The organism is Streptosporangium sp. NPDC004379 (assembly GCF_042873875.1).
Lineage (GTDB): Bacteria > Actinomycetota > Actinomycetes > Streptosporangiales > Streptosporangiaceae > Streptosporangium.
Genome location: NZ_JBIAMC010000001.1, coordinates 402,769 through 493,168 on the forward strand (window position 1 = coordinate 402,769; position 90,400 = coordinate 493,168).

92 protein-coding genes and 1 riboswitch (1 of these 93 cut by a window edge) are annotated in these 90,400 nt (G+C 72.7%); of the genes, 32 read left to right on the top strand and 60 right to left on the bottom strand.

What is annotated here, in order from left to right:
- The 3 genes from ACFYSC_RS01675 to ACFYSC_RS01685 all read left to right on the top strand — a co-directional run.
- Positions 1–151 carry the end of a Scr1 family TA system antitoxin-like transcriptional regulator gene (locus ACFYSC_RS01675; protein WP_389955160.1) on the top strand. It extends 191 nt beyond the left edge of the window, so 151 of the gene's 342 nt are visible here — the last part of the coding sequence; its start codon lies off the left edge, out of view; the stop codon is at positions 149–151.
- The gene (locus ACFYSC_RS01680) at positions 136–360 is read left to right on the top strand and encodes a DUF397 domain-containing protein (protein ID WP_389955163.1); all 225 of its coding nucleotides are present in this window, start codon (positions 136–138) and stop codon (positions 358–360) included. The genes ACFYSC_RS01675 and ACFYSC_RS01680 overlap by 16 nt, the downstream gene beginning before the upstream one ends.
- Before the next feature lie 130 nt (positions 361–490).
- Complete coding sequence (locus tag ACFYSC_RS01685; RefSeq protein ID WP_389955166.1) at positions 491–847, top strand: MmcQ/YjbR family DNA-binding protein; 357 nt, start codon at positions 491–493, stop codon at positions 845–847.
- Positions 848–874: 27 nt separating this feature from the next.
- Here the strand turns inward: ACFYSC_RS01685 and ACFYSC_RS01690 are convergent, their stop codons facing one another.
- From ACFYSC_RS01690 to ACFYSC_RS01730, 9 genes are all read right to left on the bottom strand, one after another.
- Positions 875–1,198 carry a cytotoxic translational repressor of toxin-antitoxin stability system gene (locus tag ACFYSC_RS01690; RefSeq protein ID WP_362940542.1) on the bottom strand — a complete coding sequence of 108 codons (324 nt, stop codon included), beginning with the start codon at positions 1,196–1,198 and terminating at the stop codon, positions 875–877.
- A 98-nt stretch (positions 1,199–1,296) separates the two neighbouring features.
- Positions 1,297–1,713: a prevent-host-death protein gene (locus ACFYSC_RS01695; protein WP_389955169.1), complete on the bottom strand. Its 417-nt coding sequence runs from the start codon at positions 1,711–1,713 to the stop codon at positions 1,297–1,299.
- 226 nt (positions 1,714–1,939) lie between these two features.
- Positions 1,940–2,512 carry a TetR family transcriptional regulator gene (locus ACFYSC_RS01700; protein ID WP_389956298.1) on the bottom strand — a complete coding sequence of 191 codons (573 nt, stop codon included), beginning with the start codon at positions 2,510–2,512 and terminating at the stop codon, positions 1,940–1,942.
- Entirely contained in the window at positions 2,512–4,011 is a 1,500-nt protein-coding gene (locus ACFYSC_RS01705) for a hypothetical protein (RefSeq protein WP_389955171.1), read from the bottom strand. Before ACFYSC_RS01705 ends, ACFYSC_RS01700 begins: the two co-directional genes overlap by 1 nt.
- On the bottom strand, positions 4,008–4,385 hold the full coding sequence (locus ACFYSC_RS01710; RefSeq protein ID WP_389955174.1) for a hypothetical protein: 378 nt from the start codon (positions 4,383–4,385) through the stop codon (positions 4,008–4,010). Before ACFYSC_RS01710 ends, ACFYSC_RS01705 begins: the two co-directional genes overlap by 4 nt.
- 185 nt (positions 4,386–4,570) lie before the next feature.
- Complete coding sequence (locus ACFYSC_RS01715; protein ID WP_389955177.1) at positions 4,571–6,568, bottom strand: right-handed parallel beta-helix repeat-containing protein; 1,998 nt, start codon at positions 6,566–6,568, stop codon at positions 4,571–4,573.
- Positions 6,569–6,637: 69 nt separating this feature from the next.
- A complete protein-coding gene (locus tag ACFYSC_RS01720) occupies positions 6,638–7,258 on the bottom strand; it encodes a TetR/AcrR family transcriptional regulator (RefSeq protein WP_389955179.1) in 621 nt (206 codons plus the stop codon).
- Between the two features lie 7 nt (positions 7,259–7,265).
- Entirely contained in the window at positions 7,266–8,861 is a 1,596-nt protein-coding gene (locus ACFYSC_RS01725) for an MFS transporter (RefSeq protein ID WP_389955180.1), read from the bottom strand.
- 277 nt (positions 8,862–9,138) lie between these two features.
- Positions 9,139–10,344: an MFS transporter gene (locus tag ACFYSC_RS01730; RefSeq protein WP_389955183.1), complete on the bottom strand. Its 1,206-nt coding sequence runs from the start codon at positions 10,342–10,344 to the stop codon at positions 9,139–9,141.
- Between the two features lie 163 nt (positions 10,345–10,507).
- On the opposite strand from ACFYSC_RS01730, the gene panB reads away from it, so the two are divergent.
- Positions 10,508–11,353 carry a 3-methyl-2-oxobutanoate hydroxymethyltransferase gene (gene panB, locus ACFYSC_RS01735; protein WP_362940566.1) on the top strand — a complete coding sequence of 282 codons (846 nt, stop codon included), beginning with the start codon at positions 10,508–10,510 and terminating at the stop codon, positions 11,351–11,353.
- Between the two features lie 199 nt (positions 11,354–11,552).
- Here panB and ACFYSC_RS01740 read toward each other — a convergent pair whose 3' ends face one another.
- Positions 11,553–12,725, bottom strand: coding sequence for a trans-sulfuration enzyme family protein (locus ACFYSC_RS01740; RefSeq protein ID WP_389955187.1), 1,173 nt, complete (start codon positions 12,723–12,725; stop codon positions 11,553–11,555).
- A 128-nt stretch (positions 12,726–12,853) separates the two neighbouring features.
- On the opposite strand from ACFYSC_RS01740, the gene ACFYSC_RS01745 reads away from it, so the two are divergent.
- From ACFYSC_RS01745 to ACFYSC_RS01760, 4 genes are read left to right on the top strand one after another with little or no spacing between them, the layout of a single operon-like run.
- Positions 12,854–13,780: an ABC transporter ATP-binding protein gene (locus ACFYSC_RS01745; protein ID WP_389955190.1), complete on the top strand. Its 927-nt coding sequence runs from the start codon at positions 12,854–12,856 to the stop codon at positions 13,778–13,780.
- 2 nt (positions 13,781–13,782) lie between these two features.
- Entirely contained in the window at positions 13,783–14,553 is a 771-nt protein-coding gene (locus ACFYSC_RS01750) for an ABC transporter permease (RefSeq protein ID WP_389956301.1), read from the top strand.
- A gap of 10 nt (positions 14,554–14,563) precedes the next feature.
- Positions 14,564–15,814: a sensor histidine kinase gene (locus tag ACFYSC_RS01755; protein ID WP_389955193.1), complete on the top strand. Its 1,251-nt coding sequence runs from the start codon at positions 14,564–14,566 to the stop codon at positions 15,812–15,814.
- A complete protein-coding gene (locus ACFYSC_RS01760) occupies positions 15,811–16,416 on the top strand; it encodes a DNA-binding response regulator (RefSeq protein WP_389955197.1) in 606 nt (201 codons plus the stop codon). The genes ACFYSC_RS01755 and ACFYSC_RS01760 overlap by 4 nt, the downstream gene beginning before the upstream one ends.
- 118 nt (positions 16,417–16,534) lie before the next feature.
- On the opposite strand, the gene npdG is transcribed toward ACFYSC_RS01760, so the two are convergent.
- Positions 16,535–17,200 (bottom strand): NADPH-dependent F420 reductase, encoded by a 666-nt coding sequence (npdG, locus tag ACFYSC_RS01765; protein WP_362940582.1) that lies wholly within the window; start codon positions 17,198–17,200, stop codon positions 16,535–16,537.
- 129 nt (positions 17,201–17,329) lie between these two features.
- On the opposite strand from npdG, the gene ACFYSC_RS01770 reads away from it, so the two are divergent.
- Entirely contained in the window at positions 17,330–17,908 is a 579-nt protein-coding gene (locus ACFYSC_RS01770) for a hypothetical protein (RefSeq protein WP_389955199.1), read from the top strand.
- Between the two features lie 137 nt (positions 17,909–18,045).
- On the opposite strand, the gene ACFYSC_RS01775 is transcribed toward ACFYSC_RS01770, so the two are convergent.
- The gene (locus ACFYSC_RS01775) at positions 18,046–18,225 is read right to left on the bottom strand and encodes a hypothetical protein (protein WP_362940588.1); all 180 of its coding nucleotides are present in this window, start codon (positions 18,223–18,225) and stop codon (positions 18,046–18,048) included.
- 45 nt (positions 18,226–18,270) lie between these two features.
- Here ACFYSC_RS01775 and map point away from each other — a divergent pair, with 45 nt between their 5' ends.
- Positions 18,271–19,119, top strand: a complete 849-nt coding sequence (gene map / locus ACFYSC_RS01780) for a type I methionyl aminopeptidase (protein ID WP_389955202.1) — start codon at positions 18,271–18,273, stop codon at positions 19,117–19,119.
- 129 nt (positions 19,120–19,248) lie between these two features.
- Here map and ACFYSC_RS01785 read toward each other — a convergent pair whose 3' ends face one another.
- The 4 genes from ACFYSC_RS01785 to ACFYSC_RS01800 all read right to left on the bottom strand — a co-directional run bounded on the left by ACFYSC_RS01785 (position 19,249) and on the right by ACFYSC_RS01800 (position 24,064).
- Entirely contained in the window at positions 19,249–19,659 is a 411-nt protein-coding gene (locus tag ACFYSC_RS01785; protein ID WP_389955205.1) for an ATP-binding protein, read from the bottom strand.
- A gap of 176 nt (positions 19,660–19,835) precedes the next feature.
- The gene (locus ACFYSC_RS01790) at positions 19,836–21,896 is read right to left on the bottom strand and encodes a cytochrome c oxidase assembly protein (RefSeq protein WP_389955208.1); all 2,061 of its coding nucleotides are present in this window, start codon (positions 21,894–21,896) and stop codon (positions 19,836–19,838) included.
- Positions 21,893–22,522, bottom strand: coding sequence for a copper resistance protein CopC (locus ACFYSC_RS01795; RefSeq protein ID WP_389955211.1), 630 nt, complete (start codon positions 22,520–22,522; stop codon positions 21,893–21,895). The genes ACFYSC_RS01790 and ACFYSC_RS01795 overlap by 4 nt, the downstream gene beginning before the upstream one ends.
- A 249-nt stretch (positions 22,523–22,771) precedes the next feature.
- The gene (locus ACFYSC_RS01800) at positions 22,772–24,064 is read right to left on the bottom strand and encodes a helix-turn-helix domain-containing protein (protein WP_389955213.1); all 1,293 of its coding nucleotides are present in this window, start codon (positions 24,062–24,064) and stop codon (positions 22,772–22,774) included.
- Positions 24,065–25,054: 990 nt separating this feature from the next.
- Here ACFYSC_RS01800 and ACFYSC_RS01805 point away from each other — a divergent pair.
- Complete coding sequence (locus ACFYSC_RS01805; protein ID WP_389955215.1) at positions 25,055–27,922, top strand: BTAD domain-containing putative transcriptional regulator; 2,868 nt, start codon at positions 25,055–25,057, stop codon at positions 27,920–27,922.
- Here the strand turns inward: ACFYSC_RS01805 and ACFYSC_RS01810 are convergent.
- Positions 27,909–29,534: a PucR family transcriptional regulator gene (locus ACFYSC_RS01810; RefSeq protein ID WP_389955217.1), complete on the bottom strand. Its 1,626-nt coding sequence runs from the start codon at positions 29,532–29,534 to the stop codon at positions 27,909–27,911. The two genes, ACFYSC_RS01805 and ACFYSC_RS01810, sit on opposite strands and share 14 nt — an antisense overlap.
- A 96-nt stretch (positions 29,535–29,630) precedes the next feature.
- On the opposite strand from ACFYSC_RS01810, the gene ACFYSC_RS01815 reads away from it, so the two are divergent.
- Together ACFYSC_RS01815 and ACFYSC_RS01820 are read left to right on the top strand one after the other, a co-directional pair.
- A complete protein-coding gene (locus ACFYSC_RS01815) occupies positions 29,631–32,003 on the top strand; it encodes a xanthine dehydrogenase family protein molybdopterin-binding subunit (RefSeq protein WP_389955220.1) in 2,373 nt (790 codons plus the stop codon).
- A gap of 51 nt (positions 32,004–32,054) precedes the next feature.
- On the top strand, positions 32,055–33,431 hold the full coding sequence (locus tag ACFYSC_RS01820; RefSeq protein WP_389955223.1) for an NCS2 family permease: 1,377 nt from the start codon (positions 32,055–32,057) through the stop codon (positions 33,429–33,431).
- A 109-nt stretch (positions 33,432–33,540) separates the two neighbouring features.
- Here ACFYSC_RS01820 and ACFYSC_RS01825 read toward each other — a convergent pair whose 3' ends face one another.
- Positions 33,541–34,752: an excalibur calcium-binding domain-containing protein gene (locus ACFYSC_RS01825; RefSeq protein ID WP_389955226.1), complete on the bottom strand. Its 1,212-nt coding sequence runs from the start codon at positions 34,750–34,752 to the stop codon at positions 33,541–33,543.
- Positions 34,753–35,167: 415 nt separating this feature from the next.
- Here ACFYSC_RS01825 and ald point away from each other — a divergent pair, with 415 nt between their 5' ends.
- From ald to ACFYSC_RS01840, 3 genes are all read left to right on the top strand, one after another.
- Positions 35,168–36,283 carry an alanine dehydrogenase gene (ald, locus tag ACFYSC_RS01830; RefSeq protein WP_389955228.1) on the top strand — a complete coding sequence of 372 codons (1,116 nt, stop codon included), beginning with the start codon at positions 35,168–35,170 and terminating at the stop codon, positions 36,281–36,283.
- A 351-nt stretch (positions 36,284–36,634) separates the two neighbouring features.
- Positions 36,635–37,114: a vitamin K epoxide reductase family protein gene (locus ACFYSC_RS01835; RefSeq protein WP_362940626.1), complete on the top strand. Its 480-nt coding sequence runs from the start codon at positions 36,635–36,637 to the stop codon at positions 37,112–37,114.
- 49 nt (positions 37,115–37,163) lie between these two features.
- The gene (locus ACFYSC_RS01840) at positions 37,164–37,970 is read left to right on the top strand and encodes a thioredoxin domain-containing protein (protein WP_362940629.1); all 807 of its coding nucleotides are present in this window, start codon (positions 37,164–37,166) and stop codon (positions 37,968–37,970) included.
- A 222-nt stretch (positions 37,971–38,192) separates the two neighbouring features.
- On the opposite strand, the gene ACFYSC_RS01845 is transcribed toward ACFYSC_RS01840, so the two are convergent.
- On the bottom strand, positions 38,193–38,927 hold the full coding sequence (locus ACFYSC_RS01845; RefSeq protein WP_389955232.1) for a DUF3105 domain-containing protein: 735 nt from the start codon (positions 38,925–38,927) through the stop codon (positions 38,193–38,195).
- A gap of 123 nt (positions 38,928–39,050) precedes the next feature.
- Between ACFYSC_RS01845 and ACFYSC_RS01850 the strand changes: the two genes are divergently transcribed.
- The 3 genes from ACFYSC_RS01850 (at position 39,051) to ACFYSC_RS01860 (ending at position 40,930) form a co-directional block, all read left to right on the top strand.
- Positions 39,051–39,701: a DUF305 domain-containing protein gene (locus tag ACFYSC_RS01850; RefSeq protein WP_389955235.1), complete on the top strand. Its 651-nt coding sequence runs from the start codon at positions 39,051–39,053 to the stop codon at positions 39,699–39,701.
- A gap of 135 nt (positions 39,702–39,836) precedes the next feature.
- Positions 39,837–40,136, top strand: coding sequence for a DUF3467 domain-containing protein (locus ACFYSC_RS01855; protein WP_218911607.1), 300 nt, complete (start codon positions 39,837–39,839; stop codon positions 40,134–40,136).
- A 149-nt stretch (positions 40,137–40,285) separates the two neighbouring features.
- Positions 40,286–40,930, top strand: coding sequence for a Uma2 family endonuclease (locus ACFYSC_RS01860; protein ID WP_389955237.1), 645 nt, complete (start codon positions 40,286–40,288; stop codon positions 40,928–40,930).
- Positions 40,931–40,990: 60 nt separating this feature from the next.
- Here the strand turns inward: ACFYSC_RS01860 and trpS are convergent, their stop codons facing one another.
- The 5 genes from trpS to ACFYSC_RS01885 form a co-directional block, all read right to left on the bottom strand.
- Positions 40,991–41,953, bottom strand: coding sequence for a tryptophan--tRNA ligase (gene trpS, locus ACFYSC_RS01865; RefSeq protein ID WP_389955240.1), 963 nt, complete (start codon positions 41,951–41,953; stop codon positions 40,991–40,993).
- A 153-nt stretch (positions 41,954–42,106) separates the two neighbouring features.
- Entirely contained in the window at positions 42,107–43,171 is a 1,065-nt protein-coding gene (locus ACFYSC_RS01870; protein WP_389955243.1) for a threonine aldolase family protein, read from the bottom strand.
- 160 nt (positions 43,172–43,331) lie between these two features.
- Positions 43,332–43,973, bottom strand: a complete 642-nt coding sequence (locus ACFYSC_RS01875) for an SDR family NAD(P)-dependent oxidoreductase (RefSeq protein ID WP_362928727.1) — start codon at positions 43,971–43,973, stop codon at positions 43,332–43,334.
- Positions 43,970–46,042: a DUF6421 family protein gene (locus ACFYSC_RS01880; protein WP_389955247.1), complete on the bottom strand. Its 2,073-nt coding sequence runs from the start codon at positions 46,040–46,042 to the stop codon at positions 43,970–43,972. Before ACFYSC_RS01880 ends, ACFYSC_RS01875 begins: the two co-directional genes overlap by 4 nt.
- Before the next feature lie 129 nt (positions 46,043–46,171).
- Positions 46,172–47,005, bottom strand: a complete 834-nt coding sequence (locus ACFYSC_RS01885; protein WP_389955250.1) for a class I SAM-dependent methyltransferase — start codon at positions 47,003–47,005, stop codon at positions 46,172–46,174.
- Between the two features lie 153 nt (positions 47,006–47,158).
- Here ACFYSC_RS01885 and ACFYSC_RS01890 point away from each other — a divergent pair, with 153 nt between their 5' ends.
- Entirely contained in the window at positions 47,159–47,836 is a 678-nt protein-coding gene (locus ACFYSC_RS01890; protein ID WP_389955252.1) for a winged helix-turn-helix transcriptional regulator, read from the top strand.
- Here the strand turns inward: ACFYSC_RS01890 and ACFYSC_RS01895 are convergent.
- From ACFYSC_RS01895 to ACFYSC_RS01920, 6 genes are all read right to left on the bottom strand, one after another.
- Positions 47,833–49,440, bottom strand: a complete 1,608-nt coding sequence (locus tag ACFYSC_RS01895) for an RNA polymerase sigma factor (RefSeq protein WP_389955255.1) — start codon at positions 49,438–49,440, stop codon at positions 47,833–47,835. The two genes, ACFYSC_RS01890 and ACFYSC_RS01895, sit on opposite strands and share 4 nt — an antisense overlap.
- A gap of 4 nt (positions 49,441–49,444) precedes the next feature.
- Positions 49,445–49,780, bottom strand: a complete 336-nt coding sequence (locus tag ACFYSC_RS01900; protein ID WP_389955258.1) for a YciI family protein — start codon at positions 49,778–49,780, stop codon at positions 49,445–49,447.
- Between the two features lie 124 nt (positions 49,781–49,904).
- A complete protein-coding gene (locus ACFYSC_RS01905; RefSeq protein ID WP_389955263.1) occupies positions 49,905–50,744 on the bottom strand; it encodes a phosphotransferase family protein in 840 nt (279 codons plus the stop codon).
- Between the two features lie 108 nt (positions 50,745–50,852).
- A complete protein-coding gene (locus ACFYSC_RS01910) occupies positions 50,853–51,182 on the bottom strand; it encodes a glyoxalase superfamily protein (RefSeq protein ID WP_362928713.1) in 330 nt (109 codons plus the stop codon).
- Between the two features lie 376 nt (positions 51,183–51,558).
- Complete coding sequence (locus ACFYSC_RS01915; protein WP_389955267.1) at positions 51,559–51,762, bottom strand: DUF397 domain-containing protein; 204 nt, start codon at positions 51,760–51,762, stop codon at positions 51,559–51,561.
- Entirely contained in the window at positions 51,747–52,580 is an 834-nt protein-coding gene (locus ACFYSC_RS01920) for a Scr1 family TA system antitoxin-like transcriptional regulator (RefSeq protein ID WP_389955270.1), read from the bottom strand. The genes ACFYSC_RS01915 and ACFYSC_RS01920 overlap by 16 nt, the downstream gene beginning before the upstream one ends.
- Positions 52,581–52,721: 141 nt before the next feature.
- On the opposite strand from ACFYSC_RS01920, the gene ACFYSC_RS01925 reads away from it, so the two are divergent.
- Together ACFYSC_RS01925 and ACFYSC_RS01930 are read left to right on the top strand one after the other, a co-directional pair.
- Complete coding sequence (locus ACFYSC_RS01925) at positions 52,722–53,273, top strand: ATP-binding protein (protein ID WP_389955273.1); 552 nt, start codon at positions 52,722–52,724, stop codon at positions 53,271–53,273.
- Positions 53,264–53,437: a hypothetical protein gene (locus ACFYSC_RS01930; RefSeq protein WP_389955275.1), complete on the top strand. Its 174-nt coding sequence runs from the start codon at positions 53,264–53,266 to the stop codon at positions 53,435–53,437. The genes ACFYSC_RS01925 and ACFYSC_RS01930 overlap by 10 nt, the downstream gene beginning before the upstream one ends.
- Before the next feature lie 26 nt (positions 53,438–53,463).
- Here ACFYSC_RS01930 and ACFYSC_RS01935 read toward each other — a convergent pair whose 3' ends face one another.
- Both ACFYSC_RS01935 and ACFYSC_RS01940 read right to left on the bottom strand, forming a co-directional pair.
- The gene (locus ACFYSC_RS01935; protein WP_389955278.1) at positions 53,464–54,126 is read right to left on the bottom strand and encodes a rhomboid family intramembrane serine protease; all 663 of its coding nucleotides are present in this window, start codon (positions 54,124–54,126) and stop codon (positions 53,464–53,466) included.
- A 154-nt stretch (positions 54,127–54,280) separates the two neighbouring features.
- Positions 54,281–55,570 (bottom strand): alpha/beta hydrolase family protein, encoded by a 1,290-nt coding sequence (locus tag ACFYSC_RS01940; RefSeq protein ID WP_389955281.1) that lies wholly within the window; start codon positions 55,568–55,570, stop codon positions 54,281–54,283.
- A 160-nt stretch (positions 55,571–55,730) separates the two neighbouring features.
- Here ACFYSC_RS01940 and ACFYSC_RS01945 point away from each other — a divergent pair, with 160 nt between their 5' ends.
- Positions 55,731–56,936: a sensor histidine kinase gene (locus ACFYSC_RS01945; RefSeq protein WP_389955284.1), complete on the top strand. Its 1,206-nt coding sequence runs from the start codon at positions 55,731–55,733 to the stop codon at positions 56,934–56,936.
- Positions 56,933–57,601, top strand: a complete 669-nt coding sequence (locus ACFYSC_RS01950) for a response regulator (RefSeq protein ID WP_389955287.1) — start codon at positions 56,933–56,935, stop codon at positions 57,599–57,601. Before ACFYSC_RS01945 ends, ACFYSC_RS01950 begins: the two co-directional genes overlap by 4 nt.
- A gap of 52 nt (positions 57,602–57,653) precedes the next feature.
- Here ACFYSC_RS01950 and ACFYSC_RS01955 read toward each other — a convergent pair whose 3' ends face one another.
- Both ACFYSC_RS01955 and ACFYSC_RS01960 read right to left on the bottom strand, forming a co-directional pair.
- Entirely contained in the window at positions 57,654–58,616 is a 963-nt protein-coding gene (locus ACFYSC_RS01955; protein WP_389955289.1) for a phosphotransferase family protein, read from the bottom strand.
- Positions 58,617–58,661: 45 nt separating this feature from the next.
- Positions 58,662–59,006: a hypothetical protein gene (locus tag ACFYSC_RS01960; RefSeq protein ID WP_389956350.1), complete on the bottom strand. Its 345-nt coding sequence runs from the start codon at positions 59,004–59,006 to the stop codon at positions 58,662–58,664.
- Here ACFYSC_RS01960 and ACFYSC_RS01965 point away from each other — a divergent pair.
- Complete coding sequence (locus ACFYSC_RS01965; protein WP_389956303.1) at positions 58,945–59,469, top strand: SAM-dependent methyltransferase; 525 nt, start codon at positions 58,945–58,947, stop codon at positions 59,467–59,469. The genes ACFYSC_RS01960 and ACFYSC_RS01965 overlap by 62 nt on opposite strands.
- A gap of 90 nt (positions 59,470–59,559) precedes the next feature.
- On the opposite strand, the gene ACFYSC_RS01970 is transcribed toward ACFYSC_RS01965, so the two are convergent.
- The 11 genes from ACFYSC_RS01970 to ACFYSC_RS02020 form a co-directional block, all read right to left on the bottom strand.
- Complete coding sequence (locus tag ACFYSC_RS01970) at positions 59,560–59,910, bottom strand: DUF3703 domain-containing protein (RefSeq protein ID WP_389955292.1); 351 nt, start codon at positions 59,908–59,910, stop codon at positions 59,560–59,562.
- Positions 59,907–60,773, bottom strand: a complete 867-nt coding sequence (locus tag ACFYSC_RS01975; RefSeq protein WP_389955294.1) for a cation transporter — start codon at positions 60,771–60,773, stop codon at positions 59,907–59,909. Before ACFYSC_RS01975 ends, ACFYSC_RS01970 begins: the two co-directional genes overlap by 4 nt.
- The gene (locus tag ACFYSC_RS01980) at positions 60,770–61,114 is read right to left on the bottom strand and encodes an ArsR/SmtB family transcription factor (protein ID WP_389955297.1); all 345 of its coding nucleotides are present in this window, start codon (positions 61,112–61,114) and stop codon (positions 60,770–60,772) included. Before ACFYSC_RS01980 ends, ACFYSC_RS01975 begins: the two co-directional genes overlap by 4 nt.
- Before the next feature lie 152 nt (positions 61,115–61,266).
- Positions 61,267–61,923 (bottom strand): response regulator, encoded by a 657-nt coding sequence (locus tag ACFYSC_RS01985; protein WP_389955299.1) that lies wholly within the window; start codon positions 61,921–61,923, stop codon positions 61,267–61,269.
- Positions 61,920–63,038, bottom strand: coding sequence for a sensor histidine kinase (locus tag ACFYSC_RS01990; protein WP_389955303.1), 1,119 nt, complete (start codon positions 63,036–63,038; stop codon positions 61,920–61,922). The genes ACFYSC_RS01985 and ACFYSC_RS01990 overlap by 4 nt, the downstream gene beginning before the upstream one ends.
- Positions 63,002–63,604, bottom strand: coding sequence for a DUF998 domain-containing protein (locus ACFYSC_RS01995; protein ID WP_389955306.1), 603 nt, complete (start codon positions 63,602–63,604; stop codon positions 63,002–63,004). Before ACFYSC_RS01995 ends, ACFYSC_RS01990 begins: the two co-directional genes overlap by 37 nt.
- 185 nt (positions 63,605–63,789) lie before the next feature.
- Positions 63,790–64,164, bottom strand: coding sequence for a VOC family protein (locus ACFYSC_RS02000; RefSeq protein ID WP_389955309.1), 375 nt, complete (start codon positions 64,162–64,164; stop codon positions 63,790–63,792).
- 131 nt (positions 64,165–64,295) lie between these two features.
- Positions 64,296–64,778, bottom strand: coding sequence for an SRPBCC domain-containing protein (locus tag ACFYSC_RS02005; protein ID WP_389955311.1), 483 nt, complete (start codon positions 64,776–64,778; stop codon positions 64,296–64,298).
- Entirely contained in the window at positions 64,775–65,152 is a 378-nt protein-coding gene (locus tag ACFYSC_RS02010) for an ArsR/SmtB family transcription factor (RefSeq protein ID WP_389955313.1), read from the bottom strand. The genes ACFYSC_RS02005 and ACFYSC_RS02010 overlap by 4 nt, the downstream gene beginning before the upstream one ends.
- A gap of 113 nt (positions 65,153–65,265) precedes the next feature.
- Positions 65,266–65,901: a DUF47 domain-containing protein gene (locus tag ACFYSC_RS02015; protein ID WP_389955315.1), complete on the bottom strand. Its 636-nt coding sequence runs from the start codon at positions 65,899–65,901 to the stop codon at positions 65,266–65,268.
- Positions 65,898–66,866: an anion permease gene (locus ACFYSC_RS02020; RefSeq protein WP_389955318.1), complete on the bottom strand. Its 969-nt coding sequence runs from the start codon at positions 66,864–66,866 to the stop codon at positions 65,898–65,900. The genes ACFYSC_RS02015 and ACFYSC_RS02020 overlap by 4 nt, the downstream gene beginning before the upstream one ends.
- Before the next feature lie 293 nt (positions 66,867–67,159).
- Between ACFYSC_RS02020 and ACFYSC_RS02025 the strand changes: the two genes are divergently transcribed.
- From ACFYSC_RS02025 to ACFYSC_RS02035, 3 genes are all read left to right on the top strand, one after another.
- Positions 67,160–68,005 (top strand): class I SAM-dependent methyltransferase, encoded by an 846-nt coding sequence (locus ACFYSC_RS02025; protein ID WP_389955321.1) that lies wholly within the window; start codon positions 67,160–67,162, stop codon positions 68,003–68,005.
- A 49-nt stretch (positions 68,006–68,054) separates the two neighbouring features.
- Positions 68,055–68,702 carry a TetR/AcrR family transcriptional regulator gene (locus tag ACFYSC_RS02030; protein WP_389955323.1) on the top strand — a complete coding sequence of 216 codons (648 nt, stop codon included), beginning with the start codon at positions 68,055–68,057 and terminating at the stop codon, positions 68,700–68,702.
- A 274-nt stretch (positions 68,703–68,976) separates the two neighbouring features.
- The gene (locus tag ACFYSC_RS02035; protein ID WP_389955326.1) at positions 68,977–69,681 is read left to right on the top strand and encodes a hypothetical protein; all 705 of its coding nucleotides are present in this window, start codon (positions 68,977–68,979) and stop codon (positions 69,679–69,681) included.
- Here ACFYSC_RS02035 and ACFYSC_RS02040 read toward each other — a convergent pair.
- The 10 genes from ACFYSC_RS02040 to ACFYSC_RS02085 form a co-directional block, all read right to left on the bottom strand.
- Positions 69,621–70,310, bottom strand: coding sequence for a response regulator (locus tag ACFYSC_RS02040; protein ID WP_389955328.1), 690 nt, complete (start codon positions 70,308–70,310; stop codon positions 69,621–69,623). The genes ACFYSC_RS02035 and ACFYSC_RS02040 overlap by 61 nt on opposite strands.
- 114 nt (positions 70,311–70,424) lie before the next feature.
- Positions 70,425–71,621 (bottom strand): sensor histidine kinase, encoded by a 1,197-nt coding sequence (locus tag ACFYSC_RS02045; protein ID WP_389955331.1) that lies wholly within the window; start codon positions 71,619–71,621, stop codon positions 70,425–70,427.
- Between the two features lie 80 nt (positions 71,622–71,701).
- Positions 71,702–73,303: a serine/threonine-protein kinase gene (locus ACFYSC_RS02050; protein ID WP_389955334.1), complete on the bottom strand. Its 1,602-nt coding sequence runs from the start codon at positions 73,301–73,303 to the stop codon at positions 71,702–71,704.
- Positions 73,304–73,308: 5 nt separating this feature from the next.
- Positions 73,309–74,919, bottom strand: coding sequence for a hypothetical protein (locus tag ACFYSC_RS02055; protein ID WP_389955336.1), 1,611 nt, complete (start codon positions 74,917–74,919; stop codon positions 73,309–73,311).
- A 131-nt stretch (positions 74,920–75,050) separates the two neighbouring features.
- Entirely contained in the window at positions 75,051–75,647 is a 597-nt protein-coding gene (locus tag ACFYSC_RS02060; protein ID WP_389955339.1) for a Uma2 family endonuclease, read from the bottom strand.
- Positions 75,648–75,686: 39 nt separating this feature from the next.
- Positions 75,687–76,364, bottom strand: coding sequence for an adenosylcobinamide amidohydrolase (locus tag ACFYSC_RS02065; protein WP_389955342.1), 678 nt, complete (start codon positions 76,362–76,364; stop codon positions 75,687–75,689).
- Entirely contained in the window at positions 76,355–77,248 is an 894-nt protein-coding gene (locus ACFYSC_RS02070; protein ID WP_389955345.1) for an ABC transporter ATP-binding protein, read from the bottom strand. The genes ACFYSC_RS02065 and ACFYSC_RS02070 overlap by 10 nt, the downstream gene beginning before the upstream one ends.
- The gene (locus ACFYSC_RS02075; protein ID WP_389956306.1) at positions 77,245–78,318 is read right to left on the bottom strand and encodes a FecCD family ABC transporter permease; all 1,074 of its coding nucleotides are present in this window, start codon (positions 78,316–78,318) and stop codon (positions 77,245–77,247) included. Before ACFYSC_RS02075 ends, ACFYSC_RS02070 begins: the two co-directional genes overlap by 4 nt.
- Before the next feature lie 51 nt (positions 78,319–78,369).
- The gene (locus ACFYSC_RS02080; RefSeq protein WP_389955348.1) at positions 78,370–79,332 is read right to left on the bottom strand and encodes an ABC transporter substrate-binding protein; all 963 of its coding nucleotides are present in this window, start codon (positions 79,330–79,332) and stop codon (positions 78,370–78,372) included.
- 69 nt (positions 79,333–79,401) lie between these two features.
- A riboswitch (cobalamin riboswitch) is annotated at positions 79,402–79,535 on the bottom strand.
- 138 nt (positions 79,536–79,673) lie between these two features.
- Positions 79,674–80,534, bottom strand: coding sequence for a Gfo/Idh/MocA family oxidoreductase (locus ACFYSC_RS02085; protein ID WP_362928651.1), 861 nt, complete (start codon positions 80,532–80,534; stop codon positions 79,674–79,676).
- A gap of 267 nt (positions 80,535–80,801) precedes the next feature.
- Here ACFYSC_RS02085 and ACFYSC_RS02090 point away from each other — a divergent pair, with 267 nt between their 5' ends.
- A complete protein-coding gene (locus ACFYSC_RS02090) occupies positions 80,802–81,383 on the top strand; it encodes a histidine phosphatase family protein (protein WP_362928649.1) in 582 nt (193 codons plus the stop codon).
- 28 nt (positions 81,384–81,411) lie between these two features.
- On the opposite strand, the gene ACFYSC_RS02095 is transcribed toward ACFYSC_RS02090, so the two are convergent.
- From ACFYSC_RS02095 to ACFYSC_RS02105, 3 genes are all read right to left on the bottom strand, one after another.
- A complete protein-coding gene (locus ACFYSC_RS02095) occupies positions 81,412–81,771 on the bottom strand; it encodes a hypothetical protein (protein WP_389955352.1) in 360 nt (119 codons plus the stop codon).
- A gap of 123 nt (positions 81,772–81,894) precedes the next feature.
- On the bottom strand, positions 81,895–82,131 hold the full coding sequence (locus tag ACFYSC_RS02100) for a DUF397 domain-containing protein (protein ID WP_346020519.1): 237 nt from the start codon (positions 82,129–82,131) through the stop codon (positions 81,895–81,897).
- On the bottom strand, positions 82,132–82,992 hold the full coding sequence (locus ACFYSC_RS02105) for a helix-turn-helix domain-containing protein (protein WP_389956308.1): 861 nt from the start codon (positions 82,990–82,992) through the stop codon (positions 82,132–82,134).
- Between the two features lie 184 nt (positions 82,993–83,176).
- Between ACFYSC_RS02105 and ACFYSC_RS02110 the strand changes: the two genes are divergently transcribed.
- Both ACFYSC_RS02110 and ACFYSC_RS02115 read left to right on the top strand, forming a co-directional pair.
- Positions 83,177–83,692 (top strand): ATP-binding protein, encoded by a 516-nt coding sequence (locus tag ACFYSC_RS02110; RefSeq protein WP_362928766.1) that lies wholly within the window; start codon positions 83,177–83,179, stop codon positions 83,690–83,692.
- A 337-nt stretch (positions 83,693–84,029) separates the two neighbouring features.
- Positions 84,030–86,423: a helicase-associated domain-containing protein gene (locus tag ACFYSC_RS02115; RefSeq protein ID WP_389955355.1), complete on the top strand. Its 2,394-nt coding sequence runs from the start codon at positions 84,030–84,032 to the stop codon at positions 86,421–86,423.
- Positions 86,424–86,568: 145 nt separating this feature from the next.
- Here the strand turns inward: ACFYSC_RS02115 and ACFYSC_RS02120 are convergent, their stop codons facing one another.
- Entirely contained in the window at positions 86,569–87,804 is a 1,236-nt protein-coding gene (locus ACFYSC_RS02120; protein WP_389955359.1) for an ArgE/DapE family deacylase, read from the bottom strand.
- A gap of 49 nt (positions 87,805–87,853) precedes the next feature.
- Positions 87,854–89,464 (bottom strand): DUF885 domain-containing protein, encoded by a 1,611-nt coding sequence (locus ACFYSC_RS02125; RefSeq protein ID WP_389955362.1) that lies wholly within the window; start codon positions 89,462–89,464, stop codon positions 87,854–87,856.
- A 77-nt stretch (positions 89,465–89,541) separates the two neighbouring features.
- Here ACFYSC_RS02125 and ACFYSC_RS02130 point away from each other — a divergent pair, with 77 nt between their 5' ends.
- The gene (locus ACFYSC_RS02130) at positions 89,542–89,862 is read left to right on the top strand and encodes a co-chaperone GroES (protein WP_362928637.1); all 321 of its coding nucleotides are present in this window, start codon (positions 89,542–89,544) and stop codon (positions 89,860–89,862) included.
- The last annotated feature ends 538 nt before the right edge of the window (positions 89,863–90,400 follow it).

A 90,400-nucleotide genomic window follows, 5' to 3' on the forward strand; every position in this document is an offset into this window, starting at 1 on the left:
GGAGTCCGCCGCCGTAGGACATGTGACGGACCACCCGCGTGACGTAGCGGTGCTCTGCAAGAGATACGAGGCAATCCGCTCGGTGGCCCTGCCCGCGCAGGCCAGCGCCGATCTGATCGCGAAGGTGATGACGAAGTGGCAGCAGACCTGACCGGCGCCGCCTGGCGCAAGTCCTCGCTCAGCGGCTCCAGCGGCGGCGAATGCGTCGAAGTGGCCGTCGTGGACGCCCCCGGATCCGGCACCGGCCCCCTCCACGTCCTCCGTGACTCCAAGGACCCCGACGGCCCCAAGCTCTTCCTCACCCGGGCCGGATGGGACGCCTTCGTCGGCGGCGTCAAACTCGGCGAGCTCGACCTCTGACCCTTGGTCGGTCCTCAGCGCTCCACCGCACGCCTCCCCGACCGGTCTCGCCGGAGGGAAGCGGCACGTGCCCTTCTGAGACGAAGTACCGGAAGCCGCGCCCTCTCCCCCGGTGAAGTACCGTCCGATCATGGATGACGATCCGCTGGAGTCCCTGCGCCGGCTCTGCCTGGCGCTGCCCGAGACCACCGAACGGCTCAGCCACGGCGAGCCGACCTGGTTCATCCGGGACAAGAAGACGTTCGTGATGTATGCCGACCACCACCACGGCGATCGGCTCGCCTTCTGGTGCGCCGCCCCTCCCGGCGTGCAGGAGGTCCTGATCACGCAGGACCCCGGGCGCTTCTTCCGCCCGCCGTACGTCGGCCACCGGGGCTGGCTCGGCGTCTATCTCGACGTCCCGCAGGACTGGGCGGAGGTCGCCGAGATCATCATCGACGCTTACCGGATCGTCGCCCCCAAGCGTCTGACTGCTCTCCTGGAGTGAGCGTGGAGATGGCTCAGTACCTAAATGTCACGTTCCATCGGCCCAGAAGGTGTGCAGCCTGGCGATGGCCTCTTCCCTGGTCATCTTCATGATCTCCGCCTCGGTAAGACCGACCCGCGCGATCAGCAAGTGGACGAGATCGGCGGGAAGCGTCTCCGCCGGTGCGGCAGGTATACCGCGGTCCGGACTCTCCCCTTCCCTGACGCATCTCCAGAACTCCTCCTCGGAAACGTTGAGCTGGTCCCGAAGGATGTGTGCCCAGAGGTTGCGGCCATAGGAAGTGCGATCAGGCGGATGAGAGATCCTGGTCCGCAGGATCCGGCCGTCCGGAAGGCGAAGTTCATAGGTCACGTGGTGGGTTCCTGAACGGCCCCGCGCGTCACGGACACTGGTCCATCCCTCTGCCAGACAGAACTTCTCGTGATCTTCCCTGGTAGCCGAAGGCCAGATCACGCCGCCTGCCCTGTCAGCCAGCGACGGAGTTCATCGTCATCGCTAAGGGCGATCAACTGGACCAGTCCCCAGTTGTCCCGGTGATTGGGCGCGTCAAGAAGATGATCTTGCCAGTCCTCGGCGTACTCGCGGAGAGCATCGATCATCTCGTTGATCGCCGCATTGAAGTCAGCGCCATCCGCCGCCACCGGAAGTCCGGGAATGAAAACAGACCAACCATCATCTTCGGACACCACCTCAGCACGGGACGGGGTCACCGTGGCCAGGAAATTCCGCAGACGCTCTGCATCCACAACGGCAGCTCTGACCGCGTCCCGACGGAGGGTGGCGGTCTGCCCACGCTCGGCCGCATCCAGAAGATCCTTCAGATGAGCGCGCGCCTCGGTATAGGTGTCGTAGTGCAGGGTCGTCATTGAACCTCCCATCCGATCCTCCCTTGGAATATCAAGTACGTCAAGTACGTCAAGTACTTATGTTCTCTCTAGGCGCTTCGCGGGATATCCCATCAAGTGCGCCCGGCCTCACGGTGATCGCACATCCACGTCTTGTGAAGCACCTCAGGAGCACTATGCATCGCCTGGTTCACCACGTCTCGAGTTCACCGGAGAAGACGAGACTGCCGTTCTCCGGCGGGCTCCGTCAGTGAGGCAGGGCGCGTTCCAGGTAGGCGCGGAGGAGGAGCTTGGTCTCGGTGATGTAGGAGGGGTCGCCGCCGGGAGACTCGCGGAAGGCGAGCTTGAGGAGCGCGTCGGCGGCCTCGACGGCGATGAGGAGGGTGCGGTTCAGGTCGCCCGCGCCGGAGAGGGGCCGATCGGCGAGGTAGCCGGCGAGGGAATCGGCCACCGCGCGGTTCTCGCCGAAGTCGATGACCGCGAAGCCCGGGACCGTGCGTTTCATCTCGACGTACTCGTCCACCACCAGGTCCACCATGTCGAGCCGGTCCACCGTCCCCGTGAGCCGCCGCTCGATCCGGGCCAGGAAACGTTCCAGGTTGCGCCGGGCCAGGGCGTCGGCCAGGCCGCGCTTGTCGCGGAAGAAGCGGTAGATCGAGCCGATCGGCACCTCGGCGCGGGCCGCCACCGCCCGGGTGCTCAGCGCGTCGTAGCCGCCCTCGTCGAGCAGGGCCGCCGCCGCGTCGAGCATCTGGTTCACCCGCTCCACGCTGCGCTGCTGGACCGGGTTTCTGCGTACGGAGGATCCCACGGCGTCCATCATGCCGCGAACAGCAGGATGAGCCCCCCGATGGTGTAGCAGACCATCAGGACCAGCAGCGGTATCTGCCCGGCGACCGCCCGCTCCGGAGGGAAGAGCCGTACGGAGCGGTCGTGGGCGGTGACCACGCCGAGCACGTGGCCGGTCACGATGGCCAGTACCTGGACGGAGGCGATCGTGCCGGGGCCCACCACGTCCGGATCCACGGTCCGGTCCAGGCCGAACGAGAGGATGACCGCCCGCTGGCCCTCGATGGCGAGGAGCGAGAAGTAGTGGGCGATCAGGTAGCCGACGGCGACGGGTACCAGCGAGTGGGCGAACATACGGGCCATGCCGCGCCCCCCGGTCACCCCGACTCCCCCGGCCGCATCCTCTCCTCCGGTCGCTCCGCTCCTGCCGGTCGCTCCGGACGTGCCGACCACTCCGTCCCCGCCACCCGCCGCGTCTCCCGTTCCTCCGGACGGCACGGGTACGGCGGCTCCGTTCCCGACCCGTCCGGCCCGGCCGATCAGGCCGGCCGCGGCGGTGCAGGCCCGGTAGAGGGCCGCCACGAGGCCGATCGCGGTGAGCAGGCCGAGCGTCCCGGTGACCGTACGGCCCAGCGGCCCGGCCTGCAGGAGGTTCACCCACCACGGGGAGTCGGAGAACCCGTCGTATCCGGTGGTGCCGAGCAGCACGCACACGACGGCGACCAGCCCAGGGGCCGGGCGCAGGCCGTCGAGCCCGTCGAGGGGGTTGCGCAGGACCAGCCTGCCGTCGTCCCTGCGGCCCAGGGGTGACAGGCGGCCGATCAGGGCGGAGTAGACCTCGAAGGCGTCGGCCCGGTCGAACCACCGTGTCCCGTACCGGAAGGCCGCGGCCAGGTGGGCGGCGCCGTACAGGGTGAGGAAGACGGCCAGCGTGACCGGTGCGGCGGGGGCCGGCGAGACCAGTTCCATCCAGGCGAAGGCGGTCAGGCCGAGCGCGGCGGGCCGGTAGCCGAACGGCGCGGGCCCCCTGTCCCTGCCGCCGAGCAGCAGGTGGATCGTGCGCAGCGGGTTGAGGAGCCGCCAGACGGGTCCGAGCAGCAGCGACGCCGGGATCAGTCCCGTCCAGAGGACGACGTAGACCAGGTGGGCGGCCGGGTTCCGGCCGGGGTCGCCGGGTCCGAGGAGCATCCAGGCCGCGGTGAAGGCGGCCCCCGCCAGCCCGATGATCCGCAGCGCCCATCGGGTCCGGGCCCCCTCGGGGAGCCGTACCGGCCGCCCGGCCGTCCCGCCGCGGAACCGGGAGTCGGCCCAGAGCAGGGCGAGCCCGAGGAACGACGCGAACAGTGCCGCGAACGCCCCGGCGAAGGCGTAGAACAGCGGGATCGGCAGGTCGTGCCTGCTTCCCACGCCGTGGGCGAGGATCCCGGCGGCAGCGTGGCGGGCCGACGGCAGGGCCACGGCATGGGCGAGGACCCCGTCGGCATGGTTGATCGGCGGCCCGGCCGTGACGTGGGCGAGGATCCCCGTCATCGGATGACGAGCTGGGTCAGGACGAGGCCGGACTCGTGGGTCTCGACCTCGAACAGCCCGACGCGGTCGGCGACGACGTCGAGGGTGACGGGCCGGCCCGGCTCCAGGCGGCGGGTGAGGTCGAAGCCGTGGACGTGGAGCTCGTCGGCGACGTCGGAGGTGACGACCAGGCGGATCGCCTGGCCCCTGGCGGCCTCGACGCGGCCCGGCGGCGGGGTCACCCGGCCGCCGGCGACCCTGATCTCGACGGTCGGCCCCTCGGGGGCGCCGTAGGCGTCGTACGGCGGGGGCGCGGTGGCCACGCTGTGGTCGGTGCCGGGGTTGTGGTGACCGGTGGAGACGTTGCAGGCGGCCAGCAGCAGGCAGGCGCCCACGGCCGCCGCCGCCCGCAGCCCCGATGACGGATTTCCCCGGTGACGCGCCGACCGCGCCCCCGGGGTCTCTGGCGTCTCCGGTGTCTCTGGCGTCTCCGAGGCCGGCGCGGGACGGGCCCACTCCCCCGGGGTCTCCTGAGCCGGGGCGGGACGGGCCCGCGCCCCCGGGGCGGACGGTGAACGCCTCACGCGGGCGCCTCCCCGGCGGGGATCGCCGTACGGCCCGGCCTGCGGGCGAGCAGGACGACGGCCCAGAGGATCCAGACCCCGCACAGCAGTCCGCGGATCCAGCCGGGGCCGACCGGCAGGAGCGGGATCATCACGACCGCCTTGTCGAAGGCGTCCGCCAGGGCGAGGACTCCGAGCACGACCGTGAACCGGCCGAACCCCCGGCTGCCGGTCCACAGCAGGCCCGCACCCGTCCACCACGCTCCCATCAGCGCCAGGGCGGCGGCGGGCAGGAGGGTGTATCCGTAGGCCGCGCCGAGGACGTCCAGGGTCAGGCCCGCGATCCCGATGACCGTGACGGCCAGGCCGGCCCGGGAGCGCAGCGCGCGGCGCCGGAGCAGGACCGCGACCAGGCCGAGCGCGAGGGAGCCGGCGAGGGCGAGCTGCACCTCGACCCTGGCCGGGCCCGCCGCGCCGTACCACTCGCAGCCCGCCGGGAGCCGCCGCTCGCGGATGCTGTAGTCGTTGCACAGGTAGCTCTTGGCGACCTTGACCGGTTCGCCGAGGATCCGGGACGGTCCGGCGGAGCCGCAGGCGGGCAGTGCCCACGGGGTGGAGGGGCCGGCGTCGTCCTGCCAGCAGTTGCCGGTGCCCTGACCGTCCCACGAGACGCCGGCGCCGTTGGGGCGGCTCGCGCCTTCGGGGGTGACGCCGAGGTGGTTGTCCTCGTAGAGGTTGTGGTGGGAGGTGTCGAACTGCTTGCCCAGGGCGCCTTCCCCGCGGATGAAGGCGGGCACCGCGAGGAGGTCGAAGGCCGCGGACTCGTGGCCCCAGATCCAGTTGTCACGGAAGACGTTCCAGTTGCCGCCCGCGGTGATGATCCCGGTGCCCCGGGGCATGCCGATCTGCGGGCAGACGACGCCCCGCTCGTAGCCGCGTTCGGCCGCGGGCCTGGCGCAGGTGCCGTCGGCGACGTACCGGTAGTAGTCCCGGTTGTTGTCGTGGATCCGGTTGCGCTCGAAGCGGGCGTGGTTCTGTGGCAGGCCCGGGTGCCCGGCGAACGCGCTGTCCATCGAGGCGCCGCCCATGTTGTCGTAGAACTCGTTGTCGTGGACGTACACCGAGTCGCCCGCGGTGCCCGAGTAGCCGACCATGTTGTCGTGGCTCCTGCAGCGCCGGATCTCGATGGAGTGGCGCGGCACGTCGTGGCCCCGGCCGTCGTTGATGTCCGAGGCGCTGCCCGGGTAGAGCCCGGAGTCGCCGTTGCCGTGCGATTCGCAGTCGGTGTAGAGGCCGTGGTCGCTGGCGAAGGTCAGGAAGCCGTACTCGTCGTTCCAGCGGGTGAGCATCGTGTCGATGACGAAGCCGTCGGCGGCCAGGATGTAGATCGAGTTGAACGTGGTCCGCTGGGCGGTGAAGTTGCGGAAGTAGATCCCGTTGGCCGTGTCGGCGCGGATCGCGTTGAGCTTCCGGTACTGGGCGTCGATGATCACGTCCGTCGGCTTCGCGCCGGTGCCCTCGATCTGCAGGTCCTTGATCCCGAGGATGGCGACCAGGTTCTGGTTGTGCGGGCACTGCCGCTGCTGCTCGTAGGAGAGGATCTGGTAGCCCCAGGCCGACCAGCGGGCGGGCAGGCGGGCGCAGGCGCCGGTGGGTTCCGGCAGGCTGGGCTCCTCCAGGTAGACGCCGGGCAGGATCGCGATGTCCGTCCCGGGCCGGTCCACCTTGTCCACCGCCTCCTGCAGGTGGCGGTACCCCTGCTTCTGGCAGCGGTCGAACAGTTCCAGGTTGCGCCGCCTGAGGTCGGCCGGGAAGTCCGCGATCCGCCTCTCGAAGTCGGCGCGGTCGCTCTTGCAGACCAGCAGGTCGGGTTCCCCGGTACGGTGCACCGGGACGCTGCCCGTGCCGTCGGGGAGCTTCACGGGGCGTTCCTCGTGGGCGAGGGCCGCGGAGGCGGGAAGCAACAGGACGAGGGCCAGCGCGACGACGGTCGCGGCCCCGCGTAACGGACGCATGGCCGCGAGAGTAGAACAATGTTCATCTTTTGCCCAGACCCGTTTTCCGGACCCTGTCCGGGGCCGGGCTCAGACGGCGGGGGCCAGACCGGCCAGGTGCTGGTCGACGATCCGCTCGGCGATGCCGGTCGCCAGCTCCTCGGACCCGCCGGACCTCGCGTCCCGCATGTACCACATGGCGGTACCGATCAGCGCCGCCATCGCGACGGGCAGGTCGAGGTCGGCGCGGATCTCACCGGTGGCCATGCCCCGTCGCAGCACGCCGGCCAGCACCTCCCGGCGCGGCTCGATCGTGGCCTTGCGGATCCGCTCGACGAGACGCGGGTGCCGCTCGGCGTCGTTCATCACGATGCTCATCACGCACCGGCTGCGCGCGTCGCACGCGTCGCGCACGACGACCTCCAGGTAGGCGACGAGGTCCTCGCGGACCGAGTCGCCCCGCAGCTCCGGCAGCGGCGACTTGAGCCGGGCCAGGGCGTCGACGCACAGGTCTTCCTTGTTGGCCCAGCGCCGGTAGATGGTGGTCTTGCCGACCCCGGCCCGGGCGGCGATCGCCTCGATCGACAGCTCGGCGATGTTCATGCCCTCGCCGATCAGGCCGAGGGTGGCGTCGATGATCGCCTGTTCCGCCCGGGCGCTGCGGGGACGGCCCGCCGGGCGGGCCGCTCGCGTCTCGTCAGTCGTGCTCATCGCACGTCTACACTACTGCCGGTTTCCTGCCGAGATCCCCCTCCCCGATTGCGGAGTCGGGGACGGCGGAGGAAGCGGGGGAAGCGGCCGCGCCGCCGTCGCCGGACGGCAGCCACCTGAGCGCCACCAGCGCGCCGATCAGCGCGATCGCCGCCGAGACCAGCGCGGTGACGTGCATGCCGTCCAGGAAGGCCGCCTTGGCGGGGTCCACCAGGGCCGCGCCGCGCGCGCCGAGGCTCTGGGCCGTGCCCATCGTGGCCGTCAGAGACTCGCCCGCGACCTCCCGGAGCCTCTCGGGCAGCCCGGCCAGCGCGGGGGCGATCTCGTCGCGGTAGGTCGCCGACAGCACCGAGCCGAGCAGCGCCACGCCGAGCGCGCCCGCGACCTGCCGGACGGTGTTGCTCATGGCCGAGCCGACGCCGGCCTTCTCCCGGGGCAGAGCCTCCATGATCGCGGTGGTCGCCGGCGGCATGATGTTGGCCATGGCCGCGCCCTGGACGAAGAAGACGATCTCGATGACCACGAGCGGCGTGTTCTGGTCCATCAGCGCGTAGGAGGCCAGCACGCCGGCCACGACGAGCATGCTCAGGGTGGCGGTCGGCTTGCCGCCGAAGCGGCGGACCATCCGCTGGCTGAGCGGGGCGAAGATGAGCTGGGCGGCGGCGAACGGGATCATCAGCGCGCCCGCCTGCAGCGGGGTGTGGCCGAGGACGATCTGCAGGTAGAAGACCAGGAAGAACATCGCGCCCATCATCGCGAAGAACACGATGCCGACCAGGCCGACCGCGGTGGCGAAGCGGGCGTCGCGGAAGTAGGTGACGTCGAAGGCCGGGTGGTCGATGCGGCGCTCGTACCAGACGAAGAGCGCCAGTACGGCCACGCCGAGAAGCGTCGGGACGAGCACCTCGGCGCTGGCGACGGTGGCCAGCTCGCCGCCCCGGATGATGCCGTAGGTGAGGACGACCAGGCCGACGACGGACAGCAGGACGCCGATCGGGTCGAGCCTGGACGGCCTGGGGTCACGCGACTCGGGCACGACCAGGGCGATGAGCACCATGGCGATCAGGACGATCGGCAGGTTGACCAGGAAGACCGAGCCCCACCAGAAGTGCTCGATCAGCAGGCCGCCGGTGATCGGGCCGATCGCCACGGCGAGGCCGACGCCGCCGGCCCAGACGCCGATCGCCTTGCCGCGCTCCTGCGGCGGGAAGACGTTGGAGATGATGGCGAGGGTCGCCGGCATGATCGCGGCGCCGCCGATCCCCATGAACGCCCGCGCCACGATGAGCTGGCCCGGGTCCTGGGAGTAGGCGCTGGCCAGCGAGGCGAGGCCGAAGAGGGCCATGCCGATCATCAGCATGCGCCGGCGGCCGGTGCGGTCGCCGATGACCCCGAAGGTGAACAGCAGGCCCGCGAAGACGAGCGTGTAGGAGTTGATCGCCCATTCCATCTGGCTCTGGGTCGCGCCGAGACCCTCCTGCGGGTCGGCGATCGTCTTGAGGGCGACGTTGAGGATCGTGTTGTCGAGGACGACGGCCAGGAGGCTGAAGACCAGCACTCCCAGGACCTGCCATCTCCTCGGGTGGCCGAGCTGCGGTTCCATGAGACCCCGTTTTCGATACGCTTGAGTTTCGCAACGCGACCGTATCGCTCGGCGTTCCGATACGCAACCGTTTCGTTTCGTATTTACCGGATGTCAATCCACCGGAAACATCCCGGCCCGGAGCTGCCCCTGACTCCGGGCCGGAGCCGGCCGGAGCCGGGCCGGAGTCAGGGCCGGAGTCAGGGCCGCCCGGAAGGACCCGCCCGCCGGGCCGGGACCGCCGCCCCGGCCCGCTCCCGGACCGCCCCGCGAGCCGCCGTCCCGGGGCGGCGACGCGTCACACGGCGGCCGCCACCGGCCGCTCCTCCGGGACCGCCTCGTCCGGCGTCCGCCGCCAGAAGGGCAGCGCGACCAGCACCATCCCCGCCGCCACCAGCCCGGCGGCGGCGAAGGCCCAGCCCGGCCCGCCGTGGTCGATGACCGCCCCGGCGATCGGGGACGAGGCGGCGCCGCCGATCAGCAGCGCCGTGCCGTGCAGGCCCATCGCCTCCCCCCGGGCGGCGGCCGGGACCCGGCGGCTGAGGCCCTCCACCGTGGACGACAGCCCCGGCGCGCACAGCAGGCCGGACGGCAGCAGCGCCAGCAGCAGCCACCACCAGTCGCCGCTCACCAGTCCCACCGGCACGGTGAGCAGGCCCATCCCGCCGATCAGGACCAGCGGCGAGGCCCCCCGGGGCAGCATGCCGTACACGAAGCCTCCGACCAGCGAGTACAGGCACCACACCCCGATGGCCAGGCCGCTCCACGCGGTGTCGCCGGCGTGCTTCATCGTCGCCACGAGGGCCAGCTCGCTGGCGGTCAGCACGAACGTCGCCGCCGCGGCGGTGCCGAGCAGCGCGACGACGCCGGGGGTCAGCCAGCGGCGGCGCGGGACCCGCTCCGCCGGGGCCGAGAGCTCCTCGACCGAGCGGGTCGGCGGGTTCAGCAGGATCAGGGCCGCGCCGGAGCCGGTCAGGCCGATCGCGACGGCGCACATCGTCCACGCGCTGCCCAGCTGCGTGACGCCGAGGACGCCGAGGGCGGGCCCGGCCATGTAGGAGAGCTCGACCATGATCGAGTCGAGGGAGAAGCCGATCCGGCGCTGGTGGGGCGGGACCATGGCCGCCAGGCACTGCCGGATCACGCTGAACACCGGCAGGGCCAGCAGCCCGGCCACCACCGAGGCGACGACCAGCACCGGGTACGGCAGCGCCCACGCCGACGACCAGAAGGCCAGCTGGGCGAAGGTGGTCACCACCAGCACCGGGCGCAGGCCGTACCGGTCGACGAACCGCCCGGCCAGCGGCGACCCGACCGCCATCCCCACCGTCGTGGCGGCGCCGGCCCCGCCCGCCTCCAGCCATCCCAGGCCGAGGGTGTTGTTGATGTGCAACGTCAGCGTGATGCCCGTCGCGGTGGACGGGATGCGGGCGATCATGCCCACCAGCAGCAGCGTTCGGACACCGGGAAGCGCGAACAGGCGACGGTAAGGTTCGATGACCATTTTTATTGCTTACCTCCGGGTGCATTCTGTCCTATGCCCCCGACAGAATCGCCACCGGATTACCCGGCGGGGCAGGGGTGTTGCACCTTCCGGAGCGCGTGCAATCATCGAAGACGTCCGGGGACGCCACTGGGGCGCCTCGAGACTTCACAGGGAGGCTCCCATGTCCTCTTCCGTCACGAGCCGGCCGACCGCCCTGTACGGCGGCCAGGCGGGACGAAGGGTCACCGTCCGCGACGTCGCCGCCGCCAAGGAACGCGGCGAGAGGTGGCCGATGGTCACCGCGTACGACGCGATGACCGCGAAGGTGTTCGACGAGGCCGGGATCCCGGTGCTGCTCGTCGGCGACTCGGCCGCCATGGTCGTGTACGGCTACGACTCCACGCTGCCGGTCACCGTGGACGACCTGCTGCCGCTGACCGCGGCCGTGGTGCGCGGGTCGTCGCGGGCCATGGTGGTGGCGGACCTGCCGTTCGGCTCCTACCAGGCGTCCCCCCAGCAGGCGCTGGAGACGGCCGCCCGCTTCATGAAGGAGGGCGGGGCCCACGCGGTCAAGCTGGAGGGCGGCCGGCGGGTGCTGCCGCAGGTCGAGATGTTGGTCTCGGCGGGCATCCCGGTCATGGCGCACCTCGGCCTGACCCCCCAGTCGGTCAACACCTTCGGCGGCTACCGCGTCCAGGGCCGCGGCCAGGCCGGCGACGAGCTGATGTCCGACGCCAAGGACCTGGAGTACGCCGGGGCCTTCGCCGTGGTCCTGGAGTGTGTCCCGGCCGAGCTCGCCGAGCGGGTCACCCGGTCGCTGTCGATCCCCACCATCGGCATCGGCGCCGGTCCCTCCACCGACGCCCAGGTCCTCGTCTGGCAGGACCTGATGGGCCTGACCCCCCGCCCCGCCAAGTTCGTCAAGAAGTACTTCGATCTCGCCGGGGAGATGGACCGGGCGGTCCGCGCCTTCGCCGACGAGGTGACCGGCGGGGCGTTCCCCACCGCCGAGCACACCTACCGCTGACGCGCTCCGGCGCCCCGGCGCACCCGTCTTCCCGGGTGCGCCGGGGCGTCACCGCGTCCGGGCCGGGATGCCGGGCGCGTCCGGACCGGGGAGCCGGCCGGCACGCTCGTCCACACCCCCTCCCCTTCCGGTTCACCGCGGTCGCGTCCGGCCGGGTCTCACGAGGGCGTCAGGAGCGAGGGCGTCAGGAGCGAGGGCGTCAGGAGAGGGCCTGGCGGAAGTCGGCCCAGAGGTCCTCGATGTGCTCGATGCCGACCGCGACCCGGACCGTGCCCTCGCCGATCCCGTGCCGGGCCAGCTCCTCGGCCGACAGCGAGCGGTGCGAGGTGGTCGCCGGATGCAGGATGAGCGTCTCGACGCCGCCGAGCGACGGGGCCAGCAGCGCCAGCCGTACCGAGCTCATGAACCGCTCCCCCGCGGCGCGGCCGCCGGCCAGGTCGAAGGAGAAGACGCCGCCGAAGTCCGGCAGCAGCTTGACCGCCAGCTCGTGCGAGGGGTGGGAGGGCAGGCCCGGCCAGTGGACGGCCGTGACGGCCGGGTGGTCCGCCAGGCGGGTGGCCAGCTCCCGGGTGTTGGCGCAGTGCCGTTCCATGCGCAGCGGCAGGGTCTGCATGCCGCGCAGCGTGAGCCAGGCCGCGAACGGGTCGGCGGTGGCGCCCAGCTCGACCGCGAAGTGCCACACCTTCCGGTACAGCTCGTCGGAGGCGAAGACCGCGACGCCGCCGAGGACGTCGGTGTGCCCGCTCAGGTACTTGGTGGAGGAGTGCACCACGACGTCGGCGCCGTGCTCCAGCGGGCGGCACAGGATCGGCGAGGCGAAGGTGTTGTCCACGACCGAGACCAGCCCGGCCTCGCGCGCCACGGCGCACATGCCGGGCAGGTCGGCGACCTGGGTGACCGGGTTGGCGATGGTCTCCAGGTAGACGGCCTTCGTCTCCGGCCGTACGGCCTCGCGCAGCGCCCCGGGGTCGTCCTCGGGCACGTAGGAGACCGTGATCCCGAACCTCGTGACCAGGTCGTTGATCATTCCGGCGGTGCCGCCGTACAGGGCCCGCTGGGCGATCAGATGGTCGCCCGGCTTGAGCAGCCCGAGCAGCACCGAGTTGATCGCCCCCATGCCGGAGGCGGTGGCCACGGCGCCGACGCCGCCCTCCAGGCCGGTGACGGCCTCCTCCAGCGACCGGACGGTCGGGTTGGACAGCCGCCCGTAGACGAAGGGGCCGTCCGGGCGGCTCATACCGTCGGCGAAGACGGACGGGTCGTCGAAGACGAAACCGGAGGTCTGGTAGATCGGCACCGCGATGGGCCGGCTGCCCTCGAGGGGCGGCTGCGGGTGGTGGACGACACGCGTCTCGGGGTGAAGCTCGCTCATACGACAAGGATGACCCGCGAAGAGGCCCGATGTCAGGTCCGGCTCGGCCCTCACGCCTCTCATGGCCTGCGGGGTATGTGTGAATTCCTCACTGTCGCCGGGCGCGGCCGCCCGCCAGGATCGGAGGCATGACAGCGATTCTGGTGGACGGGCTCCGCAAGCACTACGGGGACTTCGCCGCCGTCCGGGACGTCTCCTTCGACGTCTCGCAGGGCGAGGTCTTCGCCCTGCTCGGCCGTAACGGCGCAGGCAAGACCACGACCCTGGAGGTGCTGGCGGGCTTCGCGGCCCCCGACGCCGGCACGGTGCGCGTGCTCGGCCTCGACCCCGTCGAGGACCGCACGGAAGTGCGGCGGAGATGCGGCATCATGCTCCAGGAGGCCGGTTTCTTCCCCGACCTGACCGTGGCGCAGACCGTGGACGCCTGGCGCGACTTCGTCGCCGCCCCCCGGCCGCGCGACGAGACCCTGGAGACGGCGGGGCTGACCGGCAGGGCCGGCACGAAGGTGCGGCAGCTCTCCGGCGGGGAGAAACGCCGCCTGGACCTGGCCCTGGCCATCCTCAGCCGGCCCGACGTGCTCTTCCTCGACGAGCCGACCACCGGCATGGACCCCGAGGCCCGCCGCAACACCTGGGACGTCATCCGCGACCTCGCCGGACGGGGCACCACGGTCCTGCTCACCACGCACTACCTGGAGGAGGCCCAGCGGCTGGCCTCCCGTATGGCGATCATGGACCGCGGGGAGGTCGTGGCGAGCGGCGGCATGGCCGAGACCCTCGCCGCGCAGACCGGCCGGGTCGCCTTCGAGCTCCCCGCCGCGGTCACGCCGGAGGAGCTGCCGCTCCCGCCGTCCTCGGTGGAGGGCCGGACCGCGGTGTACCGGATCGCCGACCCCGACCTCGCCGCGCGGACCCTGCTGAACTGGGCCGCCGAACGCGGCCTGCGCCTGCACGGCCTGGAGGTCCGTACGGCGACCCTCGAAGACCTGTTCCTGGACCTCGCCGCGGACGCCGACGGGCACCCGGAGAACGAGCACGCGAAGGAGGTGGCGTGACCATGGCGGCGCGCGATCTGGTGACGGTGGCCCGTTTCGACGGCCGGCTGTTCTGGCGGGACCGGACGGCGCTGAGCACGTCCGTGACGCTCTTCCTGGTCCTGGGCCTGGGGTTGCCGGTGATGGTGGACCGGTTCCAGCCGGGCCATCCGGAGGTCGTGGCGGCCCAGCACCTCGGGATCCTGTCGATGCTGCTGGTCCTCGCGACGTTCGGCCAGACGGCGACCACCCTGACCACCCGTCGCGAGCAGCTCCTCCTCAAGCGGCTGCGGGCCACCGGGCTGGCCGACCGCGACATCCTCGGCGGCGGGATCCTCAACCTTGTGGCGCAGAACACCCTGCTGGCGACGGTCGTCTCGGTCGCGCTGTACGCGCTGACGAGCCTGCCGGTCCCGCGCGACCCGCTGCTGCTGGTGGTGGCCGTGGTCGCGGGCGCCGCCGTCCTGTGCCTGCTGGGCGCGGCGTTCACCCCGCTCGTCCCGCGCCCCGAGCTGGCGGGTGTCATGACGATGCCGTTCTTCCTGCTCGCGGGGGTCGGCGCGGGCGGTTTCGGACCGCTCACCGAGCTGCTCCCCGGCTGGGTGAGGACGCTGCTCGGCCTGCTGCCCACCGAAGCCGTCACCGACATCGCCCGGACCGCCTACGCGGCGGACGGCACCTTCGGCGGCGACCTCGCGGCGGCGGCCGGGCCCGCGCTCAAGCTCGCCGCCTGGGCGGCGATCGGGCTGTTCGCGCTGACCCGGTGGTTCCGCTGGGACCCCCGGCGGCAATAATCACCGTGACATGCGAATGACCCCCCAGCGCCTGGCCGTCGGCCTGGTCGTGCTGCTCTCTGCGGGTTTCACGGTCACGCCGGTGCTCCTGATGGTCCGCTACGGCGGGCCCGCCGCGGCCGCCGTGCTCTCCATCGTGCTTCCCGCCTTCTTCGTCCCCCACTTCCGGCACGTCCGCGCCGCCCTGCGCGGAGCGGAGCCGGGCGGCGTGACCGTCGGGCTCGTCGTGCAGACCGCCGCCGCCTACGCCCCGATGCTGCTCCTGCCGAACGACGCCGGGGGCTGGTGGTGGGGCGCCCCGAGCATTCTGCTCGGTTCGGTGCTGCTGCGCCTGCGGCCGCCGCTCGCCCTGGGGTTCCTGGCCCCCATGACGGCGGTCCACGTCGCCGCCGCGTGGAGCGCCGGGATGCCGGGCCTCAAGATCCTCTACGCCTTGCAGAGCGTCACCACCCTCTTCGTCACCGGCTTCGTGATCTACGGGGTGACCCGGCTGGTCGTGGTCAGCCGTGAGCTGGCGCAGGCTCGGACCGAGCTGGCCGAGGCCGCGGTGCTCCGGGAGCGGCTGCGCATCTCCCGCGACCTGCACGACGGCCTGGGCAGCAGCCTGACCGCCGTCGCGCTCAAGGGCGACCTGGCGCGCAGGCTGGTCGGGCGCGACCCCGCCGCGGCGGAGGCGGAGCTGGCCGAGCTGGTCGGCGTGGCCAGGGAGGCGGCGCAGGACGTGCGGCAGGTGGCGCGGGGCTACCGGGAGATGTCGCTGGCCGGGGAGGTGCACCGGGCGGAGGCGCTGCTGGAGGCGTCCGGGGTGACCTGCCGGACCGACCTGGCCGGCGTCGAGGTGGCGCGCGAGGTCGACGAGGCACTGGCCTGGGCGGTGCGCGAGGCCGTCACCAACGTGGTACGGCACAGCCGGGCGACGACCTGCTCGATCAGCACCTCCGCGCACGGCGGCGCCGTGCGGCTGGAGGTGGTCAACGACCGCGCCCGCGGGCACGCTACGGACGGCGGCGGGGACGCGGCGGACGGCGGCGGGCTGACCGGCCTGCGGGAACGGGCGTCGGACCTGGGTGGCTCGGTCGCGGCCGGACGCGCCGGCGACGGGTTCCGGCTCGTCGTGGAGCTGCCCGCCGTACCGGGGACGCGGCGGGGACGGGCGGACGAGGACCGACGGGCGCGGAGCGGCCCGGACCCGGCCACCGGGGGCGGAGACGCCGCGGCCGGGGGTCCGGAGACGACGGGGGAGACGGCGGTGACGACGTGATCAGGGTCCTGCTGGCCGAGGACATGCACATGATCCGGGCCGCGCTCGGGGCGCTGCTGCGGCTGGAGCCCGACATCGAGGTGGTCGCCGAGGTGACCCGCGGCGACGAGATCGTCGGCGCGGCCCTGGAGTCCCGGCCCGACGTGGCGGTGCTGGACATCGACCTGCCCGGGATCGACGGCATCACCGCCTCGGTGGAGCTGCGGGAGAAGGTCCCCGGCTGCCGGGTCCTGGTGCTCACCGCGATGGGACAGCCGGGCCAGGTCCACCGGGCCCTGGCCGAGGGCATCGAGGCGTTCCTGGTCAAGGACGCCCCCGGTGACCGGCTGGCGGACGCGATCCGGCGCACCGCGCGGGGGCTGCGGGTGCTGGACTCCGAGCTGGTCGCCTCGGCGCTCGCGTACGGCGCGAGCCCGCTGACCCCGCGCGAGACCGCCGTGCTGAAGGAGGCCGCGCGGGGCGCCCCGGCCGAGGAGATCGCCGGGCGGCTGCACCTGTCGGCCGGGACGGTCCGCAACTACCTGACCAACGCCGTCTCCAAGACGGGCGCCCGCAACAAGGTCGACGCCATCCGGATCGCCGAGGACGCGGGCTGGATCTGAGGGGCCGGGCCCCTTCTCCGCCCCGCCCGTCGCGCCACGCCCGGACGGGCCCCGGGACATCAGGGCGGGACCGGGCCGGCGGGACGACCGAGGGAGGCCGTACCGGGCGGGCCGCCCGTCAGACGTCGGTGACCCGGAAGCCCGCGTGGGCCTTGTAGCGGCGGTTGATGGAGATGAGGTTGGCGGTCAGCCCCTCGACCTGGCGGGCGTTGCGCAGCCGCCCGCCGTACACGCCGCGGGCGCCCGGGATGCGGCTCGCCAGCGCCTGGACCGTGTCGGTGGCCTCGCGGTCGTCGCCCAGCACGAGCACGTCCAGATCGATCCGCTCCACCTCCGGGTCCAGCAGCAGGACGGCGGAGACGTGGTGGAAGGCGGCGACCACGCGGCTGTCCGGCAGGATCGCGGCGGCCTGCTGGGCGGCGCTGCCCTCCTCGACGTCCAGCGCGTAGGCGCCCCGCTTGTCGAAGCCCAGCGGGTTGACGCAGTCGACCACGATCTTGCCGGCCAGCTCGTCCCGCAGGGACTCCAGGGTGGGCCGGTGCCCCTCCCACGGGGTCGCCACGATCACCACGTCGGCCTCGGCCGCCACGGTCCGGTTGTCGGCGCCGCGGGCCGTACCGCCGACGCTCTCGGCCGCCTCCCCGGCCCGGCCGGCGTCGCGCGAACCGATCAGCACGGTGTGACCGGCCAGGGCGAACCGCCGGGCCAGGCCCCTGCCCTGGTCGCCGGTGCCGCCCAGGATGCCGATCGAGATGCCGCTCACGTCCGGGATATCAGTGCTCACTCGTCACTCCTCATGATCGTCGGCCGGCCGGGGGCCCGGAGGCGCCCGGCCCCGCCACATGTCCAGATCATGCCAGGCGCGTCCGGCGATCTCCCGGCAGGACCCCGGCGGCTGGTGCACGATGATCTGATGGACGCACGGTCGGTCGCCCTTCTGCGCGACATCCTCGGCTCGACCGGCTGGGTGGAGCGCACCCGCGCGCTCGGCCTGGCCCTGCGCACCACCCGGTCCCCCGGCGGCCTGCTGGTGGTCGGCACGCCCGCCGGGGAGCCCTGGCACCTGGCCGCGCACCTCGGGGACGAGGCCCGGCTGGCGGGGATCCCGCAGCTCGCCCCGACGCTGGTGCGCTGGGACCCGCCCCCGGGCGCGCCCGCGCACCTGCGGATCGGGCTGGAGCGGATCGAGGCGGCCCGGCGGGGCGAGACCCTGTTCGTGGTGACCGAGGACCGGGCCCCCGAGGCGCTGCTGGAACGGGTCGGCGACGCCCGCCGCACCGGCGCGACGATCCTCGCCCTGGACGGCGGCGACCCCGACCTGGAGGGGCTGGCCCACGAGGCGCTGGCCGTCCCCGAGCGGGCGCCGCTGTCGTTCGACGGCGCCCAGCACCTGGTCAGCATGGCCGCGGGCGAGACCGGCCGGCGGCCGGGCCTGCGCGAGCGGCTGGCCCGGCTGCTGGAGAGGGTCAGCGGCCCCCAGGTGGCCGACTGACGGCGCGACGGCCGCCACCCGGCCGGCCTTCCCCGGCCGGGCCGCGCGTCCGCGCGGTCACCGCCCCGGGTCCGGCCGCCGGCCCCGGACGCGGCCGGCCTCCCGTTCGGCCGTCGGCCCGGGACGCGGCCCGCCGTTCAGTCGTCGTCCCAGGCGCGGTCGGCCTCCCTCCACTCCTCGTTGCGGTCGGCCGCGGTCTTCAGCGCGCCGGCCGCGGCCTCGCGGGTCTCGTAGGGGCCCATCCGGTCCTTGTTGGGACAGCCCTGGTCGGGCTCGACCGCCATGTGCTTCAGGCAGAACCACCACTGATCGCTCATGGGGGCAATCCTGCCCAGCGGAAAGCCCAACTAGACTGGGGGACCATGACGACACTGCTCCAGCCCGGACGGATCTCTCCCACCCGCAAGGTCCCCTCAGGCATCACGCGGCCGGAGTACGTCGGGAAGAAGACCCCCAGGCTCGGCGAGTCCGACGTCAAGACTCCGGAGATCATCGAGCGGATGCGGGTGGCCGGAAGGCTCGCCGCCCAGGCGCTGGAGGAGGTCGGCCGGCACGTGGCGCCCGGCGTCACCACCGACGAGCTCGACCGGATCGGCCACGAGTTCCTCTGCGACCACGGCGCCTACCCCAGCACCCTCGGCTACCGCGGATATCCCAAGTCGCTGTGCACCTCGGTCAACGAGGTGATCTGCCATGGCATCCCGGACGACACCGTGCTGCGCGACGGCGACATCGTCAACGTCGACATCACCGCCTTCATCGGCGGCGTGCACGGCGACACCGACGCCACCTTCCTGGTCGGCGACGTCGACGAGGAGTCGCGCCTGCTGGTCGAGCGCACCCGTGAGGCGACCGACCGCGCCATCAGGGCCGTCGCCCCCGGCCGCCAGCTCAACGTCGTGGGCCGGGTCATCGAGGCCTACGCCAGGCGGTTCGGCTACGGCGTGGTCCGCGACTTCACCGGCCACGGCATCGGCACCACGTTCCACTCCGGCCTGATCGTGCCGCACTACGACGACCCGTCGCTGGCGGTCACGCTGGTGCCGGGCATGACGTTCACCATCGAGCCGATGCTGACCCTCGGCACCATCGAGTACGACGTCTGGCCGGACGGCTGGACCGCCGTGACCAAGGACCGCAGGCGGACCGCCCAGTTCGAGCACACCATCCTGGTCACCGAGACGGGCCGCGAGATCCTGACCCTGCCCTGACGGCCCGAGACCCCGCCACCCCCGCCGTACGGCGCTGCCTGCCCTGACGCCTGAGGCTCTGACGCCCCCGCCGTACGGCGCTCCCGGGTCCCGGGCGGGTCCCCGGGGCTCCGGAGCTCCCCGCCCGGCCTACGGGCGGGGCAGCGTCCCGGTGACGGTGGTGCCCTCCCCCATGACGCCGTTGACGCTCAGCGTGCCGCCGAGGGCCTCGAACCGGTCGCGCATGGCGTCCACGCCGCGCCCGGCGGCCGCCCCGGCGAAACCGGCGCCGTCGTCGCTCACCGTCATCCGCAGACCGCCGCGGCCCAGGGTCACCGCGACGGAGACCACCCGGGCCCGGCTGTGCCGTTCGACGTTGGCCAGGGCCTCCTCCAGCACCGCCAGCACGGCCCCGGCCTCCTCGGCGGACGCCTCCTCGCCGGGCAGCGCCCAGGTCTCGACGGCGATCCCGGTGCGACCGCTCCAGGCGTCCAGGCGCTCCCGGAGCTCATGGGCGAGAGCCGGTCTCCACCCCTCACGCGTGCGCGCTTCCTCGGACACTCCTCGACCTCCCCGGCGCGCGTGGCGCCCGCCGGCCCTCCGGCCGGACACGTCGCTGATCCGTGAGCGGGCGTGGCGCGCGTCGTCGCACGGCCGTCGCTGCGGATGCCCGAACCCCCCGGGCTCAGGCTACCGGAGCCATCCCCGCAAAAGGGAGGAAGTGCCTGTCGTACCGCCTACTCGGGCCCGGCGGGACGGTCCCGCCGGTTGAGCCTGGCGAGGTAGTCGTTGTAGGCGTCGAGCTCGGCGTCGCCGGTGCCGCCGGTGCGGGCCGCCGCCGCGTCGGCCCGGCGGTCGTTGCGGCGGGCCGTACGGTCGTCGTCGCGCCACCACTGGAAGCCCAGCGCGAGCAGCACGAGCAGCGTCGGGATCTCGCCGAAGCCCCAGGTGATGGCGCCGCCCGTCCGCTGGTCCACCAGGGCGGAGGTGCCCCAGGCACGGCCGAGCTGCTCGTACCACTCCGGGGCGAGGACGGTGCCCATGCTCATCAGCGCGATGCCGAAGAAGGCGTGGAAGGGCATCGTGACGAACAGCAGGAGCAGCTTGGCGAAGTGCGGCAGCCGGTGCGGCGCCGGGTCCACCCCGATGATCACCCAGAAGAACAGGGAGCCGCTGAGCAGGAAGTGCAGCGTCATCGCGATGTGGCCGAGGTGCTCCTCCATCGCGGCGGGGAACAGCGGGGTGAAGTAGAGGGCGTAGAACGACACGATGAAGATCGCCGTGGCGATCGCCGGATGGGCCACGAAACGGACGAACCTGCTGTGCAGGATCGTGGTCAGCCACTCGCGGGGGCCGCGGTCGCCGCGCCGGGCGGCCGGCTTGAGCGCGCGCAGCGCCAGCGTGACGGGGGCGCCCAGCACCAGCAGGATCGGCACCAGCATGGACAGCGTCATGTGCTCGGCCATGTGGGCGCTGAACAGGACCTTGGCGTAGCGGGCGACGCCGCTCTGGGTGGAGATCACCAGGATCAGCACGCCGAGGAACCAGGAGGCGGTGCGGCCCCAGGACCACGAGTCGCCGCGCCGCCGGAGCCGTACGACCCCGGCGAGGTAGAGGCCGCCGAGGACCGCCGCCACGGTGGCGAAGAACAGGTCGAACCACCACAGCGTGGCCAGGTTGGCCAGGGAGATCTCCGGCGGCATCGTGAAGCCGAGCGCCTCGAAGGCGCGGTCCACCGGCAGGATCGCGGGGGGCGGCGCGGTACGGCCCAGCGCGACCGCCAGCCCGACCGTCGCGAACATGACGAGGAGTTCGACGGAGGCGAAGCGGGCGAACCCGCCCCGGCCGCCGCCGGCGAGCCCGGGGAGCGTGCGCTTCCTGTGCCACCACCCGAAGACGCCGAGCAGCGCGAACGCCACGGTCTTGGCGACCAGCAGCAGGCCGTAGGCGGAGGTGAAGACCTCCGAGAGCGAGGTGAGCCGCGCGATGACGCTGAACAGGCCCGACAGGCCCACCGCGACGTAGCACCACAGCGCCATGTCCGAGAACCGGGCCGCGGCGACCTCCAGCTGCGGCTGCCGCCGCAGCGCGTGGAAGCACAGCACGGCGAGCCCGCCCACCCACAGGGCGAGGGCCAGCAGGTGGAGCGCCACGCCGCTGGTGGCCATGTCGTGGTTGGGCGAGGAGGCGGAGTGGCCGGTCAGCGCGGGCGGCAGCATCGTCGCCAGGGCGAGGGCCAGCAGCCCCGCGGCGGTACCGGCGGTGATCGCCCCCCGGGCGAACAGCGCGATCGCCACCCCGAACAGCACGACCAGGGTCAGGGCGATGCCCTGGGACACCTGGCTGGCGAAGCTGGTGAGCTCGTCGCCGCCGAGCACGTCGGCGACGGGCAGGCCCAGCACCTCCGACAGGGTGAAGACCATCGTCGCGGCCGCCGCCCCGGCCCACACGAGCGCCGACCACGACGCGGCCCTGACGTAGCCGAGGGCCGATTTTCCGAGCAGTCCCTTGTCGACCGGGAAGAAGAAGGCCGCGGCCAGCAGCGCGCCCACGGTGACCACGCCCGCGGCGTCCATCGCGAGCTTGGCCAGCGGCAGGCCCCACCGGGTCACCGTGCCCTCGTCGGGCAGGCCGGGGATGATGCGGGGGGTCGCCGCGCCGCCGGCGAACATGGCGATCACCAGGGCGACGATGGCCGCTCCGGCGGCGGCGAGGCCCAGCCACACCGCCCGGACGGTCCGTCGCCGCTCGTCCGGCACGTCCGGCACGGCCCGCGCGGACTCCTCCCGGGTGCTCACGGCTGCTTCCGGCCCTTTCCTCGCAGACTGAAGAGCATGCCGATGCCGACGCCGGCCAGGCCGCCGACGACGATCCACAGCCAGCCGGGGATCCCTCCCGAGGAGGCGGGCTCACCGGCCGCCGCCGGGGTCTCCGCCGCGCCCGTGGCGCCGGCGGTCTCCCCCGTCCCCGGGCCGGTCGCGGCGGGGGGCGCCGAGTCGGCCGCGGGTGTGGAGGCCTCCGGGGACGGCGATGCCTGCGCCTCGGCGGAGGGCGGGGCCGATCCCTTCAGCGTGAAGGGGATCTCCCCCTCGATCGGGTGCCCGTCGGAGGAGACGACCCGGTAGGCGATGACGTAGCGGCCCGGCGGGAGATCCGCCTTGACCTTCTGCGTCACCGTCGGGCCTTCTGCCACGGGCTTGCCGTCCTGGTGGGCGGCGTCGTCCGGCCCGCGGACGACCACGGCCGGGAAGCGCACCGAGGCGGTGAATGTCAGCTTCACCTCGTCGAGGCTCTCGACCTCGGCGTTCTTGGCGGGTGAGCTGCTCTTGAGGGCGTCGTGGGCGAGGGCCGGCGAAGCGAACGCCGTACCGAGAACGAGAGCGGCGAGGAGCGCGAGCACCGCCGCGGCTGGGGAAGTCTTCATGACGGTTCCCAGGCTACCGACGCCACCGAGCGGTCCCGAAGCCCCCGCCCCGGTCCCACGGCGCGTCGTACGGCGCCGTGGGGCGCGGGGCGGGGCATCGGCCGGTCCCTGGAGCCCGCGACGGTCACCGGCACCCCGAGCGCCGCCGTGGTCGCGGACGCCGTGATCGCGGCGTCCGCCACCGGTGCGGCGGGCGCGACGGGCGTCGAGGACTCCGTGGGTGCCGTGGGCTTCACGGTCACCGGAGGCCTACAGGTCGACGCAGGCCAGTGCCCGCCGGTAGGCGTCGGCCTCGCGCGCGGGCTCGTCGATCCGCTCCAGGACCTGCGCGGCGGTCAGCCAGAGGTGGGCGGTGGAACGGGTGGACGGCAGATGCGTCAGCGCCTGCTCCGCCCTGTGGAACTCCTGAAGAGCCTTCTCGTGCATGCCGACCTCTGCGAGGGTCTCGCAGAGGAGCATGCGCACCTCGGCCTGCAGCGCCTGCGGCATCCCGTCGAGGATGTCATAAGCGGTACGGATGTGCTCATTCGCCTGCTCCGGGCGCGACAGCAGCAGTTCTGCGCGGACGAGGTTCATCGTGCAACGCAGTTTATTGATCATGCTTGCCGAACTTTCCTGCAGCTCGCCCTGCAGTCTCTCCAAACCATCGCGCCAGACGTCGGCCTGCGCGGGACGTGCCAGCAGCATGACCTGGAGGTAGTCACTGCGGAGCAGCGCGAGAAGACGAGGATCCTCCTGCTCGGACTGGACCGCGAGGGCTCGTTCGGCGTACGCGGCCGCCTCGTCATTGTGACCGGTCTCAGCCGCGACGATGGCTGCGGTCCAGTTCGTCCAGGAGATCGTCAGGGGATTGCCGATGAGCTCTGCCGCGGCGAGCAGTTCCGCGGCGAACTGCCGGGAGCGGAGCATGTCCCCCCGGTCGATGTAGGCCGCCAGAAGCTGGGTCCCCAGCTTCACCAGGTCATTTGTCCAGGCAGGCCGCACCGCGCCGCCCAGGATCTGCTCGACGACCTCCACCGCCCGCCCTAAATCCCCCTGCTCCCGATAGCAACGCGAGAGGGCGACCACGATGGCGACATGACGCTCGGGTGACATCGTTCCCGCATCGTCCCGGCGGAGCGTGTTGAGCAGGGCGATCGCCCCGTCCAGGTCACCGCATGCTTCGGTGGCCAGCGCCAGTCCGTATTCGGCTTCCTGCCTGAGTTGAGGGAGGCCTGCCACGCCCTCGTCCGCGAGAACCTCCGCATAGCGCGTGCGAGCCTCCGTGACCTCGCCGTTCTCCATCGCGATCCGGGCGTAGCCCAGGTTGAGCTCGATCTCCTGCATCTGCTCGGCAGTCACACCGTTGACGAGATAGGTGAGGGAGCAGTCCAGTTTGTGAGCCAAGAGCTCAAGCACCGCGGGCGTTGGGGTACGCTTGCCGCTCTCAATGAGAGAGACATAGCTATCGGACAATTCCGGATGGGCGAGCTGGGCCTGGGAAAGACCACGCTGGCGGCGAACGGTTTTGATGCGTTGCCCGATCAAACCTTGACCAGTCACGTTACTCCTTGAAAAATGTATTTCTAGCAGCAGAACCCACGACAGGAGCCTCCCCCGTGCGCCGACGCCTCATCTTGTCCGCCCTCGCCGCCTTCATGGTCGCAGCGTTCTCCGTCGCAGGCCATGCTACGGCCGCCAGCGCCGATTCGTCTGCCCCCCTGCGAGACAGCACTCAGCAAGCTGCAGCCCAGGACACGCAGTCCGCGTTCGGCTGGAACTACCCAGGCTGAAGCGGGACCGGCCGTCCACGGCCTCCCTCTCGGCAGGCCATGCAGTCCCGAAGCAGCCAGGCGCCCTACGCGCCCCCACGATCCCCCCGTGGGGAAAGCGCAAAGGGCGCCTGTTTCGTTCACAGGCCCACCGGCACCCGGAACAAAGAATTTTCAGAACATGCGCCGACGAGGACGGCACCGCCTTCGCATCGAAATGGGGCGCCGAACGCAGGCGGATAATCTTCACGAACCGAACGCTTCACGGAGAGAATTAAAACTAAAATTATTCGCAAGCGGCACGGCCTCAAAACACCCTGGCCGAAATCCGAATAATCCAACGTATAGAGATCCCGCAGGCAGCGGTTCGACCGGCCATCCGCAGCAGGAGTTGAATTCGGTACCCGGACTCGATCCTTCTCCGCCTCCTCCGCGCCCTTCGGCCTCGGAACACCGCCTGACCTCGCGACCGTCTACTTCCGAGTATGATCGCCGATCACCCGCCGGACGACGCCCAAGAGTTCGCGCACGGGGAGCTTCCCCGGACAATTGCATCCCACTCTCCGGTCGCCCGTGTCCCCGGCGGACGTGTATTCGCCGTTCGCGCCGACAGCGACACCGGCACGAGTGGTCAACCACAAGCTGCGATACACTGAAAATATATTACGAATCACAATAGACCCTCTGGCGCCTTGATCGGTAAGCTGAATGCCATCAAGCTGGATGAATTCGTTGGAGACGCTCGGGAAGCCCTGGGCGCACTGACCATGGGGCTCAACGAATGACATTTTCGATGCTCGGCGGTCTGGAGGTTCGCAACGGCGAAGGGCGGCTCATCCCGATTCCCCGCCTGAAACAGCGCCAGCTCCTGGTCGCGCTCCTCCTCAGGGCCGGCACCCCGGCATCCTTCGAGTATCTGACGGACGCGGTCTGGGGCGACGACCCTCCGGCGTCCGCCGAGCAGAACCTCAAGACGTACGTCCACACGCTGCGGCGGCTCCTCGCCCCCGGCGACCCCCGCTCGGCCCCGATCGAGACCCAGGCGAACACCTACCTCGTCACCCTCGGCGAGGAGGATCTCGATCTGCTGGCCTTCCGCGAGCACATCCGCCGGGGGAGGCTCGCCGTCCAGGACCACCGGGCGGAGACCGCGCACCACCACTACCAGCGGGCCCTCGACCTGTGGCGGGGCGACCCCTTCCCGAACGCCCGGGGGAGCCGGGTCCTGAACGACGCGGCGGCCGGCCTGGGCGAGGAACGTCTCATCGCGCTGGAGGAGCTCTCGGAGATCAGGATCGGGCTGGAGAGATACGCGGAGGCCGTACCGGATCTGCGTGCCGCGGCAGGCGCCAACCCGGCACGGGAGCGGCTCTGGGGGCAGCTCATGCTGGCCCTGCACGGGTCGGGAGACCGCGCCGCCGCGCTCCACGCCTACGAACGGCTGGCGAAGGCCGTCATGGAGAGGACCGGGCTGGACCCCTCCCCCGCGCTCCGGGACCTCCACCGTAAGATCATCACCTCCACCGAGGTCACCCGTCCCGTTTCTCCCGAGCCCGAGCATTCGGCCGGGGCGGCCGGGAACGTTCCGATCCCCCGTCAGTTGCCGCGCGACCCGGGCGGATTCGTCGGCCGCACCGAGGAACTGGTCCGGCTCAGATCGCTGCTCTCCCCCTGGGACGGCGGGCGGCCCCACCACGTCGTCGCGATCACGGGGCCGCCGGGGGCGGGCAAGTCCGCCCTGACCGTCCGGGCCGCACACACGGCTCGTGGCCACTTCCCGGACGGGCAGCTCTACGCCAACCTGCACGGGGCGACCCCCGGCCTGCGGCCGCTGGAACCCCTGGAAGTGCTCGGCAGGTTCCTGCGGGCCCTGGGGATCGCCTCCCAGGCGGTGCCCACCGAGGTCGATGAGGCCGCCGCGCTGTGGCGGAGCCTGCTCGACGGCAGGAACGTCCTCGTCGTGCTGGACGATGTCGTCGATCTCCCCCAGGTCCGCCCCCTGCTCTCGGTGCCGGAGGGCAACGCGATCCTGGTGAACAGCCGCCGGACCTTCGCCCTGGTCGACGACTGCGTCCACGTGCCGATCGGCCGGCTACGGCAGGTGGAGGCCACCGCCATGCTGGCCAAACTGGCGGGTGCCGAACGGACCGGGCGGAACCTGGAGGCCACGGCACGCCTGGTCGAGCTGTGCGGGGGCCTGCCGCTGGCCGTGGCCGTCGCCGGAGCCCGACTGGCGAACCGGCCCCGGTGGGAGGTCGCCGACCTGGTGGAACGGCTCCAGGACGAGCGGAGACGGCTGCGGGAGCTGGAGGCGGGCGACATCGCCGTGCGGTCGAGCCTGGGGGTCAGCTACGACCTGCTCACCGGAAGTGCCGACGATCTCGACCACGAGGCCGCCCGCGCGCTGCGCGCGCTGGGGGTGCTGCGGGTGCCCGACGTGACACCGCACGTCGTCGGCGCCCTCCTGGACGTCCCCGCCGATGAGGCCGAACGCGCCCTGGAACGGCTGGCCGACGGCCACCTCGTGGAGGTCGATGGGGCCGGGAGATATCGGCTGCACGACCTGGTGCGCCTGTTCGCGGGTGAGCAGGCGCTTAAAAACGAAAACCAGGACGCCCGAACTGACGCTCTGAAACGCGCACTGGAGTTCTACGTCGCGACTGCGCAGCTGGCAGTCCAGCTCGGCTACCGTGTCACCCGAATAGTGGTTGAGGATCTTGATGCCGCTCCTCTGCAGCTCGCCTCCGAAGAAGAGGCCCATGGGTGGTTCGAGAGCGAGCAGGCCAACCTCTTGTCGGCGGCCTCGCAGGCGATGACCTCCGCCGAGGAGCGGACCGCCTACCTTGGGGCCGCCCTCGCCTTTCCAATCTGCTGGCATCTCCACTACTGCGGCTCTCCTTCCTATCTTCTCTCGATCAGCCGGCAGAGCCTCGAGACCGGACGACGACTGAACGACCCCGCCATGGAAGCGGAGGCACACAACTTCGTGGGCCTCGCCCTCACCATGAGCAACCGCTCCGAAGAGGCCATGCCTCATATCGAGGAACAGCTGGCCCTCTGCCGCGAACAAGGTGATCTGTACGGCGAGCAGAAAGCCCTGGGCAGCCTCGCCAGGATCCTCTGCAACCTGGGCCGCTACGAGGAGACGATCCGCTGCGCCGAGGAACAGCGGAAGGTCGCTGAGGCGATCGGCTTCGCGTCGGGGCAGCATTTCGCGATGAACCTGCTCGGCTCCGCGTATCGCCGCCTGCGCCGTTTCGACGAGGCGCTGACGGTGTTGAACGAAGCCTTGAGCCGGATACGCAGGCATGGTGACGCCTACCACGAGGCGGGCATCCTCGAGATCCTTGGCGAGGTTCACCTCGATCTCGGGGATCCTCTGTCGGCCAAAACCTGTTACGAGGCCGCGCTGGCGTGCGCGCGCGCCGCGAACATCGATGTCGCCGAGCCGTATCTGCTGCTGGGGTTGGCCCGCGCGGCCCGGGTTCTCGGTGATACCGAGCAGGCGGCGGCCTATCTGGCACGCTCCGTCGCGACCGCACAGGCCACTGGCAATGAGGAGCTGGACGAGCAGTTGGCCGAGGAGGAGGCCGCGTTGCGGGAGGCGCGTGGGGAGGCGGAGCCCCCTCGCCGGATCATGACGCCCTGAGCGCCAGGAACAGGTCCACCCGGTCGGCCATCGCCGACAGGTCCCGCCCGGTCAGCTCCTCCACCCGGTGGATGCGGTAGCGGACCGTGTTGACGTGGACGTGCAGGCGCTCGGCGCAGGCGTTCCAGGATCCCGCGCAGTCGAGGAACACCTCAAGCGTGCGCAGCAGCTCCGACCGGTGGCGCCGGTCGTAGTCCATGATCGGTGCCAGCGTCCTCTCGGTGAACGACCGCCGCACGTCGCCGGGGACGGTCGCCAGCAGCAGCGCGTGCGTGTAGATCTCGTCGCTGGTGACGACTCCCCCACCGCGCGCCTCGGCCAGCCGCCGGGCGTGCCCGGCCTCCTCCAGGCCGCCCCGCAGCGCGGGCGAGCCGGTCAGCGCGGCGCTGACCCCGATCGACACCCGGAGGCCGGGCAGCCCTGCCGCCAGCACCTCCGCCCCGGCCCGCAGCGCCCCGGCCGGCTCACCCGCCGTGGAGTACGGCGGGCCGCCGGCCAGCGGCACCAGCGCCAGGGCTCCGTCCGGCGTCACCGCGGCGGCCGTGGTCCGGGGGCGCAGCAGCTCCTCCAGGATCCGGCCGCCGAGCGCGGCCGGGTCGGTCTCCCGGGCCGATCCGGGCCCGGTCACGGTCGCGCTCACCACGCAGTACGGCTCGGCCGGGCCGATCCCGCAGGTCCGCAGGCCCGCCCCCAGCTCGGCCCGGTCGCCCGCCCCGGAGGCGGCCAGCGCGACGAGCTGCCCGGCGAGCCGGCGTTCGACCCGCCGGCCCTCCTCCATCCGGCCGCGTTCCAGGGCGACACAGGCGGCCAGCTCGAAGCCCACGTCGGTCTCGGCGATCAGGTCGCCGCCGCAGGCCAGCGTCCAGCCGGCGGCCCGGTGCTCGCGGCCCACGCCGAAGAGGGTGAAGGTCCCGGCCGGGGTGCGGACCACGTGGGGCAGCCGGGGCGCGGCGAGGAACTCGCGGGCGAGCCGGACGGCGACGGCCTCGCCGTCCCGGTCACGTCCCTCCCCGGCCTCGTCCGGGGACTTCGCCGCCTGGGAACGAGGGGTGAGGCCTCCGGTCCGGGGGCCAAGGACGGTGCCCGCGTCCGGGAGCGTCCCGGCGATGACCGTCCCGGTGGCCGAGACGACCGCGCCGGTCATCCGCAGCTCGGCGTCCATCAGCGCGAACAGCTCCTCGAGGCCCGCGCCCTCGGCGACGGCGGCGACGATCCGGCGGTGGCGGCCGAGGGCGTCGCGCAGCTCGGCGTGCCGGGGGGTGATCATCTCGGCGACGCTCCGGAAGGAGACCTCGACCGGCACCTCCATCAGCGGCAGGCCGTACTCCTCGCAGGCCCGGACCAGGTCGCCGGGGACGGTGCCGAGCCAGGCGCGGCCGGCGCCGAGGGCGGCCACCCCGGCCTCGACCAGGCGGCGCACGAACCGTTCGGAGTCGTCGGGGCCGGTGCGCCACATGAGCCCGGAGAGCACCAGCTCGCCGGGCGACAGGTAGCGTCCCGGGTCGGGCAGGTCGGTGATCTGCACGCCGGTGAAGCTCCGGTCCAGGTGTTCCTCGCCCGTGAGGAGGGTGAGCCGGAGCTCCTCGATGGCGAGCAGGTCACGTATCCGCATGATTGGATGAAACTACAAGAACCACCGGCGGGCTCATCCGAGGTTTCGTCGTGTCCTTGCCTGTCCGGGCCGGGCTCCGGCTGTTGTACTGCAGAGATGAGCGGCACCGAGACCCGGCCGGACCGGGGCCAGAGCCGGGAGCGCGGGCACGGTCCGGGCGTCGGGAACGATCTGGGCGTCGGGCGCAGCGCGCCGCGCCCCGACGGGACGCTGAAGGTGACGGGCGAGTTCGCCTACTCCTCCGATCTCTACCTCGCGGACATGGTCTGGGGGGCGACGCTGCGCAGCCCGCACCCCTCGGCCCGGATCCGCTCCGTCGACGTCGGTCCGGCGCTGGCCATGCCCGGCGTGCTGGCGGCGCTGACCTGCGAGGATGTCCCGGGTGAGCGGTTCTACGGCCTGGACCGCCGCGACCAGCCGGTCCTGGCGACGGATCGGGTCCGCTACCAGGGGGAGCCGGTCGCGATCGTCGCCGCGGACCATCCGGAGCGGGCGCGGCGGGCGGCCGAGGCGATCGTCGTGGACTACGAGGTCACCGAGGCGGTCGTCGACCCGCGGCGGGCCGCCTTCGACCCGTCCTGCCCGGCGGTGCACGACGGCGGCAACGTGGTGCGCCACCAGCCGGTCCGGGTCGGCGGCGACTTCACCGCCCCCGTGGTGGTCACCGGGGAGTACGAGGTCGGCATGCAGGACCAGGCGTTCCTGGGGCCGGAGTCGGGGCTGGCCGTACCGGCCGAGGACGGCGGCGTGGACCTGTTCGTCGCCACCCAGTGGCTGCACGCGGACCGCGACCAGATCGCGCCCTGCCTGGGCCTGCCACCGGAGCTGGTACGGCTGACGCTGGCCGGGGTGGGCGGCGCGTTCGGCGCCCGCGAGGACCTGTCCATGCAGGTCCACGCGTGCATGCTGGCGCTGCGCACCGGACGGCCGGTGAAGATGGTCTACGGCCGCGAGGAGTCGTTCTTCGGCCACGTCCACCGCCACCCGGCCCGGATGCGCTACGAGCACGGCGCGGACCGCGACGGCAGGCTGCGGTACGTCCGGGCGGAGATCCTGCTCGACGGCGGCGCCTACTGCTCCTCCACCCCCGCCGTCGTCGGCAACGCGGCGTCCCTCGGGGTGGGGCCGTACGAGGCGCCGAACGTGTGGATCGACGCCTACGGCGTCTACACCAACAACCCGCCCTGCGGGGCGATGCGCGGGTTCGGCGCGGTGCAGGCGTGTTTCGCCTACGAGTCGCAGATGGACCGGCTGGCCGAGGCGTGCGGGCTGTCCCCGGTCGAGATCCGGGTGCGCAACGCGGTGTCGCAGGGGTCACGGCTGGTCACGGGGCAGGTGATCGACTCCCCCGCGCCGCTGGCGGACATGCTGCGGGAGCTCGCCGCCATGCCGCTGCCCCCTGGGCCGTCCCGGCCGGCGGCGGCCGTGGCCGGCGTCCCCGGCCCGGCGGACCCCCCGGAGCCGGGTACGGCGGGCCCGCCGTACCCGATGGATCTGCTGGACCTGCCCGGCGGCGTCGCGCAGACCACCCACGGCGAGGGGGTGCGGCGCGGCGTCGGGTACGGCGTGGGCATCAAGAACATCTGCTTCTCGGAGGGCTTCGACGACCACTCCACCGCCCGGGTCCGGGTGGAGCTGCTCGGCGGCGAGCCGCACGTCCTGGTGCACACCGCCGCCGCCGAGGTGGGCCAGGGCCTGGTGACGGTCCAGGAGCAGATCGCCCGCACCGAGCTGGGCGTCGGCCTGGTGACGGTCGCGCAGGCGGACACGACGGTCGGGTCGGCGGGGTCCTCCTCGGCGTCGCGCCAGTCCTATGTCACCGGGGGCGCGGTGCGGGCGGCCTGCCGGGCCGTACGGGAGCGGCTGGCGGCCCTGCGGGCGGACGGGGAGACCCTGGCGGAGACGCTGGAGCGGGCCGGGCCCGTCGAGGAGACCGGGATCTACCGGCACCGGCCGACCTTCCCGATGGACCCGGTCACCGGTCAGGGCGACTCCCACGTCCAGCTCGCGTTGTGCGTGCACCGCGCCGTGGTGGACGTCGACGTCGAGCTGGGCCTGGTCAAGGTGGTGGAGCTGGCGGCGGTGCAGGACGTGGGGCGGGTGCTGAACCCGCTCGCCCTGGAGGGGCAGATCCACGGCGGCTCGGCGCAGGGGCTGGGGCTGGCCCTGATGGAGGAGGTCCAGGTCTCCGGCGGGCGGGTGCTCAACCCGTCCTTCACCGACTACCTCATCCCCACGATCCTCGACATGCCGCCCATGCGGTTGTCGGTCCTGGCCAACCCCGACCCGCATGCCCCGTACGGCCTGCGGGGCGCGGGCGAGCCCCCGACGCTGTCGTCCACCCCGGCGGTGGCGGCGGCCGTGCGGGCGGCCACCGGGCTGCGGCTGCCCCGCGTGCCGATCCGCCCCCACGACATCGCGCTGGACGGAAGCCGGTACGGTAACTGGGCGGGGGACCGGTCGTTCTGACATAGCACTCAAATAGCGATAACCCGGTCATCCCTGTGCGAAAGGGATTTCATGGACCGGTTCTTCGAGCTGACGGCGCGCGGGTCGACGGTGGGCCAGGAGGTCAGGGGCGGCCTGACCACGTTCATGGCGATGGCCTACATCATCCTGCTGAACCCGCTCATCCTGGGCGGCGCCACCGACGTCACCGGGGCGAAGCTGTCGATCCCGCAGCTCACCACCTCGACCATCGTCGCCGCGGCGGTGAGCACGATCCTGATCGGCCTGGTGGGCAACGCCCCCTTCGGCGTGGCGGCCGGGCTGGGACTGAACGCCGTGGTGGCCTACCAGGCCGCGCCGTACATGACGTGGGCGCAGGCGATGGGGCTGGTCGTGCTGGAGGGCGCGGTCATCGTCCTGCTGGCCGTCTCCGGGGTTCGGCGGCTCATCATGAACTCGATCCCCCTGGCCCTGAAACACGCGATCAGCGTGGGCATCGGCATGTTCATCGCGCTGATCGGGCTGGTCGACGCCGGTTTCGTCGGCAAGGGCACGGGCTCGCCGGTACAGCTCGGCGCGACCGGCCACCTGACGGGATGGCCGGTGGCGGTGTTCTGCTTCGGCCTGCTGCTGGTGATCGTGTTGTTCGTCCGCAAGGTGCCGGGAGCCATCCTGATCGCCATCGTGGTCACCGCCGTGCTGGCGATCATGGTCAACGGTGTGGCGAGGATCGACCCGGCGAGCTGGGGCGTCGTGGTGCCGAAGATCCCCGAGGGCGTGGTGGCCATGCCCGACTTCGGGCTGATCGGCCACATCGACCTGTTCGGCGGGTTCGCCCGCGCCGGGGTGGTGACCGCGCTGGTCGTGCTGTTCACGCTGGTGCTGTCGGGGTTCTTCGACGCGATGGGCACGATCATCGGGGTCAGCGACGAGGCCGGGCTGGTGGACGCCGAGGGCCGGGTGCCCCGGCTGGGCGCCATCCTGACCGTGGACGGCGTGTCCGCCGCGGTCGGCGGCTTCTCCAGCGCCTCGGCGAACACCGTGTTCGTCGAGTCGGCGGCCGGGGTCGGCGAGGGCGCCAGGACCGGGCTCGCGGCGGTGACCACCGGCGGCGTCTTCCTGGTGACGATGTTCTTCACCCCGCTGTCGTCGGTCGTCCCGGCCGCCGCGGCGGCCCCCGCGCTGGTGCTGGTGGGCGCGCTGATGATGACCCAGGCCAGGAACGTGCCGTGGGACGACCTGACGCTGGCGATCCCGGCGTTCCTGACGATCATCCTGATGCCGTTCACCTACAGCATCACCAACGGCGTCGGCGCCGGTGTGATCAGCTACACGGTCATCCAGGCGGCACTCGGCCGCTCCCGGAACGTCTCGTGGCTGCTCTGGGTGGTCGCGCTGGTGTTCGTGGCCTACTTCGGCATCGAGGGCATCCGGGCCCTGGCCGAGTAGGCGCCCCCTCCCGGAGGCGGCCCGGACACGACGGCCGTCCGGCGACCCTGCCGGGTGGTACGGCGCGCGACCGGGGCACGGGTCCGGCGGGGCCCGCCCGGGGGCGGGGTCAGTTCCTGCTCTCGCAGGTGACGCCGTCGCCGTCCACATCCTTGTACCAGTCGTACTCGGCGTGCCGACCCTTGGTGTAGGGGCCGTATCCGTCGTCGATCGCCTCCTTGCACGTGCGGTATCGAGGGTCGTGACCGTTCTCGGCAGGTGCGATGGCGCCGTCCGGCGCGGTGGTCCGCCCGGTGCGCGTCGCGGAGTCGGTGGAGGCGGTGGAGTCGGCCGGGGCGGTGGGGCGGTCCGCGGTCCCCCGCGGCGGGGCCGTCGTCGCGGGCGCGGCTGCGGGGTTCGTGGCGGGCGGCGTCGTGGGCTGCGTCGCGGGAGGAGCCACGGGTTGCGTCGCGGAAGGCGCCGTGGGTTGCGTCGCGGGCGGGGTCGCCGGGGGCGTCGCGGCCGGGTCGGAGTCCGTGGAGCCGGGGGGCGTGAAGATCGACTGGTTCGGCTGGGGCTGTCCCGGCGGCGGCGTCGAGGGCACGGAGGTGCCGGGGACGCCGCCCAGCCGGGAGACGAGGGCGTCCGCCTCCTCCTTGGTGGCGAACCCGGTGACGCTCAGGCTGTCGTCGGTGATCTCCTGGGCCACCCGCGGGGCCGCCAGCACCTTCTCCTGCACGACCATCGCGATCTGCTGGTTGAGCGCGTCCTTGGTCAGGTCGTTGATCAGGTCGCGGAAGGCGGGGGCGAACGCGACCCTGACCGCGTAGCCGCCGTTCGCGTCGCGGACCGTCTCGATCTTCCGTACGGCGTTCACGCTGACCCCCTCGGCCAGCGTGTAGCAGGTCTGCCCGGTCTCGTCGGGCATGTCCTCGGCGTTGGCGCACGGGCCGGGCTGGGCGGCGAGGACCGGCGCGAAGTGGATGGGCGCGGCCAGCCGCTGCGGCGGCCTGGCGCCGAGCGGCGCGTCGGGGTTGCGGGTCATCAGGACGGCGAGGGTGGCGAGCACGCCGGTGACCAGGACGACGACGACGAGGGCCGCGATCAGGACTCCCGTGGTGAGCCGGCTCGCCCGGGGGTCGCCGGGCGTCCCGGGATCGGGGACGGCCCCGGGCTCACCGGGCCGCACCGGGCCGGGCGGCACCGGCGGGACGGGCGGGATCGGCCCGCCCGGCCCGGGGGCGGCGTCTCCGGCGGGCCCGGGGACGCCGCCGGCCGGGCGCGGCAGACCCCCGGGCGGGCCGGAGGGCACGGCGCCGTACGTTCCGAGGACGTCCGGCATCCCGGGTGACGTGGGGTCGGGGACCCCGGCGGACCCCCCTGGCCCCTCCGGCCCGTCCGGACCCGGCGGGCCCCCGGGCCCGGGCGGGCCGAGCGGGGCGGTCAGAGGCGCGGTCAGGGGCTCCGCCCGCCCCGGGTGCGCGGGTGGAGCTCCCTTCGGCACGGGCCGCCTGCCCGGACCGGCGTGCTTCCCCATCGGCATGTCTCCGCATTCCTCGCTGTGCTCGCGGCGAGCCTACCGATCAGTCAAAGGAGGGGGTAACCGGATGGTCAAGGCGGCTTCCGGAAACATGAGAAGCCACCGCGTTTGACAACCCGTCACCAAAGGAGGTCGATTCCTTGCAGCATGTGCGTAGTGCTCTCTTTGCAGGGAACCGAGAGTGAAGGAGGACACGGGCGCGAATCCTGGAGGTGCCATGAAGATCGCCGTTCCCCGCGAGGTAAAGGACCAGGAGTACCGGGTGGCCCTGACCCCCGCCGGAGCCCACGAGTTCGCCCGGCACGGTCACGAGGTCTTCGTCGAGAAGGACGCCGGAGCCGGGTCGTCCATCCCCGACTCCGACTTCGAGGCCGTGGGGGCGACCATCATCGCCTCCGCGGACGACGTGTGGGCCGAGGGCGACCTGGTGCTGAAGGTCAAGGAGCCGATCGCCGAGGAGTACCACCGGATGCGCAAGGGGCAGGTGCTGTTCACCTACCTGCACCTGGCGGCGTCGGAGCCGTGCACCAGGGCCATGCTGGACTCCGGCGTCACCGGGATCGCCTACGAGACCGTGCAGACCGCGAACGGCGCGCTGCCGCTGCTGGCCCCGATGTCGGAGGTCGCCGGACGGCTCGCCTCGCAGGTGGGCGCCTACCACCTGATGAGGTCCGGCGGCGGGCGCGGCGTCCTGATGGGCGGGGTGTCGGGCGTGCACGCCGCCAACGTGGTGGTGATCGGCGCCGGGGTGTCGGGAATGAACGCCGCGGTGATCGCGCTGGGCATGCAGTCCGAAGTGGTGCTGCTGGACAAGAACATCGACCGGCTGCGCCAGGCCGACGTCATCTACCAGGGGCACTGCCAGACGGTCGCCTCCAACACCTTCGAGATCGAGCGCGCGGTCCTGGCCGCCGACCTGGTCATCGGCGCGGTCCTGGTGCCGGGCGCGAAGGCCCCGAAGCTCGTGAGCAACGAGCTGGTGGCGCAGATGAAGCCGGGATCGGTCCTGGTGGACATCGCCATCGACCAGGGCGGCTGCTTCGAGGACTCCCGCCCCACCACCCACGCCGAGCCGACCTACCGGGTGCACGACTCGGTCTTCTACTGCGTGGCCAACATGCCGGGCGCGGTCCCGCACACCTCGACGTACGCGCTGACCAACGTGACCCTGCCCTACGCGGTCTCCATCGCCGACCTGGGCTGGCGGGAGGCGCTGCGCGGCGACCCGGCGCTGGCCCTGGGCCTGAACACGCACGAGGGACACCTGACGAACGAGCCCGTGGCCGAGGCGCACGGGCTGGAGGCGATGCCGCTGGACCGGGTCCTGGCCTGAGGCCCGCGTCAGCCTGACGTCCCGATGCCCTGACGTCCGCTCGCGCCGGGTACGTCCCGCCGGGTGTCGATCCCGTCCCGCGTCCGTACGGGCCCGGATCCGTTTCCGCCCGGCGCCCGTTTCCGCCGGGCGTCACGCCCGGGTGGGCCCGCACCCGCGAGGGGCCCCGTTCCGGGTGAATCCCGGACCACCAGAGACCATCACAAAGCGGCCAAACAACCGCTTTATTAACGATCTTCTTATCTGTGGCAATCTAACATACAATGCCCGGCCAGGTGTCGAGCCGGTGGAGCCCTCCCCCGGACGACCAGCGGCGGAGCGCAGTCCCCTTGCCCAGAAGAAGGATGGTTCATGGTGGGAAACGTCGACCCGCGGGTCGGTACGGCACCGGTGCGCTCGCCCGGCCTGCTGACGGCGCTGCGCCTCCTGACCCTCGCGGGTCTGGCGGTCTCCGTCTACCTCACCGTCGTCCACTACCGCGGTGAGGTACCGCTCTGCACGGAGAACGCGACGATCGACTGCGCCTCCGTCACCACCAGCGATTACTCCGAGTTGTTCGGCATCCCCGTCCCCCTGCTGGGGCTGGCGTTCTTCGCCGGGTTCGGCGCACTGGTCGTCCCGGCGGCGTGGTCCTCGGCCCACCCGGTCGCGCGCTGGGGGCGCCTCGCCTCCGTGATCGTCGGAACGCTGTTCGTGGTGTACCTCGTCACCGCCGAACTCGCCGTCCTCGGCAAGATCTGCCTCTGGTGCACGGCCGTGCACGTGATCACGCTGCTGCTGCTCGGCCTGGTGCTCACGGACGAGTACCGCAGGCTCGGCAGCGGAGCCTGAGAACACCTGACCACCCTTTGAAACGAAGATTCCCCAGGAGACGACACAGATGAGCAAGAGCGCCCGGCAAGGAAGCGCCAGGGAGAGGCTCGCGGAGGAGCGAAAGCGCCAGGCGGCCCGCGACAAGCAGCGCAAACTGCTGCTGGGCGTGGCCGGCGGCCTCGTCCTCGTGTCGGCGGTGGTGGTCGGGTTCGTCGTCGTCAAGAACAGCTCCGGCGGTGGCGGCGACGCGCCGAAGGCGGTCGCCTACACCGGGCCGCTGGCGCCGACCACCCGGCAGGAGGACGGGTCGATCCTCATGAGCAAGGAGGGCGTCACCGGCCCCACCCTGGAGGTCTTCGAGGACTTCCAGTGCCCCGCCTGCAAGAGTCTGGACGAGGCGGCGGGCGACGCGCTGAAGCAGGCCGCCGCCGAGGGCAAGGCCAAGGTGGTCTACCGGCCGTTCCAGCTCTTCAAGGCGCCCTCCTTCGCCGAGCCCATGCCCTCGGTCTCGCGCCGCGGGGCGAACGCGGCGTTCTGCGCCCCGGCCGACAAGTGGGCCTCGTACGCCAAGACGCTCTTCACCCACCAGCCGGTGGAGGGCAAGAACGGCTTCGAGAACGCGGAGCTGCTGTCCTGGGCCCGCGACCTCGGCTTCTACAGCGCGGACTTCGAGAAGTGCGTGACGGGGATGCAGAAGGCCGGCGACATCGACAAGGCCACCAAGTACGCCGAGGAGCAGAAGGTCCAGGGCACGCCCACGCTGAAGCTCAACGGCAAGGACCTGACCCAGGACCAGGTCGGGCAGATCGCCTCCTCCCCCGCGGCCCTGGACCAGATCCTGGCGTCGGCGGGTTCCGCCCCCGCCGACCAGTAACGGAGCTTCCGTGCCGTCCGGAACCTCGGACGACACGGAACCGGAGCGCACGGAAGCGGACGACACGGAACCGGAGGACGCGGAAGCTCCCCGGCGTGGAAGACGACATGGAAGAGGCCGCCGCCCGATCGGGCGGCGGCCTCTTCGCGTCGCTCGGGTTCCGGTGACCGGAAACCGGTGGTCAGAAGCTCATGATCAGAAGCCGGTGGCGGGAACCACCGGTCAGGAGCTGGAGCTGGGCGAGGCCGACGGCTCGGGCGACGTGCCCGGCTTCGGAGAGTCCGAGGCGCCCGGCGAGGGGGCGTCCGACGCGCCGGGAGAGGGGGCCGCCGCCGGGATCGGAGCCTCGGCGGTGGTGGTGTTCACACCGCCGGTGCAGGAGGCGCCCAGTTCGGGGGCCTGGTCGCCGCTGTTGCGGTACTTGGCGATGTACTTGGGCACGCGCGGGTCGTCGGCGCTGTTCACCGTGAGCTGCCGGTTCCAGGAGCTGAGCACGATCTTCGCGGGCAGGTCCGGGTAGGGGCTCATCAGCATGTAGTCCTGGGAGGCGAGCTCCTTGAGCTTGTCCACCTGGTCCTTGGGCAGGTCCGGCCGGTAGGTGATCCACACGGCGCCGTGCTCCATCGAGTGGACGGCGTTCTCGCTGTTGATCGGCTTGTCGTAGACGGCGCAGGTCTGCCAGGCGGGGTTGTGCTCCCCGCCCATGGGCGGGGTCTCCTTGTAGGCCACCTTGGTCTCGACGTGCTGGGCGCCGGGGTAGTCGGCGGTGGCGACGCCGTCCAGCGAGGTGGTCGCCCGCACGTTGACCATGTAGAAGGCCACCACACCGACGAGCAGGACGATCACGGCGCCACCGATGCCCCACATCAGAAAGGCGGTCCGGCGCTCCTTGCGTTTCTGCTCCGCACGCATCCGGGCAAGATGCTCCCGCCTCGCCTGCGTCTTGTCCTTCGACATCGACCCTCCATAGCGACCAATTCCGGGTCAGACTATGCCCTAGGTGGGTGTGCCAGGAATAAACAACAAATCACAACGTGTGACACGGCAACGATTCATCACAGTGGGTACGCTGGGTGAGCGATGGAACCCCTTGTCGATGACGCACCCAAGCCCCGGCGCCGTACGGCGGTCGCCGCACTGGCCGGAATCCTGGTCCTGGCGGTGGCCTTCCTGCTGGTCGTGGGCCGCGACACGGATCCGACCGACGCCTCCGCCGAGGCCGGGTTCGCCCGCGACATGGCCACGCACCACGCCCAGGCCGTGGACATGGCCTTCATCGCCCGGGACGGCAGCACCGACGAGGATCTGCGGCGGTTCGCCTACGACATCATCGTCACCCAGACCGCCCAGCGTGGAATTTTCATGGGCTGGCTTCAGCAGTGGGATCTGGAGCAGTCGTCGGAACGACCGCCGATGGCGTGGATGGCCGGCGGCCACGGCCACGCCGGGACGGCCGCCGCCCCGGCGAAGATGCCGGGCATGGCCACCCCCGAGGAGCTCGCGAAGCTCCGCGGGGCGTCCGGCAAGGATCAGGAGATCCTGTTCCTCCAGCTCATGATCCGGCATCACGTGGGCGGCGTGCAGATGGCCGAGGCCCTGCTCAAGCAGTCGGACCGTCCCGAGGTGGCGACGATGGCCCGGCACATCGTCGAAGGCCAGACGGGCGAGATCACACTGATGACCGACATGCTCAGGAAACGCGGCGCCGAGCCGCTGCCTCCCACGCGCTGACCGCCCCGCGACCGCCCGACCGCCCCATCGACCGCCGCCCCATTGACCGCCGCCCCCTCGATCGCGCCACGTCCCCGCACGCCCGGTCCCGGCCGGGACGGCATGGCGCGACCCGGCCCTGAGGAGACAGGACCCATGGTGAACGACGAGCCCGAGAACCGCCTGGAGGTGAGCATCTCGGCCGAGGTCGAGGCGGGGCAGTACGCCAACTTCGCCTCCGTGTGGCACACCGAGGACGGCTTCGTCCTCGACTTCGCGGTGATCACCAGACCGCCGCAGCTCGCCAACGACCCTTCCTCCGGCCAGCACTTCGTGAGCGTGCCGACCCGGATCGTCAGCCGCATCCGCCTCCCCCCGAGCCAGGTGTTCGAGCTGATGAAGGCGCTGGAGCAGCAGCTCACCGCCTACGAGAAGGAGACCGGCCAGAAGAACTGAGTCCCCGTTCCCGCGTCGGCACCCGGAACCTCCCCGCGTACGACCGCACCGCTCACGCTCACTTCCGCGAACGCGCGGCGACACGGAGTGACGGCTTCGATACTCGGTGCCACGGAAGTCGTTTCGCGGGAACGGGGTAGGCAATGGTCATGGCCTCCAGGCGAGTTCACCACGACGGCGCGCCCGCCACGTCGCAGGAGCGACGCGGCGGGGTCCCGGAGCCCGGCGAGGGCGGGACGGCGCGGACACCCACCACGCTCCGGGAGGTCGTCGATCGGCTCCCCGACCTGCCACGCTTCCGCGTCGAGATCATCAACGGAAGAGTGATCGTGAGCCCGCGCAGCACCCCCCGGCAGTCCTGGACCATCGCGCTGCTCGTCGAGGCGTTCCTGCCCCTCGCCCGGGAGCGGGGCTGGCGCACCTGGCCCGAGCTCGACGTGTGCATCTCCTGGACCCGTGAACCGCTGATCCCCGACTTCGCCATGGGGCCGGCCGACGCACCACGCCGGGGCGAGCGGGAGATCCTGTCCGACGGGCTGATCCTGGTCGCGGAGGTGGTGTCGGCCGGCAGCGTGCGCGAGGACCGCGAGGACAAGCCCCTTCTCTACGCCCGCGGAAGGGTGCCGTTCCTGCTCGTCGTCGACGCCGAGGCCGACCCGCGGACCGTGGTCCTGTACGGCGACCCCGGCGACGACGGTTACCGGACGGTGACGACCGTGAAGATGGGCGAGCTCCTCCGCCTTCCCGACCCGATCGGCCTCACCCTCGACACCTCGATCTTTCTGGACGCCTGAGCGAGCGTGTCCACGAGGGCAGGTCCGGCCGACGGCACCCGAAAAGCCGATGCCACCCCTTCAGGGCAGGCCGATCGCGTGCCGGGCCGCGGCCATCAGGCCGGCCGTGCGCTCGGTGGCCCGCGCCGCGCCGGCCGTCAGGATCCGCGACAGCTCCGCCGGGTCGGCCGACAGCTCGGCGTGCCGTTCCCGGATCGGTCGCAGCGTCTCCACCACCGCCTCCGCCACGTCCCGCTTCAGCGCGCCGTAGCCCTGGTAGGAGAAGGAGTCCACCGGCCTGCCGGTGCACGCCGACAGGATCGTGAGCAGGTTGGAGACGCCGGGCTTGTTCGCGGGGTCGAAGACGACCTCGCCGCCGGAGTCGGTCACCGCGCGCATGACCTTGCGGTGCGCGTCGGCCGGGTCGTCGAGCAGGTAGACCGTTCCCGCCGATCCCCGCGACTTGCTCATCTTGGCGGTGGGGTCGGCCAGGTCCATCACCCGGGCCGCCACCGGCGGATGCACCGCCTCCGGCAGCGTGAACGTCTCGCCGTACCGGTTGTTGAAGCGCAGGGCCAGGTCGCGGGTCAGCTCGACGTGCTGGCGCTGGTCCTCCCCCACCGGCACCTGGTGCGCCCGGTGCAGCAGGATGTCGGCGGCCATCAGTGCGGGGTAGGTCAGCAGCGACAGCCGCACCTCCTCGTTGCCCGCCGACTTCTCCTTGAACTGGATCATCCGCCGCATCTCGCCGTAGTGGGCGGTGCACTCCAGCAGGTAGGACAGCTCGGTGTGCGCGGGCACCTCCGACTGGATGTAGACGAGCGAGCGGTCCATCCCGCAGGCCAGCATGAGGGTGGCCATCTCCAGTGTGCGCTCCCGCAGCAGGGCGGGGTCGTGCCTGACCGTCAGCGCGTGCAGATTGGCGACCGCGTAGACGCAGTCGGCCTCGTCCTGGAGCCGTACGGCGGGCAGCATCGCGCCCAGGAGGTTGCCGAGCGTGAGGTGGCCGCTGGCGGTGAAGGCGGAGAAAACGCGTTTCGTCATGGTCGCTCCTTGTGGTGGAAGGAGGCCGCCCGCGCCCGCCGGGCCGTACAACGCGAAACGGCCGCCGGTTCACGGCGGCCGTTCGGGTGCGCAGTCAGGCTGGCAAGCGGGTCCGCCGATGGGCGGCCCGCCACAGCCCTGTGCTGCGCGTCGTCATACGGAAGATCCTATCTCCTCGGCCACCGCGGCGGCAAAGGCGTCCACGTCGGCCTCCGTGGTGTCGAAGGCGGTCATCCAGCGCACCTCGCCGGTGGCCTCGTTCCAGGTGTAGAAGCGGTAGCGCTTCTGCAGGCGCTCGGTGACGTCGCGCGGCAGGATCGCGAAGACCGCGTTGGCCTCCACCGGCCGCGGCACCCGGACCCCCGGGATCTCCCGGACGGCGTCGGCGAGCCGCCGCGCCATGGCGAGGGCGTTGCCCGCGCTGCGCCGCCACAGGTCCCCGGCGAGCAGCGCCTCGAACTGCACCGAGACGAACCGCATCTTGGAGGCGAGCTGCATCTGGGTCTTGCGGATGTAGCGCAGACCGCGGACGGCGTCGGGGTTGAGCACCACGACGGCCTCGCCGAACATCATCCCGGCCTTGGTGCCGCCGAAGGACAGCACGTCCACGCCCGCGTCCGTGGTGAACGCGCGCATCGGCACGCCCAGCGCGGCGGCCGCGATCGTGATGCGGGAGCCGTCGAGGTGGACGAGCATGCCCAGGGAGTGGGCGTGGTCGCAGACCGCCTTGATCTCCTCGGGGGTGTAGAGGGTGCCCAGCTCGGTGGACTGCGTGATCGAGACGACCTTGGGCTGGGCGCGGTGCTCGTCGCCGAAGCCCCACGCCTGGGTGTCGATGAGCTCGGGGGTGAGCTTGCCGTCCAGGGTGGGCACGGTCAGCAGCTTCAGGCCCGCCGCCCGCTCCGGCGCGCCGCCCTCGTCGGTGTGGATGTGCGCCGACTCGGCGCAGACCACCGCCTCCCAGTGCGCGGTCATCGCCCGCAGCGCCACCACGTTGGCGCCGGTGCCGTTGAACACGGGCCACACCTCGGCCGCCGGGCCGAAGTGCCGCCGGAAGACCTCCTGCAGCGCCTCGGTGTAGACGTCGGCGCCGTAGGCGATCTGGTGGCCCTCGTTGGCCAGGGCGATCGCCTGGAGGATCTCCGGGTGGACCCCTGCGTAGTTGTCGCTGGCGAAGCTCTTCACCAGCGGGTCGTGCCTGCGGATGGCGTCGGTCACGTGTCCCTCTCAAGCGGTACGGCCCGCCGTGCGCCGGCGGGCCGCTGTCGTGCGTCGCGTCCCCCGCCCGCGGGCGTGGGCCCCGTGCGGTGCGGCGCCCGGCTCCGGGCGCCGCACGTCGGTGCCGTCGTCGTCTGTGTCGGTGTCGTCCCCGCGGGCGCTACCCGCGGGTCAGGTCGATCCTGGTGCCGTTGGCGTCGGTCTCCCACAGCGCGTCGAACGCTCCGGCGAGGTCGGCGACATCGGTGAAGCCGGGGAACTTCCGCTCCGGGCTCGCGGCGCGCATGGCGTCGTTCACCAGGGCCTTGACGACCAGGATATTCGCCGTGGCGTTCGTGCCGGACAGCGCGTCGGCGAAGGCCAGCGTCCACGCCTCGGAGGCGGCCTTGGCGGTGGCGTAGGCCGCGTTGCCCTGGGTGGGGTTCTGGGCGGCCGTGGCCGAGACGATGGCGAACCGGCCCCTCTCACTCGCCTTGAGCAACGGCTCGAAGGCGAGCGTGACGTGCTGGAGGGTGCGGATCAGCAGGTCGTGCAGGAGGTTCCAGTCCGAAAGCTTCGTCTCGGCGAAGGTCTTCCCGCCGCGCCAGCCGCCGACCAGGTGGGCGATGCCGTCCACCCGGCCGTGCTCGGCCTCGACGTCCCGGGCGAGCCTTTTGACGGCGTCGAAGTCGAGCAGGTCGACCGCGCGGTCGCCGTCGGCCCCGGCCCTGTCGACGCCGATGACGGTGTGGCCCTTGTCGGTGAAGCGGCGGACGAACGCCTGGCCCGTGGGTCCCGCCGCGCCCGCAACGAGGATGATCATGCTCGGATCCCCTTCGTGGAGTCGATGACGTCGGTGAGCTTACGACGCAGGGCCTCGTAGAACATGCTCAGGGGGAACTCGTCGGGCAGCACCGCGTCCACCACCGCCTTCGGGAAGCCCTCCACCGGCAGCGCGTCCACCCCGCGCGCCCAGACCGAGGCCGGGTGCGGCTCGACGTAGGCGGCGACGAGCTGGTGCGCGGCGAGCCAGTGGGCGAGCTTGGAGCGGTCGATGCCGTCGCGGTAGAGCTTCTCCACCTCCGTGCGCAGGTCGGCGACACCGCCGGCCACTCGGGTCCAGTCGACGCTCAGCCGGTTGTCGGTCCAGCGGACGATGTCGTTGCGGTGCAGGTAGGCGAAGAGGAGCTGCCCGCCCAGGCCGTCGTAGTTGCGGACCCGCTCGCCGGTGATCGGGAAGCGGAACAGCCGGTCGAACAGGATCGCGATCTGCACGTAGCGGGCGTGCGGCACGCCCTCGGCCTCCAGCTTCACCGCCTCGCCGTACGCGGTCAGGTCGCAGCGCAGCTCCTCCAGCGAGTAGAGCCAGTACGGCATGCGCTGCTTGATCATGAACGGGTCGAACGGCAGGTCGCCGTGGCTGTGGGTGCGGTCGTGGATCAGGTCCCACAGCACGAAGGTGTCCTGGGCCAGCTCCTGGGAGGCGACGAGCCGGGCGGCGTCCGGCGGCAGCGCCAGCTTCAGGGTGCTCGCGGCGGCGCCGCTGACCGCGCGGAACCGGGCCGCCTCACGGTCGGCGAAGATGCCGCCCCAGGTGAACCGGGGCGGGGTCTCGCGGACCGCGACGGTCTCGGGGAACAGCACCGCGGAGTTGGTGTCGTAGCCGGAGGTGAAGTCCTCGAAGGCGATCGGCACGAACAGCGCGTTGTCGTAGCGGGTGCGCTCCAGCTCGGCCAGCCACTCGGGCCAGATCGTGCGGATCCAGACGGCCTCCAGATAGCGGAAGGTCGTGCCGTTCTGGGTGTACATCGGGAAGACGACGAGGTGCTCCAGGCCGTCGACCCGCTGGGTGTCGGGGTGGAAGGCGTTGAGCGAGTCCAGGAAGTCGGGCACGCCCAGCCCCGCCTCGGCCCACCGGTTCAGGTCGGTGACGACCGCGGCGAGGTACGCCTCGTCGTGCGGGAAGCGGGGCGCGAGCCGGGTGACGTGGCCGGCGATCTCGGCGACCAGCTCCGCCGCCCGCTCGTGGTCGCGCTCGACCGAGCCGTCCTTGGCCTGGAGCGGCTTCAGCGCCTCGACGGCCTCCTTCAGCTCGCGGAAGGCGGCCCGCGCCTCCGTCTCGCCGGTGGCGGCGGCCCTGGCGGCGGGGATCCGCGCGGCCCAGGTGACGAGGTTGCCCCACAGCGCGGCGTGGTCGTAGTCGCCGATCGAGTCGTCGCCGAACAGGTCGGAGTCGGCGAGCACGACGACGCGGCCCTCGCCGTGCCGTACGGCCACGGCCAGCGGGCGGCCGGCGGGGTCGGCGGCGGGCGAGGTGGAGAACAGCACGGTCGCGTCCCCGGGGGCGGTGAGGACCCCGGCACGGTAGAAGCAGGCGCGGCGGGCGCCGGCCAGCGGGTCCTCGCCCTCGGCCGCGGCGGGCGTGCCGAGGACCCAGGCGGCCACGCCGTTGTGGGCGTTGCGCGGGTCCTGGACGGTGAGGTGCTCGACGCCGACGCCGAAACGGGCGAGCAGGTCGGTGAGGTTGCTGCCGTACTTCTCCTGCTCGCACTCGGCGAGCACGACCAGGCCGCCGCCGCCCCGGACGTGCTCCTCGATCGCGTCGAGCTCCTCCACGGGGAAGACCGGGCTGCCCAGGCCGGTGGTGCGCTCCCAGCGGCCGGCCGACGGGTGGGCGATCACGAAGACGTCCTGTCCCGCCAGCAGGGCCGGGGTGACCGGCCCCTCGGTGTGCGCGGCCACGGTGTGGCCGAGGCGGCGCAGGACGTCGGCGGCACGGGCGTAGCTGTTGTCGTCGGGATGGCCTGGATTCATCGTCTCGGCGACCTCCCGGCGGATCGTCCATGACTCGCTGTGTGCTTCGTCGAAGAGCACCCGCGGGAACGCTCGCACGATAAATCCTCCCTCAGATGAGACCCAATTACGGAAAATATACACACTATGCCCGAATTTTGGCACATCCCTTACGGCGAGCGGTGGGAGGGGCGCCCGCACAGGCACTCCGGGTGGGCGGTCTCGCCGTCAGCCTCGCCTGCGCGCCGTGAGGAGGAGGTACTCCCACTCCATCGTCGCCCCCTCCCGCATATGGGCTCGGGCCAGCTCGGTGAGAGCCCGGTCCAGCGCTGCGGCCCGGCCGGGATCCCCGGCCACCCCCCGGTAGGCGGCGACGGTCGGTCCGTAGTTGGCCTTGAAGTAGTCGAGGAAGGCGGCTGGGTGGGCGAACCGGTCGATCGTGACCGTCCGCCGGCGCGCGACGACATCGGTGACCGCGTCCCCGAGCAGCGCCCGGACGTGGTCCTCGCTGCCCCACAGCGGCGGGGGTTGCGCGCCGGGCGGAGGCGGCGGCGCGTACGGCCTCATCGCCGCGAACATCTGGCCGACGAACCCCTCCGGCGTCCAGTTGATCAGGCCGATCACTCCGCCCGGACGGCAGACCCGGACCAGCTCGTTCGCGGCGGCCTGATGGTGGGGAGCGAACATGACCCCGACGCAGGACATGACCGTGTCGAACTCGCCGTCGGCGTACGGCAGTGCCTCCGCGTCGGCCTGCCGCCACTCGAGCACCGCGCCGCGCCGCTCCGCCACGGCCCGTCCGGCCTCCAGCAGTTCCGGGGTGAGGTCGCCGGCCACCACGTCCGCCCCGGCCAGTGCCGCGGGGATGGCCGCGTTCCCGGACCCGGCGGCCACGTCCAGCACCCGGTGCCCCGGTCCCACGCCGCACGCCTCGACCAGGATCTCACCCAGCCCGGGGATGACCTCGGCGGCGACCGCGGGATAGTCGCCCAGCGCCCACATGGCGCGGTGCCGGGCCTTCAGGTCGCGGTCGGCCTGCGGCGGATCGCTCTGTGCGGTCATGGCGTCTCTCCCTCGTCGTGATCCGCGATGGACTGGAACCGACGGTAAGGAGCCACGGGGGCGCCATCCAGTACACGATCTGTACCGGCGTCCGCCGGGACCCGGCACGCCTCCCCCCTGGCGTTCATGACGGGCGGGATCCAGACTGCGGGCATGGGCTCCTCGTACCACCAGTTCTGCCCGGTCGCCAAGGCCGCCGAACTGCTCGACGAACGCTGGACGCTGCTCGTCGTCCGGGAACTGGTGTGCGGCACCGAGCGTTTCAACGATCTGCGCCGCGGCCTGCCGCGCATGTCCCCCACGTTGCTGTCCCGGCGGCTGCACCGGCTCACCCGGGCCGGCATCGTGGAGAGGCACGTCAGGGACAACGAGGTGCGGTACGTCCTGACCCGGGCCGGGCACGAGCTGCGGCCGATGATCGAGGCGCTCGCCGCCTGGGGCGTCCGCTGGATCGGAGAGCTGGGCGACGACGACCTGGACCCGAAGCTGCTGCTGTGGGACATGCACCGCAACGTCGACCTGTCCGCCGTCCCGGACGGGCGGACGGTCGTCGAGTTCCGGTTCCCGGACGCGCCGCCCGGCGGCCGCGACTGGTGGCTCGTGATCACGCGCGACGAGGTCGACGTCTGCGACACGGACCCCGGCCACGCCGTGGCCGTCACGGTCACCGCCGACGTGCGCAGCATGGTCGGGATCTGGCGCGGCGAGCTGAGCTGGCCGGACGCGCTGCGCGCCCACGCGGTCGAGGTACGGGGGCCCGAGGCGCTGCGCCGCGCCGTACCCCGGTGGTTCACCCTCCCCGGATGGGCCTCCGTGCCCTGGCCCGCCTAGATCCTGTTCTGTGGATCTTCTCCCGTGGGTCCTCCCGCCGGACGATCCGCCGACCGATCCGCCGGCCGGTCCGCCGGCCGGTCCGCCGGCCGGTCCGCCGGACGACGACGCGCCGCCTCGTCGGCGCGGTCGAGCAGCGCCCGGCGTTCGGGTTCGGAGTGGGCCGCGGCGGCGGCCCGCCGGAACAGGACGGCGGCCCGGTCACCGTCTCCGGGATCTCCCCGGCGGGCGGTGAGGTCGGCTTCCGCGGCGACGGCGAGAGGATGGCCTTCCAGGGCGCCTCCGGCGCGGATCCGGGCGAGCAGGGCCAGCCCGGCCCCCGGCCCGTGCGCGTAGCCGTGCGCCACCGCGCGGTTCAGCTCGACCACCGGTGAGGGCTGGATCCCGGCCAGCCGGTCATAGCACGCGGCGATGGCCGGCCAGTCGGTGGCGCCGGCGGAGACGGCGGTGGCGTGACAGGCGGCGATCCGCGCCTGCAGCGCGTACGGACCGTCCTGCGGCGCATACGGATCATCCCTCGGCGCGTGCCGGCCGTCCCGCGGCGCGTGCGAGCCGTCCCGCGGCGCGTGTGGGCGGTCCCGCGGCGCGTGCGGGCGGTCCCGCGGCGCGTACAGGTCGTCCTGCGGCGTCTCCGTGAGGAGGCGCAGGCCCTCGGTGATCGCGTCGCGGTCCCAGCGGCGCCGGTCCTGTCGGTCCAGGGCCAGGAGATCGCCGTGGTCGTCGCGGCGGGCGTCGCGCCGGGAGTGCTGGAACAGGAACAGCGCCAGCAGCGCGGTCACCTCGCCCTCACCGGGCATGAGCTCCCTCAGCAGCCGGGCCAGGCGGATCGCCTCGTCGGCGAACGCGGGCCGGCCGTCCGCGTTGTAGCCATGGGTGAACAGCAGGTACAGCACGGCCAGGACGCCGGGGAGCCGCTCGGCGAGCGCCGGGCCGGTCGGCACCCGGTACGGGATCCCGGCATCGGCGATCCTCGTCTTGGCCCGGGTCAGGCGGCGGGTCATGGCCGACTCGCCGACCAGGAAGACCCGCGCGATGTCGGCGGTCGGCACCCCGCAGACCGTCCGCAGCGTCAGCGCCACCCGCGCCTCCAGGGAGAGCGCGGGATGGCAGCAGGTGAAGATCAGCCGCAGCCGATCGTCCACGACCTCGTCCCCGGGCTCTTCCGGGGACGAGACCGGGTCGGTGAGGGCGAGCGCCGCCACCTCGGCCAGCTTGCGGCGCTCGACCGACGCGCGGCGCAGCACGTCGATCGCGCGGTTGCGGGCCACCGTCATCAGCCAGCCGCCCGGATTGCCCGGCACGCCCTCCCGCGGCCACCGCCACAGGGCGAGCGCCAACGCCTCCTGGGCGCAGTCCTCGGCCAGCGTCCAGTCGGAGGTGACGCGGATCAGCGCGGCGACGATCCGCGGGCGGGCGTCGACGCCCGCGGCCGCGACGGCACCGGCCACGGCGTCCGCGGACGCCGTGACTCCGGACACGGTGGACGCCGCAGCTTCGGGCACCGTGGACGCCGCGGCCGCGGACGCCTCGGCTCCGGGCGTCGTGGACGTCGTCGCGGCCTCAGGCGTCATGGCCGCCGCGGCCGCGGGCGTCTCATCGGTCACGCCGTCAGTCGGCCAGGTCGATCAGCGGGCGCAGCTCCAGCCGCCCGTTGCGGGCCATCGGGTGGGCGCGGGCCACCTCGATCGCCTCGTCCAGGTCCGCGCACTCCAGCAGGTCGTAGCCCACGATCACCTCCTTGGTCTCCGCGAACGGCCCGTCGGATACCAGCAACCGGCCGTTGCGGACCCGGACCGTGGTGGCCGCGGACGTCGACCCCAGCACGCTGCCGTCCAGGCGGCGGCCCCGGGAGTCGTTCTCGGCGACCCACTTCTCGATGTCGGGCATGTCGACGGTGTCGGTGTCGGGCTCGGCGTCGCTGCACACGAACATCATGTACTTCATCTTCACGGCTCCTCGGTGTCTCCTGTCGCTCCCCGGTACCGGGGCTCATCACGATGACGGACCGGCCCCCCGCTTCCGGACAGGATCGCACCGGAAATCTTCCGGTAATCCGTACGGCCGGCGCTCAGCCGTACTGCTCCAGCCAGGCGACGATGTGCTCTACATAGCTCTCGGCGTTCCCCAGGGGCGCGCCGTCGAGGGCCGCGACGAGGTGGGTGACACCGAACGTACGGTCCCAGACCCGGGCGCGGCGGTAGGTGCCGCCGTCCACGGCGGCACGGACGTTGTCCCAGCCGTGCACCCATCCCATGAAGGCGGCGTCGACCGCCGGGTCGAACAGGTGGGCGCGGTCCCAGTCCAGGACGCCGACCAGCTTGCCGTCCTCACCCCAGTGGACGTTGCCGCCGCCGAGATCGCCGTGGACGAGGGCGTCGGGGACCTCCTCCAGGGCCATCGCGTCGTCGAGACGCCGCCGGCCCTCCTCCCGCCACCTGGCGGGCAGGCGCGGGAGCACCTCCTCGGCGAGGATCTCCGACCAGTGGTGGCCGCCGGTGAAAGTGCGCGGCTCGCCCAGCACCGCCTTCAGCTCCGTGGTGACGGGAAGCTCCCGCAACGCCCGCAGCAGCTCGCCGATCCCCTCCGGGTCGCCCACGTCGTCGGGCATCGCGGCGCCGTCCAGCCACGAGACGGCGACGGCCGCGCGCTCCCCGAACATCGTCACCGGCGTCAACGGCTCCGGCACCGCGAACGGCAGACCGGCCGCGGCGACCACCCGCAGGATCTCGGTACGGCGCGGCAGCGCGGCGGCCCCCGACGGGCGTTTGGTGACCCGCACGGCCGCGACCCCGGGAAGCAGGACGACGTCGTGGATCCCGCCGCCGAAGAGGCGGGCCGTGTCGAGCGGAGCGCCCGGCAGCAGGGCGTCGGCGATCTCCAGCAGCTCGGCGGGCACCGGCTCGTTCACTTTCCGCTCCTCCGTCAGGTCCTCGGGATGCCGGCCCGCCCCCGTCAGGCCGCTGAAATGGCAACCCGTCTCCTCCGTCAGGCCGTCAAGACGCCAGCCCGTCCCCCGTCAGGCCGTCGAGACGCCGACCCGGATGCGGTTGCCGTCGGGATCGCGGATCTCGGCCTCGCGGCCCCAGGGCAGGTCCCGCGCCGTGACGCCGAACTCGGCGGCCACGGCGTCGACGTCGGCCACCCGAAGGTACAGCAGTGTGCCGGGACGCGCGTCACCCCCGTGCTCGGACAGGAAGATCCGCATCCCGTCCCGGGCGATCTCGACGAAAGCGGGAAGGTCCGGCTCGAATCGGTGCTCCCACTGCTTGGTGAATCCCAGCCGCTCGTACCACCCGACCGCCACCGCGGCGTCCTCGACCCGCAGCACGGGGATCAACTCATCCATGTGATCATCTTCGCAGATCGCTACGAATGGGGCTCGGAGTCCGTGCCTTACGGGTGGTCGGCTTCCGGCAGCCCGCAGGACGGAGGCCGACGGCTACGGCAGCAACGTGAAGTGGCCGCCCTGTGAGTTCTTCACGGCCCCGAAGTGTCGATGATCTATAGTGGCGATTTCCTGAACACGAAGTCTCTCCGCGACCGCGATCACGGACGCGTCCACCGCCCCGAGGGAAAGTTCGCGTACTCAACTACAAGATCAGCAGGAGCTGTTGGGGCATGACACCGGTACGGCCTCGCTTGGTTCATGCCTTAGCGTCCAGGTGGTCCCACAGGTATGACGGCTTCGGGAGTTGGACGTCTGAGCTTCGCCCTGGCCCAGATCAGACGGTGTCGTCGGTGCGGACCCAGCGGGTGAAGGCCGCCCACTCCCCCGGCGTGAACACCAACGCCGGACCCGACGGATCCTTACTGTCCCGCACACCCACCCGGCCACCGGACAGCTTCGCGACCTCCACGCAGTCGCCGCCGTTACCGCCGGAGAACGGCGACTTCACCCACACGGCCTCGATCAGCTCGCGGTCCATCGGTCCCTCGTCTCCCTGATCAGCTCCAGTGACGCCCGCTGGGGAAGCGCCTCGGAACGGATCGCCTCGTATTTGACGGTGATGTCGGCGACGTCGACGGGCCGGTCGGTGACCTGCGCCTGACCGGCCGACTCCATGTAGACAGTATTTGTCAGCCCCCGCACCTGTGCAATGGCGAAGGCTCCCAGCAGGCCGACGGTGGCGCCCGCGTCGAACGGCACCACCTGGATGGTGACGTGCGGCAGGGCGGCGGCCTCCAGCAGGCGGTCCAGTTGCGCCGCCATGACCGCGTCATCGGCGACCGGCCGGGTGAGCACGCCCTCGTCGAGGACGACCCAGAGCATGGGCGGGTCGTCCCGCTCCAGGATGCGCTGCCGGTCCAGCCGGGCGGCCACGTCCTTCTCCACCTTCTCCGCCGTGGCTCCCGGCTCGTTGACGAAGAGGACCCTCGCGTACTCGGCCGTCTGCAGCAGCCCGGGGACGAGGAGCGGCTGCCAGGTGCGCAGACTCTCGGCGGCCTGCTCGATCTCGGCCCACGGCCGGAACCACGCCGGGAGCTGGGCCGAGACGTTGTCGATCATCTCTTTGATTCGGATCAGCGCGCCACCCACGCCCAGCGCCTGGTCGCAGCGGCGGGCGAACTCCTCGGTCGGCGGGCGGCAGCCGGTCTCGGCCATGGAGACCGTGGTCAGCGCGAACCCGGCCCGCCTGGCCAGGTTGTCCTGGGTCAGACCGGCCTCCTGCCGGTATCTCCGCAGCTCGTAGCCGAAGAAGGCCACCGGTGACTTCGTGGGGTCGAGATCCTTGGGGCCGGGCACGGGTGGATCACCTCGTTTCGCCTGAGGTTTCGCGGGATGCGTGGAACGGACCGTAGCCGTTCGCATACCCAATGTATCCGGCCGATGCCATGCTGCGAAGGCGCAATAGAAAAATCGTCGGCGGAGGCGGAGCAGGTGAGAATGAATCGCGCGACCGATTCCACGGGCGGACCCGCGCAAGAATGCACGAAGGTCCTCGGGGAGGCGTATCTGAAAACCGATCCGTCGTCCGCCGCCCACGCTCGCGCCCGAATAGCGGAATGGATCGGCGCGGACCACCCGGCTTATGAGAACGTACGGCTGGCGGCCTCGGAACTCGTCACGAACGCGGTCGTGCACGCCCGCCCGGCCGGGCCGTACGACCTGGTTCTGCTCGTCCTCGCCCGCGCGGGCGATCTGCTGCGCGTCGAGGTGACCGACCCGGGCGGCGTCCCGTGGGACCCGCGCGTGCCGCGCGCCGTACCGGACGACCAGGAGCGCGGGCGCGGCCTGGCCATCGTCGCGGAGCTGTCCCGGGGCCACTGGGGAGTTCGCGGCCACGGGACGCGGGGCCGTACGGTCTGGTGCGCCCTCGACGCCCGCCCGGCCCGGGACGAGGACGCCGGTCCAGGTCCGCGCGGGGAGGCCCGCCCGACGTCGGACGGCGACGCCCGCCCGGCCCCGGACGAGCGGGAGGCGCGGGCGTGCGGGTGATCGTCATAATGGACCGCGACGGGGTACGGATAACCGTCCCGGGACAATGCGGCGTCCTTTTCGGATTCGACGCCTGGGCGGATTTCCTCCGCCGCGCCAAGAAAGGCTTCTTCGACCCGTTCCCGGCCGACGGAGAAAAGCCGGGGAATCGCTCCGGCTCCTGAGCGGAGCAGAAAGCGCCGTACGGCCGTCAGAGGCCGAGGTCGTCCAGTTCCTTCAGCAGCGCGGACCTCGGCTCCCGCTGCGGGGTGGTCGGGACCGGGCGGGGGCGGGAGCGGCGGTCGCGGAACAGCCAGCCGCCGGCCAGCCCGGCGAGGAAGCCGAACACGTGGGCCTGCCAGCCGACGCCCTCCTCGGGCAGCAGCCCGGCGAACTGGTAGGCGAAGCACAGGGCCATGACCACGCCGACCACGATGTCGATCAGGTGCCGGTCGAACGCGCCGCGCACGAGGACATAGCCGAAGTAGCCGAAGACGACGCCGCTCGCGCCCGCGCCGACACTCTGCGGGCTGGAGGTGAACCAGGCGCCGAGGCCGCTGACCAGGACGATGAACCCCGTGACCCCGAGGAACCTCCGGACACCCCGGTAGGCCGCCAGGAACCCGAAGACGAACAGCGGCCCGGAGTTGCCCTCGATGTGGTCCCAACTGAAGTGCAGGAACGGGGCCGAGAGGATGTCGGGCAGGCTCTCCGGGTGCCACGCCTGGATGCCGTGCTCGTAGCTCAGCTCGTAGCCCGACAGCCAGTTGGCGACCTGCAGCGCCCAGATGAGGGCCAGGAAGCCGACCATCACCCAGAACGCCTTGCGGGCCTCCGCGACCATGATCTCCGCTGTGCGGCCCTCGGTCTCCATCCGGTTCCTCCCTGGCTGTCCCGATGCTGGAAGATCAGTATCCAGCCATCGGCTCCGTCGGACGTCCGTTTCGCCGACCCCGGCACGGCGACGACAGGCCGGTGTGGGCCTCCTGCCGATGCGGCGGACCGCGCGGACGAGGTCGCGGACGAGGTCAGGGGATGAGGGAGACCTCGGGGAAGCGGGTGCCGGGGCCATCGAACAGGTGGGTCGGCCTGCCCCGCAGGTGCAGGTCGAAGAAGGCCCCGACGTAGGCCCGCTGGGCCGCCACCGAACGGCCGGGATCGATGGTGCCCACGTAGTCCGCGAGCGGCACCCCGGGGAGCTTGGCCGCGATCTGCGGCAGCAGCGGCTGGAGGTCGGTGAACGAGCCGTGGACCGCGCCTTTGAAGCGCAGTTCCCGCTTCCATCCGGTCGAGGCCCGCCAGAACGACTTCCAGCCCGGCTCGCCGTCACGCGTGTGGGTCTCGGCCGCCAGCTGCAGGAACGGCCTGTTCACGCCGCGGGTGGCCACCGGGCCGACATAGGCGCCGTCGAGGTTGACGCCCGCGTCCACGCGGGTGTCCACCCGTGTCAGCTGCGCGGCGACCGACCCGCCCAGCGACTGTCCCAGCACCCCCACCCGAGAGGTGTCGGGCGCGCCGAGCATCCCCGCGGGCGGTCTGCCGCCGATCGGGCGGCCGTGGGCCAGGGCGGTGATCCGGTCCAGGACGTAGCGCATGTCCGCCAGGCGCGCCGCCGCGTGCCGGGCGAGCAGCCTGGCGATGACCTTCGGTGTCAGCTTCGCGGGCAGCGGCAGGGCGCGCACCAGACGCCGGCCGGGGAACTCCACCTGGTCGGCTTCATAGGTGTGGTCGACGGTGACGACCAGGTAGCCGCGCGAGGCCAGGTCCTCGACCAGGGTGGTGCCCAGCGTGCGCGGCCCGCCGTCTCCCGAACCGAACAGCACCACCGGCAGCCTGCCCGCACGCGGCTCGACCGGCGCGCCCACGCGGGCATGTGTGCGGGTGGCGGCCCAGGCGACGCCGCCCTCGGCGATGCCCAGAGGCGGCGCCGAATGCCGGTCCCAGTCGGCGGCGGCCAGCGGCGCCATGTGCGGCGCGAGCGGTCCGCCGCCCGTCGCGGGGTACCACAGGCTGATCATCAGTTCCCGGTACGGCTTGGCCGCAACCAGCGGGTCGGGCCGCGAGCGGTCGACCAGCCGCATGGCCACGGTCCCGACCGGATAGGGGCCGCCGGGCGCGGGCAGGCTCACCCCGACCGGGCTTCCGGCGGCGGCGGCCGCGGGCGTGGAGGCCGCCAGCACCAGTACGGCCAGCCCCGCGACCCTGCCCGCGGCTTTCGGGACGGCGGACGCCTGGCCCCTGGAAACCGCGGACGGCCCGGTGCCTCTGACGCCCCTGACGCCTCTGGCCAGATCCGTATTTTTCGTGATGAAGGCCATGCGAAAACTCCTCGAACGGGAAGGGATGTCCCGACGAGGCTGGCAGCCGGGCACGCCCGCGGGCCAGCGGCGGAGGTCGCACGCGCCCATGCGACTTTCGGATGACGGTCATCCCCGGGGAGGATCGGAAACCGGCCCGGGGAAACCTAGGGTGAGGTGCATGAGACCAGCCGGTCATCCGGCGGCCCGCCTCACCGCGCTGAGCCGATGGCCGGCCGTGCCCGCCGACGCGCTGCTCGCCGCCGCGTTGCTCCTGGCCACGCTCGGACCCGGCCGGGTGCCGGAGGGTCCCCCGTGGCTGCTCGCGCTGCAGACGGCGCTGGTGGCGCCGCTGGCCTGGAGGCGGCGCGCTCCGATGACGGTCCTGGGTGCGATCGGCCTCGCCGCCGCCGTCCAGTGGGCGCTGGACGTGCAGCTTCCCGCCGACGCCGCCCTCCTGGTGGCCCTGTACACGGTCGCCGCGCGCCGCCCTTGGCGCCACGCCCTGACGGCGGCGCTCGCGCTGCAGGCCGGGGTGCTGCTGGCCGCCGCCCGTTGGGCGCCGCCCGGCCTGTTCCCCCTCACGGCGGCCGCGCTGAGCGCGATGGCCGCCGCCGCCCTCATGACCGGCCGGTGGACGCGGGTACGGCGGGCCTACGTGACCTCCCTGGAACGCGACCGCGAGCAGCGAGCGCGGCTGGCCGTCGCCGGGGAACGCGCGCGGATGACCCGCGACATGCACGACATCGTCACCCACAACCTGTCGGTCATGGTGGCGCTGGCCGACAGCGCCGCCCACGTCCGGCACAGCGCGCCGGACCGGGCCGCGGCGGCGATGGAGCAGGTCGCCGCGACGGGACGCCAGGCCCTGCAGGACATGCGCCGTTCCCTGGGCGACGGCCGCGCCGCCTCGGACGAGGACCGCCCCGGGGAGACGCTTCGGCCCGCGCCCGGAATCGCCGAGATCGGCCCGCTGGCCGAGCGGATGCGCGCGGCCGGGCTGGCGACGTGTGTCCGGGTGGCCGGTGACACCGGGCCGGTTCCCGCCGCCGCCCAGCTGACGATCTATCGGCTGGTCCAAGAGGCGCTGACGAACACGCTGCGGCACGCACCCGGCGCCCGCGCCGACGTGCGGGTCGCGGTGTCGCCACGCCGCGCCGAGGTGGAGGTCACCGATGTCCGTGACCCGGCCGTGCCCGCCGCCCCCGGATCCCCCGACGCCGGGGCCCGGGTGTCCGCGTCCCGCTCCGGGCTCCGGGGCGACGGGCGCGGGATCGCGGGCATGCGGGAACGGGTGGCCGCCTACGGCGGGACCCTGGACGCCGGACCGGTGCCGGGCGGCGGATGGCGGGTGCTGGCCGTACTGGACCTGGGGGCGCCGCGATGATCCGGCTGCTGATCGCCGACGACGAGGCGCTGCTGCGGATGGCCTTCCGCATGGTCTTCGACGCCGAACCGGACATGGAGGTGGCCGGGGAGGCGGCTGACGGTGAGGAGGCGGCCCGGCTGGCGCGGCGTCTGTGCCCGGATGTGGTGCTGATGGACGTGCGCATGCCCGGCCTGGACGGCATCGAGGCGACCCGCAGGATCGTGCGCGACAGCCCGCGCTCGCGCGTGCTCATCCTGACCACCTTCGATCTGGACGAGTACGCCTTCGCCGGGCTGCGGGCCGGAGCGGCCGGGTTCCTGCCGAAGAACACCCGGCCGCAGGAGCTGCTGAGCGCGATCCGCGACGTCGCGGCGGGAGAGGCGGCGCTGTCGCCACGCGTCACCCGCCGCGTGCTGGAGAGGTTCGCGCCGCGGATGACGCCGGGGCCCGCCGAGCGGGACGAACGGCTGGCGCGGCTGACCACGCGGGAACACGAGGTGCTGGTGCAGGTGGCGCACGGGCTGTCCAACGCCGAGGTCGCCGCGGCGTTGCACCTGGCCGAGGCGACGGTCAAGACGCATCTGAGCCGCGTGCTGGTCAAGCTCGGGTTGCGTGACCGCGCCCAGGTGGTGGTCTTCGCCTACGAGAGCGGCCTCATCCGTCCCGCCGGCCCCGGCCCTTGACCACGCCACACCGCCGAAGCCTCTATGACCGGGTCCGCCGCCCGGCCCCCGGTTACGGATGGAGATGCGGCAGGCGGGTGCGGAGCCATTCCAGGGCGGCCCGGCCCTGGGCCGCCTGGAAGGCGCGCAGGGTGGGCAGGCCCGGCGGGGCGGGCCGCAGGGAGTAGTCGACGAAGAAACCGGCGGTCGCGGCCAGCACCGCCGTCACCGCCTCCGGGTCGGCGTCCCGGGCGACCGGGCGGGCGGCGAAGACCTCCTCGCACGGCGGGCCGCCCTGCATCCGGACGCTGGGCAGCATCATCAGCACGTCGAGCCACGGCGCCCCGACGAACGCCCAGGGCCAGTCGACGACCATCACCTCGTGCGGGGTGAGCAGCAGGTTGTCGGCCCGGATGTCGCCGTGGACCAGGGAGTCCCCGGCCGCGGCGGCCGTCCAGCCCGCCTCCAGGTCCGCCAGCGCGTCCAGGTGGCGCGCGGCCCACGGGTCGAGCCCGGCCGGGTCGCCGGCGCCCTCGTCGCGGGCCGCGACCAGTCGCCGCCATCCCTGGAACTGCTCGCCGAACCGTTCCTCGGGGGTCGGCGCCGCGACGGGCGAGGGTGTCAGCACGGCGGCCAGCCGGTCCAGGGCGTCCAGCACCCGCTCCAGTTCGGCGGCGTGCCACGGCTCGGCGGGTGGGTGGCCGTCCACGTCCTCGAACAGCAGCGCCACCCAGCCGCCGGAGTCGAAGGAGGCCAGCAGCCTGGGCGCGGGCGCGGCGGCGGGGAGCGCCGCGGCGACGCGGACCTCCTGCCGGTGGATGTCCGCGCTGTGCGGGTTCGGCTCCGGGCCGACGGCCTTGGCGAACGCGCGCCGCCCGTCGGCCAGCCTCAGCCGTACGGCGGCGCCGGGTGAGAACCCTCCGGTCTGCGTCACGGCCTCGGCGACCGGGGCGCCCAGGTGGTCCTCGACGGCTTGACGGATCTTCGCCGGTACGGCCTGCCAGGGCAGGCGGACACCGGCGGCGGGAACGCTCATCTCCTCATCCTGGCGAAAGCGGGGCCTCGGGTTCCATCCGTTTCCTCAGCCGCCGACGCGGGCGCCGAAACCCTTTGGACAAGCCGTGCGTCCGCTGCCACCGTTGCCGTCATGTGGCAGGACGAGCTTTGGGACGCCGAGACCGCTCAACGCCATGACCCGCCGGGTACCGGCATGTTCGCTCCCGAGGTCCTGGGACCGGCCGTGGACCGCCTTGCCGGACTCGCGGAGAGCGAACGGGCGCCGGAGTTCGCCGTCGGAACCGGTCGCGTGGCCGTACCGCTCGCCGAACGGGGTGTCCGTCACCGGCATCGAACTGTCGGCTCCGATGGTCGACCGGTTGCGGGCGAAGGCGAACGAGACGACGATCCCGGTGATCGTCGGTGACATGGCGACCACCGTCGCGCCGGGGGAGTACACGCTCGTCCATCTCGTCTACAACACGATCTCCGACCTGCTCACCCAGGCCGAGCAGGTCCAGTGCTTCCGCAACGCCGCCCGTCACCTCGCCCCCGGAGGCCGGTTCGTGATCGAGCTGTGGGTGTCGGAGCTACGCAGCCTCCCCCCGGGACGGCAGGCCGTGGTCTGGAACCACCGACCCGGCTACATCGGCCTGGACACCTACGACGTTCTGCGCCAGCACGTCATATCCCACCACTTCCGATTCGACGAGAGCAGACAGGCCCGGTTGTCCCGCAGCCCGCACCGATACATCTGGCCGGTCGAGCTCGACCTCATGGCTCAGCTGGCCGGATTCGAGTCGGAGAGCAGGCACGCCGACTGGTCTGGGACGGAGTTCGCCGCCGGCTCACCGTCCCACGTGTCCGTCTACCGCCTCCCGCTGGACGGCTAGCCCACCCGGCGGCCCCGGATGCGCGGCATCGGCGAGAAACCCGGACGACGTCCTGCGGGCCGGCCCGGACCGGTCACCACCGGGCCGCCTTCACCAGGCCTGAAGCAGCTCGGCCAGGTCGGCGGGCACGGGCATGGGCCGCGTCAGGCCGACGCCGGCCCGGCCGGTGTTGCCCTCCGGATAGCGGCCCAGCGCGGAGCCGGGGGCGGCCACGATGACGCGGATCACCTGGCCGAGGGCTTCGCGCCGGTCGCGCTGGACGACGGCCAGGGCGAACATGGCGACGTGGTTGCGGGTGTGCGGCCAGGGCCAGGGCTGGGAGAGGATGTGCGCACGTTCCAGATGCCGCCAGCGCAGACCGGGGTCGGCGGCGTCGCGGGCGGCGCGCATCTCGGCGCGGTAGGCGGCGCGGACCCGGGCGGGCATCGGACGGCCGATCACGAGAGGGTCTCCTTCGTCTGAGGCGTCCGAGGTGTCTGAGGCGCCTGAGGCGTCTGAGATGCTTGGGCCGCTTGGGGCTTTTCACCCGGTGTGCCCGGCGCGCAGCAGCCGTCCGCGCAGTGCCGTTCCGCCCGTCCCGCCGGTTCCGGCCCGCCGGTGGCGGCGACGGGTACGCAGCAGGTCTCCCCGCGCCAGGTCTCGCGGCCCTCCTTGACCGCGACGGCGGCGATGACCAGGGCAGCGATCGGGTCGGCCCAGGACCAGCCGAACAGGCTGTTGAGCGCGAGCCCGGCCAGCAGTACGGCGGACAGGTAGGTGCAGAGCAGAGTCTGCTTGGAGTCGGCGACGGCGGAGGCGGAGCCGAGCTCGCGGCCGGCGCGGCGCTGGGCGGCCGACAGGAACGGCATGACCAGCAGCGACACGGCGGCCAGCACCAGGCCGGGGGTGGAGTGCCCGGCCTGGCCGCCGACGCCCAGCAGGGCGCGGGCGGCGTCGTAGGCGACGTAGGCGGCCAGCGCGAAGAACGAGACCGCGATGACGCGCAGCGCGGTCCTCTCCCGCCGCTCGTGGTCGGCGGCGGAGAACTGCCAGGCGACGGCGGCGGCGGAGGCGACCTCGATGATCGAGTCCAGACCGAAGCCGATCAGGGCTGCGGAGGAGGCCACGGTGCCGGCGGTGATGGCGACGGCGGCCTCGATCACGTTGTAGGTGATGGTGGCGGCGACCAGGAGCCGGATGCGGCGTCGCAGCGCGGCGCGGCGGGCCGGGGACGGCCCGATGCCGAGCCCGAGCCCGAGCCCGGGAACGGGAACGGTACGGGGACCAGGCCCGAGACCACGGCCGGGACCGAGATCGGCGGTCATCGGCAGCAGCCCTTCTCGGCGGCGTCGGCGCAGGTGCGGTCGGCGTCGGCGGCCACCGCGACCACGGCGGCGCGCAGGTCGTCCAGGGCGTGGCCGAATCGGGGGTCGGCCAGCTCGTAGCGGGTGCGGCGGCCGACGGGGACCGCGACGACGAGGCCGCAGTCGCGCAGGCAGGCCAGGTGGTTCGACAGCCGGGTGCGGGAGACGCCGAGGAGGTCGGCCAGTTCGGCGGGGTGCGCCGGGGCCTCACGCAGGGCGAGGAGGACGCGGCAGCGGATCGGGTCGGCCAGGGCGCGTCCGAACCTGGCGAGCACCTCGATCTCGGGGGCTACGGTCAGCATGACCCGACAGTACACAAATACCTGAATTCAGAAAACCCTGTACTCGGAGTACGACGGTCTCGTGCACGGCGGAGATCCCCGGTCCCGGACGCGGCCGGAGGTCACCGCGCGGGACGGGGCAGGCCGACGACCCCGCTCACGCCGGAAGGCGGTCACTCCAGCCCTGGGCGGACCAGTCCGCTCTCGTACGCGAGGATGACGAGCTGGACCCGGTCGCGCACGCCCAGCTTGGCCAGCGACCGGGTGATGTGGGTCTTGGCCGTGAGCGGGCTGATCACCAGCCGGTCGGCGATCTGCTCGTTGGACAGCCCTCGCGCCACCAGCCGGACCACCTCGCGCTCGCGGTCGGTCAGCGCCTCCAGCGCGTGGTCGTCGGCGGCGGCGGGGTTCCCGGTGAACCGTTCGACGACCCGCCGGGTCACCCCGGGCGACAGCAGCGACTCCCCCGCCGCGACCACCTCGATCGCGCGTCGCAGGTCGGCCGGCAGGACCTCCTTGGTGAGGAATCCGCTGGCTCCGGCGCGCAACGCGGCGAACACGTGGTAGTCGGTGTCGAACGTGGTCAGGATGACGATCCGGGTGCCGGGCAGTTCGGCGAGGATACGGCGGGTCGCCTCGATGCCGTCCATGCCGGGCATCCGGATGTCCATGAGGACCACGTCGGGCCGCGTCGCACGCGCCGTTCGCACGGCCTCGTCGCCGGTGGCGGCCTCCCCCGTCACGACGACCCCTCTGGTACGGCGCAGCAGGCTGCGGAATCCGGCACGGACGAGAGCCTGGTCATCGGCCAGCAGCACACTGATCGTCATGACTGCAAGCCTGCCCTGACGGGAATGCGGGCGTGTACGGCCAGCCCTCGCGAACCGGTGATCGTCAGCGTTCCGCCGAGAGCGGTGATCCGTTCCCGCATGCCGGTGAGACCGTTGCCTTCGGTGATCGGACCGGCCACCCGGCCGTCGTCCTCGACGAGCACGGTGACGTGTTCCGGCGTGCAGGTCAGCCGTACCGAGACATGGGCGCATCCGGCGTGTTTGATGGCGTTGGTGAGTGCCTCCTGGATCACCCGATAGGCGGTTACGGCCGGGACGGCGGGAACGCTCCCCGGGTCGCCGTCCTCGGTGAGGCTCACGGTCAGCCCGGTCGCGCGGGCCTGCTCGACCAGGGCGGCGACGGAGGCGAGATCGGACACGGGCACGCCACAGGAGTCGTCCCTGCGGAGCAGGGCGACGAGGGAGCGCAGGTCCGTCATGGCCTCGGCGCGTACGGCCTGCGCGGTCCGCAGGGCCTCGGCCGCCTCCTCGGGGTCATCGTGCAGCGCGTCGGCGGCGACGTTGATGTGCACGCCGACGACGGCCAGCGTGTGGGCGACGATGTCGTGCAGTTCCCGGGAGATGTCCAGTCGCTGCTCGGCGAGACGGCGCCGGGCCTCCACCTCGAGTCGGGCCTCGTGCTCGGCCCGCCACTGCCGCTGACGGTGACGGACCCGCGCCACGGCCAGGACCAGTGCGAGCCAGAGCGCCTCGGTGCCGGTCGAGGCGATGGTCCCCGTGAACGCCTTCGAGGCGACCACCGAGTCCCAGACGTGGCCGTACGCCAACGTGAAGACCCCGACCCCGGCGGCCAGGCGGGTCCGGCCCGCGTCGGCCGCCGTGTGGAAGGCGACGGTGAGCGGCCATATCCAGCCGCCCTCGAACAGCCCGGCGCCCCGGCAACCGATCAGGACCACCGCGGAGGCCAGCAGGGCCTGCACCGGCCACCGCTTGCCGACCGGCACCAGTCCGGCCAATACCACCGCCAGCGGCACCGTGCCGCTCCAGGTCACCGAGCCGGCGAACAGGGCGGACCCGGCGACGGTGGCGATCGCGGTGAGAAGGGCGAGCAGCGTGTTCATCGGCTCGGCGACCGTCGTGGAGCGTGCGGACACACCGCGGCGAGGCACATCCAGGCCAGGTCGGCCGCAACGACGAAGCGCTCGGTCAGGCCGATCAGCGGGGGCAGCACACGGAATGCCATGACGTCCACGAGAGTGATCACAAACAGGATCATCCCTGTCACCACCGCCACCGCGACAGGGCGTAGAGGCAGCGGCGTCCCGGCGTTCCTCCGCCATCGCCTGGTCAGGATCACCACCGCCACCGTGAACACGGCCAGTCCCGTCCAGGCGGCCAGACCGTGCACCGTCTCCGAGATCGACGGGTGGTCCCAGTTGCCCGGCGGGTCCGCGGGGAAGATCGCGGCCACCGACAGGCAGGCCGCCCAGGAGCCGAGCAGCCATTTCCCGGCGCGGTCGGGCACCCCCACCGCGAGGGCGCCGGCGGTGACGGCGAAACCGAACAGGCCCACGGTGACCAGCCAGCCGTGCTGGGTGTTGACGAAACGGCTCACCGTCTCGCCGATCGGGCTCATCTCGCGGTTGACCACATCGGAGAGGGCGAAGGCGAGGGCGCACGTGCCGGCTCCGCCCAGGATGATCGGCTTCATCGGAATCATGGCGGAAAACTACGGAACCCGCGGGGTGCGGCGCGTCGTATCAAACGAGACACCCGGCCATGCACCAGATGGTGTACCTCGTACATCCGACGGTTCACCCGCCACCGTGAAAAGATCATGTGTGCGGCCTGGCGTCCGGCGCCGGCCCGGCAAGAGCAGCCGGGAAGGCGGGTCGGCGGCTCCCGTCAGGAGACGGACTCCTGGAGGACCCAGCCGTTGCCGTCCGGGTCGTCGAAGGTCTTCCACCGCCCCCACGGGGACTGCTGGATCTCCGTCTCGTTGAAGGCGAGACCGCGGCGCTCCAGGTCGGCCATCGTGGCCTCCAATCCGTCGCACGTCAGCACGAGACCCTTGAGGGATCCGGGCGGCATGGTCGGGAACCACGTGGTCAGGGTGATCTTGGTGGTGGCGCCCGGCGGGCACAGCATCACCCAGCGCGTTCCGTCGCCGAACGGGTTGTCCGCCAGCTCGGCGAAGCCGAGGACGCCGGTGTAGAAGTCCTTGGCCCGGCCCTGGTCGGCGACCGGGACGGAGACGACATCGAGATCGGTGAGTGCCATTTCCCTGTTCCCTTCTCTGCTTTAGCTGCGTTCCGTTCGTCTTCCCGCCGCCTTCGCGTCTCCCCCGTCCGGTCCGGGCTCCGGACCCGGACGGTTCGTGGCCCCCGCACGGCGAGTCGAGCCGTACCGTGTCAGTCACTCTCGGCACGGCGCCGCGGCCAGGGGGCGGACCCGTCGCGCGGCGGCGACTCCGGCGGGCCGTCCGGACGATCGAGCCAGGCGGGCAGTCCCTCGCGGAGCATGTCGCGGAAGCCGCTCCGGAGGAGGCGGCGGGTGAGCGCCCCTCCCAGGCCGTGGAAGCCGACCTGATGCAACCGGAGCCGCGTGGACCGGTCGCCGAGCTCGGTCAGTGTGAAGGTGAGCGTGGTCTCGATCGGCCCGCCTTCCCAGGACCACACCATCCGGCAGGGCGCCTTCAGCTCCAGCACCCGGCAGCGGACCGTGCCGTCGAAGCCGGGCGCCGGGCGTGTCCGGAAGGTGAACCGGTGCCCGACCTCGGGGACGAAGTCGTTGGGCATCAGCCACGCGGCGAGCGCCCGCGACGAGGTCAGCGCCTCCCAGACGTGCCGGATCGGATGTGGGTACACCTCGGACAGGTCGATGTCGGCCTTCATCGCTCTCCTTCGGAACCGTTCATCGCTCCCCCGGGACGGTCCAGGTAGTCGCCCAGCGTTCTCAGGCGTGCACGCCAGAAGCGCTCCAGCTCGTCCAGCCAGTCCCGCAGGGGCTCGAAGCCCGCCGGGTCCAGCCCGTAACGCCGATGGCGGCCCTCCGCGCGGACGGTCACCAGGCCCGCCTCCCGCAGCACCTTCAGGTGCTGGGAGACCGCGGCCTGGCTCAGCTCCAGCCCCTCCACCAGCTCGTTCACGGCGTGCTCGCGCTCCGCGAGCCGTTCGAGCAGATGACGACGGGTGGGGTCGGCCAGGGCGGCGAACCGGTCCGCCGGCTCCCCGGCCTCCTTGCGCGGGCGCCCTCCCCTCGTCGTCACGACGATCATTTTCATCGGTTTTTACTTATATGTCAATGCGGGAACGGCGAGAGGCGCCGGGACGAAGCCGTGGGAGCGTCCGGCATCGCACATCCGGGCGACCGGGCGGCGGGTCAGCGTTTCATCGCGCCGTCGGCGATGGCGTCGGCGGCGTCGCCGATGGCCACGCCGACGATCTCCAGGCGGCGGACCAGCTCGCGTTCCTTCATCGCCTCGGCGGTCAGCTTCCCGGAGAAGATGCGCGAGATCTCGTACTGGTACATCCTGCGGATCGCGCCGCCGGCCTTCTTCGCCTCCAGGGCGCTCTCGATCACCGCCGACGGCCTGGCGGACAGGCCGGTCACCGCGTTCTCCAGCGCCTCGATGCCGACGATCACCTGGTCGAGCAGCGGCGAGAAGCGGATCTGGTCGGGCACGCGGTACAGGTGCGACTCGCGGACGAAGTCGCGCAGCGAGTCGAGCACGTCGTCGATGGATCGCGACAGCCGGTACAGGTCCTCCCGGTCGATGGGGGTGACGAGGGCGTCGGTCAGCTCCTCCACGAGCCGGCGGCGCTCCTCGTCGCCCAGGTGCTCGATGGCGCGCATCCGCTCGTGCGCGCCGGTCCTGCCGACCTCTCCCCCGATCATGGACAGGGCCAGCCAGGCGCCCTTCTTGGTGGCCTCCAGCTGGCCGATCAGCGCGTCGGCGAGCATGCTGTCCATCCGCCCCGTCAGCAGGTCGCGGATCCGCCGCAGTCTCCGCCTCACACCCCCGCCCCCTTCTCCGCCAGCCGTACGGCGAGCGCCACCGTCCCGGCCAGCAGCACGCCGGCGGGCAGGGTCAGGACCCAGGCGACCACGATCCTGAGCGCGGCGGGCCAGCGGACCCGGCCGCCGCCCTGGGACACGCCGGCCCCGATCAGGGCGCCCGCGATGGCCTGCGTCATGCTGACCGGCATCCCCGCCGCGGCGCAGCCGACCACCGTGACGCCGGAGGCCAGCTCGGCCGCGACGCCGTGCAGCGGCCGGGAGACGATGATCTCCCTGCTGAGCGCACGGCCGGCCCGGGGCAGGCCGTACAGCGTCCCGGCGGCGAACAGGACGGCCGCGACGGACGTGACGGGCAGCGGGGCCCGGGAGACACCCATCGCGATCATGAAGACGGAGAGCATCTTCTGCCCGTCGTTGGCCGCGTAGGCGACGCACTGCAGGGCGAACCCGGCCAGGTGCCAGCGGCGCAGGCCTCGCCGGGTGGTGAGGCCCAGCAGCAGCCGCGCCACGACCCAGGCGGCCAGCGCCCCGATGAACGGCGCGGCCAGGGCCACGGCCAGGACCAGCGCGACCGCCCCGCCGGAGACGGGCAGCCCCCAGCCGACACCGGCGCCGGTCAGGCCGCCGACGACGGCGAGCGTGAGGCTGGTCGGGCGGCCCGAGGCGCTGAGCACCGCGACGACGACCAGTGCGGCGAACACGGCGATCGTCATGGCCTGCCGGCCTCCGGGACCGCCGAACCCGCCCAGCCGGGTCACGAACGTCAGCGCCACCCGCTGGGAGGCCAGCGGCACGAGCACGAGCGCCGCCGTCAGGGCGAGGATGCCGGTCGCCGGGCGCACGCTGGGCAGTTTGAGGCCGGTCGCCAGCAGCGCGCCGCCGTCGTTCGCCCCCGACACGACCGCGAACACACACGCGGCCGCGCCCAGCACGACGGCGTCGAGCTGCACACGTCCCCCCATCCGGCCGACGGCACCGCGCCGTCTCTTCAAGCTTGCCCGACCGGGGGTTCCCCGACTCCGTTTCCAGCTGATTCCCACTCGTATCCGTGACCGGAAGCGGACATTCGGTGACGGCCGTCGGCCCGTCCGCCCCCTCCCGCGCCTCGGGCTCCCATCGCACCGGCCCCGTCCGCATCCGCGGTTGACAGGGCCCGTTTCGCCGCCTCATTATGAACGAGCGTTCATGAACGCATGTTCATAAAGATTGGAAAGCGTGCGGAGCCGCCCTGGGGCGACTCCGGAGAGGAGATCCGATGGGATCCGTCGTCAACACCCACCAGGCCGAGGCGTGGAACGGCTACGAGGGCGAGCACTGGGCCGGCAACCAGGACCGCTACGACGCCGTCAACAGCGGGTTCAACGACCACCTGCTCGGCGCGGCGGCCGTCTCCGAGGACGACCGGATCCTCGACATCGGGTGCGGCAACGGCCAGGTGACGCGCCTGGCCGCGCGGCGGGCCCCGCTCGGCCACGCCACCGGGGTGGACCTGTCGGCGCCGATGCTGAAGCGGGCGCGGGCGAGCTCCGCCGCGGAGGGCCTGGCCAACGTGACCTTCGAGCGGGGCGACGCCCAGGTCCACCCCTTCCCGGACGCCGGGTCCGACGTGGCCGTCAGCCGGTTCGGGATCATGTTCTTCGCCGACCCCGTCGCCGCGTTCGCCAACATCGGCCGCGCGCTGCGCCCCGGCGGACGGCTCGCGTTCCTCTGCCTGCGCCGGATGGAGGACAACGAGCTGGGCGAGGTCTTCGCGGCGATGGCCCGGCACCTGCCCCGGCGGCCCGCCACGACCGAGCCCGGCGGGCCGGGGCCGGAGTCGCTGGCCGAGCCGGATCACGTCCGGGACGTGCTGGCCGGCGCCGGGTTCGGGAAGGTGGATGTGACGGCCGTGGACGCCCCCCAGCACTGGGGACGCGACGCCGAGGACGCCGGGGCGTTCCTCGGCGCCTGGGGCCCGGTCCGTTTCCTGCTCGGCCAGGTCGATCCGGCCGCCGCCGGCCGTGCCCGCGAGGCGCTCGCCGAGGCGCTGCGGCCCTTCGAGCGGGACGGCGCCGTACGGCTGCGCGGCGCCGCCTGGCTGGTCACCGCCGTCCGCCCCTGACCTCGCGGGTACGGCCAAGGCTGGGGCGGCCGGACTACGATGAGGCGCGATGTCACCGAGAAAAGCGGCCGTCCTGCGGGACGGCGAGGGCGAGGCGAACCTGCGCGAGCACCTCGTCGCCACCGCCGGGCGCCTGATCTCCCGGCGTGGCACCGCCGGGCTCACCGTACGGGAGATCGCCCGCGAGGCGCGGGTCGCCGACGGCGTCCTCTACAACCACTTCGCGGGCAAGGAGGAGCTGATCGCGCTCGCCCTGCACGCGCACGTCCGCGACGTCGAGCGGGCACTGGGCGGGCTGCCGGTCAGGGCCGGCGAGGGTGACGTCGAGGCCAACCTCCGCGCCTGCGTCGCCTACGGCCTGGCCCTGCACGCGGCGTTCCTGCCCGCGTTCGCGGGGCTGTTCTCCCAGCCCGAGGTCATGCGGCTGTTCGACGCCATGCCGAACCCGCTGGGGGACGGCCACGGGCTGAAGGCGGTCCTGGCGGCCTACCTGCGCGCCGAGCAGGGTCTCGGCCGCCTGTCCCCGGACGCCTCCGCCGAAGCCGCCGCGATGCTGATCGTCGGCGCCTGCCACGAGTGGGTCCTGCCCCGCCTGCTGTTCGGCTCCGGCCCGATCCCGGCGGAGGCCCCGCCGGACTTCGCCGAGGGCATCGTCACCACCCTCCTGCACGGCATCGCCCCACGCCCCGCCTCCTGAGGACGGGAGGGGGCGTTAGCCCGGGCGGGGGACGGCGGGTCAGCCGGGAGGCGGACGACCTGGGGCGGGACCGCGGCCTACCTTCGTCGGGACGGTCCGGGGAGAGGCCGTCGCGGGCGGCCCCGAAGGGGGGCCGGACCCCGTGACGGTCCCGGATGAAGGACCGCCGCAGGCGGCCCGGGAAGGGCCGCGAGCCCCGCACAGGCATCAGGGGCGCGGAACCGCCCCGCGGACGCGAGGGCGCGGAACGCCCCGTGAACCGCAAGGAAGACCCATGTTCAAGGACTCCGCCACGTTCCGGCGCGTCGCCTCCGGCACGCTGCTGATCGTCGCCCCCCTCCTTCAGGCGATCGCCGTCGTCATCGACCCCGGCACCTGGGGTGACAGCCGCGAGGCCGTCAGCTACGGCGACGACCCCGCGCTCGCCCAGGTCCAGTCGGTGCTGTACCACTGGGCGTACCTGCTGCTCGGCCTGGCCGCCCTCGCCCTGATGCACGTGATGCGCCGCCGCGCCGCGGTCTTCGGGCACGTCGCGGGCCCGCTGGTCGCCCTCGGCTTCGTCAACCTCTCGGGCCTGCTGCTCAGCGACCCGGTGGAGTGGTGGCTGGGCCGCCATTACACCCCCGAGGAGGCCCAGCGCATCCTGGACGAGATGATGGACCTCCCCGGCTTCGTCTTCGGCTTCCAGATGCCCTGGATCTTCCTCGCGATCTTCGGCCTGCCGGTCCTGCTGGTCGGCGTCTGGCGGTCCGGCTTCGCGCACTGGTGGGTCCCGCTCGTCGCGGGTATCGGGTACGTCTCCTCCATGCTCGTCGAGTACGGTCCCGTCACCGTGGTGCTGTGGACGGCCCCGGTGGCCGCGCTCGGCTCGCTCGGCGTGAAGATGCTCCGGATGAGCCGCGAGGAGTGGGTCTCGTACTACCCGACGGCGGCGCCGGGCCGTACCACCCCCGACTCGTACGCGAACACCACCGCCTGAGCCCGGTCGCGCAGGTGGAGCTTCATCAGCACCCGGGCCACGTGGGTCTTGACCGTGGCCTCTCCGACGAAGAGCTCGCGGGCGATCTCGGCGTTGGTCAGGCCACGGGCCAGCAGGCGCAAAACCTCCAGCTCCCGGGGGGTGAGCTCGGCGAGGCGCGGCGGCGGCGCGGGCTCGTGGCGGCCGGCGAAGGAGGCGATGACGCGGGTGGTGACGGCCGGGTCGAGCAGCGCGTCCCCGCCGACGACGACGCGGACGGCCTCCACGAGCTGCTCGGGCGGCGACACCTTGAGCAGGAAGCCGCTGGTGCCCGCGCGCAGCGCCGCGTAGAGGTTCTCGTCGGTGTCGAAGGTGGTGAGCATGACGACCTTCGGCGGGTCGGGCCATCCGAGGATCTGCCCGGCCGCGGCGAGGCCGTCCATCCGCGGCATGGAGATGTCCATCAGCACGACGTCCGGCCGGGTACGGCGGGCCACCGCGACGGCCTCCACGCCGTCGGACGCCTCACCCACCACCTCCATGCCCGGCTCGCTCTCCACGACGAGCCGCAGTCCCGTGCGCACCATCGCCTGGTCGTCGGCGATCACGATGCGGACGACGCCGGTGTCCGTTCCCTGTCCGGTGTTCATCTCCGCTCCTCATCCGGCCGCGCCGCGGCCCGCAGGGGTCGTCTGATCTTCCCGTCCGGCACGTGAACCGGTCCGCGGGCCGGTTCACGTGCCGGCCCGCCCGGCCCGCCCGGCCTATCCGGCCCGTCCACCGGCGAGCACCTCCTGCCTGACCGGCAGGGACGCGTGGACCCGGAACCCGCCCCCGGGGCGCGGGCCCGCCTCGAAGTCGCCGCCGAACAGCTCGGCGCGCTCCCGCATGCCGATCAGGCCGTTGCCGGTCGACAGGCCGGCCGACAGCTCCGGCGCGGCGGTGCCGCCGCCGTCGACCACCTCGATCTCCAGGCGGTCGCGGAGGTAGGAGAGCGTGATCCGGATGTCGGACTCGCCGGCGTGCTTGACGGCGTTGGTGAGGGCCTCCTGCGCGATGCGGTAGGCCGAGAGGTCCAGGCCCGGCGCGAGCCGTACCGGCTCGCCCGTCACGTCGAGGACGACGTCCAGGCCCGAGGAGGCGAGCGTGCCGACCATGCCGGCGAGCATGTCCAGGCCCGGCTGCGGGATGGCCTCGTCCAGCGGCATGCGCAGCGCGCCGAGCATGACGCGCAGCTCCTCGACGGCCTCGCGGCCCATCCGCTCGATGCCGAGCAGCGCCTCGCCGTCCCCGGAGCCGGTACGGCGCAGCACCCCGGCCTGCATGACCATCATGCTGACGCTGTGCGCCACCACGTCGTGCAGCTCGCGGGCGATGCGGGCCCGCTCCTCGGCGACGGCCTCGGCGGCCCGGCGCTCCCTGTCACGTTCCACACGGTCGGCGTGCTCGGCCAGGCGGCGGGCCCGCGCGGCGTAGGCGTGCACGGCCAGGCCGGTCAGGTAGGCGGCGCCGAAGACCACCGTCAGGAAGATGACCTCGTCGAAGGGGAGCCGGCGGTGGTCGACCGCGCCGGAGTCGAAGACCAGGATCCCGGCCGCGGCCCAGGCGAGGCCCCGCTTGAGGCTCAGCTCGGCGCCGACCGTGTGGAAGACGATCAGCAGGGAGGCGAGCTGCCAGGTCTGGCACGTCTCGTAGCCCTGCCGGTGCCAGACGTACTGGGCGAGGATCATCAGGATGAAGACCGCGACGGGCGCCCCGCGACGGAACCAGATCAGCAGGCCCGTGACGAGGGCCTGGCCGACCCACCACAGCTCGGGGGTCTCGGCGGCGCCGTACTCGGTCGCCACGGTGAACGCCTCCAGCGTGCCCAGCGCGATGACCGCGCAGCCGATCAGCAGGTCGGGGATGGGCACCGCGCGGAGACGCCGGGGAAGCCGGGAAAGGGGGAGGGGGACCGCCATGCGGGGAGACTAGACCGCCGCGCCCCTTCCTTCATATAGGGCGGACGGCCCGGCCAACCCGTTTGCAAGCCGCCTGCAAGTCAGAACGTCTGAAACGAGACACTTCGTACGAATCGGTCGGCAAGCGCGTCGTCGCACACGGCCGGCGCGCAGAAGTAGATCATGAGAGCCGGTTCGTCCGGACGCTCCACGGCCCACCCGGTGAAGTCCAGCCGGCCGCCGCGCTGCGGATCGGTGATCGACCCCTCCAGCCGCACGCCGGGCTGCCCGCCCACCCGCACCTGGACCACCTCGGAGAACACGTTGACCGTGCCCGGCAGCGACGACTGCAGGGTCTCCTGGAGCTGCTTGGCGCTCCCCCTCGGGTCGAGCGTGTCCAGCGTCTGCGCGTAGACGCCGGCGGCGTCCCCCGGCGCGTCCTTGATGATCCGGTTGACGGCCGCCCAGTCGGCGGTGACCGGTGTGCCGAACAGCGCCCGGAAATCCTCCACCCTGGGCGAGGCCACCACGAACACGTCGGCGTGCGGACGCAGCTCCCAGCCGCCGGGATACTCGAAGGAGACCGGCACGGCGGGCGAACCCGGATAGGACGTCCACTCGTCGCCGCCGCGCATGACCACCGCCAGCGTCGCCACCAGCGCGACGATCAGCGCTATCGCCGCCACCGCGCCGACGACGATCCGCCGGCCGCCGGGCCGGGCCGCCCCGCTCCCCGTCCGGCCGCTCTCCGGAGCCCCGCTCCCCCGCCCGGACCGGTCCCCCGGCCGGTCCGCCGTCACCCCGGACCGCCCCGCCGCTCCCGCCGCCGGGGCGCCGTCCGTGACGAACCCGTACGGCCGGCCGCTGATCGCGTCGCGCAGCTCGGTGACGAACCGGGTGCAGGTGTCGTAGCGCTGCTCGGGCGACTTGGCCAGCGCCCGCGCCATGACCCCGTCCACCTCCAGGGGCAGCTCGGGCCGGAGCGCGGTGAGCGGGGTGGGGGTCTCGGCGAGGTGCGCCCACAGCAGCGCGATCTCGTTGTCGCGCTCGAACGGCAGCCGCCCCGACAGCGCCTCGTAGACCACACAGGCCAGGGCGTACTGGTCGCAGCGGCCGTCGATGCGCTCCTTGTTGATCTGCTCGGGGGCCATGTAGCGGGGCGTGCCGATGAACTGGTCGGTCTCGGTCAGCCCGGACAGCGAGGTCCGGTGCTTGGTGATGCCGAAGTCGGTGAGGTAGGCGTGGTCCCCCTCGGCGTGACCGGCGATCAGGATGTTGGCGGGCTTGACGTCGCGGTGGATCAGGTCGTGCGCGTGCGCGGTGTCCAGCGCCGCGGCGACCTGGGCGGAGATCCGGTTGACCTGGCTGACCGGCATCGGCCCCCGGTCGTAGAACAGGCGGCGCAGATCGGGCCCGTCGACGTAGCGCATCGCGATGTAGAGCGTGCCGTCGGCGGCGGCGTCGGCCTCGTAGATCGGGATGATGTTGGGGTGGTCCATGCTCGCGACCGTCCGCGACTCCAGCATGAAGCGCCGCCGGAACCGGTCGTCCTCGCTGAGCAGCGGGTTGAGGACCTTCAGCGCCACCCGGCGGTTGAGCCGGGGGTCCACGGCGAGGTAGACCACGGCCATGCCGCCCTTGCCGATGACGTCCTCGATGCGGTACCCGGCCATCTCCTGGCCGATCAGGTTTCTCTCGTTCACGCTCGTCACGTCTCACAGGGGTGGCCGCAGTAGCCGCAGAACCGGTGCGCGGGCCCCAGACGCATGCCGCAGGCGGTGCAGTACTTCTGCGGGCCCGTCCCCGTGAACCCGCCCTCCTGCGCCTCACCGCCGGTCTCCGTGCTCCGGGTGCCCGTTCCCGCCGGACCCGCTCCGGGGTCGCGGGCGACCAGCACCGAGTCGCCGGACCGGGAGGACGTCCTGGGCAGCGGGGGGAAGGACCGGCTGACCACCACCGTGGGGTCGGCCGTCTCCCCGGACCGCCTGAACGGCGGCGGGACGGGCGTCGGCGGCCCCGCCACCTCGGTCTCCTCCCCGGCGTCCGCCCCGGCCGCGCCGGGGGCCTCCGTCCCGCCGCCGCGGCGCCAGAGCAGCAGCGCGGCGGCCAGCACCGCGACCACGAGCACCCCGCCCGCCACGAGGAACATCCACAGGGGCGGCCCGCGGTGCTCGGCGCCCGGGGACATCCGCACCTGGGCGGCGCCCTTGTCCTCGGCGGTGCCGCGCTTGGCCTGGGCCTCCTTCAGGCGGGCCGCGGCCACGGTGTGCCCCGGATACAGCTCCAGAACCCGCTGGAAGGCCGGTACGGCGTCGCCGTAGTAGCCGGTGTGGAAGCGGGTCAGCGCCTGCTCGAAGGCGGCGTCGATCGGGCCGCGCCGGGGCGTGACCCGGGCCTCGGCCAGCGCCCTGGTCACCTCGCGGACGCCGAGCATCCGGGCGTCGTCACCGCCGCCGGTCAGCAGCCCGACGACCTCGCCCTTGCGGTCCTCGATCACCGGCCCGCCGAGCAGGCCCCGGTCGATGAGCGCGCCCAGCTTCTTCGGCTCGTCGGCCTTCCCCTCCGGGTCCTTGAACCGCCGGCCGCCCTCGCCCGCGCCCCCGGCGCGCAGGTGCGCGATGTCCACGCTCTCCGGCAGGTTCGCGGCGGGCCGCCCGGTGAAGCCGGCGACCGCCACCGGTGAGCCGTCCTTGTCGGGCACCGCGGCCGCCAGCGGCGCCGTGGGCATGCCGGTGCCCCCGTCGGCGCGGCCGGTCGGGACGAGCACGGCGGGCCCGTCGGGGCTGTCGGCGGTGGAGGAGATCTCCGCCTTGAACCCCTGCCGGTCGGGGGGAGAGATGTTCGGGAAGACGCGGATCTCGGTGGTCACGTCGAAGATGCAGGTCGCCGTGGGCCGCTTGGGCGGGTAGCACTCCTGCAGGTGGTGGTCGAGACGGTCGTTCTTGACGTGGTGCCGCTCGAAGTCGGCGGGGATCTTGACCTTGTGGTGGTCGGCGAAGACCTTGTTGGCGGCGTAGACCTCGACGTCCTTGGCGTTCTCGACCACCCGGGTGAGGGTGACGACGGCACCCTCGGGGGTGACGACCGTCCCGGTGCCGGAGCCGATCGGCACCTCGTAGCTCCGCTCGACGTGGACGAGCTCGCCGATGTGGTCGAGCAGGGTGACGTCGACGTGCGCCGTCGCCTCGACGCGCACGACCGCGGGGGTCACCAGGTCGGTGATCCCGCTGGGATGCTCGTGCGCCAGCGCGGGCGCCGTCGCGGCGACGGCCACGCCGAGGACGCCGATGAACACCAGAGCCGAGCCCAACCGCCGCATGGCCACTCCACAGGGGGGATAAGGACAGCCTGGCAACCGTAGAGCAGAAGTCAAGGGCACGGAAGGGATACGGAGGGAATCCACCCGATCACATTTGGGAAACCGCCCTCACCTGCTCGGAAGGGCCCGGTTCAGCGGCGGGGGCGCAGGAGTGCCGCCGGGTCGAAGCTCACCTCGAAGGGGGCGGCCGGCGTCGCGGTCTCACCGGCCTCGTACCTCACCGCGGGCTTGTACTCGTCGCCGGCCAGCTCGTGGACGTGCAGGGACGGCCCGTCGCCGAGCTCGACCCGCCAGTACAGGGGGATCCCGGCGGCGGCGTAGGCCGACCGCTTCATGTGCCGGTCGCGCTTGCGGCTGGTCGGACTGACCAGCTCCACGGCCAGGAGGATGTCGTCGGGGGCGAACATGAGCTCCGTCTCCTCGACGGCCTCGGTCGGCACCACCACGAGGTCGGGGATGAAGAAGTCGCGGGGACCGACTCCAAGATTGACCTCCTGCAGCGGCTGGAACTCCGGCGGCGCGGCATCCTCAAGGATCCTCACGAGACGAAGGCTCGCGAACTGGTGCATGGGGGTGGGAGAAGGGCTCACCAGCAGGCTCCCGTCGAAGAGCTCGTAGCGGTTCCCGTCGTCGGGGAACGTCAGCAGGTCGTCGACGCTGAACGGCGGTCTTCCGCGGAGAACCGTCCGTTCGGGGGCGTGCCCTGTCGTAGGTTCTGTCGTCGCCATAGCGGTCACCTGCTCAAGTATCGGGAGTCCGGCCCTCGCTCACATGGTAGTTCCGGAAATTCCCTCACTCAGAGTGATGCTCCGGTCTCGGTCCGCCCAGTCGCGGGCGCCCCGCCGTACGGCGGAGTGGACGGCGCGGGCCACGCGGGCGCCCCAGAGGGAGCGCGGGCCGCCGAACGGCTCCTCGGGCCCGTCGTCGCGCACGGCCACGCAGACCGCGTCGGAGGCGGTGCCCGTGCAGGGGAACCCCTCCTCCACGAGCGCCTGGGTCTTGGCCTCGGTCACCGTCATGACCAGGTTGACCAGGGCGGCGTCGCTCATCGCGACCGGCACGGCCACGATGATGTTGATCGTTCCGGGCACGTGCATCGGGGCCAGCTCCGGGTCCACGGCGCCCTCGGGGGCGGCGGCCCAGGTCGGGACGCGCAGCCCCGTGGTGGCGGCCACCTCCGCTCCCCCGTCGGCGGCCCGGGTGAACCTCTCGACGGACGCGGCGGTCAGCATGCCGACGCCGCGGCCCGGCGGGGCCATCTCCAGCAGGTGCTCGATCGGGTCCATCCGCGCGTAGCCGCCCGGAACCTGGGCGTTGAGCACCCACTCCACCGGGCCGATGCCGCCGCCGACCATGGCCGAGGAGATCGCCCGCCAGCCGGGGCCGAACTCCCACAGCAGCGAGGCGAGCCGTACCCCGTCCTCGACGCGATGACTCAACCGCATCGGTCCTCCCGCCGTCCGGGTCGTTCGAGGTGGACCTGAGGCCGGCCCGAGGGGTCCGTCGCGACGCGGACGCGGGCGTCGAAGTGCTCGGCGATCAGCTCGCCGGTCAGCACCTCCGCCGGGGAGCCGGACGCGGCGACCCGGCCGGCGGCGATCAGCGTCATCGAGTCGGCGTACTGGCCGGCGACGCCCAGGTCGTGCAGGGTCGTGACCACGGTCAGCCCGTCGGCCAGCCGGAGCCGGTCGACCAGCTCCAGGACCTGCTGCTGGTGCCCCAGGTCGAGGGCGGTGGTGGGCTCGTCGAGCAGGAGCACGGGGGCCTGCTGGACCAGGGCCCTGGCGAGCACGACGCGCTGGCGCTCCCCGCCGGAGAGCCGGCCGAGCGGGCGGCGGGCCAGGGACGACAGGTCGAGGCGTTCCAGCACCGACGCGGTCGTCTCCCGGTCGCGGCGTCCCTCGCGCCCCAGGTAGGGGATGTACGGCGTGCGGCCCAGCAGGGCGTAGTCGAAGACGGTCATGTCGCCCGGCAGGGCGGGGGTCTGGGGGGCGTAGGCCAACAGCCTCGCCCGTTCCCGGGCTTTGAGCGAGCGGACCGGCGCGCCGTCGATGAGCACCTCCCCCGAGTGGGGCAGCACCCCGGCCATCGCCTTGAGCAGCGTGGACTTGCCCGCGCCGTTGGCCCCGATGACGGCGAGCCAGCCGCCGCGCCGGATCCGCAGGCCGACGCCGGACAGCACGGTCCGCGTCTCCAGCACGACCCCGAGGTCGCGCACCTCGACACCGCTCGCCGTATCCCCGCCGTCCCCGCCGCTCCTGCCCGTCCCGCCGTCCGGGACCGGGTCACGGCGGTCCGCCGCCGGCCCGTCCGTGTCCCGGCCGCTCATGTGTCCGTCCTCTTGGTCACGCGGAGCACGGCGACGAAGAACGGCGCGCCGACGAAGGCGGTCACCACGCCGATGGGCAGCTCGGCCGGGGCGAGCACGGTCCTGGCCAGCAGGTCGGCGAGGACCAGGAAGGCGCCGCCGCCGAGCAGCGAGAGCGGGAGGACGACCCGGTAGGAACCTCCGGCGAGGCGCCGGACCGCGTGCGGGACCACGACGCCGACGAAGCCGATCAGCCCGCTGACCGCCACCGCCGAGGCGGTGGCCAGCGAGGCGGCGAGCAGTACGGTGAACCGGACCCTGGCCACGTTGAGCCCCAGGCTCGCGGCCTCGTCGTCGCCGACGGACAGGACGTCCAGCAGCCTGCCGTGCAGCAGCATGACCGCCACCGAGACCGCCGCGTACGGGGCGACCAGCGCCAGCTGACTCCAGCCTCCGCCGACGTTGCCGAGGATCCACGAGTAGATGCGCTCCAGCTCCTCGACCCGGAGCTGCTGCAGGAAGGTCTGGATGGCGGTGAGGAAGGAGGTGACGGCCACGCCCGCCAGGACGAGCGTGGCGGTTCCCCCGCCCCGGCCCGCGGCGTTGCCCAGCGCGTAGGCGAGCACGACGCCGCCGATCGCCCCGGCGAACGCGGCCGCCGGGATGGTCAGCGACTGGTCGTCGCCCCTGGTGAACACGACCGTCGCCGTGGTCGCCAGGCCGGCGCCCGCTGCGGCGCCCAGCAGGTACGGGTCGGCCAGCGGGTTGCGGAAGACGCCCTGATAGGCGGCTCCGGCGGAGGCGAGCAGGCCGCCGACGACCGCGGCGAGCAGGACCCTGGGCAGCCGCAGTTCCCACAGCAGGCTCTGCTCGACCGGCGCCAGCCCCGGGTCGGCCGAGACGAACGGCAACCAGTCGAGCAGTTGCAGCGCCGCCTTCCCCGGCGGGATGTCGGCGGCGCCGACCAGGTACGCGGCGAGGGCGCTCGCCAGGAGCACCCCGGCCGCCGCCAGCGCCGCCGCCGGCCGGAGCCGGGCCGCGCGTCCCGGCCGTCCGGCCGGGACGCCGGGACCGTCAGGACCGTCGGGCATGTCGGGGGCGTCGCGGCTGAGGAGGCCGGAGGGGCGGGCGGAGCGGGTCACCTAGTCCGTCGCGGCCTTCTGCACGGCCTCGCCGACCTTCTCGGCGAGGTCCACGACGCGCGGCCCCCAGCGGGAGGCGATGTCGTCGTCGAGCTCGACGACCTGGCCCTTCCCGACGGCGGAGAGCTTGGACCAGCCGGGACGCTTGGCGAGGGTGGCCGCGGTCTGTGCGCAGCACTTGGTGTCGGCCAGGAACACCAGGTCGGGGTCCGCCTGGGCGACGAACTCGGCGGAGAGCTTGGGGTAGCCGCCGGCCGGGTCGGGCGCCTTGTCCGCGATGTTGGTCAGGCCGAACAGCCCGTAGACCTGGCCGAGGAACGTGCTGGACGTCACCGAGTAGGGCGTGGCGTCCAGCTCGTGGTAGTAGGTGAGGTTCTTGTCCTTGGGCGCGGCGGCGGCCAGCTCGTCGATCCGCTTGCGCATCCCGGTCACGAGCTCGTCGGCCTTGGCCTTGTTGCCGGTGGCGGCGCCGAGGTCGCCGATCTGGTCGTAGGTCTCGTCGAGCTTGGCGGCCGCGGGCTCCAGCAGGACGGGGACCTTGACCTTGGCCAGCTTGGCGACGATGCCGTCGATGTCGTTGGCGAGCACGACCAGGTCGGGCTTCTTGGCGATGATCGCCTCGGCGTTCGGCTTGAAACCCGACAGGTCGGTCTTGGGGGCCTCGGCCGGGTAGGTGGACTGGTCGTCCACCGCGATCACCTGGGGCCCGGCGCCGACGGCGAACAGGCTCTCGGTGGCGGTGGGCGACAGGGAGACGACGCGCTCGGGCTTCCTGGCGATGGTGACCGGACCGTTGCCGGCCTGGACCGTGACGGGGAACCCGGCCGCCTGGGCGGCGGGAGCGGAGCTCGCCCCCGAGGAGACCGCGGGGGACGAGGAGGACGAGGGGGAGTTCTGACCGCATCCGGCCAGGGCCAGCATGCCGAGCAGGGCACCGGCGAGAACGGGGCGTACGGGCCTCAACCGAGGTCCTTTCAGTTGCCGGAACCGAGAGACCCGCGAGAAGCGACGGATCACCCTTTTCCACGAGGGCTGACGACGTCGGCACAACGGAGGCGACCTGGCTCGGCCCCATGGGGACCATGACAGTTGCGGGACAGCGCCGGACTCACACCGGACTTCGCTACACGTTATGCGTCGGGCAAACGTTACCAATTCCCCGGGGAGCCGCGACATGGGACCCTCGGACCGGCCTCCCCCGCCCGGCCGCAGGACCCACGCCGTCGACCTTCCCTCACCCGGCCACGCCTCGCGCCGCCCGGAGGATTCCCCCGGCGGGGTCGCGCGCCGCGGCGCCGGACCCGTCAGGCGTGGGTGAGCTGCTCCTCCGCCGCCGCGATGATCTCCTGAAGACGCAGGCCGTGGGCGGCGTCGAGGGGGTGGCCGCCCCCGCCGCGGACGGCCTCGGCGAACTCCGCGAGCATCACCGAGAAGACGTCGGAGCCGAGCCGGTCGCCGTTCATGGCCTCCGTGCCCAGCTTGCCGTAGACCTCGACGGCGGCCGGCGGCTTGTCGCCCGGCACGCTCATGCACAGCGACGCCTCGCTGACCGCGCCGCCCTCGTGCTCCAGCAGCAGGCCGACCCAGCCCCGTGGGTTGCCGTGGGCGCGGACCGCGGTGACCCGGCCGAGCGCGGCGTCCAGCATGTCGATCATGTGCGGGCCGACGTCGAGGATCGCGCCGCGCTCCAGCCGCCAGGGGCTGGTGAAACCGCTGCCGAGCAGCGCGCCGGAGATGTGGGCCGCCCGGCCGCCGAAGGGCTCGATCGCCGAGACCCGGGCCAGGAACGCCCTGGTGGCCGGCGAGTAACGCCAGGTGAGGACCATCTGGGAGGGCACCCCGGCCTCGGCGACCGCGTCCGCCAGCCGCCGGGCCCCCTCCAGGTCGGCCGCGAGGGGCTTCTCCAGCAGCAGCGCCTTGCCCTCCTTGGCGGCGCGCACGCCCAGCTCGGCCTGTACGGCGGGCGGCACCGCGAACGCGACCGCCTCGCAGCTGTCGAACAGCTCCTCGATCCGCTCGAAGACGGGGACGCCGAACCCGGCCGCCGCTCCGGGCCGCCGCGCCCACACGCCGGTCAGGCGGGTGTGCGGTCCGGCCGACAGCATCGGCGCGTGCACCTTCTCGGCCCACGGCCCGGCACCCACCAGGCCCACAGATATCGTCACATCCCCCAGCCTCTCACGGGGTGCACCGCCGAGCGGGGGCACTCCGCCGAACCGGTCTCGACGCTCCGCCGAGCCCGTCTCGACGCTCCGCCGAACCGGAGGGATCGGACGGCGGATCAACCGGATGCGGATCGACCGGACACGCAAGGACCGGGCGCGGAGGGGACCGGACGCGCGAGGACCGGACGGTCCCGCGGGGAGTGTTTCCGCCGGGCGGCAGGGGCACCCGATCGGCCGCGCCGGCCGTACCGGCATGATGGGTGACATATGAGAGAGATGTTCCTGCTACGGCACGGCGAGACGGAGTGGAGCCGGAACGGCCGCCACACCGGGCGCACGGACCTTCCGCTCACCGAGAGGGGGGAGGCCCAGGCGCGGGCGCTCGCCCGGCTGGTCGCGGAGCGGTCCTTCGACCTGGTGCTGGTCAGTCCCGCGGCGCGGGCCCGCCGTACGGCGGAGCTGGCCGGCCTCACCGACTACGAGATCGATCCCGACCTGTGGGAGTGGGACTACGGCGGGTACGAGGGGATCACCACTCCGGTGATCCGCGAGGACCGGCCCGGCTGGTACCTGTGGCGCGACGGGGTGGTCCCCGGCGACGCCGCCCATCCCGGTGAGAGCGCGGCGGAGGTCGGCGCCCGCGCCGACCGGGTGATCGGCCGTGCCCGCGCCGCCGGGGGCGAGGTGGCCCTGGTGGCCCACGGGCACTACCTGCGGGTGCTGTGCGCCCGCTGGCTGGATCTCCCTCCGACCGACGGCCGGCTCTTCCGGCTGGACACCGGCACCTACTCCCGGCTGGGCTACGAGCACGCCGAGCCGGTCGTGCTCAGCTGGAACGCCCCGCTCTAGAGCCGTGCCCGGCCGGAACGCCCCGCCACTAGAGGAGCGGACCGCCGGGGACCGCCGCCGTGGCGGGGACGGGTCCGGCGGGAACCCTCGGAACGGCGGGGCCCGGTTCGCCGGAGACCGCCGGGCCGGCGGGGACGGTCGCCGCGCCGGGTTGCGGTCCGCGGCCGGTCAGCCATTCGATGACCCCGCGGTGGCCGCGGCGGGCTTCCTCGAAGTGCCGCCACCGCCAGTAGCGGGGCTGGTCGCGCACCCCGGTGACCCACGTGCTGTAGGACACCGGGGCGGGCGTCCCGTCCCGGCCGACGGGCGAGGCCACGCCGTAGGTGCGGATCACGACGCGCCCGCCCGGTGCGAACAGCACGTCGTCGGCCACGGGATACAAGGTCATCTGGTCGAGCACGGTCGAAGCCCCCTATCAGCTGTGGGCCCCACTCTCGCCCCCCGGGCCGCGTCCCCGGTTACGCCTCCGGCGCGGCCGGGTTAACCAGATGAGCCGGGTGTAAAAACACTGTTACACGGTGAGGCTGTCGAACTCCCCGTCCTTCACCCCGAGTACCAGGGCGCGGATCTCGTCGCGTGTGTAGATCAGGGCCGGGCCGTCGGGGAAACGCGAGTTGCGGACGGCGATGCTGCCGTCCGACAGCTCGGCCAGCTCGACGCAGTTGCCCGTCGAGTTGCTGTAGCGGCTCTTGCGCCACCTGGCTCCCGCCAGATCGGTGGCGGGCATGCCGTTGTAGGTCTTCTCCATTTAGATCTCTCCGAGAAGGTCGCCGAGGATCTCGGCGGTGCCCCCGGGCGTGGTGCTTTCCACGCACAGCTGCTCCATGGCCGTGAGGTAGGGGTCGACGTCCTCACGCTTGTCCAGGTAGAGGGCACCCCAGAGCTGCTCGACGTAAACGACGTCCGACAGGTCGGACTCGGGAAACCGTAAGATGCTGAACGCGCCCCCCTCGGCCGCGTGCATGCCGAATCTGAAGGGCATCACCTGGAGGGTGATGTTGGGCAGCGCGGCCACCTCCAGCAGGTGCTGGACCTGCTCGCGCATGATCTCCTTGCCCCCGATGGGCCGGCGCAGAGCCGCCTCGTCGATGACCGCCCACAGACGCGGGCCGTCCTTGCGGGTGAAGCGCTCCTGCCGCTGCATGCGCATGTGCACACGACGCTCGATCTCCGCCTCCGGCGCGTCCGGGTAGCCGAGCCGGATCACGGTGCGCGCGTAGTCGGACGTCTGGAGCAGGCCGGGCACGAACTGCACCTCGTAGGTGCGGATCACCCTCGCCGCCTCCTCCAGCCCCACGTAGGTGGTGAACCAGTTCGGCAGCAGGTCGCCGTACTTGTGCCACCATCCGGGGGTGTTCGCCTCGCGGACCATCTCCAGCAGGCCGCGCCGTTCCGCGTCGTCGAGCACGCCGTACAGGGTGAGCAGGTCCTCCACGTCCCGGGTCTTGAAACCGACACGGCCGAGTTCCATCCGGCTGATCTTGGACTCCGAGGCGCGGATGTGGAATCCGGCGGCCTCGCGGGTGAGCCCCTTCTCCTCACGCAGGCGGCGCAGGCTGGCGCCGAGCATGATGCGCCGAACGGTGGAACCGGTACCGGGCGGGTCCATGGCCACGTGGTGCTCCTCGCTCGCTTTCCTGATCGACAGTTTGTCACTTCGCGGCCCGTGACTTCCTTGGCCGCGGAAAATCCCCTTTCCGCGTTGGTCGACCGACTTACGGGTAACCGTAGCGCTTGCACACGTCCAATGCACGTGCATTCGCTCTTGCACCTGCACAGGAGTTTGCATCATGATGATCCGTGTGCAGTCCGCCCGAACCGCTCCCCCCAGAACGTCGTGGACGGCGCTCGACTGGTGGCCGCCCGTGGGCTGGTGGCCCGAAGCCGCGCGCGACCTCCTGTCCGGCTCCCCGGCTCCGGCCAGCGCCACCTTTGTGCTTCCCCCGAGCGCGGAATCGGTCCACTCGGCGCGCAGCTTCGCCACCGGCACCCTGACCGGCTGGAACCTCGGCGACCTGAGCGAGAGCATGGAACTGGTCGTCTCGGAACTGGCGACCAACGCCTTCCGGCACGGCCTGCGGCTGGCCGAGACGCGCGCCAGGGAGCCCATCAGACTCTCCCTGCTGCGCAGGAACGGCCTCGTGGTCTGCGCGCTCAACGACCCCGGCGCCGGTTTCCCCTCGCTCCGCGATCCCTCCCCGCTGGACGTCGGCGGCCTCGGACTGCACATCGTCGACTCGCTCAGCCTCCGCTGGGGCTGGGCGCCGCTGGCCCCCTACGGCAAGATCGTCTGGGCCGTCCTCGGCTAGGTCCCCGTTTCCGTTGACCGCCCGCCGCGCCGCCCGGCCGGAGATCCACGGAGCGGAACCGGAACGGCCCGTCCCCGAAGCCCGCACACCCCGCACACCCCACAGACCTTCCTGGAAGGCGCCGCCTCTTCCCCTCATCTGGCGCCGGCCCGGTTCCGGGGCCGCCATCCGACTCCCCATCGGGCGGCCCCGGGACCCGGCCAGAGAACAGATGGTCACCGGCGGGGAACTCATTGCATTCTGCGCGGTGCATGCCTCCCGGGATGCCCTCTGCATTACCGTGGATGCCTATGGCTCACGGAGAGTCCCCGCGCGAGATTCCTGAGAGAGCTGCGAGATGGACGATGACCTGCTCGGCTGGCTGAAGACCCTCGACGAAGACCGGCTCACCCGGCTGCTGGCCAACCGGCCGGACGCCATCGCCCCGCCGTGGCCCCGCCGCCTGGACACCCTCGCCCAGCGACTGGGCAGCGGCTTCGCGGTGATCGGGGTCATGCGGGGCCTTCCGCTGCCCGCCGTCGAGGTGGCTCAGGCGTCACTCGCCCTCGGCGGCCGGGTCGGGCTGGAGGAACTGGCCCGGTTCATGGGCGCGCCCGAGGCCGAGGTGGCCCCCTGGATCGACCGGCTCTTCGACCACGCACTGGCCTGGCCCGACGCCGAGGGGCGCATCCGCGTCGCCGAGGGGGTGGCGCGGTGGTGGACCGCCCCCTGCGGGCTCGGCGAGCCGCTCACCCACTACCTGGACTCCTGGACGGTCAGCGCCGACGCGCTGCGGGCCCTGGCCAGGACGCTCGGCCTGCCCCAGGGCCCCAAGCGCCGCACCGTCACCCGGATCATCGAGATGCTGTCCGACCCCGGCCGGGTCACGTCCATGGCCGGGCGGGCGCCGGAGGGCACCCGGGCGCTGCTGGAGGAGTTCGCCTGGGACGGTCCGGTCCGCGACGTCGACGGCGGGCGGTTCGTCACGCCGGGCACACCGGAGAAATGGGCCGGCGACCACGGGCTGCTCTTCCGGCCGAGCTGGAACGTCGCCGAGATGCCCCGGGAGGTGGCGCTCGCCGTACGGGGGCCCGGCTACCACCCGCCCTTCACCCCCGTCCCGCCCGACCTCGCGGGCGTCCCGGTCGATCCCGAGACGGTCGACCATCTGATGACGCTCGCCGCCCCGCACGTGGTGGAGCGCTGCTCGGCGATGCTGGAGAACACCGCCAAGGTCCCGCTGCCGCTGCTGAAGGCCGGCGGGATCGGCGTGCGCGAGGTCCGGCGGCTGGCCAGGGACACCGGCTGCGACGAGGACGAGACCCGGCTGCTGCTGGAGGTCTGCGCGGTGGCCCGGCTGCTGTCCTGGGACGAGCCGGCCGGCGGCCTGGTGCCGACCGAGAAGTTCGACCGCTGGCGGCTGGACGACTCCGCCGCCCGGCTGCGGGTGCTGCTGTCGGCGTGGTGGCGCATGGAGCGCTCGTCGCTGCGCCGGGTGGACGGCAGGTACGGCACCGTGCTCGGCGACGACCTCGCCGGGGCCTCGGTCGCCCGTGCCCGGCGCGCCGTCCTCGGCGTGCTGGCCCGGCTGCCGGCGAGCACCGCGTGCACCGACATGGACGGGCTCGTCAGGGCGGCCCACTGGCACGCCCCGCTGCTCGACCTGCCGCTGCTCGCCGAGTGCGCCCCGGCCGTGCTGGAGGAGGCGCGGATGCTCGGGCTGGTCGCCTGCGACGCCGTCACCGACCTCGGCCGCGCTCTGGCCTCCCTGGACGCCGTCGCCGGGGACGAGAACGACGACTGCGCGCCGGCGGTGGAGCACGACCCGATGCTGGTGGAGTGCTCCGTCCGGGCGCTGGCCAGTGTGCGCCGCAGCGCGCTGTTCGGCGCCGACCTCACCGCCGTGGTGACCGGCCCGCCCTCCGCCGAACTGGCCGAGCTGCTGGACCGCGCCGCCGACCGCGAGTCGCGCGGCACCGCGTCGGTGTGGCGGTTCACCCCGGCGAGCGTGCGCCGGGCGATGGACGCCGGGCACACCGCCGACGAGCTGCTGGCCGACCTGGCCGGGGTGGGCTCGGTGCCGCAGCCCCTCGACTACCTCGTGCGCGACGTGGCCAGGCGGCACGGCGAGGTCACCGTCACCACGGTCGCCTGCATCGTGCAGGCGTCCGACCCCGGACTGCTGGCCGAGATCGCCGGGCACCGGAGGCTGTCCCGGCTGGGCCTCCGGCTGCTCGCGCCCACCGTGCTGGCGAGCGGGCAATCGGCCGACCGGACCCTCGCCGCACTCCGGGAGAGCGGCTACGCGCCGGTCCCCGTCGAGGACACCGGGGAGATCACCATCCGCCGCGCCCGCATCGACGAGCCGCAGAACGGGCGGCTGATCCTGCTGCCCGGTGGCCGGGTCGCCGAACTGGAGCAGCCGCACCCGCTGGTCGAGCCGCCGCCGGACCCCGGCGAGCACGCCCGGCGGCTGCTGTCCGCCGAGAACCACGTCGCCCAGGCCGGCGGCCGGACGTGGGCGGTCATCGGCCGGATGGCCTCCCGGCTGCCGACGGCCCAGCAGTCGCTGCTCGGCTTCGTGGTGGACCGCGGCGTCCGGGCCGCGATCACGCTCGCCGACGGCCTGACCGCCACCATCAGCCACGGGGAGCTGCGCAGCGGCGTGCTCGACGCGTGGTGCGAGGAGGCCGGCGACTACCTGGAGTTCCCGCTGGCCGACATCATCGAGGTCCGCGGCGCCTACGCCTGATCCCGCCTGCGGCAACAGCGAGGCGGTGGCCCGGCGGCTGACCGGCCTCGGCTACGGCAACGTCCGCAAGTACCGCGAGGGCATCCAGGACCGGGTCGAGGCGGGGCCGCCCGTCGAGTCGGGCGTCGCCGTCCGCTGACGACGGTCAGCCGCGCACCCCGCAGCGACGCACCGCCAGCAGGGCCAGCACCCGGGTGACGTCGCGCAGCTCGCGCAGGCCGACCAGCTCGCGCGGGGCGTGGGCGAGGCGGACGTCCCCGGGGCCGTAGTGCAGGGTCGGCACCCCGCCCGCGGCGTAGAGGCGCAGGTCGCTGCCGTACGGCGCCGCCGTCTCGGCCGGCCGGGCCCCGGTGACGTCGGCCACCGCCGCCGCGACCTGGGCCGGCAGCTCGTGCCCGGCGGGCATCCGGCCGCTCGCGAACCGCCCGCCGGGCCAGGTCACGACCGGCGGGTGCGCGCGCAGCCACGGGTCGTCGATCCCGGCGACCGCCTCCTCCAGGGCGCGGCGGGCCTCGGCCGGGTCCTCGTCCAGCCGCACGCCCATCCGGCCCTCGGCGACCAGCAGGTCGGGCACGCTGCTGGCCCAGTCGCCCGCGCGGACCGTGCCGACCTCGATCGGGTAGGGGAGAGGGTTGCCCGTGAAGATCGGATCGGGGTCGCGGTTGCGGCCGGCCTCCAGCCGCCGGAGCGCCACCAGGACGGGCCAGAACGCCTCCAGCGCGTTGACGCCCTCGTAGCGGGTCGCGCCGTGGGCGGCCCGGCCGGCGACCTCGACGCGGAACGTCAGCGCGCCCGCCGTGGCGGTGACGACGGCTCCGCCGGTCGGCTCGGTGATCACCGCCGCCTCGCCGCGGTGGCCGCGCGCCAGGGTGGCGAACGCGCCCAGGCCGCCGTCCTCCTCGCTCACGACGCAGTGCACGGCCAGCGGCCGGGCCAGCCGTACGCCCGAGCGGTGGACGGCGGCGGCGACCGCGAGGTTGGCCGCCAGGCCGGCCTTCATGTCGCAGGCGCCCCGGCCGTGCAGGACGTCACCGGTGATCCGGGCGCCGAAGGGGTCGCCGCCCTCCCACTTGGCCAGGTCGCCGGTGGGGACCACGTCCACGTGCCCCTGCAGGATCAGGGCGGGCTCGCCCTCGCCCCCGGTGACGGCCGCCACGCCGTAGCCCTCGGTGCGGGGGGCCTCGGTGCCGGGGAAGCCGGGGTCGGCGCGCAGGGCGTCCAGGTCGAGCTTCCAGACGTCGACGTCCATGCCCGCCTCGGCGAGCAGCCGCCCGCAGCGGTGCTGCAGCTCCGACTCGGCGTCGGTGCCGGTCACACTGGGCGTCCGCACCAGCTCGGCCAGCAGCCGGACCGTCTCCGCCTCGTCGATCGCAGCGAGCACCCTCGCTTCCTCGGAGGACACCCCGCCCGTCTCGCCCGCGCCCATGCCGTCAGCCCTCCATGGCGACCCGGCGGGCCAGCCCGAGGGGCAGGCCGCCGGACCCGGCGAGCGAGTCGTGGAAGGAACGCAGGTCACCGCGGCCCGCGGCGAGGTAGTCGGCGCGGATGCGGTCGATCTCCAGGGCGCCGGTGAGATACGACGGGGCCTGGGTGGGCCAGGCGCAGTAGCGGTTGACCTCCCCCTTGGCCGTTCCCGGGGTCAGCGAGGTCCGCTCCGTCATGAAGGTCTCGGCCTCCTCGACGGTCATCTCGCCGCAGTGCAGCGACACGTCCACGACGATGCGGGCCGCCCGGAAGAGACGGAACTCCAGGTGGGCGAGCTCCTGGGCGGGGGTGGTGAAGTATCCCTCCTCCCGCATGACCTTCTCCACGTACAGGGCCCAGCCCTCGGTGAAGTACGGCGTGCGGAACAGCCTGCGGGCCCGGCGCGGGTTGCCCGCCATCCAGGACAGGTGCCAGTGGTGACCCGGGTAGGCCTCGTGGACGGCGATGGAGGGCATCTGCGCCCTGGCGTTGGTGCGCAGCCGCTGGCGCACCTGCTCGTCGGTGAACGAGTCGGGGGTGAACGGCACGAAGAAGTGCCCGAGCCGGGAGGCCGACAGCGGCGGGGGCATCATGTACGAGGCGACGGCGAGGATGGGCCGCTGGAACTCCGGCGACGGCACCACCCGGCACTCCTCGCCGTCGGCGAAGGTCACCAGGCCCCGCTCGCGCACGAACCTCCTGGCCCGCTCGGTCTCGGCCTCGTACTCGGCCCGCATGTCCTCGAGGGTCGGCGGGTGGTCGTCCTGGAGGACCGAGATGGCCGCGTGCCAGTCGCCGGAGCCGCCGGGCAACCGCCGGGCGATCTCCCGCATCTCGGCGTCCAGCTCCTCGTACGCCTTCTGCCCCCGGCGCAGCAGCTCGTCGGCGCCGTAGCCGAGCATCTCCCGGTCGCGCAGCAGCGTGGAGTAGAGCTCCTCGCCCATCCGCCAGGTCCCGGTGGCCCGGAACCCCTCCAGGAAGGCGGCCAGCTCGTCGAAGGCCGCCGCCGCGGGCTCGGCCGCCGCCGCCAGCCCGGCCCGCAGCGCCTCGTCGGCGACCTGGCCGGGGATCGTCTCGGTGAGCAGGCGCCGGGCGGTCCGCGCCTGACCCAGGCCCCGCTCGATCAGCAGGGGGCTCGCCAGCTCCGGGTCGAGGTTGGCCCGGCAGGCGGCGAGGACGCCCGGCACCTCGGCGAGCCGGGCGACGGCGGCCTCGACCAGCTCGGCCTCGGGGGCCAGGCGGTGCATGAACGGGGTGAACATCGAGCTGAGGACGGGCCCCGTGTAGACCGACGGATCGCGCCGCCAGGCGGGCCAGGACTCCTGGGCCAGCCCGCCCCGCAACCCGGACATCACCAGCTCGCGGTCGATGCGCTCCTCGAAGCTCCCGCCGGGGACCGCCTGGAGGCGCTCCAGCCGGCGGCGGGACTCGCGCTCGCGGGTGAGGATGCCTTCCTCGCTGAAGTCGCCGAGGGTCCTGTCATGGCCCTCGGCGCCCATGAGGGCGGCGAAGATGGGGTTGGCGTCGAGATACCAGTCGATGTAGTCGCCGACCGGGTCCGGGGAGAGCTCCGTCATGCTCCGTGAGCCTACTGCCGCGGACCGGCTCCGGGGTTCGACGGGCGCCGCCCCGCCCGTCCCATAAGCTTCATGCTGTGGGTGACCCGAAGTTCGAGATCCAGATGCTCCACGACCGCGTCATGGTGAGGGTGGAGCAGGAGTCAGAGGAGCGGCGCAGCACGGCGGGCATCGTCATCCCTGCGACGGTGAAGATGGCCAACCGGCTCGTCTGGGGCCAGGTCTGCGGCGCGGGCGCGAACGTCCGCGTGGTCAAGGTCGGGGACAAGGTCCTGTTCAATCCCGAGGACCAGTACGAGGTCGAGGTGCACGGCCAGGTCTACCTCGTCCTGCGCGAGCGCGACCTGCACGCCATCGCCACCCAGCAGACCGACAACGGCACCGGCCTGTACCTCTAGGCGCTTCCCGCCGCCCCCGAGGCGTTCTCCGCCGGTCCCGCTGACGCGTCCTCACCTCCGGCGCCGGCGGCGCTGACGGCTGCCCGCCCGCCTCGGCCGACCGTCCCGTCACGCGTCCGGCCGAACGCCGATACCCTCCGCACCCCTTTCCTCCTGGCACGTGCGCGAATCGGCAAGGAACCGGGCGCGTGACGTCAATGACGGCCTATGTCCGCCTCATTACTGTGATTTTCGGCCGCTGGCAACCCGGTCATAAGCCAGGCCGATTCGCCTCGGCCCACCGGTCCCGGCATCCGCCCGGACACGGTCACCCGCCGGAACGACCGGACACGGTCACCCGCCGGAACGAGAGGAGACGTCCCATGAGCATTCGCCGCGACGTCATCTGGGCCTGATCCCAGGATCCCTTGCCCCGCCGGACACGAGAGAGGCCGACACCCCGTGAGCATTCGCCGCGACGTCGTCTGGACCTGATCCCAGGATCCCTTCCCCGTCCGAAACGAGAGGAGGTGTCCCATGAGCATTCGCCGCGACGTCG

Excerpts from the sequence above, each read along its gene's own strand:
- ACFYSC_RS02005 (WP_389955311.1), bottom strand. The coding sequence starts at position 64,778 with ATGAAGGCCGACATCGACCTGTCCGAGGTGTACCCACATCCGATCCGG.
- ACFYSC_RS01860 (WP_389955237.1), top strand. The coding sequence starts at position 40,286 with ATGGCCTCCAGGCGAGTTCACCACGACGGCGCGCCCGCCACGTCGCAG.
- ACFYSC_RS01910 (WP_362928713.1), bottom strand. The coding sequence starts at position 51,182 with ATGGATGAGTTGATCCCCGTGCTGCGGGTCGAGGACGCCGCGGTGGCG.
- ACFYSC_RS02020 (WP_389955318.1), bottom strand. The coding sequence starts at position 66,866 with ATGGGGGGACGTGTGCAGCTCGACGCCGTCGTGCTGGGCGCGGCCGCG.
- ACFYSC_RS01935 (WP_389955278.1), bottom strand. The coding sequence starts at position 54,126 with ATGGAGACCGAGGGCCGCACAGCGGAGATCATGGTCGCGGAGGCCCGC.
- ACFYSC_RS01925 (WP_389955273.1), top strand. The coding sequence starts at position 52,722 with ATGAATCGCGCGACCGATTCCACGGGCGGACCCGCGCAAGAATGCACG.
- ACFYSC_RS01745 (WP_389955190.1), top strand. The coding sequence starts at position 12,854 with ATGACAGCGATTCTGGTGGACGGGCTCCGCAAGCACTACGGGGACTTC.
- ACFYSC_RS02125 (WP_389955362.1), bottom strand. The coding sequence starts at position 89,464 with ATGACGGAGCTCTCCCCGGACCCGGTCGGCGACTACATCGACTGGTAT.
- ACFYSC_RS01900 (WP_389955258.1), bottom strand. The coding sequence starts at position 49,780 with ATGAAGTACATGATGTTCGTGTGCAGCGACGCCGAGCCCGACACCGAC.
- ACFYSC_RS02115 (WP_389955355.1), top strand. The coding sequence starts at position 84,030 with ATGGACGATGACCTGCTCGGCTGGCTGAAGACCCTCGACGAAGACCGG.
- ACFYSC_RS02090 (WP_362928649.1), top strand. The coding sequence starts at position 80,802 with ATGAGAGAGATGTTCCTGCTACGGCACGGCGAGACGGAGTGGAGCCGG.
- ACFYSC_RS01685 (WP_389955166.1), top strand. The coding sequence starts at position 491 with ATGGATGACGATCCGCTGGAGTCCCTGCGCCGGCTCTGCCTGGCGCTG.
- ACFYSC_RS01695 (WP_389955169.1), bottom strand. The coding sequence starts at position 1,713 with ATGACGACCCTGCACTACGACACCTATACCGAGGCGCGCGCTCATCTG.
- ACFYSC_RS01795 (WP_389955211.1), bottom strand. The coding sequence starts at position 22,522 with ATGAAGACTTCCCCAGCCGCGGCGGTGCTCGCGCTCCTCGCCGCTCTC.
- ACFYSC_RS01720 (WP_389955179.1), bottom strand. The coding sequence starts at position 7,258 with ATGAGCACGACTGACGAGACGCGAGCGGCCCGCCCGGCGGGCCGTCCC.
- ACFYSC_RS01740 (WP_389955187.1), bottom strand. The coding sequence starts at position 12,725 with ATGAGCGAGCTTCACCCCGAGACGCGTGTCGTCCACCACCCGCAGCCG.
- ACFYSC_RS01775 (WP_362940588.1), bottom strand. The coding sequence starts at position 18,225 with ATGAGCGATCAGTGGTGGTTCTGCCTGAAGCACATGGCGGTCGAGCCC.
- ACFYSC_RS02070 (WP_389955345.1), bottom strand. The coding sequence starts at position 77,248 with ATGAGCGGCCGGGACACGGACGGGCCGGCGGCGGACCGCCGTGACCCG.
- ACFYSC_RS01805 (WP_389955215.1), top strand. The coding sequence starts at position 25,055 with ATGACATTTTCGATGCTCGGCGGTCTGGAGGTTCGCAACGGCGAAGGG.
- trpS (WP_389955240.1), bottom strand. The coding sequence starts at position 41,953 with ATGACGAAACGCGTTTTCTCCGCCTTCACCGCCAGCGGCCACCTCACG.
- ACFYSC_RS02035 (WP_389955326.1), top strand. The coding sequence starts at position 68,977 with ATGTTCAAGGACTCCGCCACGTTCCGGCGCGTCGCCTCCGGCACGCTG.
- ACFYSC_RS01825 (WP_389955226.1), bottom strand. The coding sequence starts at position 34,752 with ATGCCGGACGTCCTCGGAACGTACGGCGCCGTGCCCTCCGGCCCGCCC.
- ACFYSC_RS01700 (WP_389956298.1), bottom strand. The coding sequence starts at position 2,512 with ATGGACGCCGTGGGATCCTCCGTACGCAGAAACCCGGTCCAGCAGCGC.
- ACFYSC_RS01940 (WP_389955281.1), bottom strand. The coding sequence starts at position 55,570 with ATGGCCTTCATCACGAAAAATACGGATCTGGCCAGAGGCGTCAGGGGC.
- ACFYSC_RS01850 (WP_389955235.1), top strand. The coding sequence starts at position 39,051 with ATGGAACCCCTTGTCGATGACGCACCCAAGCCCCGGCGCCGTACGGCG.
- ACFYSC_RS01945 (WP_389955284.1), top strand. The coding sequence starts at position 55,731 with ATGAGACCAGCCGGTCATCCGGCGGCCCGCCTCACCGCGCTGAGCCGA.
- panB (WP_362940566.1), top strand. The coding sequence starts at position 10,508 with ATGTCCTCTTCCGTCACGAGCCGGCCGACCGCCCTGTACGGCGGCCAG.
- ACFYSC_RS01915 (WP_389955267.1), bottom strand. The coding sequence starts at position 51,762 with ATGGACCGCGAGCTGATCGAGGCCGTGTGGGTGAAGTCGCCGTTCTCC.
- ACFYSC_RS01835 (WP_362940626.1), top strand. The coding sequence starts at position 36,635 with ATGGTGGGAAACGTCGACCCGCGGGTCGGTACGGCACCGGTGCGCTCG.
- ACFYSC_RS01950 (WP_389955287.1), top strand. The coding sequence starts at position 56,933 with ATGATCCGGCTGCTGATCGCCGACGACGAGGCGCTGCTGCGGATGGCC.
- ACFYSC_RS01885 (WP_389955250.1), bottom strand. The coding sequence starts at position 47,005 with ATGACCGCACAGAGCGATCCGCCGCAGGCCGACCGCGACCTGAAGGCC.
- ACFYSC_RS01980 (WP_389955297.1), bottom strand. The coding sequence starts at position 61,114 with ATGCTGACCGTAGCCCCCGAGATCGAGGTGCTCGCCAGGTTCGGACGC.
- ACFYSC_RS02065 (WP_389955342.1), bottom strand. The coding sequence starts at position 76,364 with ATGCGGTTGAGTCATCGCGTCGAGGACGGGGTACGGCTCGCCTCGCTG.
- ACFYSC_RS01985 (WP_389955299.1), bottom strand. The coding sequence starts at position 61,923 with ATGACGATCAGTGTGCTGCTGGCCGATGACCAGGCTCTCGTCCGTGCC.
- ACFYSC_RS02000 (WP_389955309.1), bottom strand. The coding sequence starts at position 64,164 with ATGGCACTCACCGATCTCGATGTCGTCTCCGTCCCGGTCGCCGACCAG.
- ACFYSC_RS01875 (WP_362928727.1), bottom strand. The coding sequence starts at position 43,973 with ATGATCATCCTCGTTGCGGGCGCGGCGGGACCCACGGGCCAGGCGTTC.
- ACFYSC_RS01815 (WP_389955220.1), top strand. The coding sequence starts at position 29,631 with ATGAGCGGCACCGAGACCCGGCCGGACCGGGGCCAGAGCCGGGAGCGC.
- ACFYSC_RS02055 (WP_389955336.1), bottom strand. The coding sequence starts at position 74,919 with ATGCGGCGGTTGGGCTCGGCTCTGGTGTTCATCGGCGTCCTCGGCGTG.
- ACFYSC_RS01715 (WP_389955177.1), bottom strand. The coding sequence starts at position 6,568 with ATGCGTCCGTTACGCGGGGCCGCGACCGTCGTCGCGCTGGCCCTCGTC.
- ACFYSC_RS02095 (WP_389955352.1), bottom strand. The coding sequence starts at position 81,771 with ATGACCTTGTATCCCGTGGCCGACGACGTGCTGTTCGCACCGGGCGGG.
- ACFYSC_RS02040 (WP_389955328.1), bottom strand. The coding sequence starts at position 70,310 with ATGAACACCGGACAGGGAACGGACACCGGCGTCGTCCGCATCGTGATC.
- ACFYSC_RS01705 (WP_389955171.1), bottom strand. The coding sequence starts at position 4,011 with ATGACGGGGATCCTCGCCCACGTCACGGCCGGGCCGCCGATCAACCAT.
- ACFYSC_RS01965 (WP_389956303.1), top strand. The coding sequence starts at position 58,945 with ATGGTCGACCGGTTGCGGGCGAAGGCGAACGAGACGACGATCCCGGTG.
- ACFYSC_RS01820 (WP_389955223.1), top strand. The coding sequence starts at position 32,055 with ATGGACCGGTTCTTCGAGCTGACGGCGCGCGGGTCGACGGTGGGCCAG.
- ACFYSC_RS02110 (WP_362928766.1), top strand. The coding sequence starts at position 83,177 with ATGATCCGTGTGCAGTCCGCCCGAACCGCTCCCCCCAGAACGTCGTGG.
- ACFYSC_RS01770 (WP_389955199.1), top strand. The coding sequence starts at position 17,330 with ATGGACGCACGGTCGGTCGCCCTTCTGCGCGACATCCTCGGCTCGACC.
- ACFYSC_RS01755 (WP_389955193.1), top strand. The coding sequence starts at position 14,564 with ATGCGAATGACCCCCCAGCGCCTGGCCGTCGGCCTGGTCGTGCTGCTC.
- ACFYSC_RS02030 (WP_389955323.1), top strand. The coding sequence starts at position 68,055 with ATGTCACCGAGAAAAGCGGCCGTCCTGCGGGACGGCGAGGGCGAGGCG.
- ald (WP_389955228.1), top strand. The coding sequence starts at position 35,168 with ATGAAGATCGCCGTTCCCCGCGAGGTAAAGGACCAGGAGTACCGGGTG.
- ACFYSC_RS02100 (WP_346020519.1), bottom strand. The coding sequence starts at position 82,131 with ATGGAGAAGACCTACAACGGCATGCCCGCCACCGATCTGGCGGGAGCC.
- ACFYSC_RS02075 (WP_389956306.1), bottom strand. The coding sequence starts at position 78,318 with ATGCCCGACGGTCCTGACGGTCCCGGCGTCCCGGCCGGACGGCCGGGA.
- ACFYSC_RS01845 (WP_389955232.1), bottom strand. The coding sequence starts at position 38,927 with ATGTCGAAGGACAAGACGCAGGCGAGGCGGGAGCATCTTGCCCGGATG.
- ACFYSC_RS01750 (WP_389956301.1), top strand. The coding sequence starts at position 13,783 with ATGGCGGCGCGCGATCTGGTGACGGTGGCCCGTTTCGACGGCCGGCTG.
- ACFYSC_RS01810 (WP_389955217.1), bottom strand. The coding sequence starts at position 29,534 with ATGCGGATACGTGACCTGCTCGCCATCGAGGAGCTCCGGCTCACCCTC.
- ACFYSC_RS01975 (WP_389955294.1), bottom strand. The coding sequence starts at position 60,773 with ATGACCGCCGATCTCGGTCCCGGCCGTGGTCTCGGGCCTGGTCCCCGT.
- ACFYSC_RS01730 (WP_389955183.1), bottom strand. The coding sequence starts at position 10,344 with ATGGTCATCGAACCTTACCGTCGCCTGTTCGCGCTTCCCGGTGTCCGA.
- ACFYSC_RS02060 (WP_389955339.1), bottom strand. The coding sequence starts at position 75,647 with ATGGCGACGACAGAACCTACGACAGGGCACGCCCCCGAACGGACGGTT.
- ACFYSC_RS02025 (WP_389955321.1), top strand. The coding sequence starts at position 67,160 with ATGGGATCCGTCGTCAACACCCACCAGGCCGAGGCGTGGAACGGCTAC.
- ACFYSC_RS01955 (WP_389955289.1), bottom strand. The coding sequence starts at position 58,616 with ATGAGCGTTCCCGCCGCCGGTGTCCGCCTGCCCTGGCAGGCCGTACCG.
- ACFYSC_RS01725 (WP_389955180.1), bottom strand. The coding sequence starts at position 8,861 with ATGGAACCGCAGCTCGGCCACCCGAGGAGATGGCAGGTCCTGGGAGTG.
- ACFYSC_RS01840 (WP_362940629.1), top strand. The coding sequence starts at position 37,164 with ATGAGCAAGAGCGCCCGGCAAGGAAGCGCCAGGGAGAGGCTCGCGGAG.
- ACFYSC_RS02105 (WP_389956308.1), bottom strand. The coding sequence starts at position 82,992 with ATGGACCCGCCCGGTACCGGTTCCACCGTTCGGCGCATCATGCTCGGC.
- map (WP_389955202.1), top strand. The coding sequence starts at position 18,271 with ATGACGACACTGCTCCAGCCCGGACGGATCTCTCCCACCCGCAAGGTC.
- ACFYSC_RS01960 (WP_389956350.1), bottom strand. The coding sequence starts at position 59,006 with ATGTCACCGACGATCACCGGGATCGTCGTCTCGTTCGCCTTCGCCCGC.
- ACFYSC_RS01995 (WP_389955306.1), bottom strand. The coding sequence starts at position 63,604 with ATGATTCCGATGAAGCCGATCATCCTGGGCGGAGCCGGCACGTGCGCC.
- ACFYSC_RS01855 (WP_218911607.1), top strand. The coding sequence starts at position 39,837 with ATGGTGAACGACGAGCCCGAGAACCGCCTGGAGGTGAGCATCTCGGCC.
- ACFYSC_RS02045 (WP_389955331.1), bottom strand. The coding sequence starts at position 71,621 with ATGGCGGTCCCCCTCCCCCTTTCCCGGCTTCCCCGGCGTCTCCGCGCG.
- ACFYSC_RS01890 (WP_389955252.1), top strand. The coding sequence starts at position 47,159 with ATGGGCTCCTCGTACCACCAGTTCTGCCCGGTCGCCAAGGCCGCCGAA.